Source organism: Flavobacterium sp. WV_118_3, from assembly GCF_039778605.1.
Taxonomy (GTDB): Bacteria; Bacteroidota; Bacteroidia; order Flavobacteriales; family Flavobacteriaceae; genus Flavobacterium.
In genome coordinates this window covers 2058836-2174178 of sequence record NZ_CP156060.1, presented here as the reverse complement: position 1 = coordinate 2174178, position 115343 = coordinate 2058836, and the positions used below count along the sequence as shown (strand labels likewise).

The following is a 115343-nucleotide window of genomic DNA, read 5'->3' as shown; positions in this document are numbered from 1 at the left end:
TATTTTTAGCAAACAGTTCGTCGAGTTTTGTTATGGCTTCTCTTTCGAAATCGCCAACCGTATACGGATCGAAAACCGAAATATGCTGGATAAAATGATGCGGTGCTGCGGCAAGTTCGGCTTCTAATGGAACCGCGGTACCGATAGTCATTTCTTTAAAAAACTGACGACTGTCACAGGAAAGGATATCGCATTTAAAGTGTCGGGCGAGTTCAATACTTAAAGCCGTCTTGCCAATAGCGGTCGGGCCTATAATGGTGATCAAATAATTAGCCATTTGTTAATTTTTCGCCACAATGATGGCAATATCTGGAATCTTCGTTATAAATGATAGTTGTACAGGATGGACACTTTCGTTTTCCGTCCATATCGGGAGCATTTCGTTTGGCATTGGCAAACTCGGCTGTTACGATACCGGTTGGAACCGCAATGATGCCGTAACCCATAATCATAATAAAAGCTGCAATAACCTGACCTAAAGTGGTCACCGGTGCAATATCGCCATAGCCTACGGTTGTGAGAGTAACGATACACCAGTAAATACTTACCGGAATACTGGTAAAGCCACTTTCCGGCCCTTCGATAACATACATAATCGCACCAAGTAAAATGGAAACGACCAATATAAAGTAGATAAATACGATGATTTTGGTCCGACTGGCTTTAATAGCCAGTTTCAGTTGAGATTCCTGTCCGGTAAAATGCACCAGATTCAGAATGCCAAACAAACGGAGTAGTCGCAAGGCCCTGATAACAGACAGCATTCGTGACCCGGGGACAAAAAAAGACAAATACATCGGTAAGATGGAAATAAGATCCACGATACCGTAGAAACTAAAAACATATTGCAGCGGACGCTTGTTACAAAGGATTCGGAGGGCATATTCGATACTGAAAAATACCGTAATAATCCATTCCGAAACCACAATAAAGGTGTGGTATTTCGCATCGAGTTTTTCGATCGATTCGAGCATAACCAGCAAGACACTCAGTAGGATAACGCCCAGTAAGGCCAAATCGAAAAGACGCCCGGCAAACGTATTGGAACCATAAATAACAATATACGTTTTTTGTTTAAAAAGATCGTATTTGGTTTTTAAAGCTTTCAAAACGGTTTGGTGTTAAAACGTTACTACTTTGTTGACTTTTTTCTTCCGCAGGTAATTCTGAATAATATTGCGGGTATCCCGGTTGTTTTCCATCGGGATAATGATCTTTTTTAGAATATCGATGTTGTTGATCTGGTAATTCAGATCGTAAAAACAATAGCCTTTATAGATGCCATTTTCCACCAATATGGCCGTTCGTTCGTCGATACTGCGACCGCGATCCACAATAACCATATTCTGGTTCTGAAACTGATAGTTGTCGATAAAATCCTGTACGCGTACATTGTACTCTGCAGCCCTTTCTTTACCGATGCAGGCACCGTTACATTGTTTGATATCGTATTGAAAACAACCTTTTTTGGTATCGTACAAACCGTTGATCTTCTGACACAATTGGTATTCGGCGGTAATCTTATGCAGGAAGTTTTTACCTTCCACAACGGTTACAAAAGAGGTAATTTCTTTTTTGCGACCATCGGCTTTTGCCAGACGAAGACTCAAATAACCTTCGCTGTCTTTTTCAACATATAAAGCCCACGGAAAGATGGTTTTGCGTTGTGCACGGTTATAAATCGGTTTGTTGATCTTGATTTCTTCGCTTTCTTTTAAAAGCGCAATCAATTCGCTACCGGTTTCTTCAAAAGTGACGGCGTAAACCTCGTTTTGTATTTTTTTAGCCTTACGGGAAGTTCCTGTAAAATGCTGGTTAACGCGTTTTTTAATGTTTTTGCTTTTGCCGATATAAATAATGGTTCCGTCTTCACGATGGATGTAGTAAATGCCGGTTTTGGATGGAATACCTTCCACAATGTCCAGCAATTTTGGCGACATCCCGGATTTGATTTCCTTTTTGATAAAAGTCGTGACGATTTCCTTTTTAAGATCCTTGGACAAAAGCATTTTAAACAGCTTTACGGTGGCCATCGCATCGCCGGTCGCACGATGACGGTCGGCGATTGGAATGCCAAGACTACGAACGAGTTTTCCAAGGCTATAGGAAGGCTGATCGGGAATTAGTTTTTTAGATAACTCTACCGTACACAGCGTATTACGGTTGAATTCATAACCCAATCGTCGGAATTCCATACGGAGTACGCGATAATCGAAAGCCGCATTGTGCGCCACGATAATACAATCCTGTGTAATTTCGATGATACGTTTGGCGACTTCATAAAATTTAGGAGCCGAACGTAGCATGGCATTATTAATACCGGTCAGTTTAACTACAAACGGTTGTATGGGAATTTCAGGGTTAACCAGACTAATAAACTGATCGACCACTTCATGGCCGTCGAAACGATAGATGGCAATTTCGGTAATGCCTTCTTCGTTATATTGTCCTCCTGTTGTTTCTATGTCAAGTATAGCGTACAATTCTGTGTCTGAGTTTTAAAATTCGCGGTTAGCGGGAGCCAAAAATACTGCTTCCGATCCGTACCATTGTACTGCCGCAGTCGATAGCAATAGCATAATCGCCCGACATGCCCATCGATAAAATGGAAAGGTCAGTAGTTTGGGTCTTATTATTTTTATACGTGTCAAAGATAGCTTTTAAACGGCTAAATTCTTTTTTAATTTGCGCTTTACTATCGGTAAAGGTTGCCATTCCCATTAAACCTTTAATTCGCACGTTTTGCAAGTCCTGTAAAGCATCGGAAGTGAGCAATGTTTTTAATTCGTTTTCATCCAATCCGAATTTGCTTTCTTCTTCGGCTATATATATTTGCAGCAGACAATCGATAACCCGATTGTTTTTTTGCGCCTGCCTGTTAATTTCCTGTAGTAGTTTTAAACTGTCCACACCGTGAATCAGGCTCACATATGGCGCCATATATTTCACTTTATTGGTCTGAACATGGCCAATCATATGCCATTGGATATCCTTGGGCATTTGTTCCCATTTGTCGGTCATTTCCTGGATCTTATTTTCCCCGAAAATACGCTGACCGGCTTCATAGGCTTCCATTAAATCGGAAACGGGTTTGGTTTTGGAAACGGCTACCAGTGTAACCTGTTCCGGTAAGCCTGCTTGTATTGCTGTAAGATTTTCACGTATTGTCATAGCGTCATTACTGTTTTTGCCAAAATTAAATTTCATAAACCACAAGACCGCTTCTGAACTTCGGTTCGATAAAGGTGCTTTTTGGTGGCATGATCAAATTGGCATCGGCCAGATCCTTAATTTCTTTAATTGTAATCGGGAAGAGCATAAAACCAACTTCAAATTCGCCATTATCGACCTGTTCTTTGATGGTTGTAATGGATTTTGTACCGGGAACATATGCAATTCTGTCGTCCGTTCGTAAATCGTCAATACCTAGTATCGGTTGTAAAACCGTTTTGTAAAGAATCTGAGCATCTAACCCGGACAAGGCATCATCAAAGATAAAGTTTTCTTCTTTAAGTTTTAAAGAATAAAAATCGTTATCCAGATACATACCAAACTCAAATTTATGCTTTGGTTTCCACAATTCCTGTTTTTTGCTTTTGATCACAAAGTTATCGGCCAGTTTTTTGATAAAATCCTCTTTGGAAAAACCATTCAAATCGCGGATCAATCGGTTGTATTCGTAAATTTTCACATTGGTATCGGCAATCAGATAACTCATAAAATAATCCAGATTCTGATTTCCGGAATTTTTATCCTGTTGGTATAATAATTCTGCCGATGCCGAACGGTGATGGCCGTCGGCAATATACAAATCGCCAATGCTTTTAAATTGTTCCTGCAGCCATTGGATCTCTTTTTCGTTTGCAATCTTCCAGAGCGTATGTTTTTCTTTATTCGTCGTAGAAAAATCCAATAGCGGACGTTCCTGCGATTTAGTCGTGATCCATTCGCTTAAAGCCGTATTGCTATTATAGGTGATCAATACAGGTTCGGTATTAAAACCGGTTTGATGCAAATAATCTTTAAACAAATCCACGCGATACTGTAGCGTATCTTCGTGTTTTTTGATCACGTTATCCTGATAATCCTTGATGGATGTTCCGGCCAGAATTCCGATAAACGAATGATTTTTGGATTCGATCTGATACAGATACAATACCGGTTTGTCTTCCTGAACCAGAATGCCGTCCCTTTTAAAATCGGCATATTTATGCGCCACCGCTTTAAAGCGTTTGTCAAAACCAATTTTTTGCTGGTTCACATAGGCCGGATTTAAAATATGCAAAAAGGAAAACGGATTAAACTCCAGATAAGCAGCCAGCTCGGTAGCCCCGTAATCGTCGTACGAACGGGAAGTTACCAGACTTACTTTGTCTGCCGTAGGATGAACCGCTTTAAAAGGTTGTATTATAGCCATTGAATCGAAATTAAAATTGGCAATTGATAACCGAAATTACCAATTGCCAATCGGGTATACGTATGATTAAGCGAACATTTTCGCAACTTTCTCTGCTTTTTTGCTTTCGGAATAATCGTAGAAACCTTCACCGGATTTTACGCCCAGTTTTCCGGCCATTACCATGTTGACCAATAACGGACAAGGTGCGTATTTAGGGTTTTTAAATCCGTCGTACATTACATTCAGGATCGAAAGACATACGTCCAATCCAATAAAATCGGCCAATTGTAATGGTCCCATCGGATGTGCCATTCCCAGTTTCATAACCGTATCGATTTCGGATACTCCGGCTACGCCATTGTATAAGGTCTCGATAGATTCGTTGATCATTGGCATTAAAATACGATTGGCTACAAATCCAGGGTAATCGTTTACTTCTACTGGTGTTTTACCAAGTTTTACAGACAAGTCCATAATCGTTTTGGTTACTTCGTCGGTTGTATTATAACCGCGGATAATTTCAACCAATTTCATAATCGGCACCGGGTTCATAAAGTGCATTCCGATAACACGTGCCGGGTTTTTCACCACAGAGGCAATCTGCGTAATGGAAATAGAAGAGGTGTTGGAAGCTAAAATCGTATTTTCGTTACAAACCTCGCTTAATTGTTTGAAAATGTTCAGTTTTAACGTCACATTTTCCGTAGCTGCCTCAACTACTAAGTCGGCATTTACCACACCGTCTGCAATGTCGGTATAAGTGATAATGTTTTCGATAGTCGCTTTTTTGTCGGCTTCGGTAATGGTTCCTTTGGCAATCATACGATCCAGGTTACCAACGATAGTTGCCATTCCTTTTTCCAATGATTTTTCGGAAATATCGATTAATAATACTTTAAAACCGCTTTGTGCAAAAGTATGCGCAATTCCGTTGCCCATGGTACCGGCTCCGATTACAGCTATGTTTTTCATTTTATGGTTGTTTTTTAATGTTTGTTATAATTCCGTTTGATAGTAACGTATTCGGGATGATGATTCTATTTTGGGTATCGTCCAGAATAATGGTGTCGTGTAGGTTTACTTCCAATACACGTCCCGATTTGCCCTGAAATTCGATATAATCGTTCACGCGGAACGGTTTGAAAATCAGGATAAAAATGCCGCCCACGATATTACTCAACGCCTGTTGTGAGGCGAATCCGGCGATTAAGGTGGTGACACCGGCACCGGCGAGTAGCGAGTGACCGTAGGTTTTGGCGATCGGTAAGGTGAGCAAGGCCCATCCAAATCCGAATAAATAAATGATAGCGGTCGCAAAATGTTTAAAAAAAACATAATTCGTCGGATCGCTGTCTATGATGTTGGATTTTTTGAAAATCAGTCGCTTTAGATACAAATTGGCAAAATACGAGAATAGCAGTGTCAGTCCGCAAATAATTGCGAAATGCACCAACGTTTCCGTATCCTGAAGTATCCTTTGGATCATGCTTATTTTTTAAAACAGTCGATAATCTGATGTGCCACCCGAAGTGCTTCTGTTCCGTCTTCCAACGTTACAATTGGTGTTGTATTGTTGTTGATGGCATCGGCAAAAGTCTCCAGTTCGTCCAGAATCGCATTGTTTTGTTCTACACTTGGATTATCGTAATAGATTTGTTTTTTGACACCTTCGGCATTTTGCAGGATCATATCGAAATCACCCGGTACTTCCGGAGCGTCTTTCATTTTTACCACTTCACAGATTTTGTCAAGGTAATCCACCGAAATATAGGCATCTTTCTGGAAAAAACGGGCTTTACGCATGCTTTTCATCGAAATCCGACTGGAGGTTACATTAGCCACACAACCGTTTTCGAATTCAATTCGGGCGTTGGCAATATCCGGAGAATCGCTGATCACCGAAACACCGCTGGCGCTAATATTTTTGACTTTGGATTGTACCACACTCAGAATAGCGTCGATATCATGAATCATCAGATCCAACACTACCGGAACATCGGTACCACGGGGATTAAACTCCGCCAGACGGTGCGTTTCGATAAACATCGGATTTTCGATTTTGTCTTTTACTGCTTTAAACGCCGGGTTAAAACGTTCCACATGGCCTACCTGACCTTTTACCTGATGTTTGGCGGCCAAGGCTATGATTTCACGGGCCTCATCGACCGTGTTAGCGATGGGTTTTTCAAGGAATATGTGTTTTCCGTTTTCGATGGCTTCTTTGGCACAATCGAAATGGGAAAGGGTAGGGGTTACAATATCAACCACGTCAACAGCCTGAATCAGCGCGGTTATGGAGTCGAATTTTTGGTAACCAAATTCCTGAGCCACTTTTTCGGCATTATCGGTATTCGGGTCGTAAAACCCTACTAATTCATATTTTTCAGATTGATTGAGTAATCGTAAATGTATTTTTCCAAGGTGGCCGGCACCTAATACGCCAACTTTTAGCATGAGCATCTATTTTCAACAAAAATAAAAGATTTCGACGTAAAAACTTCTATTTCAAATTTAAAAGTTAGGGGATTTTTTTTAAGAGAGGCTCGTGTTAATAATTTCCGGAGATGGATTTCAAATTGTAAATTTGTTTGTTATTTTTACCCTTTAATAATTGCCATAAAAGTGAGAGATACTGCCAAACATCAAGGACTTCGAAATCAGCTGATAACCGTATTACAACAAAAAGGTATTACGGACAGAAATGTATTGGAAGCCATTAAAAAAATCCCGAGACATCTGTTTTTAAATTCAGGATTTGAAGATTTTGCCTACCAGGATAAGGCCTTTCCGATCGGAGCCGGGCAGACGATTTCGCAACCCTATACGGTAGCCTTCCAATCGGAATTATTACAGGTAAAAAAAGACGACAAAGTATTGGAAATCGGAACCGGTTCGGGTTACCAAACGGCCGTTTTGTGTATGATGGGCGCCAAAGTCTACAGCGTAGAACGCCAGAACGAGTTGTTTAAAAGTACGTCCTTATTATTACCAAAACTGGGCATTCGCCCGAAACAATTGTCCTTCGGCGATGGTTATAAAGGCTTGCCTAATTTTGCCCCTTTCGATAGTATTATCGTTACGGCTGGCGCACCTTTTATTCCACAACCGCTTATGGCGCAACTTAAAGTGGGCGGTCGATTGGTTATTCCATTGGGAGAAGATGTTCAGGTAATGACCTTACTGATCCGTAAAAACGAAACACAATTTGAAAAGCACGAATTCGGCGACTTCCGATTCGTTCCTTTACTAGAAGATAAAAATTAATGAAAGCGCCCGACGAGTCGGGCGTTTTTTATTGATGAACCAAAAGGTTGAGGTAGCGCTCCAGACTTTCCTTTTCGGCCTGCGCTACGAGTAGCAGCAGCTTTTCTTTATTTTGAGTGGAATGGGCTTCATGCAGTGCGTTTTCAAACAGTATTCGGGATGCCGGATCACCTTTGATCAACGCATAAAGATAACCGTGTTGGATTAAAATGGAATGCATCACCAAACGGGCGACTTTATTATTTCCGTGTGTAAAAGCCTGTATAAAACAAAATTGTGAAAGTATTTCACCAGCCAGAATCACCGGATGCAATTTGTTTTTATTGGTTTCGTACCATAAAAACAGATCGTCCATCAGTTTGGGAATACAGTTGGCGCGTGGTAAGGTGTCGGAATTGTGGTTTGGTATGTTGTCGGTACTTCTGTATTTTCCGGATTCGTCGGGCGCGATACCACGGACAATCAGATTGTGAAGCGTAAAAATATCTTTTTCGGCTATAAAACTATTCTTTTCCGGAAGACTTTCGAGATAGCGGATCGCCTCGTGATGGTTGATCGCTTCGAGGTGTTCCCGCATACTTTTTCCGGTAATGGTTTCGCCTTTCTGAATGACGGCACGGGTTTCGTCCAGTGAAAAAGCCGCTCCGTCCAACTGATTGCTATAAAATATATAATCCAACGCAAGGGTTTGCCGGATGGTTTCGGTTTCGAACGACCGGAAACGTGTCACTTTTTCCTTTAGAGTATCGATCTCGTTCAGCAGAATTTGCAAAGCGGCCGGAATGGAATACGTCTTGGTAAAAGCGTTGCGTTTGAGCTCTTCTTCGGCCATTTGTATTGCTTTTAGAGCCAATTCGTCCTGACCAACTTCATAGAGAATCTTTTCTTTAAGCCAGTTGACCAATAAGGTATCGAAATCGATTTCGAGTAAGGCAGCCAGTTTAACGAGCTGTTCACGAGTTGGCTTGCGCTGACCATTTTCGAATTTACTGATCAATGCCTGATCGATATGAAGCATCTGCGCCACTTCGCGGGTTTTAAGTCCTTTTTGTTCGCGGGCGTTTTTGAGTAGGTCTTTCATGTTTCAGGCTTTTTCATGACAATTTTAGTCATAAATCAGCAAATGTAAAACACTTTTAAACGATAATTTTAGTGTACTTTTTTGATGCGATCCAGATCCCGTTTGTTATCACGGTCTTTGATGGTCTCGCGTTTGTCGAAGTTTTTCTTACCACGGCAAAGCGCAATATCCAGTTTGGCCAATCCTTTTTCGTTGGTAAACAAACGAAGTGGAATAATCGTAAGCCCTTTGTTTTGCATGCTTTTTAAAAGGCTTTTCAGCTCTTTTTTGTTCATCAGCAACTTACGCTCGCTTTTGGCTTTATGGTTATAATGCGTTCCGTACAGGTATTCTTCGATATGCGAATTGATCACAAACAGTTCATGACCGTGAAATTCACAGAAACTCTCGGCTATAGAGGCTTTACCTAAACGGATCGATTTGATCTCCGTTCCGGTCAGTACGATTCCGGCCGTATACTTCTCGAGTATTTCATAATCGAATTTCGCTCTCTTATTAAGTATGTTAACTGTTTTTTGCATAGGATGGCAAAGGTAAGAACAAAAAGCGAATCGTAAAAATTTTGTGATTCCAATTACTAATGAAAAAGTTTATGGACTATGATTTTTGTCAGTTTTTGCCCATTATTAAGCGGCTACTTTTGTCCTGTAATAATTAACCGATTCAAAGATGAAAAAAATAACTTTATTAGCAGCAATGGTATTGCTATTTGGCGCGAATGCAACTCAGGCGCAGGAAACCAATACAAAATATAAAAGCGAAGATTTTAAAAGATGGCAGGTTCGGGTACGTGGTGTAGGCGTGGTACCGAACGAAAGTGCGGATATCAGTACGATTGGTGGTGATGTTTCCATTTCGAACACCATTATTCCGGAGCTGGATTTCTCGTATTTCTTTACTAAAAATTTCGCTGTGGAACTGATTTTAGGAACATCCAAACACGATGTACATACGGTAGGTTCTGATATTTCGGCCGTTGGCGGACCGTCAAGAGCAAATGTCGATCTGGGTTCGGTACGCTTGTTGCCACCAACATTGATGGCACAGTACCATTTTTATCCGATGAACGAAAAAGTATTTAAACCGTATGTGGGTGCCGGACTAAATTATACGATCTTTTATGATGTAAAAGCCGGAAATACAGTAAAAGATGTCAAATACGACAACGCATTAGGCTACGCAGTTCAGGCTGGTTTTGACCTTATGGTGACCGATAAGTTCTTTATCAATGCCGATGTAAAACGATTATTCTTGAAAACAGATGTCACAGTGGATGCTTCCAATTTAGCCGATGGCTTAAGTATCCCGGCGGATGTTAAAATAAATCCATGGTTATTAGGGTTAGGGGTTGGAATGAAATTCTAATCCATGGTTTAGTGGTTTTTTGATAAGAAAGGGGCTGACTCACTTTTGAGACAGCCCCTTTTCTTTTTTGAATGATTGACAATAAGATGCCTTAAAACCTGTTTTTTGCTGATTTATTGTTGGTTATTTTTAAATTTTAACGCATTATTCTGATCTTAAAAAATAGCGTTTTGACTTTTGAAACAACCCCTTTTTCTTTTTTAAAACTGTAACAGGTAGTCGGTAACGCTATCACCTTTAACGACTACGAGGTAGAGATTCCCAAATACACTTTCGTCAATTTCCTGGTATTTCGGTTGACCAATCAGCGTGTTGACTAAACCGGGTATGGAATTGCTATGACCAACGATAAGCACATTTTTTCCTAAGGTTTCTTTTTTAAATTTCGGAATATCGAGTTCTTTATGATTGTATACGATTATATCTTTATGATTCCGGTTAGCGGTTGGCTGGGCTGTTTGTTGGGTACGTTTGTATACAGTACCATACACCGCATCAAAGGAAATATTTTGTAAAATTCGGTCCCATTTGGCCGCGCGTTCATGACCTTTTTCAGACAGATTGGTGTCTTTTGAAGAATCGGCTTTTTCGGCATGACGAATTAAAAAATAAGAGGTCGTAACTTCTTGTGCATGGAGTGCCTGTGTCATGATCAGGGTAAAAATAAATAGTAAATTTTTCATTTTTTGATCTTTAGTGCTTAAAGGTAACATTATTTTATAAAACCAGTAGTGATAAGGGTTTTGTTGTTTTTTGTTGTTTATTTTGGATGATTTTGTTATAAATATTTTGTTTTTGTGTTAAAAATATTGTTATTTTTAGAAAATGTAATCCCAAAAACAGATAAATAATGAAAAAAAATTATGTTGTAGTGGCACTGCTGAGTGTAGTGCTTTTTTCGGCCTGTTCTAAAGATGAAGATCGCTATCCGGGTGAAAACCAGTCCGGACAAGAATTGTTCCGAAAAGATACCCTGTCTAAAGCCGCGATCAATTCCCGTATTGATCAAATTAGCAATGAAAAAGGATCGTTTCATTGGAAAGATGGTGGCTACCAGATGTTATGGAGTGCTATTATCCGCGGAAACAACACCGTTACGATCGGGTATGGTGTGAATGCCGATGATTTCGACAGTCACAAATCCGGGAAAGGACGTGAGATTAAAGCCCGTTTGAAAAGCATTATTCTGGAATCTGAAAAAGGATCCGAAAAAGATGTGATTTTCAAAGAGGATGATGATCTAAACCTTATGGATGTGGTGATTAAAAAGCGCGAAACGTTGGAAGCCTTATTAAAAGAACAACATATCCGTTATATCGAACCGGCCGACTATCGTTATTTTGATACTGTTGAGGCACGTCCGGTTTATGGACCGGAAGTAAGTTCGAGTTCGGGTTGCGGTTTTTCATCGGCTACCATTGCAACAGCCGATTATACAACGGTAACACCAAATGCACGGGTACCGTGGAATTTTTACAAACACAATATCCCGGGAGCCTGGAATTACAGTACCGGAAGCGGAATAACGATTGGAGTTGTCGACACCGGATTATCGCCGCAACAAAGCCTGATGGGAAGCAGTTTTAACTCCGGTGCTTCGTCCGGCAGGACCGTACAGCGTTTTGGTGTTTATGTCGATTCGATCTGGCCGTGGTCTTCGGGATTTGACGGTCCGGATGATCAATGCGGACACGGAACCAGTATGGCATCAGTGGCAACTGCACCAAGAAACAACAGCGGATTACCGGTAGGTGTGGCCTATAATGCCAGTTTGATTACCTATAGAGCGGCTTCGAATGTGGTTTTGGATGGTTATCACGAGCAAGAAGGAGTGAAGTTGGCTTTTACCGCTTTAGGAAATAACAACAATGTTAAAATTATTTCGATGTCGATGGGGCATATTATTTCGGTTGGAAAAATTGAAGACGGTGTGAAATATGCTTATAGCAAAGGAAAACTGATTTTCTGTGCCGGCGGAACGTCTACCAGTTTTACGAACTTTGCCGGTGTGATTTTCCCGGCTTCGATGAACGAAGCGGTTGCCGTAACCGGAGTTAAAGAAGGGTCGACCTTCCAGGAATGCGATGTATGTCATAAAGGTGGAAAAATCGACTTTACAATTGTAATGGAACGCGCCGGGACCAATAACAACGTACCGGTATTAAGTTACTATAATAATGCGGCTAATTATGTAGGCGGATCGTCAGTAGCAACAGCTACTACAGCCGGAATTGCGGCTTTGGTTTGGGCTAAAAATCCGGGTTGGACACGCGATCAGGTATTGACTAAAATGAAACAGTCATCGACGTTCTATCCGACTAAAAACGCGAATTTCGGACACGGAAATATCAATGCGCAGTTAGCGGTACAATAATCATAGAATGATCAAATATAAAGGGTTGCCCGATGAAGGCAACCCTTTTTTATTATGTTAGACCAGACCCGTTTTTAAAACAGGTCTGTTTTTTTATTTTTTATTGATCAAATAATAAACTGAACCGAGATGTAGGATGATCAAATGAAAGCGAAAGACAATTCAGTACAAATAGGATCCATTAAAACTAATGGTATTTCTGATAGATTGTTTTGATTTAACTTTAAGATTACGACCTAAGAAAAATACAGATCGAATATCATTAAGGAATTAAATAAAGATGGGAAGGATTATGAAAAGCATATCTTTTTATAGCATAATTTATTTTGGTTTTATAATGATACTATTCACTTCATGTAGTAGTTCGAAACCCTATTCTGGAGAAATGAAGGCTGAATTGGCTAAAATGTTTAAAAAAGATCAAGAGCTTCAGGATTGGGATGTCAAGCGATTAAGTGATAACAAATATATAGATTCTATGGAAACTGAAATGTCAAGAGTTGTTAGAGCAAATTGTGAGACGATTAAAAAATATTATAAAGAATGTGGTTATCCGGGTTTAAAAGAGAATGGTAGGGATGCTTGCGTAAGATTTTGGTTAGTCGTACAACATAGTGACCATGATGTAGTATTCCAGGAAAAAATGCTAAAGGCTCTTAAAAGGCAATTAAAGAAAGGGAACGCTCTGGTAAGAAATTATGCGTATTTATATGACAGAGTAATGAAAAATAAAGGCAAGAAACAAATCTACGGAACACAACTGGGGCGTCGTACTGGTGAAGAAAAAATGCATCCGTTTCCGGAGCTTAAATTTCCGGATAAGGTTGATGAACTGAGGAAGGAAATGGGATTAGGGGGATTAAAAGAATATGTCGATTCGTTTGAAAATTAAAGCTATTTGATATTATTAGGATGTAATCCCGACAGGTTTTAAAACCTGTCAGGTCTTTTTTATTTTTTATTAATCAAGGAATAAACATAACTATCCAGATAACGCCCGTTCCAATAGGTATCTTCTTTAAAATGGCCTTCGCGGATAAAATCGTTTTTTTCGAGTAATTTCCAGGAAGCATAATTTTCCGGAGCGGTAATCGCTTCAATAGAATGTAGTTTCAGGTCATTAAAACCATAATCGATAACCCTTGTCAGCGCTTCCTGCATAATCCCTTTGCCGTGATAATCGGGCGATAACATATAACCGATTTCGGCACGATGGTTTTCCGGTTTCGGACGGAAATAGCCAATCAGACCCACTATGATATCTTCGTCTTTAAAGGTAATGCCCCAGTTTACACATTCGTTATTCAACCGTAGGTCATTCATATAATTGATATGCGCAATGGCATCGTCGATCGTTTTGGGTAACTCCCGCGGGATATATTGCATGGTTTCGGGATTGGAACGAAGTTGGAACATTTGTTCGGCATCGGTTTCCACAATTTGGCGCAATCGCAGACGATCGGTTTCCAGGATCGGAAAAGGGGAAAAATTCAAATGGAGCATAGTCTCAGAATTAAAAATCAATTAAAAGTATAAAAACTTTTGATTCAAAAAACGATTTTAGCGCAACATTGAAAAATGTCCTTTTACGATTCGTCCGCTGTCAAATGTTACCGTAAACCAATAATCGGTCGAAGGTAAGTCACGACCGTTGTACTTTCCATTCCAGCCAGCGCCGTTTCCTTTAAAAAAGTAAAGCAGCTTTCCGTAGCGGTCAAAAATAGCAACCTGTGCGGTTGGATAACGGTTGAGGTACGGAATGCGCCATACATCGTTATAGCCATCACCGTTAGGGGTGAAAAAACGCGGATAATCCAAAACAAAAAAGGTTTTAGTTGTGATACCACATTCTTTTTTGTCTTTTACCGTAACGGTATATTCACCGGAATCCAGATTGGTAAACGTAGGTGAGGATTGGAAATGAATTCCGTCGAGTGAAAACTCATAATCGCTAATTCCCTGGTAATTTACAGTAGCACTGTTTTGACCGGATTGAAAATCATCTACCGTAACCGATAGGATGGTAGCCGGTGCCGAAGCAACTACGGTAAAGGTTTTGATTACGGAACAGCCGTCGGAATTGGTAATTTTTACGCTAAAGGTACCTGACTGAGCCACAGTAATATGCTGACCGGTTTGAGTGGGATCGTTATTCCATTCGTAGGTAAATCCGGCCGGAGCATAAAGTGGAAGTAGCGTATTCGGACAAATATTTTTGGTTTCGTCCTGAATATTCGAGCCGTTAAAATTGTTTACAACCAACGAAATGGGAGCAATACCATAACAATCGGAACCATTTACCACGCGGGCATAAATGGTCGTACTAGCCGTATTATAAGGAGAACTTAATGGGTTGACTAATAAAAGGGCGTCATTTGCCGATGCAAAATACTGTATTGTAGCACCAGCAGGTAAGCCGGTAAACATAACAGTCATCGCATTCAAATCGAAATCGGCTTTATTGTCGCCATCGTTATCACATTCGCTTTGCGGACCAATAGGTGTAATTGTATTGTTGACAACCTGTAAGGTTACCGTAGCATAATCCACACAACCGAATTGGTTTTCAACACGGGCTACAACGGTATTTATATTGTTATATTGATAATCGTCGGGATTGGTGATTAAGTTAGTTTGTGCCTGAGCATTGGCTAATGTTGGATAAAAAGCCACACTAAGATTGTTTCCGCCAGCGGTAATGGTCGGATTGGCAAGCGTGAGATTAAATTTTGTTGGCCCGCTAGGAGCGGCACATTGGATCAAAGTAGCGTTGTTTGCCGTTACCGGAGCATATTCGATAGTCACTTCGCTACTGGATGTACAACTTCCGCCGGACGTAGTAATCGTGGTTTCCACGCGATAGGTTCCCGGAGCAGTTACGTTATAAATCGGATTCGTCGCACCGGTAATAGCTCCAGTAGCATCAAACCACTGATAGGTAACATTAGTACCCGTTACCGTTGCATCCAGTGGATAGCTGCTTCCGGGACATAATGGATTTCCGGTAGCAATAAGTCGGTCCGGACCTAAATCGGTTGCAATATTAAAACTACCGCCTTTTAGGAAAATAGCCGAATCGTAATATTGATTTCCCTGATCGGCAATAACCATTTTAATATGATAGGTCACACCCGGCGTTACGGTCGCTTCCGCGCGTAAGGTTTGGGTTTGTCCGTTGTAATTGGTTGGACTGTTTACATCGTTAAATCCACCAAAATATTGTGGATTCGCCTGCGGGCAAATAGTTCCCGGTCCGCGAACGGTAGTTACTTTAACCGGGATATTGGTTCCTGGAACTACGGCCAGATTTTGGTATTGAGGCGTAGTAGCTTCCCGTAATAAAAAAGCAAAACCATCCGAGTAATTACATTGATTGGAACTCGGATTGGTTAAGTATTGTTCGGATGCAAAGACATAGTCAAAGCTCATTTTATTGGAAATCGGTACAAAGTCGAACTCTAAAACAGTGGCATTAATCGTGTTGTGTTCGTTAATGGCTTGTTCCAGATCCGGATCACCGAGCCAGCTGGCCGGGCCTTCACTCAAAATCGAGGAATTCGGACCTACTGCCGATATAGCTTTCCCCGTGGTGATGATCACACCGTCGTTAAAAGGAAAACCGTTGTAACCCTGGAAGTAGCCATAACTTTTGGCGCCATCCGAAAAAGTGTATCCATTAATCGCAATATTGGAAACCTGTGCACAGGAACTGTTAAATAGTTTGTCAAGAACGAGTTGATCGTCTGTGTAATTTTCGGTTACTTGTATGTATTGTGCCCATATTGTTGTGGAAAACAACAATACTATTGCTGTAAAAAAACGGGAGATCTGTACCTGCATAATGCCTGCAAAGATACTACAAATCTCGTTTTTTTAGAATTTTATACGATATTAACATAAAAATAACGGTCCAGATAAGCACAATAGTTACGTCGCCAAAATGAACACTGTAGTCTTTTGCCATGTCTTGTCCGCTAATGGTGCTGCTCAGGTTTTTAATAACCGAAAGACGGCTAAAAGGCTCTTTAATCAGATTGCTCATCGATTCTAAAGGAAAAAACTGACTAACTTTTTGATAAACATCTGTGTCTTTGAAAAATTTCCAGCGCATTAACCCGATGGCGATCGCTTCTAAAATACTCCATAATAAAAGGAAACCAAGTGCAAATGCCGAACGTTTTACCAAAATACCCAATAACAAACAGAACGAGAAAAAAGCGGTTAGTTTTATAAAATAGGCAAATAGATATTCCATATCAGAAAAGACAATGCCGAATTCATTATAGGACGAATAACTATAGCCTAAAATAAGGGACATTAGGAATACAAAAACAGTCGATCCAAAGGCAAAAAGCAACACCGTCAGGAATTTGGACTGGATAAATTCTTTTTTACTTAAACCATCGATAAGATTTTGTTTTAGTGTACCGTAGCTGTATTCATTTGCCATCATGGAAACGATTACAATGGCCAGGAAAAGTTTAAAAATAGACGCAATCCAGGTATTAAAGTGCCAGATAAACGGGAAATTAAAAATTCCTTGTTCGGCAATATGCAGTCTGAAGTTTCCAAAATCGAATTTGATGGCTGCGATTAAGGCGATAAATGATAATAAAATAAAATAGGAAAGAATCAGTACTTTACTGGCTCTGTTTTTCCATAGTTTTTGAAGTTCGATTTCTAAAAGACGTTTCATAAGGTGCGATTGTGATTGATGAAAATTAGTGCTTGCTGGTTAATTGTAAAAACTGTTCTTCGAGACTGTGTTTGCGTTTTACCAGGTGATTCAGGACAATATTGTGCTGAAACAGAAAGCGATTGAGTTCCGAAGCTTCCAATGGAGCATTGAGATAGACCAGCAATTTGCCTTCTTCCTCTTCAATTTTATCAATAGCGGTAAGGTTTGTAAGCGTCGATTTTAGAATGTCGTGATTATCCGATTGCAGTTCAAAGAAGCCTTCGTTCGAAATAATTCCATCAACGGTACCGGTATACAGGATTTCGCCTTTGCGAAGTACGACCACATGCGAACATACTTTTTCCACTTCGTCCAATAAGTGCGAAGCCAATAGAATTGTGGTGCCCATTGAGGCAATATGTCGGATAATATCACGAATCTGACGGATTCCCTGCGGATCCAATCCGTTGGTTGGTTCGTCCAGGATCAGGATTTCCGGATCGTTTAAAAGAGCCGATGCAATGGCAAGACGTTGTTTCATTCCCAGTGAAAAAGTTCTGAATTTGCTGTCTTTTCGTTCGTAAAGCCCCACGACTTCCAGCTTTTCCTTTACTTTATCATACGAAACGCCTTTGATTTTACAAACCAGTTTTAGGTTTTCTTCAGCGGTCAGGTACGGATAAAAATTAGGGCGTTCGATAATGGCACCGACTTTTTTAAGCGCATGATGTGTGTCCAGTTTGCCATCGAACCAGGTGTAATTTCCGGATGTTTTGTTAACCACATTCAGGATAATACCCAATGTAGTGGATTTTCCACTACCGTTCGGTCCTAAAATGCCATATACATTTCCTTTTTTGATCTCGAAAGACACATTTTTTACGGCATGTACATTCCCGAACTTTTTATCTAAGTTTTGAATAGTAAGGATTGTTTCCAAAGTATATTTTTTTGATTGATAAAATATATGACGAACCACCAACCAATTTGTTACGACAAAAATAAAATTATTGATACGGAACCACGCTAGGATTCCCCATCTGGAAATTTTGCAAACCGAAATCGGTATTTTTAAAAGAATTTGTCTTAAAAATATTATCTCCGTTTCCGGGAATCGTAGGGTAGAAGGCAAACGATAATTGGAAGCTGTTAAAAACGAGATAATCGTTACTGATCAGTACTCCCAAACCGAATTTAGAATAGAGACGGGTAGAAAACAGATGGTTTTCGTCGCCTAACATACCAAATGAAAAGTTGGCAAACGGACTAAAACGGAAACCGTACCAACTTCCCGGCATATACGATTGTGTTTGAACCGTAAACTGCCATCTCCGACTTCCATAGAGATCGACGCTATCAAAACCCTGAATGCCATTAGTGCCGGATAAGGTTAATAAATCCCGTTCCGTAGGTAAACGATGACTACCGATGATCAGTTCGGGTTTTATAAACTGACGGAATTTCCAGCTTCCGAGTTCAATCAGTTTGGTGAAATAGTTAAGTTCGAAGCGGAAAACCGTTTGTTCGGTAGATGCACCGTTAAAATAAGCACCCCATTCGACAGTAGTGCCTAAAAATCCGAAATTATAATAATCGCCGGATGATAGTCGGCCGCCCAAATACAGACGTTTCAATTGGTTTTTATGATGAATTCCGGAGGTAATCGAATACACACGTCCTACCGGGACGTCTTCGATAATGCCGTAGTTAAATAAAAACCGTTCCTGAACAAAACTACGGGTGGTAATACCGACACTGGCCAGATACAATTGTGTATTGGAAAAGAAATTGATGGAATCGTATTGTATTCCGGGTTTTTCGATAAACTTGAGGTTGTAATATCGAGCTGTGGTTACCAGATTAGTTACCCGATTGTCTTCCGATCGGCCTTTAAAAATACGAAATGCATGACCAGCCCAGATATTTTGTCCTTCGGCTTTAAAGTTTTGGGAAACCATATTCGGATTGCCTTCATCATCTAAAGTACCGTCTTTAAATTCTTCTTTATGAAAGTTTTGTTCAAAACCATAGCCGCCGGCCCATCGGGTTAAGGGTGAAAAGAACCCACGTTCTACGGCAAAACCTTTAATATAATCGTCTTCCAGTCCGTATTCATAGCGAAGCGTTGTATTGATATAGGTATTCCGGATATTTGGAATTGTATATTTCGCACTATAGGCACTTTTATTATCGGAAAAACGTTGCTTAAAATTATTTTCGAATTCATGTCCCAATCCCAGAAAATTTCGTTCGGTAAGTTCCAGATTACTTTGCGAACTGGAAATGGCTCCGGTAGGAACAAAACTCCAGGAATCGAGTACGCGGATTACCACATCAACCGAATCGGGACTTGTGGTTGGAACGGGCTTTACGACCACGCTGCGCACATAACGTTGGCGACGAATCAGACGTTCCGATTCCCGCATTTTTAGCGAGTCGACCGTTTCGTTTTGTTTAAAAAGTAATAGATTGCGCACCGTCCAGTTTTTGGTGCGTATATGAATCCGGTTTCCAAAACGTTCGATCCATTTTCGCGGCGCCTCATTTTCATCGGTAACGGAATAACCAAACGGATCCAGTGTTTCGATTTTGATGTTACGGATTACTTTTCCTTCAAACGGTAAATAGGAGGCCACTTTGGGTGGCGGTGCGTTTTTAATTTCCTTTTTCGGAGTGGTTACACTACGGGTTGGCCTGAAAATAAGCCGGTGAATAAAGCTGGTAAATTTTTTCTTTTTGGAAAACTTTTCGATATCCTGATAAATGACTTTTGTCGAATCGGCTTTGGTTTTGTTGTCCTGCGCATATCCATGTGATGCGAGAACGAGAAATACAACCAGAAAAGCAGCAATTTTTTGTAACATTTATCGGTAATAATCGGTACTTGATGTTATAAAGATACGTTAATGAACGGAAAAAAACGAATCTTGTTATCTTGTGGAATAAAAAAATAGGGAACTTTCTTTTTGTCTTTTACGGACGATATTCGAAAGTTATTCCGATTAGTGACACCTGCCAGGTTTTTAAAACCTGTCAGGTATGGTATTACATGAAAAAAGCGGCTGTTCATTTTTGAAACAGCCGCTTTGTCTTGTATTAGCTTTTTTGCTCTTTGTTGAAGTATACTAAGTAGTAATACATCTGTTTTTCTTCGTCCCAGCCTTTTTCTACGAATTTTTCGGCACTTTCCGGGTTAATAAAGTCCAGTTTGATCTGAATATTGGTATCCAGTTCGATAATGTTCTTCATTTTTTTACGGGCATCCGAAACGGCCGCATTGGCAATCGGGAAGTTGGTCAGGTCTTCAATACTGTATTTTTCGCCTTTGTCAACTTTATAGTTTTTAAATTCGGAAATCAGATCCGGATTGTCAATTACCTCGTTTAAGAAGTTGGTTTCTTCGAACTCGTCGTTTTTAGCAAAATAATTTACCGAACGGTTCATAAACATTACCTCTTCTTTTTTGTCTTCGGCCGGTAAAACAACTTCTTTTGCAAAATCCTGGCAGAATTTCAGGTATTTTTTAGTCATAAAGTTTTCGTCCTGAAACGCGTCCACCGATAGGAAATGCTCCAACCAGTAACGGGCATCATAACGGTTACTGTCGATCGTTAAAATTTTATAACCTTCTTCTTTTTTATAATTGAAAATCAAACAGCCTTTGTCCAGCTTGTTCAGGTTGATTCCCTGTTGCAAAATCATTTCCAATGTCGAACCTTTTTCTTCAAATTGAAGGAAATCGGCTTTTAACTCACTTTTAAAAATTCCGATCGCATCCACTACATTATTGTCGATCGAAACATTGGTCAGGTAGGTTACATACACCTCTCCGTTTTTGATATGCGGATGATTGGACTGTTCAAAAAGGTGTTTGGTTATTTTTTTAGAAACATCGTGAATGCTTCCCGGATTGGCAAAAATCTCGTTCGAGAAATTGTACATTTCGTTATAATCCAAATCCACATCGTGAGCAAACTGAAAGTAATTTTCCTCTTTTTCGCGGAAAGGTTTAAAAAAATACTCTTTTAATAAAGGCATAATCTCATCATTCAGAGCATAAGGTGTTTCCGAAAGAAAGATGGCCTCACTGCGGCTTTTATTTCCTACTCTGTGGATAGAAAGGTTGTCGATGTGGGTATTAAATAAGTTTATCATGGTGTTATAATTGCTGTGGCAAAAAAATCCGACTGTTTTTTAGTCGGATTTTTTATGCCGGATATAGTATTGATGTGGTTGTATTTTTAAAGCTATTTTTAGTTCCAGTTTTCTTCAAAACCGTAATCGTTAAAACTGTCGTCTCCGTCGAACATGTCTAAATCTTCTTCGTCAAAATCGTCTTCAAACTCCCCATACATATCGTCGCTCGATACGATAGGACTATTGAAATCTTTGGTAGGTGCATCCGTTGGTAATTCGCCATGCGCAAACAACAGATCCGGATAGGTTACCCCATTTTCAGGTTCTTCTACAGCAGCCAATTCTACGAAGAATGTCCACATATTTAAGAAATCGTATACATAGATGATTTTAGTACTGTCTTCGTCCAAAATGGAAGAAAGCGGATAATCCGCCATGGTTCTTTGTTCGCCAGGAACGTCACCGGTATCAAACAACGGGATTTCATCTTCCTGTGTCCATTCGTCATCGCAAGTATAAAATGAAGCGATTTCCATTCCGTCAAAGCCAAAAGCGTTTACGATCGCATTGTGTAAATCCTCCAAAGTGTCTTCTTCAAGGATAGCAATGTCCCTGAAAATGTCTTCTTCGGCGTCGAGTATAACTCTAAATTTATAAACCATAACCTTATTTGTTTTAAAAAGCCAAAGTTACGGTTAATACTTTTGATTCCAATTAGTGTTGATAATTTTTTGACGAAGTTTTGTAAGGTGTTTAACGTTAGTGTGTTAAATGTTTTTTATGCGGGATATTGTTTCGGATAAAGACCGTTTATTTTTCGTAGAATTCGATCGGAAGATCGTCCGGATCGGCGATAAAGAAAAAGCGCTTTCCGGTATATTCATCGATGCGGATGGCTTCGGTTTCGATTTTACGTTCGGAAAGATAGTGTTGTGTGGCGACAATATCGTCGACTTCAAAAGCCAGATGGCGTAATCCGGCAGCTTCCGGTCGGGAAGGACGTTGCGGCGGATCGGGAAAAGAAAAAAGTTCGAGGCAATAATTTCCGTTAATCGCCAGATCCAGTTTGTACGATTGGCGTTCGCTTCGGTATACTTCCTGAAGTACGGTTAATCCTAAAATTTCGGTATAGAAATGTTTGGAAACGGTATAGTCCGAACAGATAACGGCAATGTGGTGAATTTTGTTAAGCGATAACATGGAATAGAGAAAGAAAAAGCCTGGTGTTAACCAGGCTTCTGTAAATTATTTTTTAGCTTTTGGAGCTGGAGCGGCACTTTTAGCCTTTGCAGTTCCGTTTACTGTATTTAATACTGTTTGGTACGAATCGTTTACTTTGGTAAGCGCTTTTAAAATCGCATCATTAGAACCTTTACTGTTAATGATGTCATTTAAGTTTTTGGTTTCGTTGTGTAGTGCTTCTACCTTTTCCGTTAAACCGGATGTTCTGGTTACGTGCTCTGGAAATTTGTTGGCATCAATAGCTACTGCATATTGTACCAGAGATTCTCCATTTCCTTTAAGCGGAGTGAAATTCCCTTTCTGAGCGTCACGGGATACTTTGGTTAATAAATCCTGAAAATTTTTCATTTCCGGCCATTTATCGGTAACGGACTGTGCTGAAATCGTGTTTAATGCGAATAATGCAACGATAACTAATAAAGATTTAAAGTATTTCATAGTTTAAGGTAGTTAATATTGTTTTGCAATACTAAGAAAATTAATTTTATAATTATAATATTTTAAGAGTAATTAAAATATTGATATCATTTTGTTATTAATTCGCACTTTTAGCAGCACTTTGTTAGTTTAAGGTTTTAACCGGCTGATGATGCTTTTCTTAAAATGAGTAAACTTCGGATGCGTAGGATACTGTCGGTTGGAGGTCATATTGTTAAAGAGGAGTGCCACTACCAGCAATACCAGTGCTCCTGTTAACACCGGCGAAACCACATACCAGTAACCGAGTTCCTTAATCTGAGGCGAACCGGTAACCGCGATTAATGCTGTGGCGCCTCCGGGTGGATGTAGTGTTTTGGTGATTTGCATGAGCACAATCGACAGGGAAACAGCTAAAGGAGCCGAAATCCATAAAATATCCGGAATCAGTTTTTGTATGGTAACACCGATCAGTGCGGAAATAAGATGACCACCTACCAGATTGCGCGGTTGTGCCAGCGGACTCTGAATCACGCCGTAAACCAGTACGCATGACGCACCAAAAGAACCAATCAGGAAGGTATAATCCTGAGGAGTAAACAAACCGTATTGGAAGTAGGCAATAATCCCCAATCCGACCAACGATCCGAGGAAAGCCCAAAAATGTTCTTTATAATCGATTAAGGTTTCTTTGTAAAGCACATAACGGGCTTTACGGTAATTGCGTTTGATTTTAGGAGTAGGCATATTAAACTCGGGAATAGCTGTAAACAGTATATGGATAAATGAATTTAGCAGTAGTTTTCGATATCAGACAAACCATCAGGATCGGGAAAAACAACGTATAATCGCCAATGGCTTCACAAACCAGAAATAAAGCGGTAAACGGAGCATGGATACTGGCACTTAACATGGCTGCCATTCCAATAACCATAAAATTAATTGGTAAGACATTGGCGTGGAAAAACGTATTTAAAACGGAGGCAGTTAGTAAGCCTAAAAAGGCACCGATAAACAAACTCGGTGCGAATACACCGCCATCGCCACCGGAAACCAGGGTCAATGAGGTAACGATTGGTTTTAGTAAAATTACAAAAACCAACGTTGCGGCCAGCGATACGGTGAGTGTAAGATTGCCCGATTGTAGCGTCAGTTCTTTTACTGCGTGATAGCCTTCGCCATAAAGTTGCGGGAAAACAATCAGGGCAAGACTAACCAATCCGGCGCCAATGATAATACGAAAATGATGCTGATCAATTTCGGCGAATTTCTTTTTAAAAAGCAAGACACAACGATTTAGATATACGGCATTCACTCCGGCGATCATTCCCAAGAGGATCATATACGGAAGCGCATGCAAATGCCAGGGCAATACGTTAATATTAAAAAGGGGCTGATTGTCTACAAAATACGTAAAGGCAAAAGCGACGGCTACTGCAACGCCATTGGTCAGTAAAAACGATCGGGACCATTTTCGGGAAATCACCTCATAGGCGAAAATCAGTCCGGCAAACGGACTACCAAAAAGCGCGGTGATTCCGGAAGCAATTCCGGCGCAAATGAGTTGTGTTTTATAACGTTTAAACAGATTTTCCTTTTGCTGAACCACCGACCCGATAGCCGCCGAAGCCACTACGGTAGAAACCTCAATCCCGGTTGATCCTCCAAAAATAACCGTGATCAGTCCATTCAGGAAATGCGAACTCACTTTATAGGCCGGCAGGTTTTTGTTTTTGGATTCGGTACTCTCGTAAATTTCCTTGATGCCTTTGTTTTCCTTTTTGCGGAATAGTGTCTGCCTTAAAAAATAAATGATCGAAAAACCCAAGATCGGGAACAATAAATACAACAGCCAGTGTTGTTGCGCCAGTGTAAAGAAAATAGCTTCGTAATGTTCCGTTATTTTTTTGAGCGTATTGCCAAGTAAGGCACTTAAAAAACCGATAACGGCAGATGTGATGATCAACTTTTGAAGAACAATCAGACGATGGTTCTTTTTGATCCGGGTTGTTTTTTTCATTTCGGGGAGCTATGAATGCAAAATTTGATACGCAAAAATAACCATTGAAATGCTAAAAAACGGTATAAAAACGTTAAAATTACGGTGTAACGATCCACCACTGGTTACCAAAAGGATCTTCAAAACCAGCCGTATAGCAATAGGTTGCATCAGGGAAACAGCATGTTGTTGGAGTGCATTTTGATAAACGGTGTCTACATTTTCGACATAAACAAACATACCACAGGAACGGGTATCATAATTGTCCGGTTTCTGGGCAAACATGATTACCGCATCTCCAATCCGAATTTCGCCATGCATAATCGTTCGGTTGCCTTCACCGGGAACGATAAGCTGCTCCCGGGCGCCCAGTACTTTTTTGGTAAAATCGAGAAAAGACTCGGCCTGGTCGGTAATGATATACGGCATGACCGGTAGGTATTGGTCGGGTATTTTCATGGTTTTGTTTTTTGGATTACTATAGGGAAGCCTGAACTTTTGCTGACAGTTTTCCTTTGATCAGTCGATAGGACTGCGCGATATAGTGTTCCCACTCTTTAGATGTTAGTACGGAACTGTCTTCTACCAATACCCATTTATACCGGGCCATATACGGAGCCGGTTTTATATGCAGTCGTGTGGTTAATTGATCAAAATCTTCTTCGGTCGTTTTAAACGAAACCGTTAGCGGTGTGCTATCAAGACCGATTACACAAAACATTTTATTGGCGATCAGAAAACACAGATCATTTCCCCATTTGATGTCCTCCGTTACACCCGGAAAAGAGGAACAAAGGATTTGTAGTTCTTCAATATTCATACGATAATAACTTGGATTCCTGCTAATTTACGCCATTTTGCGACAAAAGAAAAGCACGCTTTTAAAAAATTTACAATTCATCCTAAGAAAACTACAGTTCGGTATCCTTTTTTATTAAATGAAAACCAACTGTTGCAATTTTGAAGCACTAAAAAACAAGAAATGATGAAAACGATACTTACAATTTGTAGTCTTTTATGTTGTCTGGTATTTCAGGCGCAAACAAAAATTTCCGGAAAACTGGTTGATCAAAAAGGGAAACCGCAGGAGGGGGTGAATGTGTTTATAGAAGGAACCTATGACGGAGCGCCATCTGCAGCCGACGGTACCTTCTCATTTGAAACCGATGCGAAAGGAAGTCAGGTTTTGGTGATCAGCTCGTTGTTGTTGGAAACCATTCGGGAAACCATCGTAATAGAGACTTACAAATCCCGTTCGTTTACCGTAAAATCCAGTGCGAATGCTTTAAATGATGTGGTGATTTCCGTGGGATCGTTTCAAGCTGGAGGCAATTCAAAAGCATCGGTTTTAAAACCACTGGATATTGTCACTACGGCCGGTTCGCCCGGTAATATAATCGGAGCCTTGCAAACCCTTCCGGGCGCGCAGATTGTAGGAGAGAGCGGTCGTTTGTTTGTTCGCGGTGGGGAATCGGATGAAACCCAAACCTATATTGACGGTATCCGGGTCGCACAGCCTTATGGCGCTTCAGCCAATAATCTGCCAACCCGGGGACGTTTTTCACCTTTCTTGTTTAGTGGAATGTCTTTTACAACCGGAGGCTATTCGGCGGAATTTGGCGATGCTTTATCCAGTGTGTTGTTATTGAATACGATTGATGAACCGGATCAGGAAAAAACAGATATATCCCTGATGACAGTTGGTTTGGGTGTAGGGAATACGCAAAAATGGGGGAAAGGATCTTTTAGTTTTAATACAAGCTATATCAATCTGGAGCCGTATCAAAAGGCGATCCAACAAAATGTAGACTGGATCAAACCGTATCAGTCCATGTCGGGGGAAATGGTTTTCCGTCGTCAGTTTAAAAACGGGTTGTTTAAATTTTATACGGCTTATGATTATGCCAATTTTGAACTCAATCAAAAAGATATCAATTATGAAGACCCGATTCGTGTAGCCATTCAAAATAATAATCTGTATCTGAATGCATCTTATAAAGGAAATTTTGGCGCCAACTGGACGATACAAACCGGAATAGGTTATGGTTATAGTCTGACCAAAACAGATTTGGATAGTAATGCGGTAAAAGATCAGGAAAATGCCGCACACCTAAAACTAAAACTGGGTAAAAAGTTTTCGAATAAAGTAAGAATGATTTTCGGAGGGGATTATTTTACAACGGATTTCGATGGAAGTTACCGCCAGCCGTCAAATGAATTCAAAACAGGTTATAGCAGTGGAATCGGAGCTTTATATGCTGAAACGGATATTGTACTAACATCAGACTTTGCCGTAAAAGCCGGACTTCGCGGGATGCACAGCGATTTATTAGGAACATCGGTATTGGAACCGCGAGCTTCTCTGGCTTACAGAACCAATAAAAACGGGCAATTGTCACTTGCGTATGGCGATTTTAATCAGTTGCCAAAACAGGATTACCTGAAATACACTTCGGCGTTCGAACCGGAAAAAACAGCACATTATATACTGAATTACACCTATAACCCGAACGGAAGAACACTACGTGCCGAATTGTATTATAAGGATTATAGCAATCTGGTAAAATACAACACCGATTTGCCGCAATACAACAGTATTTATACCAACAACGGAAGCGGATATGCCAAAGGATTTGATCTTTTCTGGAGGGATAATAAAACGGTTAAAAATCTGGAATATTGGTTGTCCTACTCGTATATCGACAGTAAAAGGGATTATAAAAACTATCCGGATAAAGTAACGCCCAATTTTGTAGCGAACCATACGCTTTCGGTAGTGGGAAAATACTGGATCAACGATTTGCGTTCGCAGTTGAGTGTGACGAACAGCTTTGCCACCGGACGTCCGTATAACAATCCGAATGAAATGACTTTTATGAATGGAAAAACGACGAGCTATAACAGTTTGAGTCTGAGTTGGGCCTACCTGATGTCACCACAAAAAATACTATACCTATCGGTTTCAAATGTAATGGGAAAAGACAACGTTTTTGGTTACCAATATGCCAATTCACCTGATGTAGGCGGACAATTTCAGCGCCAGGCGATAGGACAGGCTGCCGACCGGTTTTTCTTTATCGGTTTCTTCTGGACCATCAGTCAGGATAAGAAATCCAACCAATTGGAAAACCTCTAACAATTCATCCCTGAAAAATGACAGTTGGGTCAGGATTAATTTTAAAGTAGAAGCCCCCATACTACCTTTGACCTGTAAATAATAAAGTTTCAATCATCACAATACAAAATCATTAATCCATTTAAAAAAATAGAAATCATGAAAAAAATTATCATCGCGCTAACACTTTTGATCAGCACTATCACATTTTCACAAACGCAATACGAACAAGGAATGAAAAAGGCCCTTGGTTTGTGGAGTGAAGGGAAAACAACCGAAGCAAAGGCCCTTTTTGAACGTATCGCATTAGTGGAAAAAGACAACTGGCTACCGAACTACTACGTAGCATTGGTCAATACAACAGAAGCTTTTGTTCCAGCCAATCGCGACAAGGTTTCGGCTTTATTGGAAAAAGCACAACAGGCCGAAAACGACGCCAGCACCATCAGTCCGAATAATCCGGAATTAATGGTCATGCAGGCAATGATTTACACCGCTTGGATTGTATACGATCCGCAATCGAACGGAATGAAATATAGCGGGAAAACGATGGAACAATATTATAAAGCACTGGCTTTGGCACCGAATAACCCGAGAGTTGTATTTTCGAAAGCCGAATTTGAAATAGGTGGCGCCAAATTTTTCGGAAAAGACACCAAACCAATGTGTGGGCAAGTTGCGAAATCAATTGAACTTTTTGCTACTTTTAAACCAGAATCGCCTTTTCATCCGAACTGGGGATTGGACAGAGCGCAGGAAGTGCTGCAAAACTGCAACACAAAATAAAAAACAAACCGGCGGAATAGCCACGAATAAACAGAAAATAAAATGAACTTTTACCTGAGACATTTTTTACGAGCCATAGGTATTGGAACGGCCATCATTGGTGTATTGCTTTTGCTTCGATGGATGAATGGAAACCCGGTACCGATTAACGATGCTTTCTGGCTAAATGTTGAGTTTACAATGCTCTATACGGTAGCATTATATATGGCAAATATGGCTGTTTTCGTGGTGCTGGACCGGATATTTACACAAGATCGTTTTGCTTTGAAAAGGGTAATTATAGGTTTTTTAAGCTCCTTTGTGGTTTCTATAGCGGTAATTTTTTTGTTACGGGCTTTTGAAGAAATACAATTTAACGGACTAACATTTCGAGCGTTTTTAGCAAAAGAAAGTCCGGGAAATTACCTGACAGCGATTATCATCACCTTTATCATCACGCTGATCCTCCATATGGTCTATTTTTATAGAGCCTATCAGGAAAACCGATTCAAACAACAAAAGATTATCGCCGGAACGGCTTCGGCAAAATTTGAAAGTTTAAAAAACCAGATTGACCCGCATTTTTTGTTTAACAGTCTGAATGTACTGAGTTCGTTAATCGAAGAAAACCCGGATAATGCACAACGTTTTACGTCTTCTTTATCGAAAATATACCGCTATGTGCTGGAACAAAAAGATAAGGAATTGGTTAGTGTGGAAGAAGAACTGGCCTTTGCCAAGACGTATATGAACTTATTAAAAATGCGTTTTGAAAACAGTATTTTCTACGAACACCCTGAAAAATTAGCAAATCCGGAGGCAAAAGTGGTTCCGTTATCCTTACAGTTATTATTGGAAAACACGATAAAACACAATATCGTTAGCGAACAAAAACCATTACACATTCGGATATTCGAACAAAACGGCTACCTCGTAGTACAAAACGATCTGCAAAAAAAAGAAGTTTTAAAAGACCGGCAAGGGGTAGGTTTACAAAACATCATCGACCGTTATGCGATTCTCACGGAACGTAAGGTAAAAATAGAACAAACTGAAAAAACATTCACGGTACAACTACCGATGTTAACCAAACAAATTGGTATTATGGAAACGTATGAGCAACATGACGATACGGCTTATTATCGGGCCAAAAAGAAAGTTGAAGCCTTAAAAGGTTTTTATGGCAACCTGACATCCTATTGTGTGGTAATTCCATCCCTCATATTTATCAATCTTTATTTTTCACCGGGATTCCAGTGGTTTTGGTTTCCGATGTTGGGATGGGGTATGGGGCTTTTTATACACGGATTTAGCGTATTGGGATATGGCGCCAGCTGGGAAGAACGCAAGATCCGGGAACTGATGGAAAAACAGGATACCGACAGTAAAAAGAACTGGAAATAATGTAAAAGAATATTCATGGAACCTAATTATAACGAACAGGAACGCTATCAGCAAGCTCGTAAAAGAGTGGAAGAAATCAAAGGTTTTTACGGAAACCTTACCGCCTATATCGCTGTAAATATCACATTATTAGCAATCAACCTGCTAACGTCCCCGGAGCATTTATGGTTTTTTTATCCGATGATCGGATGGGGAATTGGAGTGGTTTTCCACGGGATGAAAGTTTTCAACTATATGCCCTTTTTGGGGCGTGACTGGGAAGCCCGTAAAATGAAAGAATTTTTAGAGGAAGAAGAAAAACAAAAACACAAACAAAACTGGAACTAAGATGCGCCGCAAATACAAATCATGGGAAGAGCAATATAGTAGCGATAGTCGTTATGAAGAAGCTGCCAAAAGGGTAAAACGAATCAAAGGATTCTATACGCACCTGATGCTATACATATTGATCAATTTGTTTATCGTATTTTTAAACTTTCGGGATTTAAAAGTAGGGGAAAGTTATTTTCAGTTTAAAAACTTCTTTACCGCAATATGTTGGGGAGTCGGATTGCTTGCACACGGATTACGGGTTTTTGGGTACGATTTTTTCTTTGGACGCGATTGGGAAGCCCGTAAAATCAAAGAATTTATGGAAAAAGAGAAAAATGAAAAATGGGAATAATCACAAAATAGGAATACGAGTACGATGAATATTATAATTATAGAAGACGAAAAACCGGCAGCGCGATTATTACAGCGAAAAGTTGAAAAACTGGGATTAAACGTCCATACCATGTTGCATTCGGTAGAAGAATCTTTACAATGGTTTCAAGCCAATCCGCATCCGGATCTTATCTTTCTCGATATCCAGCTTTCCGACGGACTTTCTTTCGAAATCTTTGAACAGATCGATATCAAAAGCGCGGTTATTTTTACGACGGCCTACGACGAATATGCGTTAAAAGCCTTTAAATTAAACAGTATTGACTATCTGTTAAAACCGATAGACGAAGACGATCTGGAAGTGGCATTAAACAAATACCGACAACGCAATCCGGAACCGCAACAATTGTCACTGGATTTTGAAACGATCAAACGAATGCTGGTGAATCCGGTGGATAAATCGTATAAAAAGCGCTTTACGGTAAAAATCGGTCAGCAGTTAAAAGTAATTCCGATAGAGGAAATCGAATGTTTTTATAGCGAAAACAAAGGAACCTATGTTCATACGACTGATAATCGGGATTATTTACTGGATCAGACACTGGAGTTACTGGAAACCGAATTGGACCCAAAAGATTTCTATCGCGTGAGTCGTAAATTTATCATTCCGATGCGCGCGATAAAGGAAATCGTACTCTATAGCAATTCCAGACTAAAAGTGGTTTTGCCAACCTATAAAGGCGATGAGGTAATTGTAAGCCGCGAAAGGGTTAGTGATTTTAAAGAATGGATCGGTTAGGATCCATTTTTTATACCGTTTTATTTTTTCGGGCTTCCAGAATCATATAAAACTGCACTCCGAATAAAATCGAGGCAAGGACCAAATGAATCGTCTGACTTCCGAAAGGAAAATGCAGGTAATACATGGCAATTCCGGAGGCGATTTCCAATGCTAATAGAAGCATCACCCAGTTGATTTTTGAAAAGCCCAAACCAAGTCGTTTGTTGCGTAAATACAGAAACAGACTCGATAAAAATACCACTACGGAAAACGTACGGTGAAAGTAAAAACTCACTTCGGGTTTGCTTAACCAAAGGGTTTCATTTCCGATTCCGGATTTTACCTGTTCGTCTACAAACTGACGTACCTGAGTTCCTAAAACCACCTGAATTAGTGTTAAGCCAAGTGAAACCCAAAGGATAGTCAAAAACATAGGATTCGCAATTTTATCCGACGAAACCGGTTTGGCCAGTCGGATAATATATAAGATAACGGCAACGATTACCAGAGCCATTACCATATGAACGGTGATTTTTACCGGGTTTAATACCGAATACACAACCGTTGCGCCCAACCATGCCTGGAATCCCATCATAAAAACAACCAGCCAGGACAATAGGGTGATTTTTTTACTTTGTTTCCACAGTGAAAAAGACGCAATGGCCATAATAAAACAAGCCAGACCGGCCAAAGCACCTACCAGTCGGTTGCCATACTCGGTCCAGGTATGTGAAGCATTAAAGATCGCATAATCGTGCTTGGTGTATTTTTTCCAATGGGAAGCGTCAAATTCCGCTCCGGTGGTAAAATCATCTTTGGCTACCAGCAGACTTTTGTCTTTAATGATCACCTGGCCTTTTTTAAACGCGTGGTTTTCACTCCAGGTCAGTTCCTTGATATCGGTTGGAGGAATATAATATCCAAAACATTTCGGCCAATCGGGACAACCCATTCCGGAACCGGTCATACGAACCAGCGCTCCGGCTACAATTACCAAATAGACTAATACTAAAGCTGTTTTTGCGATGGTGGTGAAATGTTTTTTCATTTTTGTAAGCTTTTAAGTTTGAACCAGAAGGTTATTCGGTTGCCTTTTTTAATCCTAGTTTTGCCGCTTTTTCCATCATAAAATCATAAGCCGGCTGGTATTCGTTCGGGATTTCTCCTTCGAGTATGGCTTCTTTGATGGCTTCTTTTAAAAGACCGATTTCGCGGGAAGGTTTCAGATCAAAAATCGCCATGATCTCTTCTCCGGTAATAGGCGGTTGAAAGTTTCGAACATGGTCGCGTTCTTCCACTTCGACAATTTTCTGGCGGACGAGTTTAAAATTATTATGATATTTTCGGAATTTCGACGGATTTTTAGTTGTGATATCGGCTTCACACAAGGTCATCAGATTTTCGACATCCTCACCGGCATCAAAAACCAAACGACGCACGGCCGAATCGGTCACAATATCCTGAGCCAGTACGATTGGTCGGGAACTCATCATCACCATTTTCTGTACAAATTTCATTTTGTGATTTAACGGCATATGCAAACGCTCGAAGATGCGTTTTACCATTTTACCACCTAAAAATTCATGTCCGTGGAAGGTCCATCCCTGTTTTTTATTATAACGTTTTGTCGGCGCTTTACCAATATCGTGTAGCAAAGCCGACCAGCGTAACCATACATCGTCTGTATTCGGACAAATATTGTCGACCACTTCCAGGGTATGATAAAAGTTGTTTTTATGGGTATGGCCTTCTATTTCTTCCACCTGATTTAAAGCGGTCAGTTCCGGTAAAATAATATCCAGTAAGCCGGTTTGGTATAGCAACAGAAAGCCAACAGAAGGTTTGTCGGACAATAGAATTTTGTTTAATTCTTCGACGATACGTTCTCCGGAAATAATGCCAATCCGATCTTTATTCCGGGAAATGGAATGGAGTGATTCCGCTTCGATAGTAAAATTGAGTTGGGATGCAAAACGGATGGCACGCATCATGCGCAACGGATCATCGGAATAGGTAATATCCGGATCCAAAGGCGTTTTGATACTTTTATTTTCCATATCGGTCAATCCGTCAAAAGGATCCACCAGTTCGCCGTAGTTGGCTTGGTTTAGGGAAAGCGCCAAAGCGTTGATTGTAAAATCGCGACGGTTTTGATCGTCTTCCAGCGTACCATTTTCCACAACCGGATTCCGGCTGTCGAAATGATAGGATTCTTTGCGGGCACCTACAAATTCGATATCCATATCCTCATAGCGAAGCATGGCGGTACCGTAATTTTTAAAGACCTGCACTTTCGGATTGTGTGGGATCAGTTCCGACACTTTTAAAGCCAATTCGATACCACTGCCAACGGCCACGATGTCGATGTCTTTTTTATGATTGCGTTCCAGAATCAAATCCCTTACAAAGCCGCCAATAACATAGGAATCGACCTGTAGCTCTTTGGCCGCACGGGATATAATTTCAAAAATTTTGGACTGTAATGCCTCTTTATATGAAGTTTGTTTTTTCATTAATGGTCGCTCCGGTTTGCAGGGCTAAGCTGTTTATTTTCGTATAATTTTTACCTCACTGTTCCCAGACAGTTTTATGATAGTCGACGGTTTACCGCCAATTTTATCGTGGTGCAAATTTACAACATAGTCGACGCCTTGCAAAATTGCGGGGCTTATTTCTTTAAACGATTTTGGAGTAGGTTCGCCACTGATGTTTGCCGAAGTGGAAACCAGCGGAACTTTCATCCGTTCCATTAGTTTAAAACAGAAAGGTTCTTTAACGATTCGCATCCCTAACGTATTATCCTGACCGATAATATTTGGTGCGACATTTCGCGGATTATCCAGGATTAGTGTGGTTGGTTTTTCGGATAAATCGAGGATTTGCCAGGCTACTTCGGGAATATCTTTAAAAACATTGTATACCATACGGTCCCCGTTCATCAGAACGATCATGCTTTTACTTTCTTCCCGTTGCTTTAGCGCGTATATTTTTTTTACGGCTTCCGGATTGGTCGCATCACAACCGATTCCCCAAACGGTATCGGTTGGGTATAGAATGATTCCTCCGTTTTTGATCACTTCGTATGCTTTATGAATTTCTTCTGCAATCATTTTATATTTGTTTAGACTGTTTTTATAAATAGTTACAGGAAGCGATTCAAAACAATACTAGCAACTTAATCAAAAAAAGCAGACATTATTTTAGATAAATCGTCGTTAAAAACAGCTTCTTCCTGTTCAATTTTTTTGCGATAGCTATCGAAATGGCGGACTTCTTTTTCATATGCTGTAAAACAATTTTCTAACAAGTCAATAACATCGCGTTCTTTACCCGGTATAAAATCTATTTTAAATTTGTCCGGTATCGGAATATCTTCTGCAAAGTTAGCACTTCCTTTTCTGTTTGTAACTATAATACAGCCACACATTGCAGCTTCTCTTGGAATACGGTCTTTACCGGGATGATTTCCAAAGTCGATATAAATTTTGGCACTAAGTAACAATTGTCGCACCTGCGACGGAGTGATGTTTTCTATCGGAACCCAATCGATATAAGGTGCTTTTCGGATCAACTCCAGCGTATCATTAAATCCTTTTTTGGGATTGTATACAATCCTGTTTTTTTTATTCTGGTTGGTAAAAGATCTTTCTTTTAATTTATTGATAAAAATAGCGTCAAGATAATCGGATAAATTATAAATGTCAGTGACGCTTTTCGATTCCAGAAAATGCCGGGCATAATGCGATTGTACCCAATGGGAAAGCAAGGGTTCCTTTTTAAAATCATAATGGCACACCGTTGGTTTTAATCCCAAAAAGCGTCCTAAGGAAAAGGGTTTTGGCCTAGTGGCAGCCAAAAAGAAATCGACACTTAGCCACCAGATTACCTTATGGATTTTTTTATATTGATACATCATGCCGGAATAGATTTCGGGAAAGATGGCGATATTTTCCGGAGCATCTGTTATTTGATCCGTATACGGGATTTTAAAGTGCTTGTAAAAATCATGTACAGGATCTGTGGATGCTTGTTGTCCGATATAGATCATTTTGGCATTGAATCCCATGGCAGTTAGTCGAGATGCCAGCCGATGTATTACAAATGGTTCGCCCGAAGCAAAATTTGCCGGGGCTATCAGATATAGTGTTGTTGTGTTTTTATTTAGTTTCACAATATTCGGTTTTAAATTTTCTAATAGCGGAAGCGATGATCTGGTGCATATCGTAGTATTTATATTCGGCAAGCCTGCCACCGAAAATAACTTTGGATTCTTTAGCCATCAGGCAATATTTTTTATAAATCGCCTGATTCTTTTTATCATTAACAGGGTAAAAAGCTTCTTTTTTTGAACACCAGGATTCCGGGTATTCTTTGGTGATGACTGTTTGTGGCTGTCTGCCAAATTCGAAATGCTTGTGTTCAATGATACGGGTAAAAGGAACGGTTGCATCATTATAATTGACAACAGCATTACCCTGAAAATTGGTACTATTGATGATTTCGTTTTCAAATCGTAACGAGCGATATTCGAGTTCACCGAATTGATAGTCGAAATATTCATCGATTTTTCCGGTAAACACAATGGTATCGGCTAACGATTCAAAATAAGAGCGATCGTCAAAAAAATCAGTATTTAGGCGAACTTCGCTTCCTTCCAGTAATCCGTCTATAATTTTATTATAGCCCCCAACCGGTATGCCCTGATAAGTATCATTAAAATAATTGTTGTTGAAAGTATACCGTATCGGGAGTCTTTTAATGATGAATGGAGGTAATTCCTTCGCTTTACGTCCCCATTGTTTTTCGGTATATTCCTTGATTAAAGTTTCATAAATATCTTTGCCCACCAGGGAAAGTGCTTGTTCTTCCAGATTGGACGGATCAGTAACGCCAAACCGATCAATCTGAATATTAATTTTTGCCCGGGCTTCTTCTGGTGTTATGGCACCCCATAGCTGGTAAAACGTGTTCATATTAAAAGGTAGGTTGTAAAGCTTCCCTTTTGCAATGGTTACGGGACTATTAATGAAATGGTTAAAGGTGGTAAACTGATTTACATAATCCCAAATAAACTTATCATCTGTATGAAAAATATGAGCACCATATTTGTGTATCGTAATATCTTCTATTTTTTCACAATATACATTACCGCCCTGATGTGACCTTTTGTCAATAACGAGGCATTTTTTACCTATTTTAGTAGCTTCGTGAGCAAAAACGGCTCCAAAAAGTCCGGAACCTACAATTAAAATATCATAGTTATTTGTCATTTTTTATGGTGTTAAATGGAATGAAAATCAGTTGCGGGAACAGATTGCTGTTCGGATTTTGTGGTGTAGGATTTCTGAAGGTCTAAAATCTGGTTCCAGGTGGTAACAATATCCTGCTCTTCGTTTTCAAGGCTGTATTCATTCAGAATGGCTTGTGACGCATTGATTTGTTTTTCAAGGAAAGTAATAGGATCTTTTTCAAAGAACATGAGAACTTCTTCAATTTTATGGACAAAATTAATAATGTCTCCATCTGGGATAGGGTAGGAAAAATCGGGATTAAAATATTCTTCACCGGCCCGTCCTGTATACCCGATAACGATACAGCCACAAGCCATAGCTTCGGCAGGAGGAAGGCCAAACCCTTCGATATGGTTAAAACTCAGGAAAATATGGCTTTCCCTCAGAATCTGAGCCACTTCCTGTTCTGTTTTATTATCAATACTTACCAGTAACCAGTCCTGCAAACTATTTCGATATTTTAGAATATTGAAAATCTGTATAATGTCCTCTTTCATTTTACGAGGCATAAAAGCAATCTGTTTCTTTTTCCGGGGTTGATAATAAAACGTGTTTTGATCAATACCTATTCGTATCCGATAGAGTTTTATATTGGGAATGGCAAAGGATAAATAATTTTTAGAATCTTCGGAAACGACTATCGTGGCAATGATATTTTTATCGGCATACTGTTTTTCATCAGAATGTTCTTCAATGGAATTATAGAAAAAAGAATAGTAGCAGTTCTGATTGAAAATTACTTTTAGGGTATCTTTTTTAATTTTTAAGAAACTCAGACTAAGGAATTCAGGAAAAACATATATGGCGTTCGTATCGAGTTTAGAAGCCATAAGACTTTGTATACCCCAATTAATTTTGGTAAAAACTCTTTTTAGAAAAGATGATTTACTACCGGATCGGATAGTTTGTTTGATCAAGCAAAATAAAGGGAAGTTATATTCTATTCGCGTTTTATTCTCAAACCACTTATGTCGAAACCGTTTTTTCTTATGGAGGATGGATGCGTTAAATCCGTTTCTGTTTAAGATATCAACCTGCCGGTATAGTTGTTTAATACCTCCAATTGGAGCTTTGGTATCAGGACAAATAAAATAAATTTTTTGCTGTCTCATAATGAATTGCTTTTTATAGTTAGTACGGAATGAACCCAATTTTCGAGTGTGTATTTTTGCTGTATTGTTAAGGGGATTTCGGTATACGGAGTGGAGAAAAAAGAATCCGGAACAGATAAGGTGGTATCGGTCCAGATAAAAATATTATTAGGATCGTAAAAGTCATAGGTTTGGATATCCGGATTGGTAGTAATTAATTTCTTCTTTAGACCAATTGCTTCAAATGGACGAAAAGATAAACCGGATTGATTGGGATGGTGTATATCAAGGATAATTGGAGTATTGCCGCTATAGGCTACAATTTCCGGGAAAGGGGTGATTTTATCCGGAAACGAAGTGTTTGTGGAAGCATATTGTTTACGAATGTTTTTGTCTTTGGGAAATAATAGTGCATTTACATTTATTCCCTGGTTGCTTAATTGTTGAATGATTTGTTTTATTTTCGGAAAGCGATGATCATATGTACCCGGGAAAAGGACTTCGTATTTTGGTTTTTGGGAAAAATTATCAATAAAATAGAAATTTGTAGTAAAGTGTAATCCATATGGGACACGGTCATTTTTATCGAAACTATAATGACTATCAAAATAAGGAATAGTCTCTTTCTGTCCTTTTATTTTGGTAAGACTATCCCAATAATGCACAATGGAAAGTCTTGCTTTGTTTGTGATAAGCGTTAATAGTTTAGGGGAGCGCATATCGTGGCGGTTAGCATACACGATATCGTAAGTAGCATATTGATTTATTTTTTGGAGGATAACATTTTGAGAAGGTATTGTTTTGATATTCATGTTAAAACATCGTTTCAAAACGAAATTCAGGCACCGTTCCCCCAGATTTCTATAGTAATATGGATATCCGTTGGATAAAACCATGATAAGGGTATAATTGGTAAAATCCTGAAAGCCATTTAAGACAACTTTGTAAAAGTCATAATGATCCGGAGCAATATATAACATCCTTTTCTTCATTGACATGAATTTTAGTGGTTATTATTATGCTTTAGCAGGTACAATAAAAGTCTGGCCGGAGTGGAGAATATCCTTTTCCGGAATCGTTTTAAGATCTATTTTATTGCTTTAATTAGGACAATAAGAGCCATAGCCGAATTATAAACGCAGCGTTTAATCGATTAATAGTCGATTGTCAAATTGTTTGGGGCGGGTTTAGAATGTTATTTCAGGTAATTCTTTTTTGATAACCGCAGGAACACCGGCAGCCATACAATTGTCCGGTAAATCTTTTGTAACGACAGCACCTGCAGCAATGACAACATTTTTTCCGATTGTAATTTTTGGAAGTATTGTCGCATTGGTTCCGATGTTACTATACGCACCGATTTTACAATTACCAGAAATATTTACACCTGGTGAAATTTCCGAAAATTCTCCAATATGGCAATCGTGACCGATGGTACAATTAAGGTTAATAAGTGTCCCTTTTTGGACAATAATATCATTTGTAAGGATGGTCCCGGTCATGATATTACATCCGGGGCCAATTTGATTCCCAAAACTACCGATAACGGCTTTTGGGCTTATGGTAGCAGTAAAGACACCTCCAATAGCTTTAAATTTTTCATACAGCCGTTTTCGCAAAACCGGATTGCCGATACCAATGGTAAACCGATTATCGGTATGCATAAAGTAGGCCGCAGCATCGTCAAGGTTTGTAAGAACCGGGAAACGATCGTATAATACGGCTGGAATATCAGTATTGACATCATCGTAAAAAACCAGATTTTCGGTTTGATTGTCCTGATGCAATACCTCTAAAACTTCTTTGGCAAATCCTTTAGCTCCAACGATTAGCATGCGTTTTGATTAATTAAGGTGGTTATTTTTTGTAATTCTTCCGTGGTCAGTCCAACATAAAGCGGTAACGAAAGTACCCGTTGGGAAACCGATTCCGACACCGGCATGGACTGATCCGGTTGGTTTACATATCCGATGGTATTTAACGAAGGGTAAAAATACCTTCTCGGGATAATATTGTGGTCGTTTAAAGCTTTTTGAACTTGTAAGAGTATCGTTTCCGATGGTACTATAATTGGATAATAGCTGTAATTCCAATCTGTTTCCGGTCGGATGATCATTGTTTGTAACGAATCGAAATCCAGATGTTGGTTGTAGAAATCAACTACTTTTTTTCGTTCGGACAAAATGGTTTCCATATGTGGTAAAACAGCCAGTCCCATAGCGGCCTGAAGTTCGGATATCTTCGCATTAATTCCCAGTCCGTGAAATTCCAGCGGACCGTTATGTCCGAAGTTATGACTATAGAATAGTTTATGAAACAGCGTTTTATCTTTACAAAACAGTGCACCACCTTCACCGGTATGGAAAAGCTTGGTTGCATGAAAACTACAGGTACTCACATCGCCATAATTAAACAAGGATTTCCCTTTATAGGTTACGCCAAAAGCATGAGCGGCATCATAGATCACCTTTAAGCCATATTTTGTAGCAATGGCTTCAATCGCTTCGACTTCACAAGGGTTACCAAAGACATGCGTAGCCAGAATTGCGGTCGTTTTTGAAGTTATCGCCGCTTCGATTTTGGTTTCATCAATAGTGAGATATTCCGGATGAATGTCTACAAAAACAGGTGTGCAGTTTTCCCATATAATAGAAGACGTCGTCGCTACATACGAAAACGGAGTGGTAATAATTTCCCCTTGTTTGCCTAGAATTTTAAGAGCAATTTGTAGTGGTACAGTTCCGTTATTGGTGATGATCATGGAATTGCTTTTCAGATAATCGGTTAATTTCTGTTCCAATTCCAGTACCAGTTCTCCCCGGTTAGTAAGCCATTTGTTTTCCCATATCCGTTCAAGTTGCTTTTCGTATTCTTTTAAATCCGGAAAAAAGGTTTTGGTTACTGTTATCATTAATATGGGTTTGTAAATTTTATTTGTATAGATAAACGAACTTAATGGTTACATTTGTGCAGTAAAAATATAAAAAGTTAAGCAATCTAAACGTACCCAAACGGAATAAGATATCAATCAGATCCGGATCGGCCGGATCGTAACAGAATTATAGATGAAGCATTGCAGAAGTCAGGAAGAAATACTGGCCGATTGGAGCGGACAGGATATTCACAAGCCCTTAGTCAGTATTTTATGTGATACCTTTAAGCATGAAGCGTATTTAAGCGATGCGCTGGAAGGATTTTTAAGTCAGAAAACCAATTTTCCGTTTGAAATTATTGTGCATGAAGATGCTTCTCCAGATGGAACGCCGGCAATATTAAAAGAATTTGAAAGCCGTTATCCATTACTGATCAAACCAATTTATCAAACCGAAAACCAATATTCCAATCCCGATGTGGATATTTGGGGCGATATTACTTTTCCAAAAGCGAAAGGAAAATACATAGCGCTCTGTGAAGGAGACGATTATTGGATTGATCCGTATAAACTGCAAAAACAAGTCGATTTTCTGGAAGCCAATCCGGATTATGTCATCACCTGGACGGACTTTTTAAATAGAAAAGGAGAGGAATTGATTCCAAGCGATTTTAAAGAAACCTTACCGGAAGTGTACACCATCGATTTTGATACAATTTTCCGACCGTATTGTACTTATACACTCACATGTGTCTTTTTAAAGTCGGCTGTAAAACCACAGGATTATAAAAGCTTCCGCTACTCCAAAGATAATACCCTATATGGTTTGGCACTTTGTAATGGAAAAGGTGCTTTTCTGAACTTCCAGGGCGGGGTGTACCGTTGGCATATGGGCGGGATTTTTTCGTTAAAGCCGGCTTTTTTTCAACGTTATTCGTCTTATCTGAACGTAAAAGAAATTTACGACAGATTGCCGCAGTCGCACACTCCAAACATGCGCGAAGTAATCCAGTCGTTGCTAAAAGATTCGGCTTTCGAAGCGTTAAAACAGTATAAAGACAAGGAAGCCTATGCAAAAGAACCCCATCTGGCGGTACAGCTGTTTTTAAAACAGGCTTCGTTTGGAATGCGAATAAAATTCTGGCGACGTCATATCAAAATGAACTATTTCGGTATAAAATACAACTAAAAAGAGGAACTTCTGTTCCTCTTTTTTATAATAAGAAATACTCAATTCTGAAAATAGAAAGGAATCGGTTTCCGATTTAGAATATCGATTTTAAAGTAATCAAAATACGGTCGAACCAGCGTACCTTTCGGAATATCGGCTTACCTTCATTTCGAAGGTATTGTAACAGTGGTTTGTTAAACTCTTTCGATTTGCGAAGGGTGCGAACAACAATCTGGTTCATCTGTTTTTCGAGTATTTTTTGATCAAAAATACGGGATTCGCGGTTTTTGGCGATTAATTGCTGAGAGGCGTCAATAGTCGCGATGACCTCCTGAGCCGATAATCCCCGTTTAAAATTAAACGCATTCAGATAGCCCTCAATATTGGTGTTTTCAGGAGTAATACCAAAATCACGTTGTAATTGCGCTAACCGGAGGTTTCGGAGCGCGCGGTTTACATTATGAATTTTGGTCTGACTGATATTCGTATCATGCCATCGGTAATCAAGAAGCGATTCCGATATATTAGCCATTAGAGTGTGAGCACTCATCCGATCCCACAATTCATAGTCTTCGATCGGCACAAAATCGTCATCAAAGCGAAAATCGTTTAAAACAGCCTTACGAAGCATGATCGTAGGATTCCCAACTGGATCATAAAAAAGAAAAGCTGTTCGGATCGCAAGATGCTCTGTCGGAAGAGCTATTAGTTTTCGTTTGCCATCCATTTTAAAAAGGGTGTAAAACGTTCCGCAAACACCTACTTCCGGATTTTCTTTTAGAAATTGGAGCTGTTTGGAAAAACGATCGGGCATGGCGATGTCATCGGCATCCATCAAGGCTATAAATTCCCCTTTTGCCGTTTCAAAACCTTCATTTCGCAACCGCGCCGGTCCTATATTTTCTATTTTGTCAACAAACACGATACGGGAATCGGCAGCCGCATTTTTTTCGATAATGGCTTTACTGTTATCGGTCGATTTATCGTTGAGAATTATCAACTCATAATCAGTAAAAGATTGGTTCAGGATACTGTTAATTGTTTCCTGAAGGTATTTTTCGGCATTATATACCGGTATAATTACAGATAAAATAGGTTGGCTCATAAATAATCGATTCACAAAAGTTAGTTATGGTTTTGGGTAACTGTCGTATAATAATCTAAGGTTTCAGTCATCATTTTTTCGACGCTGAAATGATCTACAACGGTTTTTCGCGCCTTTTTGGAAAGGGTTTCAGCCAAAGTAGTGTCGGTCAGTATATCGGATATACGGTTTACAAAATCAGCATCGGTGTCACAGATATAGCCATTTTCGCCCGATGTAATCAATTCTTTAAAAGGATCCAGATTCGAAGCAGCAACAGGTTTGGCCAAGGCCATTGCCTCTAAAAGTGCCAGCCCCAAAGTTTCTCCTTTGGACGGAAAAATAAGAACAGCAGCACTGTTGAGTAAACGAATGATATTCTCTTTAGACTGATAACCGTGAAAAATCACCTTGTCGGTTAAATGCTGTGCCTGAATTTCCTTATCTAAAGTCGCTTTATAAGGTGTTTCCCGACCTACAAAATGCAGGGTAGCCAGTGGAAATTTCTCTACTAAACGGGTGAATACGCGGAAAGCCGTATCGGCTCCTTTTTCTAAGGTAACATTTCCGATATAGAAAATAGAAAACGGAATTATAGATGGATTAGAATCCGGTCGGAATTCCTGTATATTGATACCGTTATAAATCAGTTTAAATTTGGAAACACCAAACAATTCCCGATTAACCTGTTCGGAAAAACGAGAAATGGCGATCACATTTTTGGCTTTTTTAAACGCTTCGCGCTCGCAATGCTTACGACCGGCTTCTACTTTGTAGCCAAAATATTTTTCCAAAACGGAAAACGAACCATGACAACGCACTACATATGGGATTTTTTTGCCTAAAAATAAACTCAAGCCCTCAAAATCATGACATTCGATCATATCGATATTCAGATTGTTCTTTTCAATATATTCAAAAAGTCGCCGACTGATATCGCGTTTTTCTTTTTCGTGTATTTTAAAATGATACGACATTAAAAAGGGGAACTTCTGCGTAACGGATCGGAACAGATCGTACAAAAAATTTCGTTTAAAAAGGTTTTTGGTATAATGCACACGAACACCTTCGTCGTCAAAATCGATATTGGTTTTGTTTACACCAAAAACATAGATCTGATGCCCTCTTTTTACAAGTTCTTTGGCCAGTAGTGTATTAAAAATCCCGGTTCCACCGCAAGGTGGGAGTTTATTACTTTTGTATTCTCTGGTTAGGATTAGGATATTCATTTGGAGGATTTTTTAGGTCAAAAATAGTAGTGACCCAATTGTCTAATGTATATTGATTGTAAATTTCATCGGGAACGGGTTCATATTCCGTATTTAAAAATTCGGGTGCAATTACAGGGTTTTCGCGATCAATGATCAGGATGTTATTCGGATTATAAAACGGGTAATTCACCACGGTTTTATTATCGGTGATCAGTTTTTTCTGCATTCCCATAGCCTCAAATACACGGAAACTAAGACCGGTTTGGTTATTTTGAACGATATCCAGAATAATTTCGGCTTCCGAATACAAATTCAACAATTGTTTTAACCGTATTTTTTTCGACTGAAATAGTAATTGCCTGTTGGTTTTGGCATTGGCTTCGGCTTTGAAATTGTATTTAAATTTTTTGTATTCAATATTTCGGCTCACAAAAATAAAATGAAAAGGCGTTTTCAATTGTTCCAACTGATAGGCAATTTTATTGTATATCGGAAAGCGTTTGTCAAACGAAGAGATGGTTGTAACTTTATATTTCGGTTTTTCGGTCGGGATTTCCTTTTTGTCAAAGTAGATATAATTATTCATTTTGACAAAATTGTGCGCTTTGGCATCCTGTTCGTCAAAGGAAAAAACTTTGTCAAAAAGATTTGCATTTAAAAGATGGTCAACCGGGCAACGATGCAGACTGTCATACAGATACGCAACATATTTTTTAGTGTATTGTTTGATTAGTTGGTGGTATTTCAATTCGATAACATCGGGATTGATCACCAGAATAATATCGTGTTGACCGTTTTTTTGTAATTCGGAAATAATATGTTCCTGTTTCTTTTTGGTTTTCAGATTAATACCCAGGAAAATTTTGGAAAACACATTAACGATTCGCGATGCTAAACTGGCATGTTTATAACCTCCCAAATTGATATGATACGCATCGATATTCTTTTGCTGTAACAATTTGATGATATATTTGTCGTAGTGCCAGTTGTCGAAACTGATCAAACAAATCTTCTGCTTCATTTTTTAAATACGAATTAAAGGGAATGTGTTATTACTATAACCGTTACAACGAGTTAAATATTTTGTTTTTGGTTCACTTTTAATGATTTATACGTATGATATACGCTCAAGGCTTGTAAATAGGATACAATGAATCCGTCTTTTCCGTCCAGTATTCCGAGGCGGAAAAAGAAAGCTTTTATAAACTTAAAAATGGTTTTCAGGTACTGGGTCAAAACGCTGTACTTTTTGCCTTTAAGGAACAGTTCTTTTCCTTTTAAAACCCCGTAGCTAATCATTTTTTGTTTATAAATGGCATAATTGTCGTAGGAATAATGGAGCAACTTATTTTGAAGTATTCCAATAGTTCCGTCGACTTTTAGAGTTTCGTGAACCAGTTTTTCCGGGATATAATGCGCTTTATCTTTTTTAAACAATCGGAAATTTTTATCCGTTTGTGTACCGGAGAAATGAATGGCTCTTCCGGCGAAATAAAATTTTCGTACAAAGTAATACGCATCTTTGGTTTCCGGTTTCTGAACTTCTGCAATGATTTCGGCACGCAATGGCGGTGTAATGCGTTCGTCGGCGTCCAAAAATAGAACCCAGTTATAGCGGGCCAGTTCCAGTGCCAGATTTCGTTGCGTGGTAAAATCGACAAATTTATTTTGTACCACCTTAACGTTCGGATACGTCTTGGCAATGGCCACAGTGTTATCAGTGCTATACGAATCCACGACGATAATCTCATCTACAAAGTCCAGGCATTCGATGACCTCCCGTATATTTTTTTCTTCGTTATACGTGATTATCAGTCCGCTGATTTTAATTGAACCGGATTGCAATGTCATATACGATTAGCTTCTTTTTACAATTACATAATTGCGGTATTCGAACAGTCGTTTACCGGTTAAATCTTCGATAAAAGCCAGGAATTTTCTCCTTAAATTCATTTTGCGACCCATTTTGGTTGGATCGAAAGAGAATTTCCAGTTGCTACGATTCACCCGGCCCTGGAAAACCTGAGGATGGGTATCTTTAAACTTCAGTAAGCGTTCGGCATTACCGTAGTCAAATTCATAATCTTCATTATAGGTCCGGTCGATCCATTCGTCGTCGCTATTGTAAAAACGACCGGTGTTTTTCACCTTTGTTTTTAAGCCACTTGGTGCTTTCACCCATCCGTAATGATAAATATATGCCGGAATGTGTTTTACTTTCAGTTTGCGACCGTTAAAGCGGAAACCCTGCGCATCTTTATACGACTCCATACCCGGAAGGTTACGGACAATACGGATTTCCCTACGGTACCATCTGCGGGAATGTGCATAAAAATCATACGATCCGTAAAAATGCATATAGTTAAATAGTAAGCCTTCGATGGATGGATCATTTAGTGAGGCTTCCATTTCTTTACGAATGGTTTCCAGATATTTTTCATGGACACATTCGTCTCCCTGAATATAAAAAGCCCAGTCTACATCCGGACTAATGGCTTTAAAAGCTTTGTTGGTTTCCAATGCAAAAGTGCGACCGCCTTCGCGTACGCTATCGTCCCAAACGGTCTCAATAATTTTGATTTTCGGGGAATCAATACTTTTAATAAGATCTAAAGTGGTGTCGGTTGAGTTTCCATGAGCTACTATAAATTCATCACATATCGGTAATATTGACGTAATTGCTTCTACGATAGAGTAATCGTTTTGTACCGCATTGCGGATAAAGGTAAAACCGGCGACTTTCATGTAGGTTGGATTTATTTGGTTTGTTATACTATCTTAAAATAAGAATGTTCGTTTATAATGATTTATATAAGGTCATAATCCTGTTCGCGATAACATCGTCATTAAATTTCTGTACAAACATATAACCTTTTTCTGTTATCTCGACTCTTAAATTAGGATCACGAAGTAATAATTCAATTTTTGACTGTATGTCGGCAGTATCGTTCGGATCGACATAAAGACTATCAGGGCCACCGGCTTCCGGGAAAACACCGGAGTTGGTTGTGATAACCGGAGTTTTGGAATACAAGGCCTCAATAATCGGAATTCCGAAACCTTCAAACAACGACGGATAAATAAAAACGGTAGCCAACTGGTATACCATCGCCAGTTCGCGGCTGCTAAGTCCTTTTAAAAACAGAACTTTGTCGTCCATTTGATGTTCCCGGATATAATTTTTTACCGTTTGCGTATAAGCCGTTTCCCCTCCGATAATGACAAGCTTCGTATCGATATTCCGAATGGCTTTTACCGCCGCCAGTACGTTTTTACGGGTTTCAATCGTACCGACATTTAAAACAAACTGTTCCGGAAGCTTGTATTTTTCGATAACGGCTTTCTTTTCCTGATCGGTATAGATTTCTTTAAATACCTGTTGGCATCCCTGGTAAATCACTTCGATTTTCGATTCCGGGATTTTCAGGTACTGTACAATATCTTTTTTGGTTTGTTCGCTGATCGCGATAACCGTATCGGCACTTTGAGCAGCCTTTTTAAATTTATAAAAATGAATTTTCCGGTCGAAGAACGAATAAAACTCCGGGTAACGCATAAAGATCAGATCGTGAATCGTTACGGTACTTTTAATTCCGGCTTTTTGTAATCCCGAAGGAAGTTCGCCCGAAAGGCCGTGGAATAATTGAACACCGTCTTTTTTCAGATCGGAAATAATGGTACGTTGGCGCCATATATTATAAAATTTCCGATTGAACCAGCTGGTCGGACGTTTTTCGATGATCGTATCCGAATCCGAAGTGAAAAGTTGCTTCTTTGCGGGTTTCGGATTGTACAGCAAATAGTTGTTTTCCGGAAAAAAACGATTCATAATCCGAACCAGATCCCGGCTGTAATTACCCAGTCCGGTCTGATTGTGAAAAACGCGTTTCGCCTCATAACCAATTGTCAGGCTTTCGTTATTCGGGTTTTTATTCCGGTGTAGTTGTTGCAGATACACATAACGCATATAGACGTGTTGTGACATGATTTTTGCCAAAGATACACCTTGTGATCCATTTAGGAATCCAAATTCGATTATATAATGTTTAAAAAAACGAAAGGCGGGTTTTATATAAAAATGAAAAGCGGTAGGTTTTGTATTTTTCTGATACAACTCCTGAGCCCGTAATTGCGAATATTGTAGCCGTTTACCTAGAAAATCGGCTTTATTTTTAAACGAATAATGATGAATAATTTCCTTTAAAATTCCGGTTTTACCGTCAACAATAAGTTGTTCGTGTACTAGTTTATGGGAATAGCGGCATTTGGATTTTCGGAACAGGCGTATCGCTCTGTCCTGATTTTGTCCACCATAAAACATCGGTTTTTCGGCATAATAAAACGCGCGTTTGACCCAAAAAGCTACTTCTTCCGGATGGGAAGCCACGAGCTCCAGAAGTTCCCGGATACCATTTTCGGTAACCCTTTCGTCGGCATCAAAAAAGGTAACCCAGTCATTTGTGGCCAAATCGATGGCAAAATTCCGCTGACGGGAAAAATCGTCAAACGGGCGTTGTACGATTCGTACCTGTGGAAATTCACTCCGGATAATATCCAGTGTGGTATCACTGCTATACGAATCGACTACAATAATTTCGTCCGCGAAAGCCATATTCCGGAGATACGCCCGGATATTGTCTTCCTCGTTCCTGATGATGGCTAAAGCCGATATTTTTGGACTTTCGCTCATTAAATTAGATGGCAACGTCGTATTCTCTTAAAGCGTCGTTTAATGACGTTTTTAAATCGGTTGAAGGCTTGCGTTTTCCGATGATCAGCGCACATGGCACCTGGTATTCACCGGCTGCAAATTTTTTGGTATAACTACCTGGAATCACCACCGAACGCGCCGGAACAATACCTTTCATTTCGACTGGCGTATCGCCGGTTACATCGATGATTTTTGTAGAGGCGGTAAGACAAACATTGGCACCTAGTACGGCTTCTTTTTCAACGCGAACACCTTCTACCACGATACATCTTGAGCCGATAAAAGCACCGTCTTCAATGATTACCGGAGCCGCCTGTAACGGTTCCAATACACCACCGATTCCAACACCACCACTTAGGTGTACGTGTTTTCCGATTTGGGCACAACTACCCACTGTTGCCCAGGTATCGACCATGGTTCCTTCGTCTACATATGCACCAATATTCACATAGCTAGGCATTAAGATCACCCCACTGGAAATATAGGCTCCGTGACGCGCCACCGCGTTTGGAACCACGCGGATGCCTTTTTCGGCATACCCTCTTTTTAACGGCATTTTATCGTGATATTCGAAAATTCCAGCCTCAAGCGTTTCCATTTTCTGGATTGGGAAGTACATAACTACGGCCTTTTTTACCCATTCGTTAACCTGCCATCCGTCGGTTGTTGGTTCGGCAACACGCAATTTTCCGGCATCCAGTAATTCGATCACTTCTCTAATGGCATTCGTCGTTTTTTCTTCTTGTAATAAGGCACGGTTTTCCCATGCTTGCTCTATTATTGGCTGTAAGGCATTCATATAAAAGTCGATTTTTAGCAAATATAGCCCCATTTTTTTAAAACGAAATAGAAAATAGCAGAATTTGGGCGGGCCGATACCTTTCGAAACCCCATATATTTTTCTATTTTTGCAGCACAACACAACACACTTATGTACAAATCAATAATCAGACCGATACTGTTCCGTTTTGATCCGGAAAAAATCCATCATTTTACCTTTGGAAGCATCCGTTTTCTTCATAAAATACCGGGTGTTCCGGCATTGTTAAACGCTATTTACGAAGTGAAAGACCCGCGACTGGAACGGGAAGTTTTTGGATTGCGTTTTAAGAATCCGGTAGGACTTGCCGCCGGACTGGATAAGGATGCCAAATTATACAAAGAATTGTCCAATTTAGGCTTTGGTTTTATCGAAATTGGGACACTTACACCTAAAGGTCAGGAGGGAAATCCTAAAAAACGATTGTTCCGTTTAAAAGCCGATAGCGCGTTGATCAACCGTATGGGGTTTAATAACGGTGGCGTTATTGAAGCAGTGGAACGTCTGAAAAAAAATAAAGGTGTACTGATTGGCGGTAATATTGGGAAAAACAAACTGACACCCAATGAAGCCGCGACTCAGGATTATGAAATTTGCTTTGAGGCGTTATACGATTATGTGGATTATTTTGTGGTGAATGTAAGCTCGCCCAATACACCTAATCTAAGAGCCTTACAGGATAAAGAACCACTAACCGAATTGCTACAAACGTTACAAAATAAAAACCAGACCAAACCAAAACAAAAACCGATATTGTTAAAAATCGCTCCGGATTTGACCGATGAGCAATTGCTGGACATTATCGATATTGTACGCGATACGAAGATTGCCGGTGTGATTGCAACCAATACGACCATTTCGCGAGACGGACTGGTTTCCGAAAACAAAAAAGAAACCGGTGGACTTTCCGGAAAACCTTTGACCAAACGTTCGACCGAGGTCATCCGGTTCCTGTCGGAAAAAAGCAATAAAGCGTTTCCGATTATCGGAGTAGGTGGGATTCATTCGGCCGAAGACGCGATCGAAAAACTCGAAGCAGGCGCGAGTCTGATTCAATTGTATACCGGATTTATTTACGAAGGACCGGGTCTGATAAAAGCCATCAATAAAAAAATACTGGCTGGGAAATAATACCATTTATTTTGACACTACAATTGGAATCTGTTAAACTTTTTCCTTTGGAACAAACCGCAATTTTATAATTGTTTGAAAATTATAGGATTGCGGTTTTATGTTGATCAACCTTTTTAAAATAGAGTGATGACACTATCCGTATATTTGAAAATTATGAACTTTAGCTTATCTTTGAAACATGATGGAACAAGTTAAAATCATAGAGTGTCCCCGCGATGCCATGCAAGGTATCAAGGCGTTTATTCCTACAGAAAAGAAAGTACAATATATTCAATCCTTATTGCGAGTAGGATTTGATACGATTGATTTTGGCAGTTTTGTTTCTGCAAAAGCCATTCCGCAAATGCAGGATACGCCGGAAGTATTGGCCCAACTGGATTTGTCGCAAACCAAGAGTAAATTATTGGCTATCATTGCCAATACTATAGGGGCAGAAAATGCGTCCCGTTATGCTGAAATTAAATATCTGGGATTTCCGTTCTCAATATCGGAGAATTTTCAGATGCGAAACACGCATAAAACCATAGCGGAATCCCTTGTGACGTTACAGGAAATTCTGGACATTGCCAATGCTACCGATAAAGAAGTTGTGGCCTATTTGTCGATGGGCTTTGGAAACCCTTACGGCGATCCGTGGAGTGTGGAAATCGTAGGAGAGTGGACCGAAAGATTATCCAATATGGGCGTGAAGATCTTATCGCTTTCCGATACGGTAGGATCATCGACACCGGAAGTGATTTCCTATTTGTTTTCCAACCTGATTCCGAAATACCCGCATATCGAATTCGGAGCACATTTGCATACTACTCCCGATAAATGGTTTGAAAAAGTGGATGCCGCCTATAAAGCCGGTTGTCGTCGTTTTGACGGAGCTATTCAGGGATTTGGCGGTTGTCCGATGGCTAAAGATGATTTAACCGGGAATATGCCAACCGAAAAAATGCTATCGTATTTTACTTCACAAAAAGCCGACACCGGATTAAGTCCGATGAGTTTTGAAAGTGCGTATAACGAAGCACTGAAAGTTTTCACGGTTTATCATTAATCAAAAATAAAACGTATTATTTATTGTCCGTTATGTGTCTATTCTTGAACATGCGTGATAACGTGTCTTCTTGAGAGGGATTATTACTTTTGTTTTAATAGTTTATAATTAATCTTAATAAGAATTAATATGCGTTTTAGAAAAATTACAGCTGCCGTTTTAATAGCGTCGGCCTTTACGGTATCGTGTTCAAATGATTCCAATGACACGCCACAGCAAACAATTGCAATTCAGGTTCATGCTAATCCGGCTCAGGCCTTAACAAGGGTAAAAATGCTGGTTGAATTTGATGCATATTCTAAGGATAAAACACTTTATCCGTTGACCAAAGCCAAAATTAAAGGAATGTTTACAAATAGCGGAAATCCGTTTTCGGAAGCTGCTTTAAATACTTCCGGCGTTTCCCTAAAGGAAAAAACAGCTGAGAATGCAAAACCGGAGTTTGATCTTTTCTTTACCGAAATGGGAGATGTAGCTGCGACCTATCAGATTCCGGCGGCTAAGGGTGTAAAAGGATCGTATACAACGGCTACTTCTACCAGATTATTTAATGAAAAAGGACTTGAAATCAATCAAGCTATTATCAAAGGACTTATGGGGGCCGTTTTACTCGATCAGACGTTGAATTATTGTTTGAATCCTGCTGTTTTAAATGCTGCGGCTAATACAGAGGAAGCACAACAACTATGGGAGGAAGGGTATAATTACATCTTCGGATACAAAGGACCGGACAATAACAAAAAATATTTCTGGGAAAGTTATTTGAATACCGTCAATGGAAATGCGAATTTTTCAGGGATAACACAGTCGGTTACGGCTGCTTTTGAAAAAGGGAAAGCGACAATTATAGCAGGTAATAAAATAGAACGGGATAAGCAGATAAACATCATAAGAGAAAAACTATCAAAAGTAGGTGCTATCCGTGCGGTTTATTATATGAATAAAGCAAAAGGTAAATTATCAGGTACAACAACAATCACCGGTGATCTTGCGGCCGCCTTTCACGGTTTGTCGGAAGCTTACGGATTTATAAGCGGATTGGCTTATACACACAACCCGGCTACCGGACAGCCTTATCTTACAAAGGCAAGGGTTACGGAATTATTGACTTCATTTTTAGGCGGTAATGATGGATTTTGGGATGCTAACTATACAGCAGATCAAATTGATTTGATTTCTAAGACGATCGCAGCGGCATTTGGATTTACGGTTGAACAAGCCATAACACAAGGGGGAAGCCATTAATGTTTAAAAAGAATCCTGAATTCGGGACGCTTTCCATTTTTAAAGACATTCAGGAACCGGATATTCCTTTCTGACATGATTCTTTTGTTCAACTTTAAAGCATTTATTCAATGAAAAAAACAGGGCTGTTATTAATGGTGGTAGCGCAATTATTGTGGTCTTGCGGTCTTAATACTACGGATAGTGAGGTTGTAGCAGATAAATACGATAGAAAAGCTATGCTGGTGAATTGGGTAGATAATAACATTATGCCTTCATTTCAGCATTATAAATCAAAATTAGAAAACCTGAAAAGAGCTTCGGATGATTTTATTGCGACACCCGATAGGACTCAGCTTGAAGAAGTAAGACAAAAATGGCTGGAAGCGTATAAAACCTATCAATATATTTCGATGTTTTCTATCGGTAAAGCAGATGAAATACAATTCAGCAAGTATTCAAATACCTATCCGACGGCAACAGGACAAATAGCGGTAAAAATCGATTCGGGTAATTTTGATCTGAACGGAATTTCTTTTGATGTCGTACAGGGGTTTCCGGCTCTGGATTATATGTTGTTCGGATTAGGAGAGAATGAAAATGCAATCCTGGAGCGGTATACAACAAACACGAATGCCAACAAGTATAAAGGTTACCTGTCTGCGCTTGTAAACCGATTGACATTATTGTTTAACACGGTTTATGATGACTGGCAATCCGGATATAAAGCCATTTTTATTCAAAGAAATGACAATACGGCTTCCGGAAGTGTAAACCGGATGATTAATGCGTATATTCATTTTTATGAAAAAGACATTCGGACTGCAAAAATAGGCTATCCGGCAGGTAAGTTTTCGACTGAAACCTATCCGGATAAGGTAGAAGCATATTACAGTAAGAAGTATTCGAAAGAACTGCTTTTGGAGTCGATCATAGCGGCGCAAAACTTCTTTGAAGGCAAACATTTTAACGGAAATGAAAGCGGATCTTCGTTGAAAAGTTATTTGGATTATCTGACTATAAAGGGTAAGAGCGAAGAGTCTGGAATTTTATTAAGTAAACTGATTTGTAATCAATTCTATAAATCACTTTGTATAGCAAATTTGCTACTACCGGATTTAAGTCAGCAGATTATTACCGATAATACAAAGATGACTGCCACTTTTAATGTTTTACAACGTAATGTAGCCTATATGAAATCGGATATGACATCCGCGATGAGTATCGCGATCGATTATGCAGACACAGACGGTGATTAATACGAATCAGATGAAACGATTTCAGGACTATCTAAACCGAACAACCGAAGCCGCTCCGTTGGCTACTTTTCGTATCCTTTTCGGTACTATTATGTTGGTTAGTCTGGTTCGGTTTGTGAGTAAAGGTTGGGTGAAGACGTTGTATATTGAACCAAAGTTTTTCTTTTCCTATTACGGATTGGAAGGGATAAAACCATTAGGGAATTTTACGTATCTGATTTTTTTGGTTTGTGCTTTGTCCTGTGCATTGATCACTATAGGATATCGATATAGAATTGCCATTATCCTGTTTTTTATAAGCTTTACGTATATCGAATTAATGGATAAAACAACCTATCTGAATCATTACTATTTTATTAGTGCGATAGCGTTTATACTCCTTTTTTTGCCGGCTAATGTCTATTATGCAATGGATGCCCGATTAAAACCGGAATTAGCCTTTCAGAAAATACCGGCCTGGTGTATCGACTGTCTGAAGCTTATGTTAGGGATTGTATATTTTTATGCCGGATTGGCCAAAATCAATTCAGATTGGTTGTTCAAAGCCATGCCGTTACAGTTATGGCTAAAACCGCAGTATGATCTTCCGGTATTGGGTTTTTTATTCCAACAGGAATGGATGCCACTTGTATTCAGTTGGGCAGGTATGTTATATGATTTGGCTATCCCGTTTCTGTTGTTGTATCGCAAAACCCGATTTATTGCCTTTGTACTGGTAGTCGTTTTTCATAGTCTAACCCGGATTTTGTTTCCAATCGGAATGTTTCCGTTTATCATGATCGGTGCAACATTGGTGTTTTTTAAGGCAAAGTCTCATCATAAAGCATTGCAATACCTCAGTATAATTTTTAAAATCAATAAGACCCGATTTGATAACGGAAAAGCACGATTCACCACAACACTGAACGGCGCAGCAATACGTATCAGAATATTGATTTGTTTTTTTGTACTACAATTGCTATTCCCACTGCGTTATCTTTTATATCCGGGTGCATTATTCTGGACAGAAGAGGGGTTCCGCTTTTCCTGGCGGGTTATGCTGATGGAAAAAGCAGGTTACACGCAGTTTATTGTAAAAGATGCGGTAACAGGAAATTCTTTTTATATCGATAACTCCGAATTTTTAACCCCTTTTCAGGAAAAACAAATGGCCTTTCAGCCGGACTTTATCATTGAGTTTGCCCGTTTTATACACGATTATTACAAACAAAAAGGGATACATGATCCTATAGTTTCTGTGGAAAGCTTCGTAACCCTTAACGGAAGACCTTCTCGAATATTCATTAACCCGACTGTAAATCTGGCAAAAGAGAAAGATTCTTTTTTACCAAAATACTGGATTATTCCATTTGAAGATGAGAGTAAAGGACTTTAGTATCGTATTATTTACATTGATCTGTTGGAGTTGTTTTCCACAATACAATATCCATGGAAAAATAATAAATGCTAATAATGAAGCTCCGGTTGTTTGGGCTCAAATCTTAAAAGTAGATGATGGTATCCGGGTACAATCCGACGAAAACGGGGAATTTACTTTTTCGAATATAATGCCCGGTCAATATCATTTGATTTTTTTATCCGATAATTTTCATCTGAAAGAACAAAAAATAAATGTAAAGGATCAGGATATCAGTGTGTTGGTGGTATTGAGGCCGATGGAAATACGACTCAGTGAAGTTTTAATTCAAAAAAGGAGAAAGGAAGTTTTTGCAATGTCACGATTGCGGGATGTTGATGGAATGGGAATTTATGCCGGTAAAAAATCAGAAGTGGTTATTGTTGCTGCACAAATGGGAAATAAGGCTGTAAATCTAGCCCGACAAGTGTTTTCACAGGTCGTAGGATTGAATATTTATGAAAGTGATGCCGGTGGTTTACAACTTAACATTGGCGGAAGAGGACTGGATCCGAATCGATCGGCACATTTTAATATCCGTCAAAACGATTACGATAGTAGTGCCGATATTTTAGGATATCCCGAAAGTTATTATACACCGCCGGCCGAAGGATTAGACCGGATACAGATCGTAAGAGGCGCCGCATCCTTACAATACGGAACGCAGTTTGGCGGATTGATCAATTTTAAAATTAAAGCTCCGGAGCAACATAAAAAACTCCGGTTGACGAACAGACAAACCATAGGGAGCCATAATTTATTTACCAGCTTTACCGATTTAAGCGGAACGATAAAGAATTTTAGTTATTACACGTTTTTAAATTATAAAAAAGGAGATGGTTTTCAGCTTAATTCTGATTTTGAATCTCAAAATTATTTTGGAAACTTTAATTATCGTATTAATAGTAAAACGAACTTAAGTTTTGACTACACTCATTTTCAGTATATAGCGCATCAGCCCGGAGGATTAACGGATAAAATGTTTTATGAAGATGCCTTTCAAAGTAATCGGAAGCGAAATTGGTTTGCGGTTGATTGGAATCTTTTTTCATTTAGAATGAGACATCAGGCTACTCAAAAAACAGATATAAGCCTGAATGTATTCGGATTGTATGCCGGTCGGAAAGCATTAGGATTTCGTTCCAATCGTGTATTTCAGGAAGATCAGGAAGGAACCGTTCGTGATCTGATTACCGGAAAATTTGCCAATTGGGGTGCCGAAGCAAAAATAGTACACCGGTATCGCTTTCTTGGTCATGAAAATGCCTTTGTGATAGGCGGAAAGTATTATCAGTCGAAAAACAATGCCCGACAAGGGCCGGGAAGTTCCGGAAGTGATGCTGATTTTAATTTTGCAACGGAAGAATTCCCGTACTATCAAAATCAATCCGATTACAGCTATCCAAATTTCAATTTAGCGTTGTTTGGAGAAAATATTATCCGTGTCACGAATGCACTTTCGATAACACCCGGAATTCGTTGGGAATATATCAATACACGGGCGAAAGGATACTATCGAAAAATAAACCGCGATAATGCCGGGAATGTCATTTTGGATAATCGCTATGATGAAGAAAACGATTTAAAACGTTCGTTTGTGCTGTTAGGAATCGGTTTGAGTTTTAAGCCGGTCAAAGCAATGGAAGCGTATCTGAATTGCTCACAAAATTACCGCTCGGTTACGTTTAATGATATACGAATTACAGAACCATCCTACCAGATCGATGAGCATCTAAAGGATGAATACGGTTATACGTTTGATTTCGGAATTCGGGGCCAATGGAAAAACAAGTTGACGTATGATATCAGTGCTTTTGGATTGGCCTACAAAGGGCGTTTGGGACAGATTATTAAAGAGACAGACGATTTTCGGATTATCCGCTTCCGAACCAATGTGGGGGATGCAATGCTATACGGATTTGAATTTTTCACTGATTTAAGTTTGCAAAAAATACTATTTAATCCGTTAAATAACAATTACAAATGGAATGTATTTGCCAATCTGGCGCTTACAAAGTCAGCGTATACGCATTCGAAACAACCGGGGATAACCGGAAATCAGGTAGAATTTGTTCCGATGATCAATTTAAAAACAGGGATAACGTCAGGCTATAAAAACCTGATAGCAAGTGTACAGTTTACGTATCTAAGCGCGCAATACACCGATGCTACGAATATAAAACAGGACAAAAACGAAAACTTACGCGGAATCGAAGGTCAGGTTCCCGGTTATGCAATTACAGATTGGTCGTTATCCTATAAATTCGGTTCCCATTTTACATTGGAAACCGGAATTACGAACCTGATGAATACGATTTATTTTACCCGAAGAGCCACCGGTTATCCTGGTCCGGGGATTATACCATCAGCACCGAGAGCGGGCTATCTTACATTGCAATATCGGTTTTAGTCGAACAGAAGAAGTTAACCCATGTTGTTGAAACTATAATAAAAAGGAATCCTGTTTTTTCTTCCGCATGGCCGGTTTTGGAACTTTCTTTTAAAATGTAGAATTTCGCCAGGCGGATAACCGCTGTTTTACCTTTCTCTTCGTTCCTATATAGACTAGTAAGGGCTAATTCTTTTTTACCGAATAACCGATCATACAGGAGCATCGTAAATGTTTTTTGACTGGGAGGTTTTTGGGTAATCGTAAAGACCTGAAATTCTGAATTCTTAATTTTTTCAACGGTTCTAAGTGTGTCAATCGGACTTCCCGGTAGTTTATGGAATAGAAAAGCATTCGAATAAAGCGGTTGGATCGTTAAATAAGCCACTACAGGACAATTTATAATAATGTTAAAGTTTTTCCCACGGATGGAATAAATGTGTTATATTTGCATGCAATTCAACTACAAATTGCAACATGAAAGCACACACAGCTAAAATCATCGGGGAAGGACTAACCTATGATGATGTTCTACTCGTTCCCAATTATTCAGAAGTACTTCCCAGAGAAGTAAGTATCAAAACGAAATTTTCAAAAAATATAACACTAAACGTACCGGTTGTTTCGGCTGCTATGGATACGGTTACAGAAAGTGCTATGGCTATTGCAATGGCACAGGAAGGTGGTATTGGTGTATTACATAAAAACATGACAATCGAGCAGCAGGCTGCCGAAGTACGAAAAGTAAAAAGAGCCGAATCCGGGATGATTATCGATCCGGTTACGTTACCGCTTACGGCGACTGTGGGTGATGCTAAACTGGCGATGCGCGAATTCAGTATCGGAGGAATCCCTGTAGTAGATGAAAATCAGATTTTAAAAGGGATTGTTACCAATCGGGATTTGCGTTTTGAGAAAGACAACACTCGTTCTATTATCGAAGTAATGACTTCTGAGAATCTGGTAACAGCCGGGGAAGGAACAACTTTAGCTACTGCCGAAGCAATTTTACAACAAAATAAGATTGAAAAACTACCGGTAGTCAATCCAGAAAACAAACTAGTTGGATTGATCACTTTTAGAGATATTACCAAGTTAACACAAAAACCAAACGCAAACAAAGATAAATTCGGACGTTTACGTGTTGCAGCAGCTTTAGGAGTAACAAATGATGCCGTAGAAAGAGCAACAGCTTTGGTAAACGCCGGTGTAGACGCTGTGATTATTGATACAGCGCACGGACATACCAAAGGTGTAGTTGGTGTTTTAAAACAAGTAAAAGAAAAATTCCCACAACTGGACGTAGTAGTAGGGAATATTGCAACACCGGAAGCGGCTTTATATTTAGCTGAGAATGGTGCCGATGCTGTTAAAGTAGGAATCGGACCGGGGTCGATCTGTACCACCCGAGTGGTTGCCGGAGTAGGATTTCCGCAGTTTTCGGCCGTATTGGAAGTCGCAGCCGCTTTACGGGGAACCGGAGTTCCGGTTATTGCCGATGGAGGAATCCGTTATACCGGTGATATTCCGAAAGCGATAGCAGCCGGAGCCGATTGTGTGATGTTAGGATCGCTATTAGCAGGAACCAAAGAATCGCCGGGTGAAACCATCATTTTCGAAGGAAGAAAATTCAAATCCTACCGTGGAATGGGATCGGTAGAAGCGATGAAAGAAGGGTCTAAAGACCGTTATTTCCAGGATGTGGAAGACGACGTAAAAAAACTGGTTCCGGAAGGAATTGTAGGACGTGTACCGTACAAAGGAGAGCTAAACGAAAGTATGCTGCAGTTTGTTGGCGGACTACGTGCCGGAATGGGATACTGTGGTGCAAAAGACATCCAGACCTTACAGGAAACAGGACGATTTGTTCGTATCACGGCCAGCGGAATCGGAGAAAGCCATCCGCACAACGTAACCATTACAAAAGAAGCACCGAATTATTCGCGATAAAAAATAAAAACCTGATATGAAAATATCAGGTTTTTTTATGTTTAAAACAGACCTCAAAGGTTTTAAGTCTGTAGCAGACCTGACAGGTTTTCGAAACCTGTCAGGTCTTGTGTTTAAAGTATTATTGATTCTTAAAAGCGGCAGCCAATAGTTTTTTATCACCAACCAGCCATAAGATATCGTTTCGTTCTAAAATCAGGTGGGACTCCGGATTCAGGATACGTTCACCATTCCGTTCGATACCTACAACAAGACCACTGGTACGTTCCCGTAATTGCGATTCGCGAATTGATTTTCCGATAAACTCCTGATTGGTCAATTCGTATTGCTGTAGCACGATTTGTGCTTCGGTAACCGATTCCGGAACTTCAATCTCATTCTGATCCAGATAACCTTTAAAATTCTGAACCTGGTCGTCTGTTCCGATCACACAAATTTCATCACCCGGAAACAACCGTTCGTTACGTGTTGGTATGTTGATCATGATTTCACCACGCTTGATAAAAGCGATATTCACGCCCATTTTTTCACGCACTTTCAGATCCTGAAGTTTCTTTCCGGCAAGGTTAGACTCTTTAGCAATTTCAAAATTAGCCATGTGTCCGTCCCAGGGGGTTAAGTCATCCCGGGTTTTCTGAGCGCGTGCAATTTCACGATCGTTAAAGTTTTTAAGGAAATGCTTTTCGATTTTGTCGTATTGGGCATGTAACTTTTTAGGGAAGATGATATAGGAGATGATCACAAGTATCAACGCGATAAAAGCCACGACCGGCGAAAAGAAATTATTTAAAAGGAATCCCACAAAGAACAGTGCAAGGCCAATTCGAACGAGAATCAACATGGTTAAAGGACCGCGGTATTTGCGTTCTTTTCGGAGTTCTTCCATGGCTCTTTCGGCGACTCTTCGTAGCGATAACGCCCATAAAAACGGAGCGATGATCACTAAGGTTATCAATGCGGCTACGGCATTTCCGAATTTAGAATCGATTACCAAAGGCGAAATATAAAGATCGGCCAACAGGATAATCGCAATAATAATAACCGAACTGATCACAACCTGTGTCATCGTAGCACGTAATACGACCTGCCAGTTACTGGTTGCTTTAATCGACTGGGAATTGGTACTGTAATTATCGATAGCGGTAAGCCATTTTTTGGGTAATACTTTTTCAAGTTTCTCATAAAACGGCATTGACATTTTGATCATAAAAGGTGTTGTAAACGTGGTCACAGCCGAAACCGCCACAACAATCGGATACAGGAAATCGCTGGTTACTTTTAGCGACATCCCTAAGGTGGCGATAATAAAGGAGAATTCCCCGATTTGCGCCAGACTCATACCCGCCTGAACGGATTGTTTTAAAGGCTGACCGGATACCAATGCTCCGGCGGCAGTACTGACCGTTTTTCCTAAGATGGTAATCAAAGTGATCAACAATACGGGAACAGCATATTCCACTAAAGTATCCGGATTGATCAACATTCCGACAGATACGAAGAATACCGCTCCGAAAAGGTCTTTTACCGGTTTGATAAGGTGTTCGATTTTTTCGGCCTGAGTGGTTTCTGCTATAATAGATCCCATGATAAAAGCACCTAAAGCAGGGGAGAAACCGGCATTAGTCGCCAGGATAACCATCATCAGACATAGGGCTAATGAAATGATCAATAAAGTTTCTTCATTTAATAAGGTCTTGGCTTTTTTCAGTAAGGTCGGAATAAAGAAAATACCACCTACAAACCAAAGAATCAGGAAGAATAAGAGTTTTAAAACGGATTCGAATAATTCGGCTCCGGAAAATTGCTGACTAACGGATATGGTCGAAAGCAACACCATCAGTAAGATGGCAACAATATCTTCGACAATTAAAGCACCGAAAACGATTCCGGCATATTTCTTTCCTTTGACGTTCAATTCGTCAAAAGCACGGAGAATAATCGTGGTAGAGGACATGGAGAGTATGGCACCGAGGAAAATACTGTCCATTTGTGACCAACCCATCCATTGTCCGGACATATATCCGATAAAAATCATCGAGATAATCTGGATAATAGCGGTAATGGAGGCGGTTCCGCCGACTTTCATCAGTTTTTTAAAACTGAATTCCAATCCGAGGCTAAATAAAAGGAATATCACCCCGATTTCGGCCCAGACTTCAACACTTTTGCTATCGGTGACTGACGGGAAAAAATCAAAATTATTTCCGGCAAGAAAACCGGCAACCAGATAGCCTAAAACCAGCGGTTGTTTGATTTTTTTAAACAACAGTACGGCTACTCCGGCTGTCATTAGGATTAATCCTAAATCACTGATTAACGGATATAAATGGTGAGAGGTTTCGGCTACGGTTTCAGCTGTTGATAAAGGCATATATTTTTTGTTTTTTAGGATTTGTGTAAGTTATAAAATAATGCGTATTTATAAAAGCAGCGGAGCTTATTATGCTGTTATTTTAAGATAAATTTATCATAAATGGCAATAAAAAATCCCGATGGTTATAGCCATCGGGATCTAAGAATATTTTGTAAAAATTGTTATATTCCGAGGTAATTGCTCGGTGTAATTTGTAAAAGTTCTGCTTTTATCGCATCCGATACGTTTAAAGTCGCGATAAAATTATGGATTGCCTCTTTGTTGATCACCGTATTAGTACGGGTCAAATCTTTTAACGCTTCATACGGATTCGGGTAGGCTTCACGTCTTAAAATCGTTTGAATCGCTTCGGCTACTACCGCCCAGTTTTTTTCCAGATCTTCTTCGAATTTTTCGGCATTTAAAAGTAATTTGTTTAATCCTTTTAAAGTCGCTTCAAAACCGATAATCGTATGTCCGATTGGTACACCAATATTACGCAATACAGTACTATCGGTTAAATCGCGTTGCAAACGGGATACTGGCAATTTGGCTGCCAAATGTTCGAAAATGGCATTGGCGATTCCCAGATTTCCTTCTGAATTTTCAAAATCAATCGGGTTTACTTTATGTGGCATCGCCGAGGAACCAATTTCTCCGGCTTTGATTTTTTGTTTGAAATACTCCATTGAAACATACGTCCAGATATCGCGATCCAAATCGATCAAAATGGTATTGATACGCTTTAAAGCATCGAAAAAAGCAGCAAAATGATCGTAATGCTCAATTTGTGTCGTTGGAAAAGAATGGTGTAGTCCTAGTGTAGCTTCTACGAAATCATTTCCGAATTTTCGCCAGTCAACCTTTGGATAAGCTACAAAATGGGCGTTGTAATTACCGGTGGCACCACCAAATTTGGCGGCAAACGGTACGTTAAATAACAAACGCATTTGTTCTTCCAAACGTTCTACAAACACAGCGATTTCTTTACCCAGACGGGTAGGGGAAGCCGGTTGTCCGTGCGTACGGGCCAACATCGGAACGTCTTTCCATTCCTGACTTAATTCTTTTAATTTGGCAACTACGCGCACCAACGACGGCAGGTATACTTTTTCAAAAGCGTGCTTGGTCGAAAGCGGAATCGCAGTGTTATTGATATCCTGAGAAGTCAATCCGAAATGGATAAACTCTTTGTAGGCTTGCAATCCCAATTTGTCGAAAGCAGCTTTAATAAAGTATTCAACCGCTTTTACATCGTGATTGGTGGTCTTTTCAGTTTCTTTGATCCAAAGTGCATCTTCTGTCGTAAAATTCTCGTATATTTTTCGCAAATCAGCGAACAGGTTTTTATTCACTCCGGCCAACTGCGGTAAAGGCAATTCACAAAGGGCGATAAAATATTCGACTTCTACCAGTACACGGTATTTGATCAAAGCTTCTTCAGAAAAATATTCGGAAAGGGAAACGGTTTTGTTTCTATACCGGCCGTCGATAGGCGATATAGCACTAAGTTCAGTTAAATGCATTTGTTGTTGTGTTATTTTCTAATAATCGCAAAGATAAGGTTTTACCGAAACTTCTGGAAATACAATTTTAAATCTTTTCCGGCTGAGTGCTAAGCTCCTGTCGCAGTACTTCTATTCCTTCGGAAGCGGATAAGGCTATGGCTTTAAACGGATTGTTTACATTGTAAATTTGGGCTGGTTTTGGGTCGATATAATACACCGGTGTTGTTGGTTGGGTATAACCGATTAATCCGGCAGCAGGATAAACCTGTAACGAAGTTCCGATAATCAAAAAGATGTCGGCTTTCTGAACAAGTGTTATGGCTTCTTCCATTGCGGGTACGGCTTCTCCAAACCAAACGATATGGGGTCGTAACTGGTGCCCGTTGCTGTCGTTGTCGCCAATATGAAGATCGGTTTTCCAATCCAGAATATAATCGGGATCCATAGTGCTGCGTACTTTGAGTAGTTCGCCGTGTAGGTGTAAAACTTTGGTGCTACCGGCTCTTTCGTGTAGATCGTCTACATTTTGAGTGATGATGTGCAGGTCGAATTCGGTTTCCATTTCGGCCAGAATCTGATGGGCGTTGTTGGGATGTACTTCCAGAAGTTGTGTTCTTCTTTTGTTGTAAAAGTCCAATACCAACGCTTTATTTTTGTCCCATCCTTCCGGACTGGCAACCTCTTCAATATGGTGCCCTTCCCATAGCCCGCCGGCATCGCGAAAAGTTTTGATACCGCTTTCCGCGCTGATTCCGGCTCCGGAAAGAACGACTAATTTTTTCTTTGTGATCATTACTGGTTTATACTTTTCCTAAGGTATATAATTGCTCTAAAGTAGGCGCGGCACTTCCACCGGCTGGTTCCAGTGTGATACCAAACCCTTCGGCATCCGTGGTATTGTCGACTTTAAATATTCTGGATTTTCCGATTTCTGTTTTTTCCAGTAGTCCGATACTTGTTGGTGTAAGCGGATCCATTTTTAACGACCATACCTGATACACATATCCTTTAGGTGGTTCCGGTAGTCCTGCAGCATCTACATATACAGAATGATCATTCTGATTCCAGTATATTTTGGCTTTGGCTTCCGGAGCAACCGTTTGACCGGCAAGGGCTACTACTTTATTGTTTTCGTCTTTAAAGAGATTCAGCAGGGTTTCGTTGTTTTTATTTTGTTCTTCTAAGGTCACTACTGATTTTTGTAAATCCTGATTTTTTTCTCTACTATCTTTAAGCAAAGTATCGTTTTGGTTCATCTGGAAATACAGGAAGCCAGCTCCTAGCAATAATAGGAATGATGCTGCCCAACCCATATAAGCCGGCCAGTTGGATTTCGGTTTCATCGTGACTACACCCGATTCTCTTTCCAGTAACGCTTTTCGGATGGTGTTGAAATTTTCCAGTGACAAATTCGGTGCAACACTATACGAAAGGTTAATGATAGCCTTTTCGATGCTTTCGATTTCTTGTTTTATTTCCGGATATTCATTGGCGTAAACCTGTACTTCTTCGTTTTCCGATTCGGACAGTTTTCCGAAAATGTACAGTTCCAAAACTCCGGATTCTATGTATTCTCTAGTGTTCATTATACTCGCAATAAGTTTCTTAATTCGTTTATACAGTTTCTGTTTTGTGTTTTAACCGTTCCCAATGGAATTTCCAGTGTTTCGGAAACTTCCTGTTGTGTATAGCCTTTAAAAAATAAGAGGTCGATCAGCTGTATACATTTGGGTTTTAGTTTTTTTACAAATTCCTGAATTCCAATCGTATCGATCTTGTTCATGGTTCTTGTATTGTCATCGAGTATATGTACGAAATTGTCAGAAGATAAGTTTTTCTGATTGTTGTTAAAGTTTTTAGAACGCAGCCGATCGATAGCGCTGTTACGGGCGATATTGAGCAGCCAGGTAAAAAAGCGGCCTTTGCTTTCGTTATAAGTGTCCAGATTTTTCCAGATTTTAACAAAGGTTTCCTGAAGGACATCTTCGGCTTCTTCCCGGTCTTTTAATAGGTTGTAAATGATGCCGTACAGATTTTTGGCATAACTGTCGTATAAAAGCGTAAAAGCTTTGTTGTCTTTTTTGTAGATTTGCGCCAGTAATTCTTCTTGTGTCATAAGAGTAATTTAACTTCACTAAAGTTAGTAAAGAAATTTAACAAATTCATATTTTTTTTAATGGAACCGCTTTTTTCCGATACCGCCTATTTAGCCTATTTAGAAAATTTTATCACAGAAAACCGCAGAGACGGCTTTAAGCGCGTGTTGGAAAACCGTACCAAACACTTTACCGTAGCGGTTGAAGATTTGTACCAGTTGCACAATACCAGTGCTGTAATGCGTAGTTGTGAAGTTTTTGGAATACAGGAACTAAATGTGGTAGAAGAACGTTTTGGGAAGAAAATCGATAAAGAGATTGCAATGGGCGCTCAAAAATGGGTGGACATCAACCGATTTAATTCGAATCAGGATTGTATTACCGGTTTAAAACAAAGAGGCTATCGGATTATTGCGACAACGCCACATGATAATGATTGTTTGCTGGAAGATTTTGACATTACGCAGCCGGCGGCAATCTTTTTCGGAACGGAACGGCTTGGATTATCGGATGAAGTCATGCAGCAGGCCGATGGATTTTTGAAAATTCCGATGGTTGGTTTTACCGAAAGTTTGAATATTTCGGTATCGGCAGCGATTATCCTGCAAAATATTTCGACACGATTGCGTAATTCCGGTTTGGATTGGAGACTAACGGATGCCGAAATGCTGGAAAAGCGAATCGACTGGGCGCGAAAATCGATTAAGGATATTGACTATATCACCCGCTTGTATCTGGAAAAAAACAAAAAAGAGGACTAAAAAATCCTCTTTTTTTATTGGGTGTTATTTTTGTCGTTTTAAGATCTTATAATCCTCATAACAGCTACTGATTGCTTCCATGATTTGCAGGTCGTTTGCTGTTTTGATAAAGGTTTCGGAATAATTACAACGCTGTAAAATCTCGTTGATTTCCTTTGGATCGATTCCTAAAAGTGAGGCCAGCGTTTCTTTGTCAAATTTAGAAGCCAAAAGGTTTTTTACAACATCGTCTTTTTTGATTTCCTTTAATTTACTCATTTCTTTCGGTTTTTTTCCAAAGAAATTATAGAGTAAATCAGCCGGGTTAAAAAGAGATCCCAATACGCGGTTAATTTTATTCGGAGAGTGATCGCCGGCCTCATAACCATATGGTAATCCCGAAATCGGATAACGGAAATTCTCATTTAGCGGTAAAATTTTGGTGTCGACTTCCAGATAACCGGTTAGTTGGTATTTGTTGATCACAACCTCTTCCAAAGCATAAGCCTTTTCGGTTAGCCGAATCTTGGTATTCTTGTTTTTAATCCAGTCGTTGGTAACCCTTATTTTAATGGATTCAAAACCGATAAACGAAAAGTGAAGCGTATCGTTTACTTTGGCTTCAATGGTAAATTCACCATGTCCGCTGGAAGTGGTACCTTTAACGGTATTGATATTAACGATATTGACGTTACTCTTAGGTAATAAAGTTGTAGCGTTCACTACTATACCGGAAACCGTTGAGGGAGTTTCCGTTTCCTGTGCGTAGGAAGCAAATGTTAGTAGGGTAAATAAAAAAACTGCAAAAAATCTCATACGGGTTATTAGATTGGTCTAAAAGTAAGGGATATTTTGCAGTTTTTAAGTTATATTAGAAGAAAATTAACAAAAGAATTAGCTTCTTCTGGGGCGTCTTCCGCTGCTGTTGTTCGAAGAACCTTCGGAACGACGCGGAGAACGGTCTGATCTTCTTTCATTTCGTAATGGTCGGTCACCAAAATCATCTTTTCTTTCCGAACGACCACCGCCAAAACTACGCTCTTTTCTTGGTCCTCTGTCGCGATCGCCACCTCTGTCGCGGTCACCACCTCGGGAACGGTTGCGATCACCACCACTGTTACGTCCGTTATGGTCACGTCTTCTGTTGTTGGATCCACCGTCGTTTTTAGAAATTTCCACGTTGATTTTACGTCCTTCTAAATGAATGTTGTTTAAAACATCCATTACTTTCTCGGCATGTTCCGCATCAGTATTAAAGAAAGAGAAACCTTCTTTTACATCCACTTTAAACAAATCGTCACGACCTAATTCTAAAGTGTCACGTAAGAAATCTTTCAACGTCATCCAGTCATAATTATCACGGGAACCGATGTTGATAAAGAAACGTACTGCTCCGTCAGACGGGATACTTCCTGCGTCTTCACGACGGTCGCCAGCATTTTGAGCTGATAAATCGCGAGATTTCTTATAGTAATTGATAAAACGGTTGAATTCTACCGAAACCATTTTCTTGATTACTTCCTCTTTTGTAAGGTCTTTCATTACCTCATAAATAGCGGGAAGATAGGCATCGATTTCATGGTCAACTTCAACGTCTTTGATTTTATTCGCTAAGTGGAATAACTGAATTTCGCAGATTTCAATTCCGGAAGGAATCGGTTTTTCTTCGAATTTCGTTTTGATGATACGCTCGATCTGTGAAATTTTACGCAATTCACTTTTCGTGATGATCACCATAGATGTTCCGGATTTTCCGGCACGACCTGTTCTACCGGAACGGTGTGTATACGTTTCGATTTCGTCTGGTAGCTGATAGTTGATTACGTGTGTAATATCATCTACGTCAATACCACGAGCCGCTACGTCGGTAGCAACCAACATTTGGATCTGACGACCACGGAACGATTTCATTACGCCGTCACGTTGTGCCTGAGAAAGGTCACCGTGTAAAGCAGCAGCATTGTATCCGTCTTCGATTAGTTTTTCAGCAACAGCTTGTGTGTCTCTTTTGGTACGGCAGAAGATAACCGAGAAAATATCCGGGTTAGCATCAGCCAGTCGTTTTAAGGCCGAATAACGATCGCGGGCATTTACCAGGTAAAATTCGTGCGAAACGTTTTGCGAACCAGAGTTTTTGTGTCCCACTGTAATTTCAAGGGGTTTACGCATAAACTCGCGTGCAATACGCGCTACTTCCTGTGGCATGGTTGCCGAAAACAACCAGGTACTTTTGTTTTCCGGTGTATCGGATAAAATGGAAGTGATATCATCATAAAATCCCATGTTTAACATTTCGTCGGCTTCGTCAAGAATACAGAAATTAATGTTCTTGATATTTACCATACCTCTGTTAATCATGTCTTGCATTCTTCCTGGAGTGGCCACGATAATCTGTGCGCCTCTTTTTACATCTTTCGCCTGTTCGGTAATGCTGGCACCACCATAAACGGCAACAGTGTGAATTCCTTTAACGTATTTTGAATATTGTTTAATCTCATTGGTGATTTGTAAACAAAGTTCGCGTGTTGGCGATAAAATTAATGCCTGAGTCGTTCTATCCTCAGCATCAATCTTTTGAATCAGTGGAAAACCAAACGCAGCGGTCTTACCTGTCCCGGTCTGTGCCAATGCAACTATGTCTGTGTCTTTTTCCAATAATAGGGGAATCGCCTTTTCCTGTACCTCCGACGGATTTTCAAATCCTAGATCTTTAATCGCCAGCAGTAGCGATTCATTCAATCCTAATTGTTCAAATTTATTCATTCGTTATTTTTAAATTGGGGGCAAAGTTACTGTAAATTAACGATATATGCTAATATGTTTTCGATATTTATGCTTTTGTTTTTTATTGATTTTCAGTAAGTTATTGTTTTGGTGCCTACTTCATTGGTCTTTCCGAAGATTTTAAGTGTCGGATTGATCAAATACTGGCTCTGATTTGTGAAAATTTTAAGCAGAATTTTCGACAAAATTTAACAATGACATTTCTGTTATCCAAACTTTTACCGGTTTATTGGTTTAAAAAAGCAACCAACTGTTTTACGGCTTTTCCACGGTGACTTATGACTGATTTTTCGTTCATTTCCAGTTCAGCAAATGTACGACTGTCATTTTCGGGTACAAATACCGGATCATAACCAAAACCGTTGGTTCCTTTTCGCTCGCGGATAATCGTTCCGTGGATAATTCCGGTAAATAGCTGTTGCGTTCCGTTGAGGTTTAAAGCAATCACGGTTTTAAAATTCGCTTTGCGGTTGTTTTCGGTTTCCAACTCCGACAGTAATTTGTCGATATTGTCGTTATCGTTTTTATGATCACCGGCATAACGGGCCGAAATCACCCCCGGAGCCCCGTTTAGTGCGTCCACTTCCAGTCCGCTATCGTCTGCAAAACAGTTATATCCGTAATGTTCGGTGACATAATTGGCTTTTAAAATGGCATTGCCTTCAATGGTATCGGCTGTTTCCGGAATGTCTGTATCACAATTGATATCCCTTAGGCTTAAAACCTGAATGGAGTCGGGAAGGAGTTGCTGAATTTCTTTAATTTTGTTGGGATTGTTGGATGCGAAAACCAGTTTCATATTCGTTGGAAGTTTGTAGTTTAAGCACACAAAGATAATTCAAAAAGCATTTTTGTATCACAAATCAAGGCAAATAATTTTGTAAATTTAAAGGACTTTTCGAAGTGTTTCAATCCCGCAAGTTTCGGGTCGGAAAGCGTTTTTACGGCGATTACCTTTGTAAGGTGAATTCCAAATATATACCCATGAAAACACAGGAACAATTTCAGTTTGACCGAATTGCAAAGGCAATCGACTTTTTGCATCATAATTTTAAAACACAACCGTCATTGGACGAGGTGGCTTCTTTTGTCCATGTGAGTCCATTCCATTTTCAAAAATTGTTTACCGAATGGGCAGGTGTGAGTCCGAAGAAGTTTTTACAATATCTTACGGTGGAACACGCCAAAAAAATGCTCAAATCGAGTCAGCTTACCTTATCCGAAGCGGCCTTCGAAACCGGACTTTCCGGAACCGGCCGTTTGCACGATTTGTTTGTCAATATCGAAGGCATGACACCGGGCGATTATAAAAACGGTGGTGAACAGTTGCGTATCAATTATAATTTCGACGAAAGTCCGTTTGGAACATTGTTGATGGCGGCTACTGAAAAAGGAATCTGTCGGCTTGTTTTTGCCGATGATCAGGAGTTAGCGTTAGCGGAATTAAAAGCGGAATTTCCCAATGCTTCGTTTACCAATCAGACCGATACTTTTCAAAAAGATGTACGCTCGTTTTTTGGCAACGACTGGAACGAATCGCAGGCTATAAAACTGCATTTGCGGGGAACGGATTTTCAGCTAAAAGTATGGGAAACCTTATTGAAAATACCGATGGGACAATTAACGACCTATGGCGACATTGCCAAAAGTATTGAAAAACCGAGAGCTTCAAGAGCAGTGGGAACGGCAATCGGAAATAATCCGGTGGCGTTCTTAATTCCGTGTCATCGGGTAATTCAGGCTACCGGAATGATTGGCGGTTATCATTGGGGAAATGCCCGAAAAAAAGCCATTATCGGATGGGAAGCGTGTCAGTCGGATCTTTTACTACAGGAATAATGGAGGCTATATTGGAACGATTGCAGGCTACTGATTGGGATCAGGTGGCCGGAATGATGCATGAAAAAGGATACGCCGTATTGTCGGACATAATTCCGGAACCGGTTTGTGATACGCTGATTGGTTATTATCCGGAAGATAAACGGTATCGGAAAAAAGTAGTGATGGAGCGTTATCGCTTTGGACAAGGAGAATACAGATATTTTGATTATCCGTTACCGGATCTGATTCAGCAATTGCGGACTACGGTTTATGAAAAACTGGTGCCGATTGCCAATTTATGGATGAAAGCATTACGGATAGACCGGCAATTTCCAGGAAAACACGAGGAATTATTGGCGCTTTGTGAGGTAAACAATCAGTTAAAACCTACGGTATTGGTACTGAATTACAGTGAAGGCGGTTATAATACCTTGCATCAGGATTTGTATGGTGCTATATTTTTTCCGATTCAGATTGTATTGTTTCTCAACGAGCCCGGAAAAGACTATACCGGTGGTGAATTTGTGCTGACCGAACAGGTTCCGAGGGCGCAATCGAAAGCAATCGTCTTACAACCCAAGCGAGGTGATATACTGATTTTTACGACAAACTTTCGTCCGGTACGCGGCACAAAAGGCTATTACCGTGTCGCGATGAAACACGGTGTGAGCGAAGTGCGCAGTGGAAAACGCTATACAATGGGAATCATTTTTCACGACGCGATCCGTTAAAGATGTGGCTACACGAACAACTTCCGGATAGCGAACTACACCATCGGATCCGGAAACAAAGTATTACCTTTGGCGGAAATAAAAAACTGAAAATTGTTGGACGTTTGGATTGTATATCCGGCAAAAGAATGAAAAAAACAAATCGGGTATTCTTTGCTTCAATGGAAGAAGCGGAAGCAATGGGGTATCGGCCTTGCGGACATTGTATGCGGGACGCTTACCAGCACTGGAAATTAAAACAACAACTATAATGGATTTATTCAGTACCGGAGAAATCGACAACATACTGCCATACGACGGAGAAGTGTACTATCACGGTTGTATAATAACCGATCGGGAGGCAAAGCACTATTACGATCGTTTTATGGAAACCATCGAATGGCGCAATGACGAGGCGATTGTTTTTGGTAAGCTGATCCAGACCAAAAGAAAAGTGGCCTGGTATGGTGATCATCCATTTCAGTATACCTATTCCAATACGACCAAAACCGCCTTACCGTGGACGGAAGAATTAATCACCTTAAAAAAAATAGCCGAAAATGTAAGCGGCACTACTTTTAATTCCTGCCTGTTAAACCTTTACCACGACGGACAGGAAGGGATGGCCTGGCATAGCGACAGCGAAAAATCCCTTGGTATGAATACCGTAATTGCGTCGCTAAGCTTTGGAGCCGAACGCAAGTTTGCCTTTAAACACAAAGCAACTAAAGCTACGGTTTCGCTGGTACTGGAAGCCGGAAGCCTACTCATTATGCAGGGAACGACCCAAACCCACTGGTTACACCGTTTGCCGCCAACCACCAAAGTGATGCGTCCGCGTGTCAACCTCACTTTCAGAACTATTGTGGATCAGTATTGATAAAATCCGGGATTTGTTAAAAAAATAGGAAAATAGAAATAGAGCGAATCGTTATTTTATGATTAATTTTGTTTTTGCTTTGAAATAGAAGAATTTTCGGAGTGAATCGAAAAAAAAGGGTTAGTGAAAAAGGGGAAAATTCCCCTTGTAATAGTTTCGCCAAGCCAGTAATTTTGTCTTTAAATCAATAAACCCATCTAAAAATGAACACAATGGTGAAACCTACTCAATTAATTTCTTTTGAAAAAGGGAAAGAGTTGAACAAAAATTACAATGAAAAAAGAGGTGCTTTAGTTACCGAAAGATCCGGATTGGAAGATGCCAATGCCTTTTGGTTTTCTATTGAAGAGTTGGAGCGTTATATCGCGTATGTAAAAGAAAATGCTGTCGAGAAAGGCTTTTTGGTAGACGGTATTCGTATTTATCTGGGTGTTTATCCGGAAACAGAAGAAAAAAATGCGGGTTATACGACTGTGTTTTTAACACCAACCGGAACGATCATCGATGAACAGGGAGGCCGGGGAGGTGCCAGTTTGCAAGGCAATGCATTGGATATAACAACTATTGAACCTTTAAATTTCGGTTCTATGGGGAATCCTCCAAAACTCAATTACGGTGGATAACGAATGTTGGCAGATCTAAGATTATATACTGTGTTTCTCGCCTTATTATCGGGAATGTTTGGAATCATCTATTGGTACAAACTTCCAAATAATAAGGCAAAGTTTTTTGTATTATCCATCTGGCTTTCGGCAATAACGGAGCTAACCGGAATTTTTTATACGCAAATAACCGGGCAGGTTAATTATATGGTTTTTAATATCTATATGTTTATTATCCTGCCGTATTATATACTGTTTTTAAAATCCATTTTACAACAACCTAAAAACAAACAGGTTGCCAAGGTATGCTTTGTACTTTTTTTGATATCGGTATTTGTAAACCTGACTTTTTTCCAGGATGTAGTGGAGGAAGTCTGTTTTAACAATTTTGCTATCGGTGTGGTTATGATTCTGATGTTGAGTTGTCTCTACCTGATGGAACTGTTCAATTCGAATCTGATATTATCCATAAAAGACACGATTTTTTTCTGGTTCGTATTGGGAATATTACTTTTTTATGTTCCCTTTTTACCGTTTATGCTCTCATTACGTTGGTTTTTATCCGGAATCCACGAAACAACTTATAGTTTGATCATTTTCTTTTTAAACGTATTAATGAACACCAGTTTTATCTTTGGTTTTATATGGAGCAAAAAGAGATACCATTATTGATCATTTCGTTTAGTATCGTGCTTTTAACCTTGTTGGGCACGTTACTGGTCTTTTTCCTGTATTTTCAGAAGAAAAAGTCGAAATTCCTAATGGATAAAATGGAAGCAGAGTTGTTTTTTAATTCCGAGCTGGCCAAATCACGAATCGAAATCAAAGAGCAAACCCTGTCGAATATCAGTCGGGAGCTACACGATAATATCGGGCAGATTTTATCAGTGGCCGTGATGCAGCTCAACCTGATGGTTGCTAAAATCGATACCGACGATAAAAATGAAATCGATGAGGTACGCAAGCTTGTTAGTAAATCGCTGGACGAAATCCGTATGGTTGCCAAATTGATCAATGGCGATGTGGAACTACAATCCGGCTTTATTGATGCCGTAACCGAAGATCTGAACCGAATTACCAAATTGAAAATCATTAATGGTAATCTGAATATATCCGGGCAAATACAACCTATTGATCCGCAACACGAAGTGATCATTTACCGGATATTACAGGAAGCCATTTCCAATGCCTTAAAATATTCACATAGTAAAACCATCGATGTGGATATCTGTTTTGACGCCAGGGAATGTATTATAGAAGTAACCGATTCCGGAATCGGTTTTAACAATGCCACCGTAGCCAAAGGTTCCGGATTGGCTAACATGAACACGCGGGCCCGGTTAATTGGCGCCGCTTTTTTGGTTTCGTCCCGTCCGAACGAAGGTACGAAGCTCAAAATTGTATATCCTTTGGAAAAAGGACGCAAAGAGTAAAAAAATCCCCTTACTACTATGAATAAAATAAAAATTGTAATTGTAGACGACCACTTACTGTTTTCCCAGTCGCTATCGTTCCTGATAAACAGCTTTAAAGAGTTTGTGGTCTGCGGAAATTACAACAATGGAAAAGATTTCCTTACCGGACTAAAAGCTATGGATGAACTTCCGGATCTGGTATTGCTCGATGTCAATATGCCGGTTATGGATGGCGTGGAAACCATGCGACGCCTCAAGGAAGATTACCCGGGTTTACGGGTATTGGCGTTGTCGGTAAACGATGACGAAGACACGATAATTAAGATGATCAGTAACGGTGCCAGTGGTTATTTATTAAAAGATACCCATCCGAATATGTTTCGGGAAGCGCTGCTAAAAGTACACGAAACCGGGTATTTTTATACCGAAATGGTTTCAGGTGTATTGATCAACAAACTGGAAGCCGGTAACAAAGCCAGTTTAAAAGAACGCGAACTGGAATTTATTCGCCTGGCCTGTACCGAAATGACGTATCGCGAAATTGCCGATGAAATGTGCCTGAGTCCGAAAACGGTGGATGGTTACCGGGAAAATCTTTTTCAGAAACTGGAAATCAAAACCCGCATCGGACTGGTGTTATACGCAATGAAAAACAAAATCGTTTGTGTATAGTGGGTACGATTGCTGCCGATACGGGGAAGGGAGGATGCGGTTAACCTGAATTTAGGTTCAGGTGGTATATTTTTGATACGCTCTGGCCAACTTTACGTCGTATTGGTTCACTTTATAGCCTTCACCATTATAACGGTAGGCAAAAGTGGCCCAGTCTTTATTTTGTAAAGCACCGATCAGGTTGTTTGTTTTCAGAAAACAGCCAAAAGCAGTAAGATGTTCCCGTTCATTCAGGTACATTTTACCAACAAAACTGTCCATACTGTCATACCCGATTGGGATGGCATTAAATCCCATGACCTGGAAAACGCCCCAGGAGGCGGAAGCATGAGCGGCATCGGTAAGATTTAATCCTGGAATCAGTGCGGAAGCTCTGGCCAACCGTTCGTATTCCCGCGAACCGCCCTGATAGTATTTTTGGGTCCATTTTTTATATAAAACATCCTGATTTTCCGGTTGGACATAGGCTTGCGGATCAATATTCCGGCGTTCCAGTTCCTGCCAGAAAATATGACCTTCGAATAAAATCTTAGGTCGGCCGTCGATAAGAAAGCCTTTACCGCTGCTTTCGATTTCGTTTACGGCCTTAATACAAGCGAGTTCCACCTGATAGTGATTGGCAAAATCGATCAGATCCTGTTCCGAAAGTAATTTGTCGTTATACTGCGTCAGCGTACTGTTTTTCTCGAAAAGGCGGGACCAGGTTTTAATACCAACGATCCCGTCTACAACAAGGTTATAGTCGCTCTGAAAGCTTTTTACGGCTTCATCAACGGCTGTAGTAAAGGCATCCGAAACCATCACCAGATAGCCCATTCGTGCTAATATCTCGCATAAAGTGGTCACTTCCGGGCCTTTTGAATGCAATCGGACGGTTTTCATGATCCGGATATTTTAGGGATCTGCGGTAATTTTTCGCAGATCATACCGATCAGGAAAAAACTGTCGTAGGTAACCGATTCCGGAGCAAGTGCATATTCTTTGGTCACGGTAAACAGGTTTTCGATTTTCAGTTCGGTTTCAAAAACTTTATAGCCGTCTTTTTTGATCTTAACCTTGTAGTTTCCTACCGGAAGCTGAAATTCGATCGCCCCGTTTTTATCCGATTCGATTTCTTTAAACGTATTATTATTGGTCCCGATGATCGAAATTTCCGATTTATAAACACTTTGTCTGGAAACCGAATCGGTAACGGACAAAATCACTGTGGTTAGGGTTTTGGCTGGAGTTGGATCTTTAATGACTGGCGGAAACAATATCGGATTGGTACGGATAAAACGTTTGATTCCCCAAACGGTATTTGAGGTTTGCGGTAAAGGTGTCGGCGCCGGTGTAGAATCGGTTGACGGCATCATTTTGATACCCGGAGCCATTGTGGTTTTGATCAACGGTTGTTTGATACCTGCCAAAGCCTTATAAATAGGAGCGGACGCAATCGGTTTGATCGGTGGTGTGGTAACGGGTTCCGGTTCGAATGGAGCCGGTTCGTCCAATGTCGCTTTTGTACTGTAATATTTAACGTTATTCGATTCCAGCGTTTCTTTGTTTTTGATCGCTTTGATAAAACGGACATTCGTACTGGCATTGGTAAACAACTGGTTTTTCATAATGATCGGGCCAAAATGTATCAACTGATCAATATTGCTGACCACCGCGTCTGAGATATTCGGATCGATGTTAATTTTCAGGTTTTTAATCAGAATCATTTTTTTTGGAAAAGCCGATAGCAGGAAATCGTTGCTAATGGTTTGTCCGTCGGATACCGGTTGTTTTCCGTTCCATTTAAAATACTCCGACGTAAGTGTTGGCAACGAAAACCAATTGCGGAGCATCGTTACGATGGAAAACTCCAATTCGATTCCGATAATGTTTTTTTCGTCATAATCAATCGAAATCACCTCGTCCGGGAAAGCATCTTTTTCGTTTTTGGCCATTTCATACAAACTGTCCAGTTCTTTTTTATCGATCGAAAGTTTGATCCAGCCACTGTCGTTCGACATAAAATCGTAAGGAACGAAATTAATATCGTGATACGACTCCAACGATTGAATTCCGGTTTTTCGGGACATCTCCATTGTATTTCGCGAGTTGGTCAGATTGGCCAGGAAAATTTCCAGTCCGTCTTTGCTGTTGATTTGTTTTATGGCTTCTTCGATCTGTTTTTTATAACCGAGTAGTTTATGATCAACAGCCATTTTTTCTTTTTTCAGCAGGATTACGTTTAGTTTTTCCAACCAGATGTTTTTTTCATCATCCGAAAAAGCATCGTCATAAGTGTTTACATGCATTTCCCATTCGCGAAGCAGCGTTTCATATTGCGTCAGGTATTTGTCATAGGCTTTCTTTTCCTTGGTCGGCTTCCCTTTGGCATCGTATAAAACCTTTTGCGCTTCTTCGTTTACCGTTGCGATGGCATCGGGCGAAAGTCCCTGGTCGGCATTGATCAGCTCACCGTAAACGTTAAACAACGTATTAGCCGGATTGACATCCCAAAAAGTATCGGAAGCCGGTAAGGAGTTTAACTGAAACGAAAGATCCTGCTTTTTGAGTAAACCTTCGCCTTTTAGCGGATCGTCCAACAGGATTTGCGGCAGCAACAATTTGATTTCATCGTTTTCATAGATCCGTAGCGACGGACAAATCAAAGCCAATTCGGATGGATTGGAGCTTTGCGATTTATAGTATTCCTTTATTTTCTGGAATAAAGCGGTATAATATTTCATAATGTGTTTGCTTAAAGAAAGGAATTCCAAATACCGGAGTTGGTATTTGGAATTGCCTGGAATTATAAGGATTAATTAACTTCTACCCATTCGTCATCTTTAATCGATGGAAGTGGGTTAGGTGATAAATCGAGGATGTTACATTTTCGTCCGATCAGTAAAATTCCTTTCGAGGCCATTCCCTGTTCCGATCGTTCTCCGGAAGAATTCACACGGGTATCGTCGTAACCATAGCTTCCGCCAATGGAAAACAATCCGAAGTGAACTCCGGCACCGGCACCGACATGGTTTTCTACTTTTTTATAGGAATCACTTCCTTTTTTAAATCCGATTTTAAGATCGGTAATAAAGTAAAGTTCCGTGGTTACGGCCGGCATTAATCCGCCACCGTTTCCGTCGCTCACCATTTGGTTGTTTACGATATCCTGACCGGTTTTGGAGTATTTCCAGAATCGGGATTTGATAAAAGTGGTACCCAACCACGGACGGCTGATAAAACATTTACCCAGTTTAAAGCTCATTTCAAAGTCGTTGAAATTATAGCTGGAATCGATTTTTTGATGCGATCCGCTGGCTGTTCCGCCAAAAACGCCCAGGTAGGAAGCCGCAGCCGACCAACTGTGTTTGGTGTTTTTATAACTCGTATCGTAACTCGATTTTGTAAACTTATAGTCTATCCATTGTGTCGAATTGGCCAAAGTTGTCGCCGGTAGTGGCGCCGAATAATAGTAGGTATTCATACCGCCCAATCCGGTTCTTTTGGCGGCCAGTAATTCCGATTCATAGCGTTTTTTAACAGTGATAAAGTTGCTGCTTTCGATTTCGTCGATATAGTTCATGATTTTTTCAACGGCACCTTTATAACCCATCGATTCCCATCTTTTCAAGGCATCGTCACGTTTTTTGATATAGTTTTTACCCGAAATGGTCATTTCGGCCATCGCATCCGGATCCTGAAGATCCACACGTCTTTTTAACTCCGCCAAGCGATCGTCGGCATCATAAAACAAGGCTTCATATTCCAGGTATTTGACGTATTTCGGAGAAGGGAAGGTGTTGAAAACATACTTCGGGTTGTCGTCCGGATGTTCGGGCATACTGTCGTCATAATCCGGATTTTTTAATTTTTTGATGGTGAATAACTCGTCTCTTAATTTTTCCAGCTTTTTCTCGACTTTAGGATCGATTTTGGAATCTTTTACCACGCAAAATTCCATGATATCGCTATAGACGTTCGATACGGTATGATCATTTTGCGAACTGAAAATAGTAAACTTACGGCTACCATCTTTATCCTTTTCCGGGATATTGCTTGGAATCTGATCCACCAGTCGTGCAAATTCTTCCGCATGGGCATAGGCCGAATATTTTTTCTCGTTACGAAGGTCGGTATACTCTTCGTCGGTCATTCCTTCCAGTTTTGGTGCGCTACCGGTAAACCCTTTGTGTGCATATTCAAAAGCGGTTTTGTCGATTACGCTGGCTACCGGCTCCCAGGCCACAAAATTGTTGGGACCTAACATTTTCGGATCGCCTCCGTTGGTTAATTTTTTAAATACGTCTCCTAAGATAACGTTCATGAATTCGGTTTCATCCGGCATAGGTGTGAATGTTCCCATAGTGTTTGATTGTTTTGATTGATGATTTCCTACTCTGTTCCGGGCTTTTCGGATACCGCCCTGATTGGATTAACTGTTCGATTTTGATTGATGTCCTTTTTAAAAGGATGGATTAACGCCCCACATTGATTTTTGTATTGACGATTTTATTGTGAAGGTTTAACGCGATAGCACCCAATACGACTTCGATGATTCCTAAAAAGGTCAGGATGTTTCGTCCACATACGATACAAATAGGTTCCGGAATCGGTTTTCTCCCGATAATGATGATTACACCTCCGATAATAATGATGATGATCATCACTGCTCTAAAAATTAATTTGTTGTTCATGATTTCAATGTTTTTAATGAATGTTATTTTTTGGTTTACCAATCGAAGGATTTGACCTCCGTTTTTGAATGGTTTTGTTTGTTGGTGTAAAATTGCATTAGTTCAATGTGTTGAAAAAGAGGATATTCCCGTATTTTAAACGGGGATATATTCCCTTGCGATAACGGGAAATTCACCCATAAAAAGCCTCCCTAAATTTGGTTAGATGTATTTGTTAAATGGTTGGCTTTTAGTTGATTATGTTTTTTGTCGTTTTTAAGGAAGTTGTGAAGAATAGTAAAATCCGGTTTTTTAAAAAAGGCAGAAATCCGGTTTGGACACAGAAAAAGCCGTTGATTTCCAGAAAAATCAACGGCTTTTTTTAAAGCGTTTTGACGTTATTTTAAATTGTTTTTTTTAGGAATACGGTAAAAGTACTACCGGAGCCGAGTTCACTTTCTACAGTGATCAATCCCTGTTGAGCTTCGATAAATTCTTTACTAATGGCCAATCCGAGACCGGTGCCTTCTTTTTCCGAGCCGGGAATCCGGAAATAACGATCGAATATTTTACTGGTATATTGGGACGAAATACCGAGTCCGGAGTCTTTTACTATAATTTTTACATACGAATCGTCTTCCGAAAGTTGTACCTGTATACTTGCATTTTCATACGAATAGCGAATCGCATTGGTGATGAGGTTGGAAATCACCCAGGTTGTTTTTTCGCGATCGGCCCAGACTTCGGAAATCGTATCGGGAAATGCCGTAAAAAGTTTGATGTTTTTCTGTTCGGCGAGTTTTTGCGTAGCGTCCACGGCTTCGGTTACAATTTGAAGGACATTGCTTTTCTCGATTTCCAATTGCGTTTTTCCGGTTTCCACCTGCGTGATGTTGAGTAGCTCGCCGGTGGTTCGCAGTAAACGCTTGGTATCGTCCTTAATACTGGCAATCAGATGTTGTTGTTCTTCGTTCAATGGACCGATACTTTCGTTTTCCAATAGTTGCAAACTCATTTTCATCGAAGCGATAGGCGTTTTAAACTCATGGGAAACGGTAGCGATAAAATTGGTTTTCGCATAATCGAGCTCCTTATATAGCGTAACATTACGTAGGATGATAAACGAACCGATTTCTTTTTTTTCGGTTTCTCCGGTAGGCGTGATCACAATCGGGACGATCTGTTTTTCGAAATAACTTTCTTTGTTATCGGCATAGATTGTCAGGGTTTCGTTTTTAGAAGAATTATCGGCACTATTTCCGGCCAAATGCTGAATCAGCGAGCGGATCAGATCGTTATACACCGCGATATCCTGAACCGGTTTCCCGATAATATCGGCCGATTTGAGTCCGGATATTTTTAAGGCTTCTTCATTGGCAAACAAAATCTTTTGGGTATCATCCAATCCGATTACCGGGTCGTGCATATTGTTGATCAGGGTTTCTATCCGTTTCTTTTCCATCATCAAACGGGCAAGACTGCTATCGCTGTATTCCTGTAGTTTTTCGGCCATCGTATTAAAAGAGCGGGCCAGATCGCCAAATTCGCTATGTCCTTCAAAATGTACGCGTCGGGAGTAGTTTTTACCGGCAATCTGACGGATACTTTCGGTCAGGTCTTTTATCGGATCGGCGATTGTACTTGGTAGGTTGATCAATAATGTAAAGGCAATAATAAAACACATCGAACCGGTAATGGAAATCCAAAGAATCGCACGGTCGGCCGTTTGGGAAGCCACAATACTTTTCCGCTGAATGGAATCCATATTGAGTTTCATAATGGCATTCAGGTCGTTCCGAATCAAAAGAATAACCGTTTTGTTATCCGGTTGCTGGAGGAATGTTTGGCTATCCTCGAGCAGGTTTTCGGTTAGTTCTTTTTCGCCAATTTCAGTAATATTCCGACTTTGGAGTTCGAGATAATGCTGAAATTTTTCGAGTGACTGTTTGTCGGTTTCAATTTTATCCAGTTCTTTTAGCATATTCCGGGAATAGTCGAGCGAATTGTAATTATCGACCAATATATTTTCGGTATCGTTCGCCAACGTATGCAATTGTCGGACACCCAATGCGACGAGTAATACGATCAGGAAAAAGAGTAATCCGACACCGAGGGTCAATTTGGTTTTTATTTTCATTTGGCGTTAACTTAAAATGATCAGGTCAATATCACTCGAAGATAGTTTATTCAGCAATTCTTTAAAAACGTTTGTCGAAAGAATAATTTTCAGGAAATTCATACGCGGCTTACCAATACAAACGGTGGTTATTTTTTTGAGTTCGGCCTGTTCGATAATGGCTTTGGAAATTTTGGTATGTTCAATTTTTAGTACTTCGCCACCGAGTTCCGTAGCCAGTTTAAAATTGTTGATCAGGTGACGTTGTTTATCGAGTGCAATCTTATCGGCGCTTTCATCCGGAAGTTGCACGTAGAGCACAAACCATTTGCTGTTATAATAATTGGCAAGCCGCGCGGTTTTTCGAATCACCCTTTTGGCTGTTTTTTCGTTAGTGCTAATACAAGCCATCAGTTTTTCCTGTCGGATGTTTTTGTTTTTAATGACTTCCGTTTCGACTTTCCGTTCCACCTGACTGGCGACTTCTTTTAGTGCCAGTTCGCGTAACTGCAGGATATGTTCGCCTTTAAAGAAATTGCGCAACGCCATTTCGATTTTTCCCGCTTCGTATATTTTCCCTTCTTTTAAACGGGTAATCAGTTCATCGGCGGTTAAATCGATATTCACTACCTCATCGGCTTGCGCCAGCACACTGTCGGGAATCCGCTCTTTAACTTCGATCCCGGTAATGTTTTTAACCGATTCATTCAGACTTTCGATATGCTGAATATTCACGGCACTAATCACATTAATGCCCGCATCGAGAATCTCGATTACATCCTGCCAGCGTTTTTCGTTTTTACTGCCTTCGATATTGGTATGCGCGAGTTCATCGACAATAACGACTTCCGGACGGAGATTAATAATCGCCTGAACATCCATTTCTTCGAGTTCTTTGCCTTTATAAAACAGTTTCCGACGCGGAACAACAGGTAAACCCGCGAGTAGCTCGTGGGTTTCCTTACGGTTATGGGTTTCGATAAAACCGATTTTAATGTCGATTCCGTTTTTTAACAGGGAATGAGCTTCCTGGAGCATACGATAGGTTTTGCCCACACCGGCACTCATCCCGATATACACTTTGAATTTTCCCTTTCTTGATTTTCGAATCAAGTCGAGAAAATGTTGTACGTTATCTTCTCTGTTATTTTCCAAAATATGCAGTTTTAAAATGAAACAGCCAATGAGGTAACGGCAACAAAATTATTGGTAACCGGTTCTGCATCGCGGGTAAAAATAGCATCTTTACTGTTTAAGTTACGGGCTTCTATGCGCCATACAACGTTATCCATGATTTTGTAATCCAAATTTACGGAATATCCGAATGTCTGAAACCCGTTTGGTGTACCGGTACTGATAATAACCCCGTTTTTATCGGAATAATATTCACCGCGAGCCGCCAGACTGATTTTGTCGGAAGCGGAATATTTTACGATAAGCACCGGTGAATACCAAAGATTATAGCTATTACTGTGTTTTTCTTTTTGTTCGGCACCGCTGTCAAATCCGGTGATCAATCCCCATTTCGGGTTTAGTTGGAACTGACCGTAAAAATTGTGAAAATAACGCATGCGTTTCTCCACCGCAGGTTTGTCGTTTCCGATAAAAGAGCTACTGTTTAACGTAACCTTACTGTTGGGTTTATAGGTAACCTGGTGGCCAAAAGCCAGCGATTTGTTCCCGTCTACCCGTTGGATACGTTGCCAACCATTTAGCACCAGTCCGCTAATAAACCATTTCTGACTTGGTGACGTATACGATAGCTTCGCACCGCTTTCGTAATATGGAGAGTTATCGGCAAGAATGCTTCGGGTTAATGTCCAGCAATCTTTACTAACAGCACTTTCAAAACCGATGTGGGAAGCAAAAATCCCGGCATCAACCCAAAGGTTGTGTTTTTCGGACAATCGGATTCCGGCATTGGCTTCGTAAATGTTTTTTAAAACACCGGCTTCCGAAGCGAGATTCGCATTGCTATACGTTCCGGCCATGATAGCCAGATTGGCTCTTACCTTGTCTTTTTCGTAATTCGCTTTGATAAAACCGAGATTCAGGTTGATTTCGTTATGACGGTTATGCGAATAGATAAAACCGGGGCGGGTATTGTTTTCCGGTGCGTTCAGATCGTAGGCATAATAAGTTTCAAGGTAGCCACTAACAGTTAAAGGCGATTTTTTTTCCGCATTGTCATTTTCGGTTTGTGCCTGTAAGCCAAAGGAAGAAACTAACGCGATTAAGGTCGAATGGAAAATTTTGGTATTCATTAGGATTGTAATTTATCGAGGGCGATATTTAATTGTAAGACATTGATTTTTTCAGGCCCGAAAAGACCGAATACTGGTTTTGTGGTATTTTCGGAAATTAATTGATTTAATCGGCCCGGTTCGATGGCACGAATTTTAGCGATACGGTTCACCTGAACTTTGGCCGCCTGTACCGAAATATCCGGATCCAATCCGCTACCACTGGCAGTAACCAATTCTGCCGGAACGTCCTTTTTGGAAATACCGGGATTCTGAATCAGGAAGGTATCGATTCGCTTTTGAACCTCAGCCAGGTATTCCGGATTGCTTGGGCCTTTGTTGCTTCCACCGGAACCGGCTGCATTATAGTTAACAGCCGATGGTCGGGAATTAAAATAGTTCGGAGCGGTAAAGGATTGTCCTATATTGGAATAATAGGTTTTACCTTTATAAGTCACGATTTCCCCTTTGCCATTATTGGGCGCCAGTTGCGCAATTCCCCAGATAAACAGGGTGTAGATTCCGGCAAAGAACACGATACACACCAGGGTTAGTTTGATGCCGGATAGGATATAATTTTTCATAATTTTTAATTTAAGATGTGTTTAAAAGAACAAGGCGACCATCATATCGATGAGCTTGATTCCGATAAAAGGAACGAGTATCCCGCCAAGGCCATAAATCAGCAGGTTGCGACGTAACAGCGCCGAAGCACCGATTGGTTTATAAGCAACCCCTTTTAAAGCCAGTGGAATCAGGAACGGGATAATAACAGCATTAAAGATTACAGCCGATAAAATGGCCGTTTCCGGACTGTGGAGTTTCATAATATTCAATCCCTGTAGGGCCGGAATCGCGGTGATAAACAAGGCCGGGATAATCGCAAAATACTTGGCCACGTCGTTTGCGATACTAAAGGTCGTTAGTGTACCGCGTGTCATTAGTAACTGTTTCCCGATTTCAACAATCTCAATCAGTTTGGTTGGATCGTTATCCAAGTCGACCATATTACCGGCTTCTTTGGCTGCTTGTGTTCCGCTATTCATGGCAACCCCCACATCGGCCTGAGCGAGTGCCGGCGCATCGTTTGTACCGTCGCCCATCATCGCAACCAGTTTTCCTTTTTGCTGTTCGGCTTTGATATAGTTCATTTTATCTTCCGGTTTCGCTTCAGCAATAAAATCATCCACACCGGCTTTTTCAGCGATAAATTTGGCGGTAAGCGGATTATCTCCGGTTACCATTACGGTTTTAACGCCCATTTTACGCAATCGTTCAAATCGTTCGCTGATTCCGGTTTTGATGATATCCTGTAATTCGATTACCCCGATAACCTTTTCATTTTGAGAAACAACCAGAGGTGTACCGCCATTCCCGGAAATTTTAGTTACGGCATCGGTAATCTCCTTAGGAAACGGAAACCCGGCGCTTTCGCTTAGTTTGCGAATGGCATCAAAAGCTCCTTTTCGGATTCGGATACCGTCGGCCAGATTCACACCACTACAGCGGGTTTCGGCCGTAAACTGAATCAATGTGGCACCTTTAATCGATAGACTTTGTGTCAACTCTTTACCGGCCAGTTCTACAATGGATTTTCCTTCGGGGGTTTCATCGGCTAAAGAGGACAACGCGCAGGCTTTTATAAAATCATTTTCATTCATACCGTTGATCGGGTGAAAATGCGTGGCTTTTCGGTTACCGATGGTAATGGTTCCGGTTTTATCCAGTAACAATACATCGATGTCACCGGCCGTTTCCACAGCTTTACCGGATTTTGTAATTACATTGGCGCGTAACGCACGATCCATTCCGGCAATCCCGATCGCCGATAGTAAACCGCCAATAGTGGTAGGAATCAGACAGACAAAAAGGGAAATAAAGGCCGCAATCGTGATCGGAATGTTGGCGTAATCGGCAAAAGGTTTTAACGTAACACAAACGATAATAAATACCAGTGTAAATCCGGCTAATAATATTGTTAATGCAATTTCATTTGGTGTTTTTTGTCGGGAAGCACCTTCTACGAGCGCGATCATTTTATCGAGGAAACTTTCCCCGGGTTCGGCCGTTACCTGAACTTTGATTTTATCCGATAAAACTTTGGTACCGCCGGTTACGGAACTTTTATCCCCACCGGCTTCACGAATCACCGGAGCACTTTCGCCGGTAATGGCACTTTCGTCAATGGTAGCAAGACCTTCCACGATTTCACCGTCGGTTGGGATAATATCGCCGGCTTCGCAAATAAAAAGATCGCCTTTTTTGAGACTGGACGACGGAACGATGGTGATCTCGTTCACATACAATTCGCCGACCTGTTCTATTTTTTTGGCAGGTGTTTCTTCACGGGTTTTTCGCAGACTGTCGGCCTGAGCTTTACCACGTGCTTCCGCAATGGCTTCCGCAAAATTGGCAAACAAAAGCGTAAACAACAGTATTAAAAACACTGTGAAATTATAGGCAAAACTTCCCTGTGCCGTTTCTCCGGTCAGAATCCAAAGGCATACGCCCAACATCACGGCGGTACCGATTTCGACGGTAAACATGATTGGATTCCGGAAAAGGCTCACCGGGTTGAGTTTTACAAAAGATTGTTTCAACGCTTCCAACAGCAATTCTTTTTGAAACAAAGACTGATTTTTGGTTTTCATGGTAGTGTTTTATTTCATTGAAAAATATTCCGCAATAGGACCGAGTGTCAGGGCAGGGAAGAATGATAAGGCAGCGATGATCGCAATCACGGCAAACGTCATCAATCCGAAAGTAGCCGTATCGGTTTTTAAGGTTCCGGCACTTTCCGGGATATGCTTTTTAGCAGCCAGAATACCGGCAATGGCTATCGGACCAATAATAGGCAGGAATCGGGAAAGTAGTAATACGATGCCGGTCGTGATGTTCCACCACGGGTTGTTGTCGCCCAAACCTTCGAAACCGCTACCGTTATTGGCAGCCGATGAGGTATATTCGTATAAGATCTCACTAAATCCGTGGAATCCGGGATTGTTTAGCGTACTCGCACCTTGTTCCGGGAAAGCCGTAGATAAGGCCGTACCGACTAAAATCAGGAACGGGTGTATTAGTGCGATGATCATTGCGATCTTCATTTCGCGTGCTTCGATTTTCTTACCTAAAAATTCCGGTGTACGTCCGACCATCAAGCCACTAATGAATACGGCAAGTATGATAAAGATGTAAAAGTTAAGTATTCCCACGCCACAACCGCCGTAAAAACAATTCACCATCATGGCCAATAACTCATTCATTCCGGAAAGTGGCATACTACTATCGTGCATCGAATTGACCGATCCGGTTGAAATTACCGTGGTAGCAATACTCCAATATCCGGAAGCCGCAGCTCCAAATCGGGTTTCTTTTCCTTCGGTAGCACCTTGTGTGGTATTGATTCCCATTTTGGTTATCGCCGGATTTCCGTTCATTTCGGTCACTATTGTCGGAACAGCCAATGCTAGAAAACCGATCGTCATCACCGAAAAAATCATCCAGGACAATTTACGGCGATTCAGATAAAAACCAAGGGCGAAGAGCATCGCAAAAGGAATGATCATCTGAGCAATCATTTCCGTCATATTGGTGACATAATTCGGGTTTTCAAAGGGATGTGCAGAATTGGCTCCGAAAAAACCACCTCCGTTGGTACCGACGTGCTTAATCGCTACAAAAGCCGCAGCCGGTCCGGTGGAAACCTGGACGGTATCACCTTGTAAGGTCGTCATCGTATCTTTACCGTTAAACGTCATCGGCGTACCGTTCCATAAAAGGATTACAGCCGTGATCACGGATATTGGTAGGAGAATGCGCGTGCAAGATTTAATAAAATAGTTGTAAAAATTCCCCAGCTTTTCGGTGGTACGCTCTTTTAAAGCGTTAAACAACACCGCTGCAGCTGCCAGTCCGATCCCTGCGGAAACGAACTGTAGGAACATTAAAAGCAACTGACTCAGATAACTGACACCGGTTTCTCCGGAATAATGTTGCAGGTTACAATTAACAAGGAACGAGATAATGGTATTAAAAGCCAGATCGGGTGTCATATTTGGGTTGTGATCCGGGTTTAACGGTAACCAACCCTGACAAAGTAATACGGCCATTCCGAGGACAAACCAAACCACATTGATCGCTAATAAAGCAATCAAATGCTGTTTCCAGTTCATTTCTTTTGAAGCGTCTATTCCGCTGGATTTAAAAAACAGTTTTTCGATCGGATTAAAAACCGGATCGAGAAATGTTCTTTGTCCCGAATAGACTTTGGCAATGTATTTTCCCAATGGCAGCGCTGCTACCAGTGTGATGGCGAACATTGCTATGATTCCTATAATTTCTGTATTCATCATTTTCGTTTTTGGGTTTTAGAATTTTTCGGGCTTTAGCAGAACATAACAGATATAGGCAAAAACCGCCAGTGCTATAAAAAACAGTAGTATCATTTCATTAGATTTTATCAAAATAAAAAACAGACAGGTATAACAGGGCAAAACACAATAACCCGGTTACGGTTAAAATAATGGTCATCATACTCCGGAGGTATTAATTTGTTTGATATACTCTTTGTGCAAGCTCACCGGAAGTAATTTGGCCATCGGATACCGATTCAGTTCCATATAATGAGAAACAGAAAAGAGGTATACATTGGTAATGGCATTTTTCATTTCGGCATTGCCTTTTTGCAACAGTTGATCGGCCAGATTCAGACATCTTTTGGTACAAACTGTTTTCCCCGATTGCAAACTTTGAATGGTAAGATTTGCCAGACGTTCCATTTTTTGAACCAGGGTTTCGTTGAATGTTTTCATAAGGATTAAAATTATTTACCGTTTTATAACCAAATGCCGATCCGAATTTTTAGAATACGGTCTAAAGTCTTGATTTTAAGGTTTTTATTTTTTTAACGAACTTATGCCAAACGAAAAACCCTATCAAAACGATAGGGTTGTACTTTCAAAACGATAGGGTTTTTTATTGGATACGGTATTCGTCCAGTTTGCGGTAGAGCGTTGTTAGCGCAATATTGAGTAATCGTGCTGTTTCGGTTTTGTTTCCGTTGGTATGATTCAGTACTTTTTGGATGTGTATTTTTTCGGCTGCAGCCAATGAAAAAGCAGATAGGATAGTGGTAGCATCGTTTCTTGTTTCATCTTGCAATTGCTGTAATTCCAGTGGCAAGCTACCAGGGGTTAGTGTTGTTTCGGTTTCCAGAATCACACCTCGCTCGATGATGTTTTTTAATTCTCGGATATTACCGGGCCAGGTATGTCGTTTTAAAAGTTGCAAACAATCGTCGGAAATGGTTTTGATTTTTTTATTGGTTCGGATACTAAAAAACTGAAGAAAGTTTAGAGCCAGTTGTTCAATATCGGAAGGGCGGTCTTTTAAAGCCGGAAGTGGAATCTGAAACACGGATAGCCGGTAATACAAATCCTGACGGAAATGTCCGTTTTCGATTTCTTTGAGCAGGTTTCGGTTGGTGGCGGCAATAACACGAACGTTTACTTGGGTCACTTTACTTTCGCCCACTTTAATAAACTCTCCGTTTTCGAGTACGCGTAAAAGTTTGGCCTGTAAATCCAGAGGCATTTCGCCGATTTCATCGAGAAAAATCGTACCGTTATGCGCTTCTTCAAAAAGTCCTTTTTTGTCTTTATTGGCTCCGGTAAAAGCACCGGCGATATGACCAAACATTTCACTTTCCAACAAGTCGTGACTAAAAGCCGAACAGTTAATTGCGACAAAATTTTTATTTTTCCGTTCTCCGGATTGATGGATCGCCTGTGCGAAAACTTCTTTTCCGGTACCGGTTTCCCCGGTTAGTAACACGGTTGTATCGGTTACAGCGACTTTTTTGGCCAGTTCGATCGCTTGCCGTAACGTTTTGGAGTTTCCAATGATGCCGTCAAACGAAAATTTGGTTTCCAGTCGGGCTTCCAGTTGGGCAACCCGTTTGGTTAGTGTGCTTTTCTCGATAGCCCGGTGCAACAACGGAATGATTTTATTGTTATCGTCACCTTTTACGATATAATCGAAGGCTCCGTTTTTAATTGCCTGTACGCCATCGGGAATATTCCCGTAAGCGGTAAGCAAAATCACCTCGACATTTGGATATTTTTCCTTGATTATTTGGGTGAGTTCCACGCCATTGCCATCGGGAAGCTTTACGTCGCATAGAACAACATCAACAGGATTTTGCTCCAGTTTTTTTAAACCGGATTTACAATCGCCAGCCTGGAAGACTTCAAAATTTTCCAAACCGATAATGCGCGCCATCAGGGAACGCAGTTTTTCTTCATCGTCTATGATCAGTATTTTTTTCAAGGGGAAAGACTTAAATGCAAAGCAAAGTTATTAAATAAGTACATAGAAAGACCTGTCAGGTTTCAAAAACCTGACAGGTCTGTTCAATTGTTATAAAAAATAAAGCCTGTCAGGTCTCGAATACCAGACAGGTTTGGATTAAAATTTATTTTCCACTTCTGCTGCCTGAAGCATCAGATAGTGTAAATCGGTATTTTTTACAAATGGTTTTAGTAAATCGCTACCCGGACCAAACATGGCCAGCTCTACATAATCGGCGGAGTGATCCATACTGATCCAACCCACGGAGTTTGTTTTTTGCTGCATTTCGGAAAACGCTTTATACGGTAACTTTTTGTAGTTGTACAAGCCGTCTTCCTTATGTAGGCCGTCGTAATAACTTAAAACGGTTTTGGCATCCTCATCGGTTATGGTCTTACCGTTGGCATGTTCGATAATGTCGTGAACCTGTTTTACCGTCGATTGCGGACTAATGGAGTTTAGAATCCACTCGTTGGTTTGGGTATAGTTTTGAATACTGTCGAAATTCGCATTGGCGTATTTACCATAAATCACACCCGGATTTGCATTGCCGTGATCGGTTGTAATGATCACTAAGGTTTCCTTATCTTTTTCGGCAAAATCGATGGCTACTTTTACAGCTTCATCAAACGCCACCTGATCGTAAATCAACGCTCCGATATCGTTGGCATGTGCCGCCCAGTCCACTTTTCCGCCTTCAATCTGTAGTACAAAACCATTTTTATGATCCTTCATACGATCGATTGCTTTTTGTGCCATTTCGGCTAAAGTCGGGATATTCTCGGTTAATTCTTTACTGCTTTTACGGTCGATGCTATATGGTAAGGCATCGTCATAAAACACACCCAGAATCGGTTTATGCATATCGGCGGCCAACATTTCGTTACGATTACGCGCTACCTGATACCCTTTGGCTTTATAAGCCGCATACATATCTTTTTTATCTTTTCGGATTTCCGGACTGAAATAATTGTTTCCACCACCCATCATGATATCAAATCCCAGTTCCAGATATTGTTCGGCGATATCTTCCTGTGCATTACGACTTTTGCTGTTCACACAAAAACCGGCCGGAGTGGCATGCGTAATCGGAACAGTGGTTACACAACCCGCCATTTTTCCGGATTTTTTAAATTTTTGCCAGATCGGCATATGGACTTCTCCGTTAGGCCCTACGTTAAGGGAACCGTTGTTTACACGGAAACCACCTCCCCAGGAAGAACTACCCGCAGAAGAATCCGTAACGATCGAACTCGCCGAGGCAGTATCCATCAGTGCGCGGTTAATGCGGCTGTCGCGGTATAATTGTAGCCAATTGGAACCGTGACCCATTTTGCGATTCAGATACAAATCGGTCATATTTAAAGTTCCGGTACTCATCCCGTCGCTTACCAGGAAAATGATGTTTTTTGCTTTTTTATTTTTTCGAACTGTGTCAAATTCAAGTGTATTGGAAACGGCATCCAATGGATTTACCAGGGCAGCGCCTAAAGTAAAAATCGAACCGTTTCTAAAAAATCTCCTTCTGTCCATGTTGTATAATGCTGTAATTAGGCTTCAAAGGTAAAAAACAATTGATTAAGCCGTTTTATCTTAGTGTTATTTTAAGTAAAAAGAGCCTTATTGTGAGGCTCTTTTCTTAAATTGTCTTATATTTTTATTCAAAATCTACAATAACCTGATTACGGATGATGTCTTCGAAGGTTTCCCGCTCGCGAATCAGGTGTGTTTTTCCGTTATACCAAAGCACTTCGGCCGGGCGTACTCTCGAATTGTAATTGGACGACATCGAAAAACAATAGGCTCCGGCATTGCGGAAACACAGTATATCGCCCTCTTTGATTTCGGAAATCCGACGGTTACTGCCAAAGGTATCGGTTTCACAAATATAACCCACAACGGTATAAAAACGCTCTTTCCCTTTTGGATTGGAAATGTTTTCGATATGATGTTGCGATCCGTAAAACATCGGGCGAATGAGATGATTAAAACCGCTGTCGATACCCGCGAAAACGGTTGAGGTGGTTTGTTTGACCACATTTACTTTAGCCAGAAAATAACCGGCTTCGCTCACCAGGAATTTACCCGGCTCGAAAGCCAATGTAAGTTCGCGACCGTATTCTTTGCAAAAGGCATTAAAACGACGGGATAATTTTTTTCCCAGTTCTTCGACATTGGTTTCGATATCGTCTTTTTTATAGGGTACTTTAAAACCGCTTCCGAAGTCGATAAATTCCAGTTCTTTAAAATGACTGGCCGTTTCAAATAATATTTCGGCCGCATATAAAAACACCTCAATGTCCAGAATATCCGAACCGGTGTGCATATGAATCCCGTTGATGTGCATTTGTGTATTTTCGATAATCCGCAGCAAATGGGGTACCTGATGAATCGAAATTCCGAATTTGCTATCGATATGGCCTACGGAAATATTCGAGTTACCGCCCGCCATGACATGTGGATTGATTCGGATACAAACGGGTGTGGTTGGATGTTTGGCTCCGAATTGCTCCAAAATGGATAAATTATCGATATTGATCTGAACGCCCAGTTGTGCTACTTCCTCGATTTCTTCCATCGAAACCCCGTTAGGCGTATAGATGATTCGCTCGGGCGTAAAGCCTGCAAGTAAGCCTAACTGTACCTCTTGAATAGATACCGTGTCAAGCCCCGATCCCATCTTCTTCAGTAGCTTAAGAACAGATAGGTTCGACAATGCCTTGACTGCATAATTGATGCGCAACTTTTCCACCTTGGAAAAAGCATTGGTTAAACGTTGGTACTGTGATTGCATTTTTTCGGCGTCGTATACATAAACAGGACTGCCAAATGCTTCCGCTACTGAAAGTAAATGATTGTTTTGCATGCTATATAAAATTTGTTACTAAAAACAAATATAAAAATCATCCGGTTTGTGTTGAAGTTGGTGTGAATAATTAGTAAATACCCATGTAATCTTGTTGAAAAGATATTATTTCGATATTTTTATTGTTTTTTATTGCGAAAATCGTAACTAATTTATGGATTTGATCAATGGGTGAAGTATAATGATGACGCTGAAATGGCCTTGATTTAGAATGATTTAGTCAGTTGAAATAAAAAACCGCTATCAGTGTGATACTTTTAGCGGCTTATATTTTAATATAACAAAAAGTTTTAAAACGTCATTTTTTGTAAAGATTCCAATACATAAGAATGCATCACTTCACGGTAATCAAGATGGGTTACCAGACGTAATTTTCCTTTGCCCATCGAACTGATAAAGATGTTTTTTTGTTTTAGTTTTTCGATAATAGCATTCTCGTCATACTGGGATTTTACGGAGAAAATAAGAATATTGGTTTCCACGGGTTCTACTTTGGCAACCCAGGGTAATTCTTTTAAAACCGAACCAATTTGTCGGGCTCTGCGATGATCTTCTTCCAGTCGGCCAACATGATGTTGTAAGGCATATAAACCCGCTGCGGCAAGATAACCGGCCTGACGCATACCACCGCCAAAAATCTTACGAATCCGGAGTGCTTTATGCATGTCTTCGCGGCTTCCCAATAAAACCGAGCCAACCGGAGCACCCAAACCTTTCGACAAACAAACCGAAATCGTATCGAATAGTTCACCATATTGTCTCGGATGCTGGCGTTTGGCCACCAAAGCGTTCCACAAACGGGCGCCATCCAAATGGTATTTTAAACCGTGATCACGGCAAACCTGTCGGATGCGTTTTAATTCTTCAATATCATAACAGGCACCACCGCCTTTATTGGTTGTATTTTCGATGCTGACCAGACTTGTTAATGGACTGTGGTAAAATTCCGGATCGTTAATATTGGCTTCCACCTGACTGGCGGTTATCATGCCCCGGTCGCCATCAACCAGGCAACAGGAAACACCACTATTAAAGGAAGCGCCACCACCTTCATAATGAAAAATGTGGGACCATTTGTCACATATAATTTGTTCGCCGGGATTGGTATGCAATTTTATTGCGGTCTGATTGGCCATAGTTCCGGAAGGAAAAAAAAGCGCGGCTTCCATTCCGAACAGATCCGCAACGGTTTCTTCCAATTCGATCACCGTGGGATCCTGCTTATACACGTCGTCGCCCACTTTGGCCCGGAACATTTGCTGAAGCATTTCGGGAGTAGGCTTTGTAACGGTATCGCTAACTAAATTTATTTCCATATATTTAAAAAGGAATGTCTATTTTTGCGGGTATAAAACTACGATATTTATGGTAAATACCGAACAGATTAAGGATATTATTGAGCGCCTTGGTGCGTTAAGGAGGTATCTTTGACATCGATAAAAAACAGATAGAGATTACCAACGAAGAAGAGAAAACCTTTGCACCGGACTTTTGGAATAACGCCAAAGAGGCTGAACTTATTGTTAAAAATATCCGTTCCAAGAAAAAATGGGTGGACGATTATGAAAAAGGAGTCGCCTTAGCCGAAGAACTTCAGATCATTCATGAGTTTTTTAAAGAAGGTGATGCCACCGAAGAGGAACTGGATCAACAATACGAACTGACCAATACGCATATTGAAAACCTGGAATTCCGAAACATGCTTTCGGACGAAGGCGACAGTATGAGTGCCGTGCTTCAGATTACAGCCGGAGCGGGTGGAACCGAAAGTTGCGACTGGGCGGCCATGTTAATGCGTATGTATTTAATGTGGGGTGAAAGTCAGGGCTATAAAATCAAAGAACTCAACTTTCAGGAAGGTGAGGTTGCCGGTGTTAAAACCGTAACCCTCGAATTTGAAGGCGATTATTCTTTTGGTTATTTAAAAGGAGAAAACGGTGTACACCGATTGGTTCGTATTTCACCTTTCGACAGTAATGCGAAACGGCATACTTCCTTTGCATCGGTTTATGTTTATCCGTTGGCCGATGATACGATCGAAATCGAAATCAGCCCGTCGGATATTTCGTGGGAAACCATGCGTTCGAGTGGTGCAGGAGGGCAAAATGTAAACAAGGTGGAAACGGCGGTACGTTTACGTCACCATCCAACCGGGATTATCATTGAAAATTCCGAAACCCGTTCGCAATTGGATAATAAAACCAAAGCGATGCAGTTGTTAAAATCGCAATTGTATGAAATCGAATTGAAAAAGCGACAGGCCAAACGAGACGAGATCGAAGCCAATAAGATGAAAATCGAATGGGGATCACAAATCCGAAACTATGTGATGCATCCGTATAAACTGGTAAAAGACGTTCGAACCGGTTATGAAACCAGCGATGTCGACGGTGTGATGGATGGCGAACTGGATGAGTTTTTAAAAGCCTATCTGATGATGATGGGACAAAAAGATACCACCAATTCTTAAAAGCACACCTGACAGGTTTTAAAAACCTGTCAGGTGTAGTGTAAATAAAAAGGGCTACAATATTAGAGTGCTCCCAAAAAGTTAGACAAATTTATAATTAAATTTGACAATAATGAGCTCGGTATTTCACCGGGCTCATTCCATTTAAATTAAGTTTAATTCTATTGTTATTGTAATAGCTTATGTACTTTTTAAGCTCTTGTTTTAAATGTTCTGTTGATTTAAACTTTTGAAGATAAAACAACTCTGATTTAATAATACCAAAAAAGTTTTCTATAACAGCATTGTCTAAGCAATTCCCTTTTCTTGACATACTTTGAGTAACTCCCTTGTCCTTCAATAATCTTTGATATTGTTTCATTTGGTATTGCCATCCTTGATCAGAGTGCAATATAAGCCCAGTATTATCTGCTATTTTCCTAAATGACTTTTTAAGCATATTAGTGACCTGTTCAAAATTTGGCCTTTCTGATAATTCATAGCTTATTATTTCTCCATTAAATAGATCAATGACAGGAGACAAGTATAGCTTCTTTCCCTTTACATTGAATTCGGTTATATCAGTTGCCCATTTTTGATTGGGTTGTTCTGCTTTAAAATTCCGTTGTAATATATTAGGTGCTATCTTGCCATGTTCTCCTTTATACGATTTATATTTCTTAACTCTTATTAAACTCTTAAGCCCTAAAACTTTCATTAGTTTCAATACAGTCTTGTGATTAATTACAAAACCTTTATTCCTTATCTCAAGAGTGATACGGCGATAGCCCAGACGACCTTTATGAGAATGATAGATCGATTTAATCAACTCTTTAAGCTCTGTATATTTGTCAATAACAGCGTTTCTCTTTTGATGATAATAATAACTACTCCGTGCCATATTTGCATGATCCAATAAAAGAGATAGATCATGGTTATGCCTTAATTCCTCTATGGTTTGTGCCTTTTGTTTTGCTCGGCTTCTTCTGCTTGAATTAAGGCTTGTAACTTTTTTAAATAGGCTACTTGAGCACGTAAAGATTCATTTTCCAGTAAAAGCTCTTCTTCTCTGGTCAAAGGTTTATCGGATTTCTTTTTAGCTCTTTTGTAAGTCATCGATATGGGTTTTCCTTTTGGTTTTTGTACTAAACCTGGTGCGCCATGGTTTTTAAATTGACGCTGCCAGGCCAAGATTATCCCATCATTGGGAATGTTGAAAAATAAACAGGCCTGACTCAAAGATAAACACTTCTGATCAATGGTACGTATAACTTTTAGCTTAAAATCGGAACTGTAATTCTGATTCTTACGGGATAACAGACCTTCTTTTCCATACTTAAGATAGAAGTTTATCCATCTTCCAAGATTAGTTTTACTAATTTCTTGCTCCTGAGCAACTGAGCCCTTTGAGCGGTTTTTATTTAATACTTCTTCTACACAATGAAGTTTAAATTCATAATTGTACTTGACTTTTCTTTCCATAAAAAATGCCCCCAAATAGTGTCTAACTTTTTGGGGGCAGTTCATATGTAGCCCTTTTTCTATATTAGTTGATGATCACTTTTCTAGTCGTTGACTGGTTTTCGGCAGCCATTTTTACAAAGTAGAATCCTTGTGGTAAGTTTTCCAGTGTATAGGTACCTTGGTTTCCGGTAGGATTTTTGATTTGTTGCAGTACCTGTCCGTTTAGTGTAATCAGGGTGATTTCGTCCAATGCTTTTTCCGATTGAATCGAAATACGGTTAGTGTTCGACGGATTCGGATATACTGTAACAGCAGCCAATGCGTCGAAAGTATCGGTAGCCAGTGCCTGACCCCAGATCATCGCTACATATTCCGGATGATCAATATAAGGATTACGATTGCCCTGGAAAGCATAAATCGCATTGTTACGGGCAATTTCACGCGGACTTACCGGATCCTGATTGTGCCAGGTTAATAATATATTTTTAAACCAGTTGCTCAGTGCCTGATTGCTGGTATTATTAAGCATCGCATGATTCCAGGTAGCTACTTTATCTTCATAACGGGTTACGAAATACAACAAACAACGGGCTACATCTCCTTTAAACTCATCGATCGGTTCAAAGGCTTTTCCGGAATATCCGGCGGTAGTATTATTTCCTAATTTCGAACCGTTTTTAGAGGTCCAGGTCGGGCTACTGACCATCCCGAACGGGTAATTGCTACGCATACCGTTTACTTTTCCATCGGTTGGCAAGATATGGTGAGCATCCGAGACCATTGGAGAAGCTTCATTAAAAACACTTTGTGGCATTAAATGCTCGCGGTTAAAACAATCACCTTCATTGCTGTAGTTTCCGCAACGATCTCCGGTATTGGTAGCCGAAAAATTGTAAAAATCAGGCCCGTTGGGTTTTTCAGAATAAATGTCCAGAATCGTACCGTCGTTTTCATAAAAATAGTCCCGATCGGAGGTTTGATAACAGGTGTAAAGCGCATTATAACTTTTAGCGTTATGGCCTTTAATAATGTTGTACAACTGCGTTTTTAAAGTGTAGCCGGTTCCGGTGGCGGAATTGTAATACCCTTGAGGAATCTGGGCAAACGCGGTTACTACCGACATTAAAAATGCGGATAGGTAAAATTTTGTCATAGTGGATTAATTTTGGACGGCAAATGTAAGTTCTTTATCCGGGAGCGAAAAGAATTTTAACTGTTAAAGTTTTTTAAAATAATAATGGGTTAAACATTTGTGCTTTAAATTATTAGAATATGTATTTAATAATTTTGTAAATATTTACAGGAATAACGGCATATGATAACGGGACGATAATTTTTGGCCTGATTATTGTCTTATATTTGTTATAATCTATTAAAACCAAAAAATATGAAAAAGATAATTCTACTTTTAACCGTTGTAGCCGCATTTGTAATTCAGGGATGTGAAGGGCCGGAAGGACCACAGGGACCGGTGGGACCTCCGGGAGATACGATTAGTGCTGTTTATGAATTTCAGAATGTTAGTTTTAGTTATAACAGTACGGATGGCTACGTTTTTTACCGACAAATACCAGGAATGTACCAATCGGATGTAATGTTGATTTATCGTATGAATGGTACGGTTAATTCGACAACACCAATCTGGCAACAGATTCCGAGAACTTTATACCTGCCGCAGGGTGAATTGGATTATGATTTTGATTTTACCAGAACGGACTTTAATATCTATGCTGGCGGAAATTATGACCTATCGTTAACGCCGGCTTATCTTACCAATCAGACATTCCGGGTGGTAATTGTTCCGGGCTACTTTGCTAATAAAGGAGGGAAATCAGTTGATTACTCCGATTATAATGCAGTGATCAAAGCGTATAATATTGATGATTCGAAAGTGAAAGTATTACGATAAAAATCATTTTGTGATCATAAAAAAATGCGTTGTTTCTACAGCGCATTTTTGTTTATATAATTGCTTGGTGTTGTTTAAAATGTAAATTATATGTAGAATAGATGTCTATTTTGTTGATGGGAAGTTAAATTTTTTTTTTTGAAGGTTTGTTTTTTGTTACTTATGTAGCTTTAATAAAAAATAAATTGGTTCAAAATGAGAAAATTTTACGTTACATTTTTAATTCTGTTGGTAACACATCTTTGCATTTCACAGGTAAATGTTGAAGTTTCAGATTTAAAGGTTAATAATGTTGTTTCGGGCAATATTAATTTTAATAATCAAGATGTAATCAATGTTAGTTTTAAGGCTAAGTTGAAGACTTTTAATGGTGATCCAAATAATATTCTTGGAAATCTATATGTGAAAACTAAAGAAAGTCAAAATACTTTGTTTCCTGTCCAAAAATATATTCAAGCAGTCACTTTTACAGTACAATATCCCCCTTTTGTTACGCAAATAACATATAATGCTTCATTTGATGTGAGTGTGCAATTAAATGCCAGCGAGTATTATGCATCAGGAGGAGTGTTGTATTGTGAGTATGTTAATAATACTACAACCGCTTTTTTGAGCACCGAAAAAAGTATAGTAGGAGGGAAAAAAGTCCCTGCTACTGATACAGGATCGTTAACAAATGATATTTGTTGTAATCAGACAATCCGATATGGTGATAAGCCAAATATGATTACAGGAAATCTTGTTGCAGGACAGATTTCGGCTGGCTGGTATTCGCAGAATGGATACTTCTCAGGTAATCAGGCTGCAGATGTAAAAAATACTTTGGATCCAGATTATATGTTTTCTACGATGACTTTTACGCGATTACTTGGAAATGCGTATCCTTATAAGAGGAGTAATGAAGTTACTATAACGGTGGTACAGACTCCAATTATATCCAATACAATAGGAACTAATGCTGTATTGGTGTCAGAAGGAGTATTTGAAATAGGTAGAGATAAAACTGTTGAATTTTATGGGAATATTTCAAAAGCTAACTTGAATATATTGAATAATCCAGCTCATTTACCGTCTCATTTTGATTTATTTGATGATGTAACAGAATATCAATGGCAGTATAAAAATTTTACACATCTTAATACATGGGTAAATATAGTAGGAGCAACCGCGGTCAATTTAACAACTTTTACACCTCAGTATACAACATATGGTTATAAAGTAAGGAGAATTGCTAAATATCAGGGAATTTCCAGAGTTAGTAATGAAATTGAAATTGTAGTCCGAGGAAATACAGCTCAAAATGTAATATGTTGTGATCAGGTTCTAATATCATCAGCATCAGGAATACAACTACCAGAAATTATTACAGGTTCTGAATATATTTTTAATATTTATGATCATGTAGATCCCTCGGATTTAGATTCTTTTGTTAGTTTTTCTATACTATATCAATGGCAAAAGCAAAACAGGTCTTTGTCATGGGAGAATGTTGATTCGAATGGAAATTCTAAAGACTATTTACCTCCATCTTTAGGACGTGGTGGAAATGTAAAGTATAGAAGAGTCTTGACGATTAATTATAAATATTATGCAAAAAGACCGTTTGTTAACTTGCAAAATGTTACAAAAGTATATTACAGTAATGAGGTATCGCTAACTGTTTCAGGAGGAATCAGAGGACGTAACACTATGGGAGATAGTCTGCAAAACTGGGATGTAAATAAACGATCAGTTGTTTTTCCGAATCCAGTTGCAACAGTTTTAAGTGTGAGTAATATTTTTGAAGCATCTAAATCTATTGTTACTATCATAGATGAAACAGGAAGAGAGATAGCGATTGATAATAATGTGGAGAAAAATGAAGATATGCTTTCTATTAATGTAAGTAAGTTGCCAAAAGGGGTATATTTTCTTAAAATAGAAAATAATGCTGATATAGTTTTTAAGAAATTTATTAAAGAATAATAAAAAGGAATCTTTTTTTAGGAGTGTGTTTTTAGGGGTGTTTGTGTTTTAAAATATATTTTTTTTGTTTTGTACCCTAAAAAAATAGGGGGTATTTTGTTTTTGGATTAAAAAATAATATAAATTTGCAGGGTCAAACAACGGATACAAATAAACAACACAACTTTTATGTCAACATTTCGTTTTCAGGCTCTAAAAGAGGCCAGCAGTAGAAAACCGGTAGCGGTAGAAGAACTGGATAAAAAATCACTGATTTTTGGAAGTAATGTATTTAATGATAAAGCGATGCGTCAGTTTCTGACCAGCGAAGCGTATCAGGCGGTAAAAAATGCAGTTCAGCACGGAACAAAAATTGACAGAAGACTGGCCGATTATATCGCATTGGGAATGAAAGAGTGGGCGTTATCTAAAGGAGTAACACACTACACACACTGGTTTCAGCCGTTAACAGGAACGACCGCCGAAAAGCACGATGCTTTTTTCGAAACGTCATTTGACGGAAGCGACCCGGTAGAAAAATTCGGAGGAAGCCAGTTGGTACAACAGGAACCGGATGCGTCCAGTTTCCCGAACGGAGGAATCCGAAATACTTTTGAAGCCAGAGGATATACCGCCTGGGATCCAACATCACCGGCTTTTATCTTTGGAACAACGCTATGTATTCCAACCGTATTTATTTCGTATACCGGAGAAGCGCTGGATTATAAGACACCTTTATTACGGGCCTTACATGCTATTGATCAGGCGGCTACCGATGTGGCGCGTTATTTCGATAAAAACGTTAAAAAAGTAACGCCAACCTTGGGTTGGGAACAGGAATATTTTTTGGTTGACAGTGCTTTGGCGGCTTCAAGACCCGACATTCTGGCAACCGGAAGAACCTTATTAGGCCATACATCGGCCAAAGGGCAACAATTGGAAGACCATTACTTCGGATCGATACCAACCCGTGTATTAAACTATATGAGGGATTTGGAAAACGAATGTATGTTATTGGGAATCCCGGTAAAAACACGTCACAACGAGGTAGCACCGAATCAGTTTGAGTTGGCGCCAATTTTTGAGGAAACCAATTTAGCGGTTGATCATAACTCCTTATTGATGGATGTGATGCAAAAAGTAGCGGAGCGTCATTATTTTAAAGTGCTATTCCACGAAAAACCATTTAAAGGTGTAAACGGATCCGGAAAACACAACAACTGGTCTTTGGCAACCGATACCGGTGTGAACCTGTTAAGTCCGAGCAAAACGCCAATGAGTAATTTGCAATTCCTGACCTTCTTTATCAATACCATCAAAGCAGTTTATAATAATGAAGAATTGGTACGGGCTTCCATTGCTTCTGCAAGTAATGATCATCGTTTAGGTGCGAATGAAGCGCCACCGGCTATTATTTCGGTATTCATTGGTCAGCAATTAACAAAAGTATTGGAAGAACTGGAAGGTGTTTCGAAAGGGAAACTATCACCGGAAGAAAAAACCGATCTTAAATTAAACGTAGTTGGAAAATTACCGGATGTATTTTTGGATAATACCGACCGAAACAGAACGTCACCGTTTGCGTTTACCGGAAACAAATTTGAATTCCGTGCGGTAGGATCATCGGCAAACTGTGCCAACTCGATGACGATTTTAAACACCATCGTAGCCAAACAGTTAAAAGACTTTAAAATCGAGGTGGACAACCTGATCGAAAATAAAGACATGAAAAAAGATGATGCGATCTTCAACGTATTGAGAGAGTACATCAAACAATTCAAAAAAATCCTTTTCGAAGGCGACGGATATAGCGAAGCCTGGGAACAGGAAGCAGCCAAAAGAGGATTAAGCAATCATAAAACCACTCCAAAAGCCTTAAAAGCGAAAGTGTCGAAACAGGCATTGGCATTGTTTGAAGAGATGGGCGTTATGAATCATGTGGAAATGGAAGCCCGTTATGAAATCGAATTGGAAGAATATGTAAAAAAGATCCAGATCGAAGGACGTGTTTTAGGTGATATTGCCCGTAACCACGTAATCCCTACAGCAATCCGTTATCAGAACACTTTAATCGAAAACGTAAAAGGATTAAAAGAGATTTTCGGAAAAGAATTTGAAACTATCGGACGCGAGCAAATTGGTTTGATCAAAGAAATTTCAGAGCACATTGCAGCCATCAATGCCAAAGTGGAAGAAATGACCGAAGAGCGTAAAAATGCCAACGAACTGTTGGAAATAGAAAAACAGGCAGAGGCCTATTGCGAAAAAGTAAAACCATACTTTGATGTAATTCGTTATCACAGTGACAAACTAGAACTTTTAGTAGACAATGAGATTTGGACGCTAACCAAATATAGGGAGTTGCTTTTCACCAAATAAGGTTAGAAATCAATATAATACTAAAAATAAGCCTCCGGAAACGGAGGCTTATTTTGTTAAAAAACAATGCTTTTCATCTGATTTTTTATTCATCTTATAGAAAATCGGGTGTTTTTGCAAATAAAGTCAGATGGCTGTCTTTTAGCAAAATATAAAATGGCTATCTTTGAAAAGGAAAATAACCACAATTTTCCGGACTTTCAAAACAACATTTCCACCATGTCGCAACCGACATAAAGGATACCCACGAATCGTATTGCTTCCTCATAATAGAAATGAAATTTTAACCAATTAAATATTTTTATTATGAAAAAAGTGATTTTTGGCATCTCCGCGATGCTGTTAACCGCAGGGGCATTTGCCCAATTTAATTTAAGTACTGTAAGCCAGACCGGAATTGGGAACATGTCGAATGTAAACCAGGCAGGATTTTTAAATATTTCCGATGTTGATCAGCTAGGATTTTTCAATAATTCTGATGTGGATCAATTGGGAATTTTAAATGGTTCTGATGTCGATCAGGTAGGATGGGGAAATGATGCCAGTGTAGCACAATGGGGGATTTTTAACCAATCATCCGTTTATCAGTTGGGCGCTTTTAACGATGCCAGCGTAACACAGATCGGTATTGCCAACAGTTCCGATATCCAACAAATCGGAATTGGAAACGATGCTTCCGTACTACAAGTAGGAACGCTTAATGATGCCAATGTATTACAGGTAGGAGCCGGAAACGACGCAGCTGTGATTCAGGTGGGTACTGCCAACGTAGCCGATCAGACTCAGTTTGGAGACGATAACACCGCTTTGGCAGTACAAGCTGGAACCGGTAACTATTCCATGCAAATGCAAGTGGGTGAAGACAACACTGCGATGGCTTTCCAAACCGGAACCGGTAACCAATCCTACCAATTCCAGTTAGGTGAAGATAACATGGCGGTTCACACTCAGGACGGATTCTATAATACCGCAATTACAACTCAGGCCGGCGACGCCAACCTTTCTTTGATCAATCAGGATGGTGCGTTAAACTTTGCCTGGACCAACCAAACCGGTTTAGGACAAATGAGTTTTGTAAATCAGGCTGGTATTGCTAACGTATCTTTAGTAAACCAATCAAATTAATCCCATAGAAAAGAGGAGAGGTAACGATAGCGCGATCTCTCCTTTTTCCTCCTAAATAGCAATGCCATGAAAAGGACGGTAACATACGGATTGCTACTGGTTTTGTTTTCCTGTAACCTTCAGGCACAGAACGAACAGGATTTTAAACAATTCGGACTGCAACAACAGCAGGAAGCCGTGCAAAAGGCACAAAAAGAAAAAAACTTTTCGGGAAATAACACGGTTACGATTCAACAGATAGGTTATCAGAATTATAGCAACATAGCCGTTAAAGCCCAACAAGCGAACATCGATGTCAAGCAGTTGGGAAATCAAAATAACCTGGAGCTGTATAAAAGTGCCAGGGAGATCAATCAGTCATTGATTCAGAAAGGAAACAACAACAATATCAATGACTTTTCCGCCAATCCGTATAGCGCGAGCAACAATCAGATACTCCAGTACGGAAACAATTTGAATTATACCAGTTACGGATCGAATTCGATATCCGATGCCATGAAAATCATCCAAAGAGGGAATTCCGGATCCCTACTGATCATAAACCGATAACAGTGCATCATGAAACCAATCTACCTGCTTTTAGTACTACTGTTTGCCTTTTCATTTTCCGGATATACTCAGATTATGAACAAAGAGGTTAAAGCCAAAATTGAAACGACAGAAATCGAAAACATGCTGTCGGTTACCGGAACGGCCGAAAATGTAACGGAAGTGCATAAAAGTTTACGTTACAAACTAACGGTCATCAAAAAAAACAAAAGAAGTAAAAACCTTTCAAACAACTCGCAGGACGGCCGGTTTACACTGGCGCCCAACGAAAAAAAAGTACTGTCCAAAACCCAGGTGAACATTTCCAAAGAAGACGAAACCATTCTGTTGTTACTCATTTACGACGAAGACGATAAAATTATCGGAAAAGACCGAATTGTGGTAGGGGAAACCGACAAAGCCGAACAACCTGCCGACGGGCTCGAACTAATAGGAATTGTATCGGACGAAACCAAGACCAAGTTCGGAAAGGAATTCTACGACTATTTCTACGGTAAATATCAGGAAAAAAAACTCAATGCCCGTAAAATCGTAAAAATAGAAGAAGAGCTCAGTTTTGGTCGTACTACCCGAATCCGGGTGGTCATTGATAATGATTTGATAAACGAATTTGTTTCGCGACCCGATGAGGATTTTCTGCTCTATATGGCTGAGGATTCCATCGCAAAATTGATCAAATATTTTCAGGACGTCGAAAAACAAAAAAACTATATAACACAGTATTAATGCTAGCTTTTGCCTTATGAAAACAATCGTTTTTTTAGTGATGATGACGCTTTCCGGAGTGTATGCAATGGCTCAGGATCTGGTTTACAAACCGATAAATCCGGCCTTTGGAGGCGACACATTTAATTACCAGTGGTTACTCAATTCTGCCGATTCGCAGAATAAGTTTAAAGAACCGACCAGCGATTTGTACAAACCGCAGACAGAATTGGAACGATTCAAAGAAAATTTAAACAACCAATTGTTAAACTACATATCGCGATCGTTGTTTCAGCAACAATACGGCGATGGTACCACAACAGCAGGTACCGGTACAGGAACGGGTACCGGAACCGGTGGACTTCAGCAGGGAACCTATGTTTTTGGAAGCCTGTCGGTCGAAATTTACCCGTCCAATCTCGGTGTCGTCGTAAACATACTCGATATCACAACCGGCGAACAAACACAAGTCATCATTCCAGGAAATTAATATGAAAAGAGCACCATTACTTTCGTTATTACTGGTACTAACCTTATCGGGTTGCGGCGCCTATTTTAACCAACCGGTAGGCGTTGAAAAAGCCGCCATCGGAGAGCCCACCCCGTCGACCAGTGCCTTAAAAGCACTACCGCCTCCCAAGGAACCGGTAGTGATCGGAGTCTATAAATTCAGAGACCAGACCGGACAATACAAACCCACTGAAACCGGAAGTACCTTTAGTACGGCTGTTACGCAGGGTGCGACCTCTATCCTGATAAAAGCATTGGAAGATTCCAAATGGTTTACGCCCATTGAAAGGGAAAACCTGGCAAACCTGATGAACGAACGCAATATTATCCGTTCTACCCGACAGGAATACAACAAAGATCAGAATGCGCCCGAAATGCAATTGGCACCTTTGCTGTATGCCGGTGTATTATTGGAAGGTGGCGTGATTTCATACGATTCAAATATTATTACCGGTGGGTATGGCGCGCGTTATTTTGGCGCAGGCGGATCGGCCCGTTACAAACAGGATCGGATTACCATTTACCTGCGTCTGGTGTCGACATCAAACGGGAAAATACTCAAAACGATTTATGTTTCGAAAACCATCTTGTCGCAATCGGTTGATGCGAGCCTGTTTCGCTATGTCGATTTTAAACGATTGTTGGAGGTGGAAACCGGATTTACAAAAAACGAACCCATTCAGATGGCGATTACTGAGGCTATCGAAAAAGGAGTGGAAGGGCTTATTATTGAAGGAATCCGCGATAATATCTGGGAAGCCAAAGCACCCATTGCGAAGTTAACAGAATTGATTAACAATTATGATGCGGAAAAACAGGATGCCGATGTCTCCGGATTATACGGTCGGCATTTCACCGAACGCCGGGCACGTTATGGTATTGAAATCGGAGGCGGAACAACTTTGATCAACGGCGATTATCCGAACGCCGAATTAAAACCGATGATCCGCGGTGGATTAAAATATTTTTTCTGGCCGAATTTTAACATGACCGCTTCGTTAAGTCCGTCGTGGTTTGGAAATAAAAATTACCTCGATGTGGGCTATCTCATTGGCGATTTGAATTTTGAATTACTGGTTTTGCCCTACGATCGGTGTACGCCTTATATCTACGGTGGCGGCGGATTGGGAATTAACAGCGCCTATGAAAATTTGCATACGAAAATACAGTTTGGTTTGGGCGTGGAATATCTGCTGACGGATAATTTCGGCATAAAACTTTACGGTGAAAATAATATTACCTTTTCGGATAAAGTCGATTATCTGGTGATGGGAAAAAGAGACGATTATTATTGGCGTTTTGGAGCCGGAATTACCTATTATTTTCCAAAACAAAAGTATCCCAATAAAGCAATGAAAAAACATGTAGAAGAAAGTAAACGTGCTACAGGTTATACCAACGGTTTTCCGGAAAACTAAAAGAAAGGGATATGAAAATACTAATCAGAATAGGACTGTTGTTAACGCTTTTTGGTATCGCATGGTCTTGCAGTCAGGAAGAATTTATTGAAAAAGGCCAGGGAATCGTTAAGGGAAGAGTGGTCGAATCGGAAACCTATACGCCCATTGCCAATGCCAGGGTATCGTCCAGTCCGAGTACCAGTACGGTTTTTACCGATTCGTTGGGGTATTATACCGTGACACAGGTCAATGAAGGCGATTATTCGTTTGAAGCCCGAAAAGATGGCTATATCGCCAAATTCGAAGCTGTACACGTTAACACCGGCGGAACCACCGAAATGGTCTTTGAACTGGTGAAACAACAGGAAAACAATTTGCCGCCAACAGTTCCGGTTTTGACCACGCCAACCGATAATGCCTTGGATCAATCGTTGGAAGTTACTCTTAAGTGGACCTGTACCGATCCGGAAGACGATGCGCTTACCTATAAGGTTACGCTACGAAACGACACCAGTAACAATGTAGTGACGTATGATAATATTACCACGACCAGCTTTACGCTGACGAACCTGAATTATAGCACCAAATATTATTGGCAGGTTACAGCGAACGACGGCATTAATACGGATGTCAATAGTCTGACGAGTTCATTCCGAACGCTGATGTTTCCGAATGCCCGTTACCTTTTTGTACGGAAAGCAGGTGATAACAATGTGATTTTTACAGCCGATGATTCCGGAAATGAATTGCAAATCACCTCGGATGCGACCAATAGTTTCCGACCACGCAAAAATACGCAGGCCAACAAAATTGCCTTTATAAGAACCACCGGCGGACAAGGGCACATCTATACGATGAAACCCGACGGTTCCAGCGAATTTAAAGTAACGAGCAATGTTCCGGTGGCTGGATTTAATCTGGATTATTATAATTACTGCTGGCGCGCCAATGGTAGTCAGCTGATTTATTCCAATTTCGATAAATTATACCGGATCAATGCCGATGGAAGTGGTTTAATCCAATTATACCAAACGCCAACCGGGAAATTTATATCGGAATGCGACTGGAGTTACGACGGCAATCTCATTGCCTTAAAAGTGAATGATCTTAGTGGTTATAATGTTGAGATTTATGTGATTGATATGTCCGGAAATGTCGTTGCAAATGTGTTATCCGGTGTTAATGGTGCCGCCGGAGGCTTACATTTGTCGGTAAATAATACCAAACTGGTATTTACCAGAGACGTTTCCGGCTACCAAAGCAGCGATTACCGTCAATTGGACAACAGAATATTTATGTATGATTTTACAACTAATGCAACCACCGAAGTCGCGGTGCAACGTCCGGCCGGATACAACGATCTGGATGTTCGCTTTTCGCCAAACGAAGCGGAGCTGATCTTTGTGAGTACGTCCAACGATGGGGTGTCGCCACGAACGATTACAAAATATACGATGGGAACATCGAATTCCCGGACAACACTGTTTAGTAATGGTGTGATGCCCGACTGGAAATAAACGTCCACCTCTTTCTTTTTGGTAAAGGCGTGTCTCTTGAACATTCAGGACGCGCCTTTATTATTTTTGCGAAAAAACAGCGGAATACTTTTAAAATTCACCGGAATATCGTTAATTCGTTACAGTAAACTACTGAAATGAAATCGTTTTTAGCCTTTTTTCTACTCCTTATGGCCGCGTTTAGCGCGTCGGCACAGGAATCGTTTGTTGTCTATTTCGAAAGCAACAAACACGAACTCAATAAAAAAGAAATGCTCCGACTGGAAAGCTGGATGCAACAAAATACCACGTCAAAAATCGTCGCCATTAATGGCTTTACCGACGAAGATGGAACCACGGCCTATAACGACACACTGGCTCAGAAACGGGTGTCCTATATCTATGATCTGGTAAAAGAAAAAGTGAAAACCCGGGACGATTTTAAAACCCGCAGTTTTGGAGAAAGCCATAAACAATCTAAAATCAAAGCCGAAAACCGGAAAGTAACCATCCATTATATCCTGGCGAAAGACCTGTCGCGGGAAAATGAAATATTAGGGATTCAACCGGTTGCCCAAATACAGAGAGTCGGATTGCCATTGGATGCTTCACTGGAGTTGCAGGTACGACGTGCCGCTGTAGGAGATAAATTAAAACTGGAGAATCTTAATTTTTACGAAAATACCTTTGCTATTTTGCCCGAATCCCGACCGAAAATGTTTGAATTACTGGAGATCATGAAAAAGAACCCGAAACTAAAAATCCAGATTCAGGGACATATCTGCTGTATGCCAAACGACCGGGCCGATTTGTCGACCAAACGCGCCAAAGCCATCCGAATGTTTTTGGAAGCACACGGAATCGATAAAAGCCGGGCGACCTTTAAAGGATTCGGAAGTACGCAACCGATCAATCCGCTACCGGAGAAAAATGAAGAAGAGCGCGCGGCCAACAGAAGAGTGGAAATTGAAATCATAGAAAACTAAGCGGAATATTTTCAAATCCGCATTTTTTTCAAATTCCACATTTTAGAGTATCTTTGCGGGACAACAACACACACAAAATACATGAGTTCTGATACGAGTAAACGTTACAGTTTAAGAGGCGTTTCTGCCGCCAAAGAAGATGTGCATAACGCCATTAAAAACATAGACAAAGGGCTTTTCCCAAAAGCATTCTGCAAAATAGTACCCGACTACCTGACCAATGACACCGATTATTGCTTGATCATGCATGCTGACGGAGCCGGTACAAAGTCCTCATTAGCGTATTTATACTGGAAAGAAACCGGCGATATGTCGGTTTGGAAAGGCATCGCACAAGACGCTTTGATCATGAATATCGACGACCTGTTATGTGTGGGCGCGGTCGATAACATTATGCTGTCGTCTACCATCGGACGAAACAAAAACCTGATTCCGGGCGACGTAATTTCGGCCATTATCAATGGAACAGAAGAATTGATCACCGAATTAAAATCGTTTGGTGTAACCATTCATTCCACCGGAGGCGAAACGGCCGATGTAGGAGATCTGGTTCGTACCCTGATTGTTGATTCGACTGTAACGGCACGAATGAAACGCGCCGATGTGATCGATAATGCCAATATCAAAGCCGGTGATGTAATTGTTGGTTTGGCTTCTTTCGGACAGGCAACCTACGAAACCGAATACAACGGCGGAATGGGAAGTAACGGACTAACATCGGCTCGTCATGACGTATTTCATAACTATCTGGCGCAAAAATACCCGGAAAGTTTCGATGCTTCCGTACCCGAAGAGTTGGTGTATTCCGGAAATGTAAAACTAACGGATGCGGTAGAAAACGCACCAATCGATGCCGGAAAACTGGTTTTATCGCCTACGCGTACCTACGCACCGGTGATCAAAAAAATACTGGAAAAGTATAACGCTACCCAAATCCACGGAATGGTTCATTGTAGTGGTGGCGCACAAACCAAAATCCTACACTTTGTAGAAAACTTACATATTATTAAAGATAACCTGTTCCCGGTGCCGCCTTTATTTCAATTGATTCAGGAACAATCCAAAACCGATTGGAAAGAAATGTATCAGGTGTTCAATTGCGGTCATCGTATGGAATTATATGTACCAGCCGAGATTGCCGAAGACATTATTGCGATTTCCAAATCCTTTGCGATCGATGCACAAATCGTAGGACGCGTAGAAGCAGCCGAAACCAAAAAGCTGACGATAAACAGCGAATACGGACAATTCGAATATTAATAAAATACCAAAAGAATCCCTCAAATGAGGGATTTTTTATAAGGAATACCGCTAAAAGAAATATCTTTGGAGGAAACAAACAGACTATGAAAATCAATTTAAAAACAGGAATAGCCGAACTGGTTTTCGGAATGAAACAAAAGGATGTGGAAGCGGTTTATGGTAAACCGGATCGTCAGTATAAAGACGATGACAACAACATTATTTACCTGTATAACGACAATTATATGCGCCTTACGTTTTATGAAGATGAAGATATGAAACTGGGGTATATTATCGGTTCGCATCCCGAATTGGAATTGTTTGAAAACAAACTGATCGGTAGGGATACCAAAACGGTACAGGAAGAAATTCTGGACAAAGGAATCAAAGATTGGGAAACCGAAACATTCGATACCGTGGATAACGTATTCAATGAAAGTAACTGGTTAATTCTGCAATCAGAATTTGGAAAAATCATCCGTGTTGAGGTAGGTGCGATTATCAACGATAAGGACGAATTTGACTGGAAATTCAAATCAAAATAGGCGATGACAGCCACAGATATTGTACAATCCATCCATCCGTTGCCGGAAAAATCCCTGCAAAAAATCCTCGGCCGATTGTCGGAAGTTGCCTATCCAAAAGGACATTATCTGATTGAAAGCAATAAAATCGAAAACGATATTTATTTTATCAAAAAAGGAATGGCGCGGGCATTCTGTTATACCAGTGATACCGAAGTAACCTTTTGGTTTGGTCGGGAAGGCGGGGTTGTACTGTCGTTTAACAGCTATATCTTTGGAAAAACAGGATACGAAACAATAGAACTGCTCGAAAATGCCGAATTGTATCATATTAAAGCATCCGAATTAAAAGCCTTGTACGAAGAAGATATCCATATCGCCAATTGGGGACGAAAACTCAGTGAATACGAACTGGTCAAAACGGAAGAACGACTCATTTCCCGTCAGTTTAAATCGGCTTTAGAACGCTATGAAGAGTTGATAAAAGGTGATCCGGAGTTATTAAATCGGGTATCGTTGGGACATATAGCGTCCTATTTGGGTGTAACTCAGGTCACTTTAAGCCGGATTCGAGCCGAAATTCGCTAGCTTTTTTTAACATTTGTTAAAAAATAACCGACTAAAAAAACAGAATTTTGCGGTCTAAAAGTAAAGTATATGAACTGGATTTTAATTGTTATCGCCGGACTGTTTGAAGTAGGATTCGCTTCTTGTCTTGGAAAAGCCAAAGAAACCACCGGAAATGAATCCGTTATGTGGTATTCCGGATTTTTTATCTGTCTAACCATTAGTATGTTGTTATTGATCAAAGCAACACAAACTTTACCAATTGGTACAGCCTATGCGGTGTGGACTGGAATTGGTGCGGTTGGTACCGTTTTGGTTGGTATCATTTTCTTTAAAGAACCAGCCGATTTTTGGAGAATGTTCTTTATTGTTACCTTGATTGCTTCAATCATCGGGTTAAAATACGTATCCCACTAAAATCGAAAACTTTAAGAAATATTTAAAGCCGTCTTCCGTTTAATTTTACATTGTTGGAAGTAACTTTGTATAGTACTATGGTTTTATAGTGCTTAACAAAGAAAAGATGAAAGACAATTTTTCAAAAATAGCATCGGAATACGCTGTTTTCAGACCAGGATATCCACAGGAAATTATCGACTATATGGTATCGTTGACGCCACGTACGGAACAGGCGTTAGACATGGCAACGGGAAACGGTCAGTTGGCCGGAAAGTTAGCTGTATATTTTGATCAGGTATATGCGACCGATATCAGCGCACAGCAAATTGAAAACGCCGAAAAGATAGCGAATATTACCTATAGTGTACAGCCATCGGAAAAAACCGATTTTGGCGACAAACAATTTGATCTGATTGCAGTAGCGCAGGCGATACATTGGTTTGATTTTAATACGTTTAACAAGGAGATTTACAGAATCCTGAAAAATGATGGAATTTTTGTGGTATTGGGTTACGGATTGCTAAAAACAAACCCGAAAACCGATGTTATTATTAAAAAACTATATAAAGAAATTTTAGGTGACTATTGGGATAAAGAACGACGGTATATCGACGAGAACTATAAAACGATTCCATTTCCGTACGAAGAAATCAAAACCAGATCGTTCGAAAACCATTACGAATGGGATTACGAACAATTGTTAGGCTATTTGGGAACCTGGTCGGCGGTACAACATTACAAAAAGCAAAATCAAACCGACCCGTTGGAACTTATCCGGAAAGAACTGAAAACATCCTGGAAAGAAAGTGATAAAAAAGTAACATTTCCACTACTTTTGCGGATAGGAAAATTACAGAAAACACTTTAACGACTAGTTATGCCGAGAATAGTAGCCATAGATTACGGACAAAAGCGAACCGGAATAGCGGTAACCGACGAATTGCAGATTATCGCATCGGGACTTACAACCGTTCCTTCCGAAGACCTAATCGCGTTTTTAAAAACATATTTTGAAAAAGAAGACGTAATAAAAGTACTGATTGGAGAACCCTTACAAATGAACGGTCAGCCGTCGGAAAGTACGCCAATAATCGAAGCTTTTGTAACCCGGTTTAAAGCGGCTTTTCCCGACATGAAAGTAGAGCGTGTAGACGAACGTTTTACATCAAAAATGGCTTTTCAGACCATGATCGATAGTGGATTAAAAAAGAAACAACGACAAAATAAAGCCCTTATTGATGAGATTTCTGCAACAATTATGCTTCGGGATTATCTAACTCGAAAAATGATTTAGAAAAAAACTATAATTTACTAAAAGTGCGTTTTGCATTGTAAAGGTTGGAAAAAAGTGATAGTTTTTTCAAACTTTCTAAAGTAACTTTGCACTTTAAAATACTGCGATGACTACTACAATACAAAAAACTGAGGCCGATGTGGTCTTAATTGGAGCAGGAATAATGAGCGCAACATTAGGACTACTACTAAAAGAACTACAACCAAACTTAAAAATTGAAATCTTTGAACGTTTAGATGTTGCGGCTGCCGAAAGTTCGGATGCCTGGAACAATGCCGGAA

Annotated in this window: 113 protein-coding genes (2 of these 113 running past the window's edge); 45 read left to right on the top strand and 68 right to left on the bottom strand. The window is 40.1% G+C overall.

Features of this window, described 5'->3' with window-relative positions; genetic code table 11:
- The 8 genes from miaA to ABFU83_RS10135 form a co-directional block, all read right to left on the bottom strand.
- Nucleotides 1-277, bottom strand: partial view of a tRNA (adenosine(37)-N6)-dimethylallyltransferase MiaA gene (gene miaA / locus ABFU83_RS10170; protein ID WP_347065675.1) — the beginning only. 653 nt of this gene lie to the left of the window's left edge; the window shows 277 of its 930 coding nt (coding positions 1-277); the start codon lies at nt 275-277; its stop codon lies off the left edge, out of view.
- Entirely contained in the window at nt 270-1109 is an 840-nt protein-coding gene (locus ABFU83_RS10165; protein WP_347065674.1) for an ion transporter, read from the bottom strand. The genes miaA and ABFU83_RS10165 overlap by 8 nt, the downstream gene beginning before the upstream one ends.
- A 12-nt stretch (nt 1110-1121) precedes the next feature.
- Nucleotides 1122-2483, bottom strand: coding sequence for an exonuclease domain-containing protein (locus ABFU83_RS10160; RefSeq protein ID WP_347065673.1), 1362 nt, complete (start codon nt 2481-2483; stop codon nt 1122-1124).
- Between the two features lie 28 nt (nt 2484-2511).
- Nucleotides 2512-3171, bottom strand: coding sequence for a YggS family pyridoxal phosphate-dependent enzyme (locus ABFU83_RS10155; protein ID WP_347065671.1), 660 nt, complete (start codon nt 3169-3171; stop codon nt 2512-2514).
- A 25-nt stretch (nt 3172-3196) separates the two neighbouring features.
- Nucleotides 3197-4417, bottom strand: coding sequence for a DUF1015 domain-containing protein (locus tag ABFU83_RS10150; protein WP_347065669.1), 1221 nt, complete (start codon nt 4415-4417; stop codon nt 3197-3199).
- A 66-nt stretch (nt 4418-4483) separates the two neighbouring features.
- A complete protein-coding gene (locus tag ABFU83_RS10145) occupies nt 4484-5371 on the bottom strand; it encodes a 3-hydroxybutyryl-CoA dehydrogenase (RefSeq protein WP_347065668.1) in 888 nt (295 codons plus the stop codon).
- Nucleotide 5372: 1 nt separating this feature from the next.
- On the bottom strand, nt 5373-5885 hold the full coding sequence (locus ABFU83_RS10140) for a mechanosensitive ion channel domain-containing protein (protein WP_347065667.1): 513 nt from the start codon (nt 5883-5885) through the stop codon (nt 5373-5375).
- 2 nt (nt 5886-5887) lie between these two features.
- Nucleotides 5888-6853 (bottom strand): Gfo/Idh/MocA family oxidoreductase, encoded by a 966-nt coding sequence (locus ABFU83_RS10135; RefSeq protein WP_347065665.1) that lies wholly within the window; start codon nt 6851-6853, stop codon nt 5888-5890.
- A 168-nt stretch (nt 6854-7021) separates the two neighbouring features.
- Here ABFU83_RS10135 and ABFU83_RS10130 point away from each other — a divergent pair, with 168 nt between their 5' ends.
- On the top strand, nt 7022-7663 hold the full coding sequence (locus ABFU83_RS10130) for a protein-L-isoaspartate(D-aspartate) O-methyltransferase (protein ID WP_347065663.1): 642 nt from the start codon (nt 7022-7024) through the stop codon (nt 7661-7663).
- Between the two features lie 28 nt (nt 7664-7691).
- On the opposite strand, the gene ABFU83_RS10125 is transcribed toward ABFU83_RS10130, so the two are convergent.
- Complete coding sequence (locus ABFU83_RS10125) at nt 7692-8744, bottom strand: Fic family protein (RefSeq protein WP_347065662.1); 1053 nt, start codon at nt 8742-8744, stop codon at nt 7692-7694.
- A 68-nt stretch (nt 8745-8812) separates the two neighbouring features.
- Nucleotides 8813-9265 (bottom strand): SsrA-binding protein SmpB, encoded by a 453-nt coding sequence (gene smpB, locus ABFU83_RS10120; RefSeq protein ID WP_347065660.1) that lies wholly within the window; start codon nt 9263-9265, stop codon nt 8813-8815.
- A 148-nt stretch (nt 9266-9413) separates the two neighbouring features.
- Between smpB and ABFU83_RS10115 the strand changes: the two genes are divergently transcribed.
- The gene (locus ABFU83_RS10115) at nt 9414-10109 is read left to right on the top strand and encodes an OmpW family outer membrane protein (protein WP_347065658.1); all 696 of its coding nucleotides are present in this window, start codon (nt 9414-9416) and stop codon (nt 10107-10109) included.
- A 200-nt stretch (nt 10110-10309) separates the two neighbouring features.
- Here the strand turns inward: ABFU83_RS10115 and ABFU83_RS10110 are convergent, their stop codons facing one another.
- A complete protein-coding gene (locus ABFU83_RS10110; RefSeq protein ID WP_347065654.1) occupies nt 10310-10792 on the bottom strand; it encodes a phosphoglycerate mutase family protein in 483 nt (160 codons plus the stop codon).
- A gap of 167 nt (nt 10793-10959) precedes the next feature.
- Here ABFU83_RS10110 and ABFU83_RS10105 point away from each other — a divergent pair, with 167 nt between their 5' ends.
- Both ABFU83_RS10105 and ABFU83_RS10100 read left to right on the top strand, forming a co-directional pair.
- Entirely contained in the window at nt 10960-12483 is a 1524-nt protein-coding gene (locus tag ABFU83_RS10105) for a S8/S53 family peptidase (RefSeq protein ID WP_347065652.1), read from the top strand.
- 385 nt (nt 12484-12868) lie between these two features.
- Nucleotides 12869-13375: a DUF6624 domain-containing protein gene (locus ABFU83_RS10100; RefSeq protein WP_347065650.1), complete on the top strand. Its 507-nt coding sequence runs from the start codon at nt 12869-12871 to the stop codon at nt 13373-13375.
- A gap of 59 nt (nt 13376-13434) precedes the next feature.
- On the opposite strand, the gene ABFU83_RS10095 is transcribed toward ABFU83_RS10100, so the two are convergent.
- The 13 genes from ABFU83_RS10095 to ABFU83_RS10035 form a co-directional block, all read right to left on the bottom strand.
- Nucleotides 13435-13986 carry a GNAT family N-acetyltransferase gene (locus ABFU83_RS10095; RefSeq protein ID WP_347065648.1) on the bottom strand — a complete coding sequence of 184 codons (552 nt, stop codon included), beginning with the start codon at nt 13984-13986 and terminating at the stop codon, nt 13435-13437.
- A gap of 57 nt (nt 13987-14043) precedes the next feature.
- A complete protein-coding gene (locus ABFU83_RS10090) occupies nt 14044-16323 on the bottom strand; it encodes a choice-of-anchor L domain-containing protein (RefSeq protein ID WP_347065646.1) in 2280 nt (759 codons plus the stop codon).
- A gap of 16 nt (nt 16324-16339) precedes the next feature.
- The gene (locus ABFU83_RS10085) at nt 16340-17179 is read right to left on the bottom strand and encodes an ABC transporter permease (protein ID WP_347065644.1); all 840 of its coding nucleotides are present in this window, start codon (nt 17177-17179) and stop codon (nt 16340-16342) included.
- A 25-nt stretch (nt 17180-17204) separates the two neighbouring features.
- The gene (locus ABFU83_RS10080) at nt 17205-18101 is read right to left on the bottom strand and encodes an ATP-binding cassette domain-containing protein (RefSeq protein WP_347065642.1); all 897 of its coding nucleotides are present in this window, start codon (nt 18099-18101) and stop codon (nt 17205-17207) included.
- Nucleotides 18102-18168: 67 nt separating this feature from the next.
- Nucleotides 18169-20025 (bottom strand): hypothetical protein, encoded by a 1857-nt coding sequence (locus ABFU83_RS10075; protein WP_347065640.1) that lies wholly within the window; start codon nt 20023-20025, stop codon nt 18169-18171.
- Nucleotides 20026-20257: 232 nt separating this feature from the next.
- A complete protein-coding gene (locus ABFU83_RS10070; protein ID WP_347065639.1) occupies nt 20258-21316 on the bottom strand; it encodes a nucleoid-associated protein in 1059 nt (352 codons plus the stop codon).
- A 98-nt stretch (nt 21317-21414) separates the two neighbouring features.
- Nucleotides 21415-21960 (bottom strand): hypothetical protein, encoded by a 546-nt coding sequence (locus ABFU83_RS10065; protein WP_347065637.1) that lies wholly within the window; start codon nt 21958-21960, stop codon nt 21415-21417.
- 148 nt (nt 21961-22108) lie between these two features.
- Entirely contained in the window at nt 22109-22498 is a 390-nt protein-coding gene (locus ABFU83_RS10060) for a VOC family protein (protein ID WP_347065635.1), read from the bottom strand.
- Between the two features lie 45 nt (nt 22499-22543).
- Complete coding sequence (locus ABFU83_RS10055; RefSeq protein WP_136402571.1) at nt 22544-22978, bottom strand: hypothetical protein; 435 nt, start codon at nt 22976-22978, stop codon at nt 22544-22546.
- Nucleotides 22979-23107: 129 nt separating this feature from the next.
- Nucleotides 23108-23704, bottom strand: coding sequence for an HPP family protein (locus ABFU83_RS10050; protein ID WP_347065634.1), 597 nt, complete (start codon nt 23702-23704; stop codon nt 23108-23110).
- A gap of 1 nt (nt 23705) precedes the next feature.
- Nucleotides 23706-24977 carry a chloride channel protein gene (locus ABFU83_RS10045; protein ID WP_347065632.1) on the bottom strand — a complete coding sequence of 424 codons (1272 nt, stop codon included), beginning with the start codon at nt 24975-24977 and terminating at the stop codon, nt 23706-23708.
- 9 nt (nt 24978-24986) lie between these two features.
- The gene (locus ABFU83_RS10040; protein WP_347065631.1) at nt 24987-25415 is read right to left on the bottom strand and encodes a hypothetical protein; all 429 of its coding nucleotides are present in this window, start codon (nt 25413-25415) and stop codon (nt 24987-24989) included.
- Between the two features lie 19 nt (nt 25416-25434).
- The gene (locus tag ABFU83_RS10035; RefSeq protein ID WP_136402575.1) at nt 25435-25776 is read right to left on the bottom strand and encodes an MmcQ/YjbR family DNA-binding protein; all 342 of its coding nucleotides are present in this window, start codon (nt 25774-25776) and stop codon (nt 25435-25437) included.
- Between the two features lie 165 nt (nt 25777-25941).
- Between ABFU83_RS10035 and ABFU83_RS10030 the strand changes: the two genes are divergently transcribed.
- The 6 genes from ABFU83_RS10030 (at nt 25942) to ABFU83_RS10005 (ending at nt 31684) form a co-directional block, all read left to right on the top strand.
- Nucleotides 25942-28092, top strand: a complete 2151-nt coding sequence (locus ABFU83_RS10030) for a carboxypeptidase-like regulatory domain-containing protein (protein ID WP_347065629.1) — start codon at nt 25942-25944, stop codon at nt 28090-28092.
- A gap of 138 nt (nt 28093-28230) precedes the next feature.
- On the top strand, nt 28231-28857 hold the full coding sequence (locus tag ABFU83_RS10025) for a hypothetical protein (RefSeq protein ID WP_347065627.1): 627 nt from the start codon (nt 28231-28233) through the stop codon (nt 28855-28857).
- A gap of 42 nt (nt 28858-28899) precedes the next feature.
- Nucleotides 28900-30240: a histidine kinase gene (locus ABFU83_RS10020; RefSeq protein WP_347065625.1), complete on the top strand. Its 1341-nt coding sequence runs from the start codon at nt 28900-28902 to the stop codon at nt 30238-30240.
- A gap of 15 nt (nt 30241-30255) precedes the next feature.
- A complete protein-coding gene (locus ABFU83_RS10015; protein ID WP_347065623.1) occupies nt 30256-30567 on the top strand; it encodes a 2TM domain-containing protein in 312 nt (103 codons plus the stop codon).
- A 1-nt stretch (nt 30568) separates the two neighbouring features.
- Complete coding sequence (locus tag ABFU83_RS10010) at nt 30569-30904, top strand: 2TM domain-containing protein (protein ID WP_347065622.1); 336 nt, start codon at nt 30569-30571, stop codon at nt 30902-30904.
- Nucleotides 30905-30928: 24 nt separating this feature from the next.
- Nucleotides 30929-31684 carry a LytTR family DNA-binding domain-containing protein gene (locus tag ABFU83_RS10005; RefSeq protein ID WP_347065620.1) on the top strand — a complete coding sequence of 252 codons (756 nt, stop codon included), beginning with the start codon at nt 30929-30931 and terminating at the stop codon, nt 31682-31684.
- A 10-nt stretch (nt 31685-31694) separates the two neighbouring features.
- Here the strand turns inward: ABFU83_RS10005 and ABFU83_RS10000 are convergent, their stop codons facing one another.
- The 9 genes from ABFU83_RS10000 to ABFU83_RS09960 all read right to left on the bottom strand — a co-directional run bounded on the left by ABFU83_RS10000 (nt 31695) and on the right by ABFU83_RS09960 (nt 40959).
- The gene (locus ABFU83_RS10000; RefSeq protein ID WP_347065618.1) at nt 31695-32714 is read right to left on the bottom strand and encodes a COX15/CtaA family protein; all 1020 of its coding nucleotides are present in this window, start codon (nt 32712-32714) and stop codon (nt 31695-31697) included.
- A 31-nt stretch (nt 32715-32745) separates the two neighbouring features.
- Nucleotides 32746-34179, bottom strand: a complete 1434-nt coding sequence (locus ABFU83_RS09995) for an HD domain-containing protein (protein WP_347065616.1) — start codon at nt 34177-34179, stop codon at nt 32746-32748.
- Between the two features lie 33 nt (nt 34180-34212).
- A complete protein-coding gene (locus tag ABFU83_RS09990; protein ID WP_300490461.1) occupies nt 34213-34776 on the bottom strand; it encodes an L-threonylcarbamoyladenylate synthase in 564 nt (187 codons plus the stop codon).
- A 65-nt stretch (nt 34777-34841) separates the two neighbouring features.
- The gene (locus ABFU83_RS09985) at nt 34842-35837 is read right to left on the bottom strand and encodes a hypothetical protein (RefSeq protein ID WP_347065614.1); all 996 of its coding nucleotides are present in this window, start codon (nt 35835-35837) and stop codon (nt 34842-34844) included.
- On the bottom strand, nt 35824-36936 hold the full coding sequence (glf, locus tag ABFU83_RS09980) for a UDP-galactopyranose mutase (protein WP_347065612.1): 1113 nt from the start codon (nt 36934-36936) through the stop codon (nt 35824-35826). The genes ABFU83_RS09985 and glf overlap by 14 nt, the downstream gene beginning before the upstream one ends.
- An 11-nt stretch (nt 36937-36947) precedes the next feature.
- The gene (locus tag ABFU83_RS09975; RefSeq protein WP_347065610.1) at nt 36948-37787 is read right to left on the bottom strand and encodes a glycosyltransferase; all 840 of its coding nucleotides are present in this window, start codon (nt 37785-37787) and stop codon (nt 36948-36950) included.
- A gap of 278 nt (nt 37788-38065) precedes the next feature.
- Entirely contained in the window at nt 38066-38860 is a 795-nt protein-coding gene (locus ABFU83_RS09970) for a lipopolysaccharide core biosynthesis protein rfaS (protein WP_347065609.1), read from the bottom strand.
- A 375-nt stretch (nt 38861-39235) separates the two neighbouring features.
- On the bottom strand, nt 39236-39883 hold the full coding sequence (locus ABFU83_RS09965) for an acetyltransferase (RefSeq protein ID WP_347065607.1): 648 nt from the start codon (nt 39881-39883) through the stop codon (nt 39236-39238).
- Nucleotides 39877-40959 carry a DegT/DnrJ/EryC1/StrS family aminotransferase gene (locus tag ABFU83_RS09960; RefSeq protein ID WP_347065605.1) on the bottom strand — a complete coding sequence of 361 codons (1083 nt, stop codon included), beginning with the start codon at nt 40957-40959 and terminating at the stop codon, nt 39877-39879. Before ABFU83_RS09960 ends, ABFU83_RS09965 begins: the two co-directional genes overlap by 7 nt.
- 154 nt (nt 40960-41113) lie before the next feature.
- On the opposite strand from ABFU83_RS09960, the gene ABFU83_RS09955 reads away from it, so the two are divergent.
- Nucleotides 41114-42109 carry a glycosyltransferase gene (locus ABFU83_RS09955; RefSeq protein WP_347065603.1) on the top strand — a complete coding sequence of 332 codons (996 nt, stop codon included), beginning with the start codon at nt 41114-41116 and terminating at the stop codon, nt 42107-42109.
- 76 nt (nt 42110-42185) lie between these two features.
- On the opposite strand, the gene ABFU83_RS09950 is transcribed toward ABFU83_RS09955, so the two are convergent.
- Genes ABFU83_RS09950 through ABFU83_RS09920 form a run of 7 tightly spaced genes read right to left on the bottom strand, consistent with a single transcriptional unit; the run spans nt 42186 to nt 49896 of the window.
- Nucleotides 42186-43196, bottom strand: coding sequence for a glycosyltransferase family 2 protein (locus ABFU83_RS09950; protein ID WP_347065601.1), 1011 nt, complete (start codon nt 43194-43196; stop codon nt 42186-42188).
- A 20-nt stretch (nt 43197-43216) separates the two neighbouring features.
- The gene (locus tag ABFU83_RS09945; RefSeq protein WP_347065599.1) at nt 43217-44404 is read right to left on the bottom strand and encodes a glycosyltransferase family 4 protein; all 1188 of its coding nucleotides are present in this window, start codon (nt 44402-44404) and stop codon (nt 43217-43219) included.
- Nucleotides 44367-45407: a hypothetical protein gene (locus ABFU83_RS09940; protein ID WP_347065597.1), complete on the bottom strand. Its 1041-nt coding sequence runs from the start codon at nt 45405-45407 to the stop codon at nt 44367-44369. Before ABFU83_RS09940 ends, ABFU83_RS09945 begins: the two co-directional genes overlap by 38 nt.
- A 53-nt stretch (nt 45408-45460) precedes the next feature.
- Nucleotides 45461-46237, bottom strand: coding sequence for a glycosyltransferase family 2 protein (locus ABFU83_RS09935; RefSeq protein WP_347065595.1), 777 nt, complete (start codon nt 46235-46237; stop codon nt 45461-45463).
- 6 nt (nt 46238-46243) lie between these two features.
- Complete coding sequence (locus ABFU83_RS09930) at nt 46244-47131, bottom strand: glycosyltransferase family 2 protein (RefSeq protein ID WP_347065593.1); 888 nt, start codon at nt 47129-47131, stop codon at nt 46244-46246.
- A 52-nt stretch (nt 47132-47183) separates the two neighbouring features.
- Nucleotides 47184-49076: a glycosyltransferase gene (locus tag ABFU83_RS09925; protein WP_347065591.1), complete on the bottom strand. Its 1893-nt coding sequence runs from the start codon at nt 49074-49076 to the stop codon at nt 47184-47186.
- A gap of 4 nt (nt 49077-49080) precedes the next feature.
- Complete coding sequence (locus tag ABFU83_RS09920; RefSeq protein WP_300490517.1) at nt 49081-49896, bottom strand: 2,3,4,5-tetrahydropyridine-2,6-dicarboxylate N-succinyltransferase; 816 nt, start codon at nt 49894-49896, stop codon at nt 49081-49083.
- 132 nt (nt 49897-50028) lie between these two features.
- Here ABFU83_RS09920 and ABFU83_RS09915 point away from each other — a divergent pair, with 132 nt between their 5' ends.
- The 6 genes from ABFU83_RS09915 (at nt 50029) to ABFU83_RS09890 (ending at nt 58385) form a co-directional block, all read left to right on the top strand.
- Nucleotides 50029-51048 carry a quinone-dependent dihydroorotate dehydrogenase gene (locus tag ABFU83_RS09915; RefSeq protein WP_347065589.1) on the top strand — a complete coding sequence of 340 codons (1020 nt, stop codon included), beginning with the start codon at nt 50029-50031 and terminating at the stop codon, nt 51046-51048.
- A 181-nt stretch (nt 51049-51229) separates the two neighbouring features.
- Nucleotides 51230-52096, top strand: coding sequence for a hydroxymethylglutaryl-CoA lyase (locus ABFU83_RS09910; RefSeq protein ID WP_347065587.1), 867 nt, complete (start codon nt 51230-51232; stop codon nt 52094-52096).
- Nucleotides 52097-52225: 129 nt separating this feature from the next.
- A complete protein-coding gene (locus tag ABFU83_RS09905; RefSeq protein ID WP_347065586.1) occupies nt 52226-53341 on the top strand; it encodes a DUF4856 domain-containing protein in 1116 nt (371 codons plus the stop codon).
- A gap of 110 nt (nt 53342-53451) precedes the next feature.
- Nucleotides 53452-54579, top strand: a complete 1128-nt coding sequence (locus tag ABFU83_RS09900; RefSeq protein ID WP_347065585.1) for an imelysin family protein — start codon at nt 53452-53454, stop codon at nt 54577-54579.
- A 10-nt stretch (nt 54580-54589) separates the two neighbouring features.
- Complete coding sequence (locus tag ABFU83_RS09895) at nt 54590-55954, top strand: HTTM domain-containing protein (RefSeq protein WP_347065583.1); 1365 nt, start codon at nt 54590-54592, stop codon at nt 55952-55954.
- On the top strand, nt 55935-58385 hold the full coding sequence (locus ABFU83_RS09890; RefSeq protein ID WP_347065581.1) for a TonB-dependent receptor: 2451 nt from the start codon (nt 55935-55937) through the stop codon (nt 58383-58385). The genes ABFU83_RS09895 and ABFU83_RS09890 overlap by 20 nt, the downstream gene beginning before the upstream one ends.
- Here the strand turns inward: ABFU83_RS09890 and ABFU83_RS09885 are convergent.
- Entirely contained in the window at nt 58363-58752 is a 390-nt protein-coding gene (locus tag ABFU83_RS09885) for a hypothetical protein (protein ID WP_347065580.1), read from the bottom strand. The two genes, ABFU83_RS09890 and ABFU83_RS09885, sit on opposite strands and share 23 nt — an antisense overlap.
- 89 nt (nt 58753-58841) lie before the next feature.
- On the opposite strand from ABFU83_RS09885, the gene guaB reads away from it, so the two are divergent.
- The gene (gene guaB / locus ABFU83_RS09880; protein ID WP_347065578.1) at nt 58842-60314 is read left to right on the top strand and encodes an IMP dehydrogenase; all 1473 of its coding nucleotides are present in this window, start codon (nt 58842-58844) and stop codon (nt 60312-60314) included.
- A gap of 121 nt (nt 60315-60435) precedes the next feature.
- On the opposite strand, the gene ABFU83_RS09875 is transcribed toward guaB, so the two are convergent.
- The 5 genes from ABFU83_RS09875 to ABFU83_RS09855 form a co-directional block, all read right to left on the bottom strand.
- Nucleotides 60436-62685 (bottom strand): cation:proton antiporter, encoded by a 2250-nt coding sequence (locus tag ABFU83_RS09875; RefSeq protein ID WP_347065576.1) that lies wholly within the window; start codon nt 62683-62685, stop codon nt 60436-60438.
- 164 nt (nt 62686-62849) lie between these two features.
- Entirely contained in the window at nt 62850-64193 is a 1344-nt protein-coding gene (purB, locus tag ABFU83_RS09870; protein ID WP_347065574.1) for an adenylosuccinate lyase, read from the bottom strand.
- Nucleotides 64194-64260: 67 nt separating this feature from the next.
- Nucleotides 64261-64968, bottom strand: a complete 708-nt coding sequence (locus tag ABFU83_RS09865) for an NAD-dependent deacylase (protein ID WP_347065572.1) — start codon at nt 64966-64968, stop codon at nt 64261-64263.
- Nucleotides 64969-64975: 7 nt separating this feature from the next.
- Entirely contained in the window at nt 64976-65761 is a 786-nt protein-coding gene (locus tag ABFU83_RS09860; RefSeq protein ID WP_347065571.1) for an anti-sigma factor, read from the bottom strand.
- A complete protein-coding gene (locus ABFU83_RS09855; protein ID WP_347065570.1) occupies nt 65761-66291 on the bottom strand; it encodes a sigma-70 family RNA polymerase sigma factor in 531 nt (176 codons plus the stop codon). Before ABFU83_RS09855 ends, ABFU83_RS09860 begins: the two co-directional genes overlap by 1 nt.
- A gap of 60 nt (nt 66292-66351) precedes the next feature.
- Between ABFU83_RS09855 and ABFU83_RS09850 the strand changes: the two genes are divergently transcribed.
- Nucleotides 66352-67032 (top strand): RNA methyltransferase, encoded by a 681-nt coding sequence (locus ABFU83_RS09850; protein WP_347065568.1) that lies wholly within the window; start codon nt 66352-66354, stop codon nt 67030-67032.
- Between the two features lie 24 nt (nt 67033-67056).
- Here the strand turns inward: ABFU83_RS09850 and ABFU83_RS09845 are convergent, their stop codons facing one another.
- From ABFU83_RS09845 to ABFU83_RS09835, 3 genes are all read right to left on the bottom strand, one after another.
- Nucleotides 67057-67827 (bottom strand): carboxypeptidase-like regulatory domain-containing protein, encoded by a 771-nt coding sequence (locus tag ABFU83_RS09845; RefSeq protein WP_136402613.1) that lies wholly within the window; start codon nt 67825-67827, stop codon nt 67057-67059.
- Between the two features lie 78 nt (nt 67828-67905).
- The gene (locus ABFU83_RS09840) at nt 67906-69774 is read right to left on the bottom strand and encodes a DEAD/DEAH box helicase (RefSeq protein ID WP_347065566.1); all 1869 of its coding nucleotides are present in this window, start codon (nt 69772-69774) and stop codon (nt 67906-67908) included.
- Between the two features lie 247 nt (nt 69775-70021).
- Nucleotides 70022-70594: a non-canonical purine NTP diphosphatase gene (locus ABFU83_RS09835; protein WP_347065564.1), complete on the bottom strand. Its 573-nt coding sequence runs from the start codon at nt 70592-70594 to the stop codon at nt 70022-70024.
- A gap of 185 nt (nt 70595-70779) precedes the next feature.
- On the opposite strand from ABFU83_RS09835, the gene ABFU83_RS09830 reads away from it, so the two are divergent.
- From ABFU83_RS09830 to ABFU83_RS09795, 8 genes are all read left to right on the top strand, one after another.
- Entirely contained in the window at nt 70780-71634 is an 855-nt protein-coding gene (locus ABFU83_RS09830; protein ID WP_347065562.1) for a methylated-DNA--[protein]-cysteine S-methyltransferase, read from the top strand.
- Nucleotides 71634-72347 carry a 2OG-Fe(II) oxygenase gene (locus ABFU83_RS09825; protein ID WP_347065560.1) on the top strand — a complete coding sequence of 238 codons (714 nt, stop codon included), beginning with the start codon at nt 71634-71636 and terminating at the stop codon, nt 72345-72347. Before ABFU83_RS09830 ends, ABFU83_RS09825 begins: the two co-directional genes overlap by 1 nt.
- Before the next feature lie 2 nt (nt 72348-72349).
- Nucleotides 72350-72598 (top strand): Ada metal-binding domain-containing protein, encoded by a 249-nt coding sequence (locus ABFU83_RS09820; protein ID WP_347065558.1) that lies wholly within the window; start codon nt 72350-72352, stop codon nt 72596-72598.
- Complete coding sequence (locus ABFU83_RS09815; protein ID WP_347065556.1) at nt 72598-73206, top strand: alpha-ketoglutarate-dependent dioxygenase AlkB; 609 nt, start codon at nt 72598-72600, stop codon at nt 73204-73206. The genes ABFU83_RS09820 and ABFU83_RS09815 overlap by 1 nt, the downstream gene beginning before the upstream one ends.
- A gap of 212 nt (nt 73207-73418) precedes the next feature.
- Nucleotides 73419-73829, top strand: coding sequence for a hypothetical protein (locus ABFU83_RS09810; protein ID WP_347065555.1), 411 nt, complete (start codon nt 73419-73421; stop codon nt 73827-73829).
- A 3-nt stretch (nt 73830-73832) separates the two neighbouring features.
- A complete protein-coding gene (locus ABFU83_RS09805) occupies nt 73833-74480 on the top strand; it encodes a hypothetical protein (protein WP_347065553.1) in 648 nt (215 codons plus the stop codon).
- A complete protein-coding gene (locus tag ABFU83_RS09800) occupies nt 74453-75241 on the top strand; it encodes an ATP-binding protein (RefSeq protein ID WP_347065552.1) in 789 nt (262 codons plus the stop codon). Before ABFU83_RS09805 ends, ABFU83_RS09800 begins: the two co-directional genes overlap by 28 nt.
- An 18-nt stretch (nt 75242-75259) precedes the next feature.
- Nucleotides 75260-75895: a response regulator transcription factor gene (locus ABFU83_RS09795; protein WP_347065551.1), complete on the top strand. Its 636-nt coding sequence runs from the start codon at nt 75260-75262 to the stop codon at nt 75893-75895.
- A gap of 57 nt (nt 75896-75952) precedes the next feature.
- Here the strand turns inward: ABFU83_RS09795 and ABFU83_RS09790 are convergent, their stop codons facing one another.
- The 16 genes from ABFU83_RS09790 to ABFU83_RS09720 all read right to left on the bottom strand — a co-directional run bounded on the left by ABFU83_RS09790 (nt 75953) and on the right by ABFU83_RS09720 (nt 95436).
- Entirely contained in the window at nt 75953-76777 is an 825-nt protein-coding gene (locus ABFU83_RS09790; protein ID WP_347065549.1) for an N-acetylmuramidase family protein, read from the bottom strand.
- The gene (locus ABFU83_RS09785; protein WP_347065547.1) at nt 76774-78618 is read right to left on the bottom strand and encodes a carboxypeptidase-like regulatory domain-containing protein; all 1845 of its coding nucleotides are present in this window, start codon (nt 78616-78618) and stop codon (nt 76774-76776) included. Before ABFU83_RS09785 ends, ABFU83_RS09790 begins: the two co-directional genes overlap by 4 nt.
- 71 nt (nt 78619-78689) lie before the next feature.
- Complete coding sequence (locus ABFU83_RS09780; protein ID WP_347065545.1) at nt 78690-80237, bottom strand: hypothetical protein; 1548 nt, start codon at nt 80235-80237, stop codon at nt 78690-78692.
- A gap of 112 nt (nt 80238-80349) precedes the next feature.
- Nucleotides 80350-80568: a hypothetical protein gene (locus ABFU83_RS09775; RefSeq protein ID WP_347065543.1), complete on the bottom strand. Its 219-nt coding sequence runs from the start codon at nt 80566-80568 to the stop codon at nt 80350-80352.
- Nucleotides 80569-80950: 382 nt separating this feature from the next.
- A complete protein-coding gene (locus ABFU83_RS09770) occupies nt 80951-82684 on the bottom strand; it encodes an ATP-binding protein (protein WP_347065542.1) in 1734 nt (577 codons plus the stop codon).
- Between the two features lie 6 nt (nt 82685-82690).
- Nucleotides 82691-83818: a sensor protein KdpD gene (locus ABFU83_RS09765; RefSeq protein ID WP_347065540.1), complete on the bottom strand. Its 1128-nt coding sequence runs from the start codon at nt 83816-83818 to the stop codon at nt 82691-82693.
- A gap of 11 nt (nt 83819-83829) precedes the next feature.
- Nucleotides 83830-84927, bottom strand: a complete 1098-nt coding sequence (locus ABFU83_RS09760; protein ID WP_347065539.1) for a porin — start codon at nt 84925-84927, stop codon at nt 83830-83832.
- Entirely contained in the window at nt 84927-85490 is a 564-nt protein-coding gene (locus ABFU83_RS09755; protein ID WP_347065537.1) for a K(+)-transporting ATPase subunit C, read from the bottom strand. Before ABFU83_RS09755 ends, ABFU83_RS09760 begins: the two co-directional genes overlap by 1 nt.
- A gap of 21 nt (nt 85491-85511) precedes the next feature.
- A complete protein-coding gene (kdpB, locus tag ABFU83_RS09750) occupies nt 85512-87557 on the bottom strand; it encodes a potassium-transporting ATPase subunit KdpB (RefSeq protein ID WP_347065536.1) in 2046 nt (681 codons plus the stop codon).
- Between the two features lie 9 nt (nt 87558-87566).
- Nucleotides 87567-89255 (bottom strand): potassium-transporting ATPase subunit KdpA, encoded by a 1689-nt coding sequence (gene kdpA, locus ABFU83_RS09745; protein ID WP_347070208.1) that lies wholly within the window; start codon nt 89253-89255, stop codon nt 87567-87569.
- A gap of 18 nt (nt 89256-89273) precedes the next feature.
- Nucleotides 89274-89351 (bottom strand): potassium-transporting ATPase subunit F, encoded by a 78-nt coding sequence (locus ABFU83_RS17745; RefSeq protein WP_136402925.1) that lies wholly within the window; start codon nt 89349-89351, stop codon nt 89274-89276.
- Between the two features lie 84 nt (nt 89352-89435).
- Nucleotides 89436-89717, bottom strand: coding sequence for a hypothetical protein (locus ABFU83_RS09740; RefSeq protein WP_136402632.1), 282 nt, complete (start codon nt 89715-89717; stop codon nt 89436-89438).
- Nucleotides 89718-89880: 163 nt separating this feature from the next.
- The gene (locus tag ABFU83_RS09735) at nt 89881-91185 is read right to left on the bottom strand and encodes a sigma-54 dependent transcriptional regulator (protein ID WP_347070207.1); all 1305 of its coding nucleotides are present in this window, start codon (nt 91183-91185) and stop codon (nt 89881-89883) included.
- Nucleotides 91186-91371: 186 nt separating this feature from the next.
- Entirely contained in the window at nt 91372-92787 is a 1416-nt protein-coding gene (locus ABFU83_RS09730) for an alkaline phosphatase (RefSeq protein WP_347065534.1), read from the bottom strand.
- A 124-nt stretch (nt 92788-92911) separates the two neighbouring features.
- Entirely contained in the window at nt 92912-94120 is a 1209-nt protein-coding gene (gene lysA / locus ABFU83_RS09725) for a diaminopimelate decarboxylase (RefSeq protein ID WP_347065532.1), read from the bottom strand.
- Between the two features lie 290 nt (nt 94121-94410).
- Entirely contained in the window at nt 94411-95436 is a 1026-nt protein-coding gene (locus tag ABFU83_RS09720; RefSeq protein ID WP_347065531.1) for a GntG family PLP-dependent aldolase, read from the bottom strand.
- A 49-nt stretch (nt 95437-95485) separates the two neighbouring features.
- On the opposite strand from ABFU83_RS09720, the gene prfB reads away from it, so the two are divergent.
- Nucleotides 95486-96590 (top strand): peptide chain release factor 2 gene (gene prfB / locus ABFU83_RS09715; RefSeq protein ID WP_347065529.1). Its coding sequence is split into 2 segments (ribosomal slippage): nt 95486-95548 and nt 95550-96590, totalling 1104 coding nucleotides; the frame shifts between segments, so codons are not numbered across the junction.
- A gap of 97 nt (nt 96591-96687) precedes the next feature.
- Here the strand turns inward: prfB and ABFU83_RS09710 are convergent.
- Genes ABFU83_RS09710 through ABFU83_RS09700 form a run of 3 tightly spaced genes read right to left on the bottom strand, consistent with a single transcriptional unit; the run spans nt 96688 to nt 99186 of the window.
- Entirely contained in the window at nt 96688-97611 is a 924-nt protein-coding gene (locus ABFU83_RS09710; protein ID WP_347070195.1) for an IS3 family transposase, read from the bottom strand.
- Nucleotides 97521-98096: a transposase gene (locus ABFU83_RS09705; RefSeq protein ID WP_347065527.1), complete on the bottom strand. Its 576-nt coding sequence runs from the start codon at nt 98094-98096 to the stop codon at nt 97521-97523. Before ABFU83_RS09705 ends, ABFU83_RS09710 begins: the two co-directional genes overlap by 91 nt.
- 19 nt (nt 98097-98115) lie before the next feature.
- Nucleotides 98116-99186: an endonuclease gene (locus ABFU83_RS09700; protein WP_347065526.1), complete on the bottom strand. Its 1071-nt coding sequence runs from the start codon at nt 99184-99186 to the stop codon at nt 98116-98118.
- Nucleotides 99187-99420: 234 nt separating this feature from the next.
- On the opposite strand from ABFU83_RS09700, the gene ABFU83_RS09695 reads away from it, so the two are divergent.
- The 17 genes from ABFU83_RS09695 to ABFU83_RS09615 form a co-directional block, all read left to right on the top strand.
- Entirely contained in the window at nt 99421-99942 is a 522-nt protein-coding gene (locus ABFU83_RS09695; RefSeq protein ID WP_347065524.1) for a hypothetical protein, read from the top strand.
- A gap of 195 nt (nt 99943-100137) precedes the next feature.
- Nucleotides 100138-101907 (top strand): T9SS type A sorting domain-containing protein, encoded by a 1770-nt coding sequence (locus ABFU83_RS09690; protein WP_347065523.1) that lies wholly within the window; start codon nt 100138-100140, stop codon nt 101905-101907.
- Between the two features lie 168 nt (nt 101908-102075).
- Nucleotides 102076-104265, top strand: coding sequence for a glutamine synthetase III (locus ABFU83_RS09685; protein ID WP_347065521.1), 2190 nt, complete (start codon nt 102076-102078; stop codon nt 104263-104265).
- A 306-nt stretch (nt 104266-104571) separates the two neighbouring features.
- Entirely contained in the window at nt 104572-105390 is an 819-nt protein-coding gene (locus ABFU83_RS09680; protein ID WP_347065520.1) for a hypothetical protein, read from the top strand.
- Between the two features lie 66 nt (nt 105391-105456).
- Nucleotides 105457-105939: a hypothetical protein gene (locus tag ABFU83_RS09675; protein WP_347065519.1), complete on the top strand. Its 483-nt coding sequence runs from the start codon at nt 105457-105459 to the stop codon at nt 105937-105939.
- 9 nt (nt 105940-105948) lie between these two features.
- Complete coding sequence (csgH, locus tag ABFU83_RS09670; RefSeq protein WP_347065517.1) at nt 105949-106665, top strand: curli-like amyloid fiber formation chaperone CsgH; 717 nt, start codon at nt 105949-105951, stop codon at nt 106663-106665.
- Nucleotides 106666-106681: 16 nt separating this feature from the next.
- On the top strand, nt 106682-107134 hold the full coding sequence (locus tag ABFU83_RS09665; protein WP_347065515.1) for a curli production assembly/transport component CsgF: 453 nt from the start codon (nt 106682-106684) through the stop codon (nt 107132-107134).
- Nucleotide 107135: 1 nt separating this feature from the next.
- Complete coding sequence (locus ABFU83_RS09660; RefSeq protein WP_347065514.1) at nt 107136-108572, top strand: CsgG/HfaB family protein; 1437 nt, start codon at nt 107136-107138, stop codon at nt 108570-108572.
- An 11-nt stretch (nt 108573-108583) separates the two neighbouring features.
- Nucleotides 108584-110071 carry a carboxypeptidase regulatory-like domain-containing protein gene (locus tag ABFU83_RS09655; RefSeq protein ID WP_347065513.1) on the top strand — a complete coding sequence of 496 codons (1488 nt, stop codon included), beginning with the start codon at nt 108584-108586 and terminating at the stop codon, nt 110069-110071.
- A gap of 137 nt (nt 110072-110208) precedes the next feature.
- Nucleotides 110209-111036 carry an OmpA family protein gene (locus tag ABFU83_RS09650; RefSeq protein ID WP_347065511.1) on the top strand — a complete coding sequence of 276 codons (828 nt, stop codon included), beginning with the start codon at nt 110209-110211 and terminating at the stop codon, nt 111034-111036.
- A gap of 81 nt (nt 111037-111117) precedes the next feature.
- Nucleotides 111118-112296 carry an AIR synthase related protein gene (locus ABFU83_RS09645; protein ID WP_347065509.1) on the top strand — a complete coding sequence of 393 codons (1179 nt, stop codon included), beginning with the start codon at nt 111118-111120 and terminating at the stop codon, nt 112294-112296.
- 86 nt (nt 112297-112382) lie between these two features.
- On the top strand, nt 112383-112823 hold the full coding sequence (locus ABFU83_RS09640) for a hypothetical protein (RefSeq protein ID WP_347065507.1): 441 nt from the start codon (nt 112383-112385) through the stop codon (nt 112821-112823).
- Nucleotides 112824-112826: 3 nt separating this feature from the next.
- Complete coding sequence (locus tag ABFU83_RS09635; protein WP_347065505.1) at nt 112827-113390, top strand: Crp/Fnr family transcriptional regulator; 564 nt, start codon at nt 112827-112829, stop codon at nt 113388-113390.
- 69 nt (nt 113391-113459) lie between these two features.
- The gene (locus ABFU83_RS09630; RefSeq protein WP_347065503.1) at nt 113460-113786 is read left to right on the top strand and encodes a multidrug efflux SMR transporter; all 327 of its coding nucleotides are present in this window, start codon (nt 113460-113462) and stop codon (nt 113784-113786) included.
- Nucleotides 113787-113892: 106 nt separating this feature from the next.
- The gene (locus ABFU83_RS09625; protein ID WP_347065501.1) at nt 113893-114636 is read left to right on the top strand and encodes a class I SAM-dependent methyltransferase; all 744 of its coding nucleotides are present in this window, start codon (nt 113893-113895) and stop codon (nt 114634-114636) included.
- Nucleotides 114637-114645: 9 nt separating this feature from the next.
- On the top strand, nt 114646-115062 hold the full coding sequence (gene ruvX, locus ABFU83_RS09620) for a Holliday junction resolvase RuvX (protein ID WP_347065500.1): 417 nt from the start codon (nt 114646-114648) through the stop codon (nt 115060-115062).
- A 106-nt stretch (nt 115063-115168) separates the two neighbouring features.
- On the top strand, nt 115169-115343 hold the beginning of the coding sequence (locus tag ABFU83_RS09615; protein ID WP_347065498.1) for a malate:quinone oxidoreductase. It continues 1322 nt past the right edge of the window; 175 of the gene's 1497 nt are visible here — the first part of the coding sequence; its start codon is at nt 115169-115171; the stop codon falls past the right edge of the window.

Excerpts from the sequence above, each read along its gene's own strand:
- ABFU83_RS10145 (WP_347065668.1), bottom strand. The coding sequence starts at position 5,371 with ATGAAAAACATAGCTGTAATCGGAGCCGGTACCATGGGCAACGGAATT.
- ABFU83_RS09810 (WP_347065555.1), top strand. The coding sequence starts at position 73,419 with ATGGTGAAACCTACTCAATTAATTTCTTTTGAAAAAGGGAAAGAGTTG.
- ABFU83_RS09965 (WP_347065607.1), bottom strand. The coding sequence starts at position 39,883 with ATGCTAATCGTTGGAGCTAAAGGATTTGCCAAAGAAGTTTTAGAGGTA.
- ABFU83_RS09895 (WP_347065583.1), top strand. The coding sequence starts at position 54,590 with ATGAAACGATTTCAGGACTATCTAAACCGAACAACCGAAGCCGCTCCG.
- ABFU83_RS09630 (WP_347065503.1), top strand. The coding sequence starts at position 113,460 with ATGAACTGGATTTTAATTGTTATCGCCGGACTGTTTGAAGTAGGATTC.
- ABFU83_RS09930 (WP_347065593.1), bottom strand. The coding sequence starts at position 47,131 with ATGAAAGTCGCCGGTTTTACCTTTATCCGCAATGCGGTACAAAACGAT.
- ABFU83_RS09675 (WP_347065519.1), top strand. The coding sequence starts at position 105,457 with ATGAAAAGGACGGTAACATACGGATTGCTACTGGTTTTGTTTTCCTGT.
- ABFU83_RS09690 (WP_347065523.1), top strand. The coding sequence starts at position 100,138 with ATGAGAAAATTTTACGTTACATTTTTAATTCTGTTGGTAACACATCTT.
- ABFU83_RS09940 (WP_347065597.1), bottom strand. The coding sequence starts at position 45,407 with ATGAAGCAGAAGATTTGTTTGATCAGTTTCGACAACTGGCACTACGAC.
- ABFU83_RS09950 (WP_347065601.1), bottom strand. The coding sequence starts at position 43,196 with ATGAGCCAACCTATTTTATCTGTAATTATACCGGTATATAATGCCGAA.
- ABFU83_RS10150 (WP_347065669.1), bottom strand. The coding sequence starts at position 4,417 with ATGGCTATAATACAACCTTTTAAAGCGGTTCATCCTACGGCAGACAAA.
- ABFU83_RS09770 (WP_347065542.1), bottom strand. The coding sequence starts at position 82,684 with ATGAAAATAAAAACCAAATTGACCCTCGGTGTCGGATTACTCTTTTTC.
- ABFU83_RS10050 (WP_347065634.1), bottom strand. The coding sequence starts at position 23,704 with ATGCCTACTCCTAAAATCAAACGCAATTACCGTAAAGCCCGTTATGTG.
- ABFU83_RS09825 (WP_347065560.1), top strand. The coding sequence starts at position 71,634 with ATGGAGGCTATATTGGAACGATTGCAGGCTACTGATTGGGATCAGGTG.
- kdpA (WP_347070208.1), bottom strand. The coding sequence starts at position 89,255 with ATGAATACAGAAATTATAGGAATCATAGCAATGTTCGCCATCACACTG.
- ABFU83_RS10115 (WP_347065658.1), top strand. The coding sequence starts at position 9,414 with ATGAAAAAAATAACTTTATTAGCAGCAATGGTATTGCTATTTGGCGCG.
- ABFU83_RS10110 (WP_347065654.1), bottom strand. The coding sequence starts at position 10,792 with ATGAAAAATTTACTATTTATTTTTACCCTGATCATGACACAGGCACTC.
- ABFU83_RS10085 (WP_347065644.1), bottom strand. The coding sequence starts at position 17,179 with ATGAAACGTCTTTTAGAAATCGAACTTCAAAAACTATGGAAAAACAGA.
- ABFU83_RS09975 (WP_347065610.1), bottom strand. The coding sequence starts at position 37,787 with ATGGCTTCTAAACTCGATACGAACGCCATATATGTTTTTCCTGAATTC.
- ABFU83_RS09915 (WP_347065589.1), top strand. The coding sequence starts at position 50,029 with ATGTACAAATCAATAATCAGACCGATACTGTTCCGTTTTGATCCGGAA.
- ABFU83_RS10105 (WP_347065652.1), top strand. The coding sequence starts at position 10,960 with ATGAAAAAAAATTATGTTGTAGTGGCACTGCTGAGTGTAGTGCTTTTT.
- ABFU83_RS09845 (WP_136402613.1), bottom strand. The coding sequence starts at position 67,827 with ATGAGATTTTTTGCAGTTTTTTTATTTACCCTACTAACATTTGCTTCC.
- ABFU83_RS09735 (WP_347070207.1), bottom strand. The coding sequence starts at position 91,185 with ATGGCGCGCATTATCGGTTTGGAAAATTTTGAAGTCTTCCAGGCTGGC.
- ABFU83_RS09640 (WP_347065507.1), top strand. The coding sequence starts at position 112,383 with ATGAAAATCAATTTAAAAACAGGAATAGCCGAACTGGTTTTCGGAATG.
- ABFU83_RS09705 (WP_347065527.1), bottom strand. The coding sequence starts at position 98,096 with ATGAACTGCCCCCAAAAAGTTAGACACTATTTGGGGGCATTTTTTATG.
- ABFU83_RS09925 (WP_347065591.1), bottom strand. The coding sequence starts at position 49,076 with ATGAGCGAAAGTCCAAAAATATCGGCTTTAGCCATCATCAGGAACGAG.
- ABFU83_RS09755 (WP_347065537.1), bottom strand. The coding sequence starts at position 85,490 with ATGAAAAATTATATCCTATCCGGCATCAAACTAACCCTGGTGTGTATC.
- ABFU83_RS09960 (WP_347065605.1), bottom strand. The coding sequence starts at position 40,959 with ATGATAACAGTAACCAAAACCTTTTTTCCGGATTTAAAAGAATACGAA.
- ABFU83_RS10055 (WP_136402571.1), bottom strand. The coding sequence starts at position 22,978 with ATGAAATACTTTAAATCTTTATTAGTTATCGTTGCATTATTCGCATTA.
- ABFU83_RS09780 (WP_347065545.1), bottom strand. The coding sequence starts at position 80,237 with ATGGGAACATTCACACCTATGCCGGATGAAACCGAATTCATGAACGTT.
- ABFU83_RS09850 (WP_347065568.1), top strand. The coding sequence starts at position 66,352 with ATGGAACCGCTTTTTTCCGATACCGCCTATTTAGCCTATTTAGAAAAT.
- ABFU83_RS10090 (WP_347065646.1), bottom strand. The coding sequence starts at position 16,323 with ATGCAGGTACAGATCTCCCGTTTTTTTACAGCAATAGTATTGTTGTTT.
- ABFU83_RS09635 (WP_347065505.1), top strand. The coding sequence starts at position 112,827 with ATGACAGCCACAGATATTGTACAATCCATCCATCCGTTGCCGGAAAAA.
- ABFU83_RS09665 (WP_347065515.1), top strand. The coding sequence starts at position 106,682 with ATGAAAACAATCGTTTTTTTAGTGATGATGACGCTTTCCGGAGTGTAT.
- ABFU83_RS10095 (WP_347065648.1), bottom strand. The coding sequence starts at position 13,986 with ATGCTCCATTTGAATTTTTCCCCTTTTCCGATCCTGGAAACCGATCGT.
- ABFU83_RS09680 (WP_347065520.1), top strand. The coding sequence starts at position 104,572 with ATGAAAAAAGTGATTTTTGGCATCTCCGCGATGCTGTTAACCGCAGGG.
- ABFU83_RS10040 (WP_347065631.1), bottom strand. The coding sequence starts at position 25,415 with ATGAAAATACCCGACCAATACCTACCGGTCATGCCGTATATCATTACC.
- ABFU83_RS09740 (WP_136402632.1), bottom strand. The coding sequence starts at position 89,717 with ATGAAAACATTCAACGAAACCCTGGTTCAAAAAATGGAACGTCTGGCA.
- csgH (WP_347065517.1), top strand. The coding sequence starts at position 105,949 with ATGAAACCAATCTACCTGCTTTTAGTACTACTGTTTGCCTTTTCATTT.
- ABFU83_RS10000 (WP_347065618.1), bottom strand. The coding sequence starts at position 32,714 with ATGAAAAAACATTTCACCACCATCGCAAAAACAGCTTTAGTATTAGTC.
- ABFU83_RS09815 (WP_347065556.1), top strand. The coding sequence starts at position 72,598 with ATGGATTTATTCAGTACCGGAGAAATCGACAACATACTGCCATACGAC.
- ABFU83_RS10070 (WP_347065639.1), bottom strand. The coding sequence starts at position 21,316 with ATGATAAACTTATTTAATACCCACATCGACAACCTTTCTATCCACAGA.
- ABFU83_RS09650 (WP_347065511.1), top strand. The coding sequence starts at position 110,209 with ATGAAATCGTTTTTAGCCTTTTTTCTACTCCTTATGGCCGCGTTTAGC.
- ABFU83_RS10135 (WP_347065665.1), bottom strand. The coding sequence starts at position 6,853 with ATGCTAAAAGTTGGCGTATTAGGTGCCGGCCACCTTGGAAAAATACAT.
- ABFU83_RS09760 (WP_347065539.1), bottom strand. The coding sequence starts at position 84,927 with ATGAATACCAAAATTTTCCATTCGACCTTAATCGCGTTAGTTTCTTCC.
- kdpB (WP_347065536.1), bottom strand. The coding sequence starts at position 87,557 with ATGAAAACCAAAAATCAGTCTTTGTTTCAAAAAGAATTGCTGTTGGAA.
- ABFU83_RS09835 (WP_347065564.1), bottom strand. The coding sequence starts at position 70,594 with ATGAAACTGGTTTTCGCATCCAACAATCCCAACAAAATTAAAGAAATT.
- ABFU83_RS09865 (WP_347065572.1), bottom strand. The coding sequence starts at position 64,968 with ATGATCACAAAGAAAAAATTAGTCGTTCTTTCCGGAGCCGGAATCAGC.
- ABFU83_RS09720 (WP_347065531.1), bottom strand. The coding sequence starts at position 95,436 with ATGGAAATAAATTTAGTTAGCGATACCGTTACAAAGCCTACTCCCGAA.
- ABFU83_RS10020 (WP_347065625.1), top strand. The coding sequence starts at position 28,900 with ATGAACTTTTACCTGAGACATTTTTTACGAGCCATAGGTATTGGAACG.
- ABFU83_RS09700 (WP_347065526.1), bottom strand. The coding sequence starts at position 99,186 with ATGACAAAATTTTACCTATCCGCATTTTTAATGTCGGTAGTAACCGCG.
- ABFU83_RS09695 (WP_347065524.1), top strand. The coding sequence starts at position 99,421 with ATGAAAAAGATAATTCTACTTTTAACCGTTGTAGCCGCATTTGTAATT.
- ABFU83_RS09820 (WP_347065558.1), top strand. The coding sequence starts at position 72,350 with ATGTGGCTACACGAACAACTTCCGGATAGCGAACTACACCATCGGATC.
- ABFU83_RS09685 (WP_347065521.1), top strand. The coding sequence starts at position 102,076 with ATGTCAACATTTCGTTTTCAGGCTCTAAAAGAGGCCAGCAGTAGAAAA.
- lysA (WP_347065532.1), bottom strand. The coding sequence starts at position 94,120 with ATGCAAAACAATCATTTACTTTCAGTAGCGGAAGCATTTGGCAGTCCT.
- ABFU83_RS10045 (WP_347065632.1), bottom strand. The coding sequence starts at position 24,977 with ATGAAAAAAACAACCCGGATCAAAAAGAACCATCGTCTGATTGTTCTT.
- ABFU83_RS09955 (WP_347065603.1), top strand. The coding sequence starts at position 41,114 with ATGAAGCATTGCAGAAGTCAGGAAGAAATACTGGCCGATTGGAGCGGA.
- smpB (WP_347065660.1), bottom strand. The coding sequence starts at position 9,265 with ATGCAAAAAACAGTTAACATACTTAATAAGAGAGCGAAATTCGATTAT.
- ABFU83_RS09920 (WP_300490517.1), bottom strand. The coding sequence starts at position 49,896 with ATGAATGCCTTACAGCCAATAATAGAGCAAGCATGGGAAAACCGTGCC.
- ABFU83_RS10010 (WP_347065622.1), top strand. The coding sequence starts at position 30,569 with ATGCGCCGCAAATACAAATCATGGGAAGAGCAATATAGTAGCGATAGT.
- ABFU83_RS09910 (WP_347065587.1), top strand. The coding sequence starts at position 51,230 with ATGATGGAACAAGTTAAAATCATAGAGTGTCCCCGCGATGCCATGCAA.
- ABFU83_RS17745 (WP_136402925.1), bottom strand. The coding sequence starts at position 89,351 with ATGATACTACTGTTTTTTATAGCACTGGCGGTTTTTGCCTATATCTGT.
- ABFU83_RS10015 (WP_347065623.1), top strand. The coding sequence starts at position 30,256 with ATGGAACCTAATTATAACGAACAGGAACGCTATCAGCAAGCTCGTAAA.
- ABFU83_RS09900 (WP_347065585.1), top strand. The coding sequence starts at position 53,452 with ATGAAAAAAACAGGGCTGTTATTAATGGTGGTAGCGCAATTATTGTGG.
- ABFU83_RS10025 (WP_347065627.1), top strand. The coding sequence starts at position 28,231 with ATGAAAAAAATTATCATCGCGCTAACACTTTTGATCAGCACTATCACA.
- ABFU83_RS09800 (WP_347065552.1), top strand. The coding sequence starts at position 74,453 with ATGGAGCAAAAAGAGATACCATTATTGATCATTTCGTTTAGTATCGTG.
- ABFU83_RS10060 (WP_347065635.1), bottom strand. The coding sequence starts at position 22,498 with ATGTTATCGCTTAACAAAATTCACCACATTGCCGTTATCTGTTCGGAC.
- ABFU83_RS09625 (WP_347065501.1), top strand. The coding sequence starts at position 113,893 with ATGAAAGACAATTTTTCAAAAATAGCATCGGAATACGCTGTTTTCAGA.
- ABFU83_RS09805 (WP_347065553.1), top strand. The coding sequence starts at position 73,833 with ATGTTGGCAGATCTAAGATTATATACTGTGTTTCTCGCCTTATTATCG.
- ABFU83_RS09655 (WP_347065513.1), top strand. The coding sequence starts at position 108,584 with ATGAAAATACTAATCAGAATAGGACTGTTGTTAACGCTTTTTGGTATC.
- ABFU83_RS09935 (WP_347065595.1), bottom strand. The coding sequence starts at position 46,237 with ATGACATTGCAATCCGGTTCAATTAAAATCAGCGGACTGATAATCACG.
- ABFU83_RS09855 (WP_347065570.1), bottom strand. The coding sequence starts at position 66,291 with ATGACACAAGAAGAATTACTGGCGCAAATCTACAAAAAAGACAACAAA.
- ABFU83_RS09945 (WP_347065599.1), bottom strand. The coding sequence starts at position 44,404 with ATGAATATCCTAATCCTAACCAGAGAATACAAAAGTAATAAACTCCCA.
- ABFU83_RS09860 (WP_347065571.1), bottom strand. The coding sequence starts at position 65,761 with ATGAACACTAGAGAATACATAGAATCCGGAGTTTTGGAACTGTACATT.
- guaB (WP_347065578.1), top strand. The coding sequence starts at position 58,842 with ATGAAAGCACACACAGCTAAAATCATCGGGGAAGGACTAACCTATGAT.
- ABFU83_RS10075 (WP_347065640.1), bottom strand. The coding sequence starts at position 20,025 with ATGTTACAAAAAATTGCTGCTTTTCTGGTTGTATTTCTCGTTCTCGCA.
- ABFU83_RS10140 (WP_347065667.1), bottom strand. The coding sequence starts at position 5,885 with ATGATCCAAAGGATACTTCAGGATACGGAAACGTTGGTGCATTTCGCA.
- ABFU83_RS10035 (WP_136402575.1), bottom strand. The coding sequence starts at position 25,776 with ATGAATATTGAAGAACTACAAATCCTTTGTTCCTCTTTTCCGGGTGTA.
- glf (WP_347065612.1), bottom strand. The coding sequence starts at position 36,936 with ATGACAAATAACTATGATATTTTAATTGTAGGTTCCGGACTTTTTGGA.
- ABFU83_RS09790 (WP_347065549.1), bottom strand. The coding sequence starts at position 76,777 with ATGAAAACCGTCCGATTGCATTCAAAAGGCCCGGAAGTGACCACTTTA.
- ABFU83_RS09875 (WP_347065576.1), bottom strand. The coding sequence starts at position 62,685 with ATGCCTTTATCAACAGCTGAAACCGTAGCCGAAACCTCTCACCATTTA.
- ABFU83_RS09990 (WP_300490461.1), bottom strand. The coding sequence starts at position 34,776 with ATGATTGCAGAAGAAATTCATAAAGCATACGAAGTGATCAAAAACGGA.
- ABFU83_RS09890 (WP_347065581.1), top strand. The coding sequence starts at position 55,935 with ATGAGAGTAAAGGACTTTAGTATCGTATTATTTACATTGATCTGTTGG.
- ABFU83_RS09660 (WP_347065514.1), top strand. The coding sequence starts at position 107,136 with ATGAAAAGAGCACCATTACTTTCGTTATTACTGGTACTAACCTTATCG.
- ABFU83_RS10125 (WP_347065662.1), bottom strand. The coding sequence starts at position 8,744 with ATGAAAGACCTACTCAAAAACGCCCGCGAACAAAAAGGACTTAAAACC.
- ABFU83_RS09905 (WP_347065586.1), top strand. The coding sequence starts at position 52,226 with ATGCGTTTTAGAAAAATTACAGCTGCCGTTTTAATAGCGTCGGCCTTT.
- ABFU83_RS09795 (WP_347065551.1), top strand. The coding sequence starts at position 75,260 with ATGAATAAAATAAAAATTGTAATTGTAGACGACCACTTACTGTTTTCC.
- ABFU83_RS09840 (WP_347065566.1), bottom strand. The coding sequence starts at position 69,774 with ATGAATAAATTTGAACAATTAGGATTGAATGAATCGCTACTGCTGGCG.
- purB (WP_347065574.1), bottom strand. The coding sequence starts at position 64,193 with ATGCATTTAACTGAACTTAGTGCTATATCGCCTATCGACGGCCGGTAT.
- ABFU83_RS09830 (WP_347065562.1), top strand. The coding sequence starts at position 70,780 with ATGAAAACACAGGAACAATTTCAGTTTGACCGAATTGCAAAGGCAATC.
- ABFU83_RS09775 (WP_347065543.1), bottom strand. The coding sequence starts at position 80,568 with ATGAACAACAAATTAATTTTTAGAGCAGTGATGATCATCATCATTATT.
- ABFU83_RS09785 (WP_347065547.1), bottom strand. The coding sequence starts at position 78,618 with ATGAAATATTATACCGCTTTATTCCAGAAAATAAAGGAATACTATAAA.
- ABFU83_RS09995 (WP_347065616.1), bottom strand. The coding sequence starts at position 34,179 with ATGAAAAAACAAACTTCATATAAAGAGGCATTACAGTCCAAAATTTTT.
- ABFU83_RS09730 (WP_347065534.1), bottom strand. The coding sequence starts at position 92,787 with ATGGACAGAAGGAGATTTTTTAGAAACGGTTCGATTTTTACTTTAGGC.
- ABFU83_RS10155 (WP_347065671.1), bottom strand. The coding sequence starts at position 3,171 with ATGACAATACGTGAAAATCTTACAGCAATACAAGCAGGCTTACCGGAA.
- ruvX (WP_347065500.1), top strand. The coding sequence starts at position 114,646 with ATGCCGAGAATAGTAGCCATAGATTACGGACAAAAGCGAACCGGAATA.
- ABFU83_RS10065 (WP_347065637.1), bottom strand. The coding sequence starts at position 21,960 with ATGGTTTATAAATTTAGAGTTATACTCGACGCCGAAGAAGACATTTTC.
- ABFU83_RS10030 (WP_347065629.1), top strand. The coding sequence starts at position 25,942 with ATGAAAACGATACTTACAATTTGTAGTCTTTTATGTTGTCTGGTATTT.
- ABFU83_RS09970 (WP_347065609.1), bottom strand. The coding sequence starts at position 38,860 with ATGAATATCAAAACAATACCTTCTCAAAATGTTATCCTCCAAAAAATA.
- ABFU83_RS10005 (WP_347065620.1), top strand. The coding sequence starts at position 30,929 with ATGAATATTATAATTATAGAAGACGAAAAACCGGCAGCGCGATTATTA.
- ABFU83_RS09645 (WP_347065509.1), top strand. The coding sequence starts at position 111,118 with ATGAGTTCTGATACGAGTAAACGTTACAGTTTAAGAGGCGTTTCTGCC.
- ABFU83_RS10100 (WP_347065650.1), top strand. The coding sequence starts at position 12,869 with ATGAAGGCTGAATTGGCTAAAATGTTTAAAAAAGATCAAGAGCTTCAG.